Here is a 115,343-nt window from a genome sequence, read left to right as displayed (position 1 = left end):
TCGGTTTTGCGCAATCCGGTAGGGCCACGGCTGAAGGAAGCCTTAAAGTCATTTTATTCCTGGATACGGAATGTCCGGTAACTCAATCCTATATGCATGAAATAAGGAGTCTGCTAGGCGACTTCAATGACCGACCTGTTTCCTTCGAAGCAGTTTTCCCTTCTTACACCGTTTCAACAAAGGAAATCACCGCTTTTTTTGAAAAATATAATGTAAAAATGACTGGGCAACCAGATCCTGATCTAAGATTAACGCAACGCTATCAGGCCAATACCATGCCTGAAGCCATTCTATTAAATGCTTCTGGAATTATCCTCTATCAGGGCGCGATTGATAACTGGTATTATGCTTTAGGGAAAAATCGCCCTAAAGCCACGGCGGCATATTTACGCAATGCCATACAGGCGAGTCTAGAAGGCAACCCCATTCTAATCCGCAAAACAGAAGCCATTGGCTGCTTAATCAATAAAAATTAAAGGACTCTGGTCCGTATAAAAGTCACTGCATATCTGGGCGCGCAGTCAAGTCTTAATCCTGAAGTCCAGGTCTTAATAGTGCAAGAGTAAGATTCCCGCCAGTCCTAAGTAAGATCGTCTTCTTATTCCTTGATCAGGGCATAAGCTAGGCAGCGGTGCCGCAGATTTTAAATAAATTTAAAATCCAAATATTTCTTTAAATATTAGCTTTTTAGCTCGATTTAGTTTAGATTTATACTTACCTGATTCAGTGCTTCATCTAATATAGAAAGGAGTTCATTATGGGAAAAGTTAGGAATATACTCGAACAAAAGAAAACAGAGCCGATCTCAGTTAATCCTGAGACCACTGTTTACGAAGCGCTAGAGCTGATGTTAGAGAAAAACATCGGTGCGCTCCTGGTAATGGAACAGGAGAATTTTGTTGGAATCTTAACGGAACGGGATTATGCACGTAAGGTTATATTAAAAGGCCTCTCCTCTAAGAATGTAAAAATAGGCGAGATCATGACGGTCAACTCAGCCACCGTGACCTCAGACACCTCTATAGAAGAGTGCATGGAATATATGACGCATAAATTTATCAGGCATCTTCCTGTCATTGATGACGACAAACTCATTGGCATCATATCCATCGGTGACGTGGTCAAGTATATTATCGAAGACCAGGAATACATCATAGGTAATCTCAAGCACTACATTACCGGAATATAATTTTTGGTACACCCATTGGGTGAGTACGTTTAAGAAAGACCGTTTCTCAAAAGGGTTCATTTTTTAATAAGGGAACACTATGCCCGACAAAACCCCTTCACTTACTCCGGACTGGCTCTTTTGGGTTTATGCCGTATTAGTATTTCTACTGCTGACACTGATACTAAGCCTTTCTTATTACTTAGGTCAGCGCCACAGCGGGGAAGCAGCCGAGTCTCCTTATGAGTCGGGAATTATACATACGGGAAGTGCCAGGCTACGATTTTCTGCACAATTTTATCTGGTAGCTATGCTCTTCGTCATATTTGATATTGAAGTTGTCTTTATAGTCCTCTGGGCACTGGCTTTCACGGAGTTGGGCTGGTCAGGATATTGGGCTATGCTTCTGTTCATGGGGCTCCTTTTCGCAGTATTATTATACGAGTGGAGCATAGGAGCCCTGGATTTTGGTCCAAATGGAAAAAAGATATTGGCAGCCTATAAAAAACGTCAACAGCAAACCCAGTAATGATGAATTGGTGGTTGAGCAGTCCTAACGATCCCGGAGAAACACAGGCTGGAACCGGCAGTTTCCCCGAAGCAATGCAACAAAGCATCATGCTTACTTCTCTTCAGGACCTGGTAGCCTGGGGCCGTAAGAATTCCATCTGGCCTTTTCATTTTGGACTATCCTGTTGTTTCGTAGAAATGGCCACGAGCCTGACCAGCAAATATGACGTGGCACGATTTGGTGCGGAGGTAATCAGAGGTACCCCCCGAGAGGCGGATGTTATGGTGATTGCCGGTACGGTATTCGTTAAAATGGCACCTATCATCAAAAGGCTTCACGAACAGATGATGGAACCTAAATGGGTAATTTCTATGGGCTCCTGTGCAAATTCCGGCGGCATGTATGATATCTATAGCGTGGTACAAGGCGTGGATAAATTTTTACCCGTTGACTTATATGTACCAGGTTGTCCTCCCCGTCCCGATGCCTTTCTCTATGGACTTACCCTCCTTGCCGACTCAGTTGGCAAGGAGCAACGTCCATTAAGTTGGGCTCTGGGTCCGCAGGGAATCATCAAGCCGGAACCCCGAAACATGAAAATAGAAAAGAGTTCTAGTCGCAGCAATTGGACAGAATTACGTTCACCAGATTCCATCTGATATAAATTCGCTTTCATGATAATGATGGAGTCTTAACAGAAAAATGGATGAATACGGACGCAAGCTTAATCGCAGCGCTTTATGCCGAGTTTGGCGGAAATATCGGGTCGTCTTCTTCCCGACCCGTCAATGCTACCCTCCAGGCGGATAGTCCAGATTTTCAGGATCATCTGATTGGGAAAAATATGCTTCAAGTCTTTACGTCCCCCCAAATATTATTGCGCCTTCTCAGCTATCTGAAGCGATCGGTGAGTAACCCTTTCCTATTCTTATACGATCTCACCGCCATCGACGAACGAAGTAGGGCTGCAAACTCCCAAAATGCTGTAGAAAAAGTCGATTTCACCCTGGTCTATCACCTGTACTCCTATTCCCGACACACTTTCATAAGAGTTAAGGTACCTCTTTACGGAGCCTATCCACACCTCCCATCCATATGTTCGCTCTGGCAAAATGCGAATTGGTATGAACGGGAAGTATACGATTTGTTTGGCATAGGTTTCGACGGTCATCCTAATCTTCGTCGTATTCTGATGCCTCTCACTTGGGAAGGACACCCGCTGCGCAAAGAGCATCCGGCCCGAGCCACCGATATGGGTCCATTCAAACTTACGGATGAAAAACAGGAAAAAGAACAAGAATCTTTAATGTTCAAACCCGAAGACTGGGGGCTAGAGCGGCAGCGGTCAGATGTAGACTATATGTTTTTGAATCTAGGTCCGCAGCACCCAGGAACCCATGGCGTGTTATGCATTATGTTGCAACTAGAAGGAGAAGAGATCGTAAATGCCATACCAGACATAGGTTTTCACCATAGGGGTGCCGAAAAAATGGGTGAGCGACAGTCTTGGCATACCTATATCCCCTACACCGATCGGATAGACTATCTGGGAGGCGTAATGAATAACCTGGCCTACCTACTCGCAGTAGAAGAGCTGGCAGGCATCAGCGTTCCAAAAAGAGTGGAAGTCATCCGAATTATGCTCTGTGAGCTATTCCGAATTGCAAGCCACCTGGTATGGTATGGCACCTTCGCCCAGGATCTTGGACAGTTATCTCCCGTTTTTTATATGTTCACCGATCGGGAAAAAATTTTCGATATCATAGAAGCGATTTGCGGGGCGCGCATGCATCCTAACTGGTTCCGAATTGGTGGACTTGCCCAGGACCTCCCCCAGGGATGGGATAGCCTGGTCCGAACCTTCGTTGAGTACTTTCCAGCGAGATTAAAGGAATACGAGGCAATGGTACTTCGCAATAGTATTTTCAAGGCCAGAACCGTAGGGATTGGCATTTATACCCTGGAAGAGGCTATTGAATGGGGCGTCACTGGTGCCGGCCTACGTGCTTGCGGGATGGCATATGACTTCCGGAAGTCTCGGCCCTATTCAGGATATGAAAATTTTGAATTCGATATTCCTACAGGACAAAATGGAGACTGCTACGATCGGGCCCTCGTAAGGGTGGAGGAAATGAACCAAAGTTTACGTATTGTTAAGCAGTGCCTTGAAAACATGCCTGAAGGCTCCTATAAGTCCGACCACCCTCTCACCACCCCTCCCTTAAAAAAGAATACCATGCAGGATATAGAAACGCTTATCACGCATTTCCTCCAGGTAAGCTGGGGGCCGGTGATCCCTCAGGGAGAAGCCATGAGCTGCATAGAAGCCGCAAAGGGCGCCAACAGTTATTATCTGATCAGCGACGGTAATACCTCAGCTTATCGGGTACGAATCCGTACACCATCTTTCCCTCATATGCAGATGCTTCCTTATATCAGCCAGGGTTATACGGTTTCCGATCTGCTGTCCATATTAGGAAGTATGGATTATGTACTGGCCGATATTGATCGATAAGTCATTAAAATCGATAGATTGATGAAAGCTAAACAATCGCTTACTGATAGTGAAATCGCTGCGATAGAAAAGGAAATTCTTCGTGTTCCCCTACCCCGAGCGGCCTGCATTGAGGCTATGAAGATTGTCCAGGAACATCGGGGGTGGATATCCGACGACACCCTGACACTTCTTGCCGATCATTTAGGCATGTCTACAGCGGAGTTGGATAGCATCGCAACCTTTTATAACCTTATTTTTCGTGAGCCAGTAGGGCGGCATGTCATTCTGTTATGCGACAGCATCAGCTGCTATGTCATGGGTTACGAAAAAATCTATCTAACTCTTTCAGATCTGTTACACATCCGATTTGGAGAGACCACTGCTGATGGGCGCTTCACACTCCTACCCAACGTATGTTTAGGAGCCTGCGACCAGGCCCCTGCCATGATGATCGATGAAGACACCTACCCCAGGCTTCAGGCTCAGCAGTTAGCGCATATATTAAGCACCTATCCGTAGCCCCATGGAAAAGCCCTTAACGCAACATATCAGCTTTAACCGCCCCGCCTTCCACCTGAAGGACTATGAAAGAGTAGGGGGTTATGAGGCGTTTCGCAAATGCCTTACCCTGCCTCCAGCAGAAATTACCGCCTTGGTGCAGGAGTCAGACCTCAAAGGAAGAGGAGGGGCGGGTTTTAATACAGGTATGAAATGGAGCTTTGTTCCTATGACTGGAGATTATCGCCATAAATACCTGATCGCAAATGCCGACGAAATGGAACCAGGGACTTTCAAGGATCGCATGCTGATGGAGGGGAACCCCCACCAACTCCTCGAAGGAATGATGATAGCCGCCTATGCCATTCAAGCAGATATCTCCTATGTGTTTCTACGATGGGCCTATAGAAAAGCAGCCCGACTACTTGACCGAGCTATTGCAGAGGCTTATGAGGCGGGATACCTCGGTTCTAATATCAGGAAAAGCGGATATGGATTAGAAATGTATTTGCACACAGGCGTGGGAAGGTACATCTGCGGAGAGGAGACAGCCCTGCTCAATGCCCTGGAAGGGAAGAGAGCTACTCCCAGAAGCAAGCCTCCTTTCCCTCAAATCAGCGGACTATTCGGCCAGCCTACCATTGTCAATAACGTAGAGACCCTCTGTAACCTTCCCCCTCTTTTGAATAATGGCCCCGATTGGTACAAAAGTCTGAGCAGGGGGCAAGACGCTGGAACGAAGCTCTACGGGGTCAGTGGGCACGTCAAAAAGCCGGGTCTATGGGAATTACCGATGGGGACTCCTATGGAAGAGTTACTGCAAGACTATGCCGGTGGAATGCAGGATGGCTACCAGTTCAGAGGAGCCCTGCCCGGTGGAGCCTCCACCGATTTCTTGGTCCATCAACATATGTCTGTAGCCCTCGACTATCAATCTGTAGCAGCAGCCGGTAGTAGACTAGGAACTGGAACGATGATCGTCCTCGACGACCGTACCTGTCCTGTTGGCTTTGTCCATAATCTGGAACATTTTTTCGCTCAGGAGTCCTGCGGCTGGTGTACGCCTTGCCGAGAAGGATTGCCGTGGACAGAAAAAATACTGCATTCGATTGAGGAAGGGAGGGGAAGCCCCTATGACCTGGAGTTGTTGTCCACCCACTGCCAGCAATTGGGTCCTGGGCATACCTTCTGTGCCCTGGCACCAGGGGCCATGGAGCCCTTACAAAGTGTTTTAAAATATTTTAGAGAAGATTTTGAGAATCATATCACATACCATCGCTGTCCTTGGCGACACTAAATTATGGCAGATATATCTATAGATAACATTCCATACACCGTTGCAGAAGGCAAAAATCTGCTAGAAGTCTGTCTGTCCCTAGGCATCAAGCTGCCCTACTTTTGCTGGCATCCGGCCATGGGATCTGTTGGTGCCTGCCGGCAGTGTGCCGTAACAGTCTTCAAAGATGTAAACGACACCCGTGGCAGACTAATGATGGCCTGTATGGAACCCGTGCGCGATGGACTTTATATTTCCGTAAACAATGCCTCAGCCCGGGCCTTCCGGGCTCAGAATATCGAATGGCTTATGACCAACCATCCACATGACTGTGCGATTTGTGATGAAGGGGGCGCATGCCATCTTCAAGATATGACCGTACTGACCGGACATGCTTACAGAAAATATAATTATCCTAAACGAACCCACCTCAATCAGAATCTGGGCCCGCTCATACATCATGAAATGAATCGCTGCATCCAGTGCTACCGCTGTGTACGCTATTACAAAGAGTATGCAGGGGGGAGGGATTTAGATGTTTTTGCCGCTCATGATCTGGTATACTTTGGCAGAGCCCATGAAGGCAATCTCGAAAACGAATTTAGCGGCAACCTGACAGAGGTATGCCCTACAGGAGTGTTCACGGATAAAACCCTTCGCCAACATTATACCCGGAAATGGGATATGACCATGGCCCCTTCCATTTGCCCACATTGCAGTTTGGGCTGCAATGTCATCGCTGGCGAACGTTATGGTAGCTTAAGACAGATTACTAACCGGCACAATCCATTTGTAAACGGGTATTTCCTTTGTGACAGGGGCCGCTATGGATACGACTTCAGCAACCAGCCCCAACGGATCCCGGAACCACTTATTGATAATGTGGTAGCCACCCCTGAAATACTTTTTAATAAGCTTTCTGAAATTGTGATTAATAATAAACTGATAGGAATAGGGTCTCCTAGAGCTTCCCTGGAGGCCAATTTCGCCCTTCGCCAACTGGTGGGAGTAGAGAATTTTTATCAAAGCCTGTCCGAGCCTGAAACTGAGCTTACCAAAAAAATTCTTGCCATCAATCAATCGGGTACGATCCATACTCCTTCAATGGCGGATATAGAAAGAACAGATGCCGTACTGATACTAGGTGAAGACCCTACCAACAGTGCCCCCAGACTAGCGCTATCCCTAAGACAAGCCCTTAGAAATCAACCCTTAGAAGAGGCTGAGTCCATTCGGGTTCCCTCCTGGAATGATGCTGCCCTGAGAGAAAAAATCCAGGATCAATCAGGGCCGCTATACATTGCCTATCCAAGATCTACGAAACTAGACGACCTGGCGACTCATACTAACCACCTGGCCCCCAATGCTATCGCTGACTGGGCATTCGCCTTGGCCCAGCTGTTAGAGCAGCCCGACAGTCCTCCTGCCTCACTCTCGAATCAGAACCATGCGGATTTGATGGCAATTGCTCAAACGTTAAAGAGATCTAAACGCCCCTTAATTGTTTCCGGCATGAGTTTATTCAACGAACAGATCCTACAAGCAGCCTATCGTATCGCCCTGGCATTGAATAAGCAGGACCAGAAAACAGACCTAGCACTGATCCTCCCGGAGAGTAATAGTACAGGCCTGGCCTTGTTGCAAGCCCCTTCCATTGAAAAAGCATTCTCCAGAGCCTCAAATGAGTCCATAGATGGAGTGCTTGTACTCGAGCAAGACCTATATCGGCAATTTCCTCTAGAAAAGGTTGACGGTTTCCTCAGTCGGATAGAACATCTAATTGTAATTGATCAGATTCATCATGGCACAACCTCCAAGGCTACAATCGTGCTCCCATCGACAACTTTTGCAGAATCATCGGGCACCCTCGTTAATAGTGAAGGACGGGGGCAACGATATTATGCAGTATTTGTTCCTGGCAGCGAGGCGATCAGACCGGCATGGAGCTGGCTTAACGACTTACGACAGATAAAAGGTGGGCTCCAGGTGGAAGAATTGGATCAGCACCCCGACCTCCTTAGCGAACTTATTGAGCTTCTTCCAGAATTTGCAGGGTTAGATAGGGTTGGGCCAAAGCCTGGGTACCTAATCCATGAACAAAAGATTCCTAGGGAACCACACCGTTTTAGCGGACGAACTGCTATGTCAGCTCATTTGACGATAAGCGAACCCAAGCCTCCTGTTGACACTCATAGCCCTTATGGATTTACCATGGAAGGATACAGGGGATTACCTCCTGCACCCCTAGCTCCATATTATTGGGCCCCTTCGTGGAACTCAGGACAGGCGGTAAACCAATATCAGCAAGATTTCAATGGAGAACTTAAGGAAAATTTTTATGGTTTCAGGCTCTTCCCTGGCCCGGTACAAACCCCTGTCAGTTGGTCGGCTGAGCAACCCGAAAACATATCCAATGGGGATATTGAACTGGTACCCTTCGTACATATTTTCGGCTCAGAATGGCTTAGTAGTCTATCTCCCGGCATTGCCTCACTTGCGCCTAAGCCTTACCTGGCTCTATCCGTTTTGGAGGCCACTCGTTATGGCTTGGAGCCGGATATAGAGGCCAAATTACAAATCGGAGCAAAAACCTTTACCCTAACGGTACAAATTCACCCCGAAATGCCCGAAGGAATTGCAGGAATTCCCTATCAGATTATGGGATTAACGGGAATTGAATGGCCTTCATTTGGAAAAATAAACCCTGAAACGTCATGAGTCAGACCCTAAACTATATTTTATTGATTGCAGGAATGCTATTCAGCCTTACCTCGACAGCAGCGCTGTTAATCTGGGTTGAAAGGCGGATGCTAGCCCTCTGGCAGGACCGATGCGGACCGAATCGGGCAGGCCCTTTAGGCTTGTTAATTGTGGCGGCCGATACCCTCAAATTATTTTTTAAGGAAGACTGGATCCCTCCCTTTGCCGATCGCAAAATATTTGTCCTGGCACCAGCCATTATTGCGGCCACCGTATTGTTGAGCTTCGCTGTGATACCTTTTGCCCCCGAAATACTCATTGCTGACTTAAATATCGGCCTACTCTTCTTTTTGGCCATGTCTTCCTTGGGCGTATATAGCATCGTTTTGGGAGGCTGGGCATCCAATAATAAGTATGCATTACTGGGCGCACTGAGGGGGGCATCCCAGATGATCAGCTACGAAGTTTTCATGGGATTATCCCTGATGGGTGTAGTGATGCTTACAGGCTCATTTCGACTGACCGATATTGTTATGGCCCAACAGGACTACTGGTTTGTACTTACCCAACCTATAGGCTTTGTCCTTTTTTTAATCGCAGGCATAGCCGAAACGCACCGATTACCTTTCGACATTCCCGAGGCCGAAAGTGAACTGGTAGCAGGGTTTCACTCAGAATATTCGGGAATGAAGTTCGGAATGTTTTTTATTGGAGAATATCTGGGCATTACCCTTATATCTGCCATGGTCGTCACTTTGTTTTTTGGGGGATGGTTAGGCCCAGTTTTACCGCCGATTCTTTGGTTTACACTTAAAACTACCGGATTTATACTGCTATTTATATTGCTAAGAGCCTCCCTTCCCCGCCCTCGGTACGACCAGCTCATGGAGTATGGATGGAAAATCCTACTACCCCTTTCTCTGATCAACCTATTGGTGACCGGAGCTATCTTTCTATTCACAAGTTAACCATCACTACGATGATTAGTATATTAAGAACCATGGCACTTACCTTTCTCCATCTTTTTCACAAAAAAGAGACCATACAATATCCGGAAGAGAAAGTCCCCCTACGGCCGCGCTGGAGAGGCCGTATCGTTCTGACCCGTGATCCGGATATGGGAGAGCGCTGCGTAGGCTGCTACCTCTGTGCAGCAGCTTGTCCGGTAGACTGTATCTCTCTACAAGCTACTGAGGACGAAAATGGGCGACGCTATCCAGAATTTTTCCGCATCAATTTTTCCCGCTGCATATTTTGTGGGTATTGCGAAGAGGCCTGTCCTACCTATGCCATTCAGCTTATTCCTGATTTTGAAATGGCCGAATACAACCGACAGAACTTAGTATATGAGAAAGAGGACTTACTCATCAACAGCGAAGGAAAATATCCAGGCTATAACTATTATAAAATGGCAGGGGTAGCAGTAGGCGTTAAACCAAAAGGCGGGGGAAGCCAGGAAAATCCACCCGTAAATATTCACCGTTTATTACCATAGCATGAGCATAATTTGGCATATAACATCTGCAGTTGCCATCCTATCTACCCTGATGGTGGTCACCAGATACAATCCGGTACATGCCCTGTTGTATCTAAATGTATCTCTTATGTCCCTTGCTCTACTTTTCTACCTGTTGGGTGCCCCATTTGCAGCTCTTTTAGAAATTATCGTTTATGCCGGAGCCATTATGGTATTATTCATTTTTGTGATTATGCTCCTCAATCTTGGAAAGGAAACGGCTGTTCAAGAAAAAAAATGGTTAAAGCCAAGGGTATGGGTGGGGCCCATGGCCCTGGCTTTAATACTGTTACTAGAAATATTCTATCTGCTGCACACCTCGCAGCAAATGACCGGGGGCCCCTATGCCAATGGCAGAGGATTGGGGACAGCAGTGTCATCCCGGGCAGTTGCCCTTTCTCTTTTTCAAACCTATGTAATCGGGGTTGAAATGGCAGCCCTTCTCTTAATGGCCGCAGTAGTAGGTGCAGCGCATATTGGTAGACATAAAAAAACGAATTTACACCGATTTTTAAATGAAGATCACCCGCTATGAATACACCAGACAACATAGAAAGCATATTGCTCCTTGCAGCGCTGCTCTTCTGCATCGGCATGGCAGGAGTAATGATCCGAAAAAACATATTATTTATGCTACTTTCAGTAGAAGTGATGCTAAATGCCTCTGGCTTAGCTTTTATTGCTGCAGGAGCCTACTGGGGACAGCCCGATGGACAGGTGATGTTTCTGTTTATTCTTGCTATGGCTGCAGCCGAGGTCTCTATTGGCCTTGCCCTTATCTTGCAAATTTATCATTTACACCGATCCCTGGATATTGATAAAATAAAGGAAATGAATGGTTAATTAAATCATAAAACAACTTAACCTCTCCCAAAATGAGCAATCTGTTATGGCTTTTACCGGCTTTTCCCTTCCTGGGTTTCGTTTTGCTGACTGCAATAGGCAAAAGGTTGTCTTCACGGCATGTGGCCCTCATTGGAGTGGGTAGTATTACCCTTGCCGGCATTGTAAGTCTGATCTTGGGCATATCTCTTCTGCAGCACCCTTTGGAACATTACAGCCATACCTTATGGATTTGGATCGATATCGGCAATTTTCAGCCCGGCATGGGCTTATATGTCGATACTCTTGCCATGGTCTTCCTCTTCGTGATTACGGTAGTGGGTGCACTAATTCATGTGTATGCCTGCGAATTTATGGAAAAGGATCCTGATTACTCCCGTTTCATGTCCTGTATGAATCTATTTGTTTGTGCCATGCTACTGTTGGTAATGGCCGACAATTTTCTTTTGCTTTATCTTGGATGGGAAGGGGTTGGGTTATGCAGCTATATGCTCATTGGCTTTTGGTATGAAAAACCTGCAAACGGTTATGCCGCTCGGAAAGCATTTACCATGACCCGACTTGGGGACATCTCTCTGGCTATTGGGATGATGTATCTGTTTTATGAATTTAACAGTTTGAATATTGCAAAAATAGTAGCCTTGGCACCCGAACAATGGGCCCTGCAACCACAGACAGCCCTGATCGTGACCCTTCTCTTACTAGGTGGGGCATTGGGAAAGTCGGCTCAATTCCCATTGCATAACTGGCTACCCGATGCCATGGCCGGACCTTCGCCTGTAAGTGCCCTGATTCATGCCGCCACCATGGTGACTGCCGGCGTTTATCTTATTGCCAGAATGCATGCCTTATTTGAGCTGGCCCCGGCAGTTCAGGGGCTCATTGCCATTATTGGGGCCGTTACCCTCCTCTTAGCTGGCTTTAGCGCCCTTGTACAGTATGATATTAAAAGAGTGCTGGCCTACTCGACTATCAGTCAGATTGGCTATATGTTTCTGGCCCTGGGTGTGGGAGCGTGGACGGCCGCAATATTTCATTTTATGGTCCACGCATTCTTCAAAGCCCTGCTTTTCCTGGCAGCGGGGGCTATCATCGAAGCGCTTCATCACGAGCATAACATGTTTCGCATGGGCGGGTTAAAGAGTAAACTACCCCTGATTTTCTGGACCTTCCTCATCGCTTCTGCTTCCTTAGCAGCGGTACCTTTATTAAGTGCTGGGTTCTATAGTAAGGATCAGATACTATGGTATACCTTGGCAGGGCAATACGGAAATCCTGTGCTTTATAGCATGGCTTTGGTAGGTGCATTACTGACTGCTGCCTATACTGCCCGCATGATGTTGTTGGTGTTTTGGGGCCAGGCCAAATCTCAAGTGCTAAGGCCTCCCGGAACTCGCATGTCGCTTCCTTTGATTATTCTGGCCCTATTGACCTCCCTGGCTGGCTTTTTAGAGTTTCCTCATAATTTTTTCCACTTTACTCCCTTTTCCGATTTCCTGAATAGCTCGTTGCCGCTTACCAGTGTCAAAGAGCAAGGTTTTTCGGAAGGGATATCTCAGGTGCTGGCTGCTGTTATGACCTTCGTTGGGGCCTATATTGCCTACTACTTTTACCATCTTCGACCGAATCTTCTGCCTGTTTTAAAGGAACAGTCCTGGCTTCTTTTTTTGCAACAGCTATGGCTGAAAGGGTGGTATTTCGATCAACTCTACGATTTCCTCTGGGTACGACCCTTTCAATGGATTACTGCCAAAAACAAAGAGGATGTGATCGATGGCTGGTATAGCAGCCTTACTTCCGCCACCAGAACTATGAGCGACAGTCTTTCCTTGCTTCAGTCGGGCTCCTTGCGGTGGTACGTTATGGGAATGGTGCTCGGGGCCATACTTCTGCTCAGCTTACAAATACTGCTATGATACTACTCTCGCTAATCGTGCTATTGATGTTGGGAGGAGCTCTGAGTTACCTTTCGGAACGCCTTAACCCGTATGCACCACGCTGGGTGGCATTGCTGACCACGCTAACGAGTTTCGTCCTCGTTATAATATTCTGGTTAGGCCACTACCATCGCTTCACCCTCTCCCCAGCTCCCAACTGGCTGGAAGAGTTTCGTTTGGAGTGGATTCCTACTTTCGGCATTTCCTTTCATCTGGCCATAGACGGACTAAGTTTGATACTCTTAGCACTAACCTGCTTTTTAGGATTGCTAGCCGTACTCTGTTCATGGCGGGAAATACAGGAAAGAACGGGCTTTTTCTACTTCAATCTGTTATGGATTCTGGCTGGGGTAGCAGGGGTATTTATGGCCATAGATCTGTTCCTATTCTATTTTTTCTGGGAAATAATGCTTATTCCTATGTACTTCCTGATTGGTATCTGGGGAGGACATAAAAGGGTATATGCGGCTTACAAGTTCTTTATATTCACCCAAGCAAGTGGTCTGCTGATGTTACTCTCTATTCTGGGCTTATACTACAGTCATGGTCAGCTGACTGGCCACTACACTTTTAATTATACGGAGCTTCTGGGTACAACATTTTCCGATCCACGTGGATTTTGGCTTATGATGGGTTTTTGCATTGCATTCGCCGTCAAACTTCCCTTGATTCCCTTTCATGCCTGGCTTCCCGACGCCCACAGCGAAGCCCCCACGGCAGGGAGTCTATTACTTGCCGGTATTTTACTAAAAACAGGGGCTTACGGTTTGCTTCGCTTTGTGCTCCCCATATTTCCTGTTCAAGCCATGGAAATAGCTACTCCGGCCATGTGGCTAGGCGTTACAGGAGTATTATATGGTGCCTTTCTGGCTTTTTCTCAAACCGATCTGAAACGACTAATCGCCTATACCAGTGTCAGCCATATGGGGTTTGTTATGATGGGGCTCTTTGCATTCAATGAACTTGCCCTCCAGGGTGTAGTGATGCAGTTGATTACCCATGCCATTAGCACTGGAGCACTTTTCCTTCTGGCTGGAATGCTTAAGGAACGGCTTCACACCCGGGATATTGGACAGATGGGCGGACTATGGACCAGAATGCCTCAGTTGGGAACCCTGGGACTTGTATTCGCCCTGGCTTCATTAGGACTACCGGGATTTGGTAATTTCGTCGCCGAATTCCTCATTTTATTAGGGAGTTTTGAGGCCCATCGTTGGCATACAGTTATTGCGGCTCTGGGGCTTGTATTCTCTGCGGTATATTCCCTTCGGATCGTACAAAAAATATTCCTCGGACCTCAGAATCGATATGGAGTTTTAGCCGACTTCACGCATAGGGAAAGACTGATGATGGGCATATTGGCGATATCCATATTTTGGTTAGGGCTCTTCCCTCAACCAGTCATTCATACCGCCAGGCCAGCTATTGTAAAATTGGTGGAGCTCTTGAGTAAGGAGTCCGACACCGCTTATCAGCCATATTATGAGCCCAAGTGACTACATTTGTCTGTTACCGTTAATAATCCTGGCGCTTGCCTCTGTGATCGTCATGTTAGTGATTGTAGCAAAAGGGAGCCATAAGACGATACAATTCGTGAGCCTCGCCCTCTTTGCATTGGCCTTTGCCAGTTTATTTCCAGAGGCAGTACCTCTCCCCCACGCTGTACCACCTTTATTACTGATGGATCGTTTTGGGGCATTCGTTATTGCCCTGATTCTGTTATCGGGAGGGGTCGTATGCCTGCTGTCCTATCTTTATTTTGAAGGCAAAGAAGAAGGTCCCAAGGAATATTACCTTCTATTATTTTTGTGCAGTTTAGGAGGGGGGATTCTAGCCATCAGCCAACATTTCATCTCCTTTTTTTTAGGATTAGAAATATTAACCATTGCCTTATACGCCCTGATCGCCTATTTAAAAAGTCGCCCCAAAGCAATTGAGGCTGGAATAAAATATTTGGTTTTAGCGGCTTTCTCGTCAGCCTTTTTGCTCATGGGAATGGCCCTCATCTATATGGAAGTGGGCAATATGTCCTTTGCTGGGATGTCCGGGGCCATACGGGACGCCCCCAGCCTCCCTCCTCTATTTCTGGCAGGCCTTACTATGCTGCTCGTGGGAGTTGGGTTTAAATTGGCCGTTGTTCCTTTTCATATGTGGGCAGCAGATGTTTATCAAGGGGCACCTATTCCTGTTACTGCCCTTATTGCTACGGTCTCCAAGGCAGGAGTACTGGCGGTATTGATAAGGTTATTTTTAGCACTTGAAGTTTTAAGTTTCCCAAGAGCGGCATTAGGTATTGGCCTACTTGCGGTAGCATCTATTTTGGTAGGAAATATTTTGGCCTTGCAGCAAAAGAATATTAAAAGACTGTTAGCCTATTCTTCCATAGCTCATTTGGGGTATATGCTAGTGGGTTTTGTCCCAGGTACACGGCAATCTTTTGAATCACTTAGTTTCTATCTGGTCTCCTATATATTAGCCACCCTGACTGCTTTCGGCATCATTGCATGTAGATCTTCAAAATCTGAGGAATCAGAACTACTTAAGGATTACCAAGGCCTGTTCTGGAGCCACCCGAAAGAGGCTCTCATACTTACTATCTCCATGCTTTCTTTAGCAGGCATCCCCCTCACGGCAGGCTTTACCGGAAAATTCTATCTCCTTTTGGCGACACTGGAGCCAGACTATTGGGCTTTGGCCTTCGTATTGGTACTCGGGAGCGCAGTAGGACTATATTATTATCTTCGGGTCATAACCACCCTATTCGGCTCCTATCCGATTCAAGAAAATACCCCAAGCCTTCCTGTTACATCATTCTACATACTGTGCCTATCCCTTATCGGTATGCTTGCGATTCTTACTATAGTATTGGGCATTTTCCCTTCCCCACTCATAGAATATATCCGAGGAATTTGGATAAGTTAATCTAGTTTTGGGTTAAAAATAAAATAGAGATGGACCGGTGGCCCATCTCTATTTTATTAATATTCACATCTTAATCTTAGTAGAATCAAATTATGGTTTATCCCACCATACACGCCCAGTTGCATCCTGAGGATCTTTTCCAAAACCAGGTAATGCAGCCATTGCATCATATGCCGCTTTCTGGTTTGCATAATTCTGGTCATTCTCGTTTAACAATTGTAAGGGTGCTCTACGAGGAATGATCAAAGTAGCATTATTATGAGTTAATACTGGGAGCTTATATGTACTATTGGGGCTTGGTAGGCCGGTACGCTTCCATAGGGCCCATCCCTCAGCCGGCTGCTTAAGGAAATGTAAATAGGCTTGAGAAGCGATCATATCAAGACCCTTGCTAGGATCATAAGCTACCGCCGGCAATTTTAAATATGCATCTATCTCGGCCTGTGTAACAGGCGTATAGTTAGTAAGTCCCGATTTCTTACCTATCATATCATACCAGTTAATGGAACTAACGACAGCTTTTTCATACCAATCCTTTGCTCCAGAGCCAATTCCCCTTGCGGCGATCTCGGCACGCATAAAGCAATACTCAGAATAGGTAATCACGGGTATATATACCAATCCTGAACCTTGCACGCCATTGGCATCTGGTTCAGCAGGACGGAACAAGCGGGGTTGTAAGTAGCTCAAGGTATCTACTACAATAGACTGACTTCCCGACTTTACCGTTTTAGTGGTGTAATACCTGGCCCGAATAGCTGGATTACTTGCATCATCAGGACTCGTAAAGCTTCCCAAATACCGGCGGGAGGCCTCCTTAGTTCCGGCAGGAAGTTGGTTATCAGCAATCAAAAGATCGATATTGGTCTGCGAATAAGTGTTTGGAGCAACAAAAGCGTCGAGACGAGGATCTTTATTTTCCCACATAAAATCTACCATTGGTTTGGGAGCTCTTAAGTTAGCAGGATTCCAGTTTCCTCCTTCAGTGAAAGCTTTGCTGGCAGTAAATACCCACCCATCTTCCTGGGAAGACATCAAATCACTTGCAGGCATACCAGACACTTCATTGATGATGGTAGTCGCTTTGGCTGCATCGACCTTTATTTGTCTTAAGGCTATTTTCAAACGCAGGGCGTTGCCCGCCTTTACCCAATTTGCGGTATTGCCATTATAGTAAGGATCATAATTGCCCAACCCTATCTGTGAAGCGGACTGGGGCTGTTTCAAGGTAGCAACTGCTTCCTTAATCTCTTCATCCAATTTGGCAAATAATGCCTGCTGGCTATCATAAGCAGGAGTCAATGTACCCCCATAACGCGCCCGAAAAGCTTCTGAATAAGGAATGCTACCATAGATATCCGACACATAGAAAGCATAATAAGCCTTTAAGATTCGTGCGATACGGATCATATGAACAAAACGAGGTTGCTCAGCAGGAGCCATTTTTTCTACCAGCTTCTCAAGGTCATATAGCTCAGATCCTTTGCTATAAAGTGCCCCATAGCGTGATGAGAAATTAGATAAATTGGTAGTAAACGCACCCTGATTCCCTCTTACGTCAGTGGTGTACTGCATCCATGGCATGATCCGAGTATAAAAGTCATAGAATGCTTCGAAATCCTGCCCATGAATACCTCTTGCAGCATTCATGAACTGATTTTCTGGCGGTATCGATGAAAGTGCATCTGGATCCACGTTGATGTCAACAAAGTCCTGCTTGTCGCAAGCGGTCAGCCCCCCTAACAGTAAGAGCGAGGTTGAAAATATTATTTTATTAAACTTTTTCATATTGATTAATTTCAAGTATTCAGTATGTTACCCTGCCAATTAGAAGCCAACATTGATAGAAAAACCTAGGTTTCTAGTAAATGGAGCTCCGCCATATTCGGCAAATTCGCCTGCATTATTACTTTTCAATCCTTCCGGATTTATTCCGTCTTTGGCAGTCATATATAGGTAAGTCAGGTTGCGACCCACTAAACCTACGCGAAGTGACTGGATTTTATATTTATTGATTACGTTAGCCGGAACGTTATAGCCCACTGACACTTCACGAAGCGATACCCATGAGTTTTCAAATACGGAGAATTCACGGATTCCTGATCCCCATTGGGTGAGGTTTTCATAATATGCATAGGCAGGAATAGGAGACAAATAGCCCTTATCTACGGCTTCAGAATAAGGCATTCCACCTAAATCAATATCTGTACCATCTACGTTAACTTTATATCCATCGGCCAGCACCCCTTCAGGGATTATCCCGTCATTACGAACGTTACCTGCTGCATCTGTAAAAGTCACACCGCCTAATTCAGTAGTTCTGCCTGGCAAACTATTTTTCAAGCTACCGTTGGATGAGCCGTACTGGTGCGTTCCAGAAGCCATTAAACCGCCTATTTTTGCATCAACCTGAAGGGTCATGTTGAAATTACCGTAATCCACAGAGTTAGTATTACTCAAAAGGAATTTCTCCAGCATAGTTCCAAGATCTCTGGATCCTTGCCCGTATGAACCACTACGCAAATAAGTTGGGTAACCATCAGTAGCGTTACTTGAAGCACCAATTACTTTCTGGCCATTGGCAGGGCTACTAATGTTGGCACCACTGGCGTCTTTGGCCTGATAGCGAGCATAAGCATATGCCGAAGTAATGGTACCATAGTCTCCACCTACTCTTGCAATAGATCTTACATCATTTCCAAAAGCCAAGCTAAGCTCATAGCTGTCAACACCATCAACCAATTCGATAATCTTGTTTCTGTTTCTAGAGAAATTAAAGGTGGTATTCCAGTTAAATTTATCTGTTTTAATAGGATTCGCTGTTAGCAAAATCTCTATGCCTCGGTTTCTGATTTTACCAGCATTGATGATACGACCTGTCAGACCCGATTCCGAGGGTACGCTTACCGTCAAGATCTCGTTGGTAGTAATTTTGTTATAAAAGGTAAAATCTAAACCAAGTCGATTCTGGAAGAAGCGAATGTCCGTTCCAAATTCTAATTCACGTGCCAAACGATTTTTCAGGTTGGCATTTGGAAGTGTCCGGTCACGGAAATTATAAATCGGCAGCTGTGATCCATCAGGCAAGGTATAAAACCCATCGGGTCTGTAGATACCTGTTCTATTGGTAGACCAAGCATCTGTATCTCCACCAGTATATCCAAAGCTACCGCGCAGTTTACCGAAAGTTATCCAGCTTGGAACGTTTTTGAACGATTCAGTGGCAATCCAAGATAACCCTACAGAAGGATAATCATAGGACCAATCTCCGGTTCCATTTTTATACGTTAGGGTTGATGTCCAGTCACGACGATAGCTGGCGTTCAGAGTAAGCATACCCTTGTAGGTAACGTCTCCATAAGCATAAACCGCATCAGTTCTTCTAGAAGGAATAAGGTTTGCACTGGTCGTTGCAGCATTAATCGAATTCGATAGGGAATAAACTTCAGGAATTCTTAATCCACCATTGGTCGCAGTTTTAAATTCACGACCACCGTTTATTTTATTTGTTTCTGAACCAATGGTAAAGTTGGCATCAAAATCATCTCCAAAAGATTTCGTGGCAGTTAACAATCCTTGAACCCGATACTGATTATTATTCGTTGCATAAGTACTGTATTCGTCGTTTCCAGAGAAACGGGCATTATCACCACGCTTAATGAATTCTCCTGTATAAATTTCGTTCTGAAGGTTGCTCCGCAATAAACCGGTTAACCAAGGAGTAATCTGAGCTTTCAAATCGATATTCCCACGGAAGATTTTTTCATTACGCGTTCTTTTACGTTCATTAATTTCCCACATGAAGTCGGTAAGGCTGTAAGGATCATTTGCTCCCCTTCTACGGCCACCTACACTTGGATCTATATAGTTGTTCATCCAATAGTCGATATCCAAGCTACGAGGACGGTAGTATACAAATTTGAATACTGGGTTATAGCTACTTCCTTGGTTGGTAGGATTTAGCAGATTATTGCTGGTATAATCTGCACTTACGTCCAAATTGAAAATTTTCCCAATTTTCTGCGTAGCCCTAACATTGAAGTTATTACGCTTCATTTCAGTACCTGATGGCATCACAGAAGAGTTGAACAGATTAGAGTAAGACACCCGGAAGCTGGAACGATCGTTTCCTCCGTCTACAGCAATATTATGATTGAGATACTTTCCTGTATTAAAGAAACTAATAGGATCATTGGCCTTCCATTCTACCATTCTTCCATCTAGATCTTTTACCTGCTGCCCCTTAAATTCAGGCCCATATGAATAGAACCAGTTGTTGGCATCTACTAAATTGTTCCCTTGAGCATCTTTGGCAAATTCAGGACTTAATCCAGCTCCAAACTGATTCTGTAAGTCAACGATACGATAGGCCTTCTCAAATGATGAAGAGTGATTATAAGAAACGCCTAATCCTTTGGTCTCGCGACCTTTCTTGGTTTGAATTAAAACTACCCCATTCAAAGCTTCAGAACCATATAGCGAACTGGCAGCTGATCCCTTCAAAACACTCATCGACTCAATGTTATCGGGGTTAATGTTTTTCATGATGTTTCCAAAATCCTGTGTACCACCCCAAGAGTCAGCACCAGTTGTGCCCGGGCGAATCAGTACCCCGTCAATTACAAACAGAGGCTGGGTATTAGGGCTTAAAGAAGCATTACCCCGGATACGTATACGAGAAGAAGACATAGGTCCACTGGCACCTTGATTGATCATTACCCCTGCAATTTTACCTTGCAAAGCATTAACAAGGTTAGCGTTATTAGTACGAATCAAGGCGGATCCTTCCACAGACTGGACAGATGTTGCCAGTTTTCTTGTTTCGGTTGCCATACCAAATCCGGTAATGACCACTTCATTCAGCGTTTTTAAGTCTTCCTCCAGATTTACCGTAAGTTGACTCGCATTTCCTACTTGAACTTCTTTGGTTACATATCCAATTGAAGAAAAAACAATAACCGAAGCACTAGAGTTAATAGCAACCGTGAATTTACCATTCACATCTGTGGCTCCCCCATTATTTGTACCTTTTACAAGATACGACACACCCGGAAGCGGATTTTGCTCCATATCCGTTACCGTACCGCTGACGGTCTTCTTGTCCTGAGCCATACTGTCTATACTTCCAAATAGAAGCATTAGTACCGCCATTAGACCGATGAAAGTTGTAAACTTTTGTCTCATGGTAATTCTTTTTGGTTAAAATTTAAGATGTTTAAGGTTTCTGATTCAGGGCTATTGATACTATTTTGACCCTCAACCCGACTATTAGTGCAATCTATGTTTTCTTTGCATCAAATATAAATATTTTATTTAACATAGATTTAACAGTTATTAAAAAAACTTAATAAATAATTGCATTTTTCTCCAATCCCACACACTTCATTAAAGCAAACTGCCAAAATTTCCAATAATTAATAAGATAATTAGGCAATCATCGTGTCAATTTTATTCGTAACAAGATATGATTACCTACCTTTTCACCCTGTAACTGCCCCTGCTCGATGGCGGAACGATAATGAATACCCCCATACAATCTACTGATAGCGGCCTCTTCTGCGGCCTGGCGAAATGAAGCAAAGGTCCGAGCAGGCAGGCCATATTCCACTTCTGTATAATCAGTAAAGGCGAGGCTATCGCCCAACAGCTCGGTAAGAACTATAGAGGCGGCAGTGGAGATCACACTATGGCCGCTGGTGTATTCGGGAAAGGGGGGAGTTTGGAGTTTAGGACGCCATTTTTCGTCCAGGTGGGCATTTATGAAAGTCTCGGGCCTAATCAATTGGCTTCTATATTTTTCATCCCAACAGCTAATAAACCCGTCGAAAAGGGCAATGGAGGTCATCAAATATAGTGCATGAGTAGCCTGCCAGCTCAAATTTTGACTTTCTGCTACCTGGCCTGCGATGGACATCCAGTGTCCGCCCGGCGAAAGTTTTTTAGTTGCAAAATTAAGATGTCCTTGAGTATTCAGAAAGAACGGATTACAGTCCCAAAAACTAGCTATGGCTATCTTCTCCTTACTCAAAGAATTGGTCTCTCGGTACACTTCAAGCACCTCCTGCATAAATAGACTTGTTGAATCCAAATTATAGGTAGGAGGCGGCTGAGGCTTAAATTGGCTCGCTGAGTCTAAAGTGACAGGCCGAATTTTATTCCAGTTAGGCTCTATGGCATCCATATACCCAGGCGGAGTGGGCAACCATTTTCCTGGAGTTTTGTTGTAACTATACCTTCTATTTTTTCTTGTCTGGGCATAATGGTCATCCTTCGCCCACGTCAGAATATGATCTGCCACCTTTTCCCCTAAGCTTTTGCTATGGCTATATAGAGCGGAATCTATTCCTTGAAACTCCTTCAAAACCGATTTCAGGCTATCTCTAAATATATTCTCTGAGTAGACCAATGCCCCGGCAGTCTTCGCAAAAGCAAAGATGGAAGCAAGGGGCAGATTTACCTGGGCTGAATCATATTCAGGACTAATCAGTGGAAAGCCGATTACTTGTCCATGGAGACTTGAATAATTATTATCCTGCAAAATAATGGTTTCGTAGGCGGCAACATGAGCATAAAGATAGATTCTGCTGGCTACAGGTGGAGAGAAAATATCATGAACAATCGTTCGGGTAAGTGTCTGTGCTGCCCGGTGCATGCTGGTAGTAGGGAGCTCTGGCTGACCCCATGCCAGATTATCCAGTAAAAAGCATATCAAAATGACAGTACAAAACTGACGTACATACTTGGAATTTCGAAAGAGTATATTATTCATGGATCTCAAAAATCAAAGGTTGATGGTCATTTCGCGTTAGCACGATATGCTTACCAACTTTAGACATATTCCTGATGTCGCCAGAGGCCCAAAAGCCCGTTTGACCAGGCGGCAAAACCTTAAATTGAAATGGATGGGTCTGCCTTAGAATCAGTCCAACTGAAGCGTTACAGGGACCCATTTGTACACGCAGGGGATCGAAATTTCCCGCGAGAACCAGGTCGGAAATATTATTACCTAAAGACTGCAGCTCCATTGCTGCGCTCACTCTTGAAAATTGAACCTCTTCAGGCAAATCATGTATTTCATAATTAAAATTACCTTTGTTCTCTAAAATAACGCTATTCAGTGTTCTACAATACAGTTTCTTACTTTCGTCCACTGCCTTTTCTCCGAAAATCGACTCTAGTGTCTGATCGGCATAGGACTCGTATGTAGTGTATTTACGCTTCAAGGAAGGCATCTGATCTAACATTTCATCTCGTGAAAACATGGGATAACGTTTTTCACCAAAATGATAGGCAAGGATAGGGTCAATAAAGCCATCCCCATCAAAATCTTCATAATACAAAACCATTGGACGTTCGCTTGAAGATTTAAACTGATTATTACGCCCCAAATTACCGAGCACAAAATCCAGATCTCCATCCTTATCAATATCAATTGGTACCAGTGTAGCCCATAGACCTTCTGAATTACTCAAGGCGGGAATAATTAGTTCTTTGAAACTTTCACCTGTATTCTGGAAAACTCTTACTTTCATCCAATCGCCCACGAGCATTAAATCTACTTTCCCATCATCATTTAAATCGCCCAGATATGCTCCTGTTAGCATGCCTGGCTCTAACAGGGCTGCACTCCATTGATGGGTTACATCGGTAAATTTCACGTTCCCCTGTTGCGTGTCATTCCTCAGCAAATAGCTTCTGGCCGCTTTAGGGAATGATCCTGGTACGGCTCGTCCACCCACAAACAGGTCCAAGTCTCCGTCTCCATCGATATCGGCATAGCTGATACATTGCTTGGGGTTTTTCATGGAAGGTAAGGCCAATACCGCTTCCTCCCACAATCCTGCCCCGCGATTTATATAAAGGTGATCGCGGTACTGAGGCGATTGATCTTCATATTCATTCCCCCCTGAAACTACATATAAATCCAGATCTCCATCCTGGTCCACATCCACAAAGGTAGCAGCCACCTCGTCACAGGCTGCATGTGAACGCCATGGCTGACTTTTCTCGGCCATAAAACTCCCATTGACTTCTTGAAGATAAAGAACCCCAAATTGATTAATTGCCCCACCAAAAAACATGTCTTCTCGGCCATCCCCATTGACGTCTCCGACAGCCAGCGCAGGCCCGAACTTTGAAAGCTGATAAGGGAGTAAAACTTCTACTTTGAAATCTATAAAATCATTTTCCTGATGTATAAAATCTACTGATATAGAGGTAGGATCGATCTCGGATACTAGAAAATTGGCTGGTTCCAAGTAATCCGCTTCTTTCTTTGCTGAATCTTCACTGAGTTCTAAACTGGATTGTTCCACCTGTTTTATCGTTGTGACGAGTTGGGACGGCCAGACAACTTTAATTGAATCGATGACCCCTATTGTCCCAAGTCCAAAATGCAGTTCCGAAGTCACCGTAGATTGATAACCTCTCACGGGGCTCAGTTCTGCATATTGTATTTTGTTATTTGTATAGACCCATACCTTACTACCCAGGGCCTGAGAATTTTTACCCTTCCCAATAAGTTTCAGTCGAAATCCTTTATTGGTACTATTATTCCGATAAAGAGAGAGGGGTTCATTAATATTAGAAATAACAACATCCAAGTCGCCGTCCTGATCAAAATCGGCATATACTGCTGCATTGGAAACATTCTGACTGGTTAATCCCCATCTTTCAGAAACGTCCTCGAAGGAGTATGCCCTCTCCTCGGCCATAACATTTCGAAAAAGGTAATTCCGGAGTTTGTTGGATGGCATTTTCTTGACCAAATCATAAGTTTTGAAATTAGTTTCGCCTTTGGCAATGGCCTTAAGTTGCTCATCGGCCACGGTATACTTGAGAAAATCCATGTTGGTGAAATCTCTTAAATAACCGTTGGTGAATAGCAAATCTTTCCATCCATCGTTATCTAAATCAGCCATAAGACCGGCCCAGCTCCAGTCTGTATTAGAAATGCCTGCCAACTGTCCTATTTCACTAAATCTGATATTCCCGTTCCGATCCTTCCCACGGTTGAGATGGAGCATGTTCCGCATATTCTGATGGTAATACCCACTATCCAATAATAGGTGGTACTGATCGTACATGTCAGGACCTTTTAACAATTTCTGGCGTCGGTTGTCTTCGGGAAGCATATCTAAGGTAAGGACATCGGGGAGCCCATCGTTATTAAAATCGCCGACGTCAGCCCCCATTGAAAATTTAGAGACATGGGTAAAAGACTTTTCCAAGGATTCCGTAAAGGTACCGTCCCGATTATTTATATAATATGAATCAACCTCAGTATAGTCACTGGTGGCGTACAGGTCGGGCCAACCATCCTGATTTATGTCGGAGACAATAACACTCAAGCCAAAGTTTAAAGCATTATTGACGATTCCCGCTTGGATGGTGACGTCCTCAAAAGCCAATTTCCCCTCTTCACTCCTATTACGGAACAACCGGTTTCCAAAGTACGGATTGGGTATAGATCTCATTTCTTTAGTATTCAAGAAAGGATTTACCGTATGGTTGGAATGGTTTAAGAGAAACATATCCAAGTCTCCATCTCGATCATAATCAAAAAAGACTGCCTGGGTAGATTGTGAGCCCGTGGCATGCAGGCCCAACTCTTTTGCCACTTCTTTAAAGACTGGTACTCCTTTCTTATTCCCCTGATTCAGATAAAGCAAATTATTCCGATCGGAAAGTTTATTATAATATCCGGAATGACAGACATAAATATCTAATAGCCCATCTCCATTTATATCTGCAACACTTACCCCTGTAGCCCATCGGCCCTCTCCACTAACTTTGGCTTTCCTGGTTACATCTTGAAAAGTAATTTTTCCGTCCGAAGACGTATTTAGGAACAGTTTATTGGGAACAGTATTTCCAGAAACAAATAGATCAGGCCTTCCATCTCCATTAAAATCGCCTACACCGATACCATTTCCATTATATAAATATTCGTATAAAAAAATATGAAGACTGTCGGACTCTACAAGTGAGTTCGTAAAATCAAGTCCAGATTGTGACGCAGGTAATAACTCGAACAGTGGCTGAGAAGTGGCCTCGTTGCAGAACAAAAAACAAACATACAGTAGTAGTCTTTTCATAGATAGAGGGTTGGTTAAAACTTATTGCCATTCAAAAAGCAACTTTTCGTCTTCCGGTTCACGCTCGACGTACATTAACAAAAGCGTCATCATTTCCTGATCACTACGCATATTACCCGTAGACATCACGAGTTGGGGCGGATTATGAGGGTTCATCGGATTCTTTGTCGTATTGTCATAAGTAGCCTCTATATGTAATATGGCTCCCTTTTGAAGTAGTACAGGCCGTTTATATTTATAAATTTCCTGCCACCTAAAATCCCATTCAGGAATATGCACCAAATGAGTCGTATCTCCTTTTAGATCGACTGAATAAGCCTTAAACTCCTTCCCTAAAAGATGCATATGTGGCCAAGCATACAATAATGACACATCGGGTTGGTTATTGGCAATTCTGAGGCGAAAGGATTTTACTTCATTAGCAAAAATCATCAGAGGTGGGCTAATGTCCTTCTCTCCGATTCCGCCAGATCCCAGACTAATCACTCTAACCTTTCTTTTTATAGGACTGGTCTTAAAAAACAAATTGATACCATTAATGCTTTCTGCCTCAAGGGAGGAGGGGCCAAAGTGAACCGTTAATAGTATGACCCCGCGATTTGGCATTACCCAGCCCATATCCTTTGGATAGGTTTCCACCGTTGTACCAGGAATCCACCCCCCGTAATACACCATGTCCTTTTTGTATTTTACCCATTCATAATATTTATCAGCTTGAGGGCCACTCAAGTCAACAACCTCGCCCGTATCGTAAAGATTGATACCGGGATCCGAAACTGGGTGAACGGCAAAGTTGGCATGATGGATCAGCTTCTTATTATTAGAGGTAAATTCAATAGCTTCTACATTGGCTGCTTCGGCTAGGTCAAATGGAATTTTAAACATAACAAAACGCTCAATTCCATCACCACGAACTTGAAATGCCTCTTTCATTTGTAAGGTAATATCTGGCTTACGTGTATAGGCGGTTCCGGCGTCCACTCTTTCCCGGATGGCCTTCTCCAGCTTAAGGTCGGCCTTGCCCTTGGGAGTACCTCCATCTACCCAAGCTACAATCTTAGCAATCTCTTCCTCACTCAACGAGCGGTCATTAGCAAATTGGTTATAATGCTGATCTGCTTTCCAGGGTGGCATGTAACGGGAGGCCACTACCTTTTTTATAAATTTGGCTCTCTTATTAACATCATCATAGCTAATCAGTGAAAAAGGCGCAGCTTCCCCCGGCCTGTGGCATGGTACACAGTTTAAATGTAGAATAGGTTGAATATCCCCATAGAAACTCGGCGATTTCTGACCTAAGGCCCAATCACTGAAAATAAAGAGGAATATTAATAGGGCAAATCGTAATAACATTGTTTTCTTGGGTATTATGAAAACACAAGATACTAAGAGTAATTTGATATTAAAAAAAATTAAAAAGTATCTGTGCGTTCACAATCCGAAGCTAACTCGTTTCTTCATCCCTAGTTATAAGTCGGTTACTCCATCTCGATGACCGTACCGGCATTACCGGCCAGGGCCTGAAGCAGGTCCTGTGCATGGCAGATGGTTACTTTTTCCACCCCATCTCTAAGTGCAGTAAAAGCATTATCCAATTTAGGAATCATTCCTTTGTTAATGACCCCCTCCGACTTATACGCTTCATAACTTCTCGTATTCAGGCTATTGATAACGGAGTCGACATTATCTGGATCCGATAATACCCCCTTCTTCTCGAAGCAATAAACCAGATTTGTTCCAAAAACCTGACTTAAACTGATTGCCGTTGCTGAAGCCATGGTGTCGGCGTTGGTATTTAACAATAAACCTTCAGCACTATACGTTATCGGAGCGATGATAGGTACGAGCCCACTCGCCAATAATTGCCCGATTCGCTCGGCATTCACCTCAGCAATGTCACCGACATATCCATAATCTACGGACCCCACGGGACGCTTCACCGAACGAATTATTCCCGCATCGGCTCCTGTAAGACCTATGGCGTTAGTTCCTAAAGCCTGAAGTTGAGCGACTAAATTCTTATTCACCAAACCGCCATATACCATTGTAACCACATCCAGCATAGATTTGTCGGTAATACGCCTTCCCTCTACCATTTGGGTCTCAATCTGAAGTGATGCCGCCACTTGAGTGGCTACCTTGCCTCCCCCATGAACCAATATCTTGGGCCCTTCCAGCCGGGAGAAATCATTTAGGAAGCGGGCAGATGCTTCTGGATTGTCGATGATATTACCTCCAATTTTTATTACCTTCAAAAGATTACGCATATTTATGTTTATTTTTCAAATCCTGAGTTTGGCAGGCAAAGTTAATATAAATGCCCATTTCGAATGAATTCCAACACCTCTCCAGACATCTTCTCGGCGTATATCTTGAATTTTTTTTAAAATTTTACGTTGCATTACATAAATGTCGGTAAGTCAATGCCCTCTGGCAAGTCATTAGCCCCAAGAAATAATAATATTTAAATCAAACATGAAACGCAGTTTTTTTCTTCTATTCCTTATCGGAGCCATTTCACTTGGCAGCTCTACTTTCGCCCAAGTGCAAAAAGCCAAGTCATCTTGGACTTACAGGTTTTCAGATTCCCAAGTTAAAAAGGGAGGTATGGTAGACCTGATATTCACGGCAACTATCGATAAAGACTGGTACTTATACTCCTCTGACTTCGATCCGGATTTGGGTCCTATGCTTACTAGTTTTAACTTCGAAAAAAATAAAACTTTCGAACTGGTTGGTAAGCTTAAGCCACAAAACCCTAAAACCAAATATGAAGAGGTCTGGGGTGGAGACGTAAAATATTTCACAGGAAAAGCTGTTTTTAAGCAAACCGTAAAGATTCTTACCGATAAACCTATCATTAAAGGAACGTCAGAATTCCAGACTTGTAGCACCATCAATGGTTTGTGCATTCCGGGTACGGAAGACTTCGAGTTTAAAGGCTTGGAAGTTATTGCGGCCGCAGAGCCGGCTTCCGTCCCTTCTTCTGTTAAGGACGAAAACAGAGATGATGCCCAGAATACTGAAGTGTCAAATCAAGAGAATAAAAACCTAAGCCCGTCGACCACCGACACCGCTTCGTCTGCTATGGGCGTAGCCGAAGAATCCCGGATCGAGGCTTCAGGCAATAGTCGATTGGCTACTACGACCTCAAGCTCGGCAATGGGGGGCTCCCTCTGGGGCTTTGCCCTGGCTGCTTTTCTGTCAGGGCTGGTCGCCTTGCTTACTCCTTGCGTTTTCCCCATCATCCCTATGACGGTAAGTTTCTTTACCAATCAAGAAAAGGGGAAGTTCAAAGCACTCCTATATGGAGTTTCTATCATAGTCATTTACACTTTAATTGGCACGGTTGTATCCCGGATTAACGGGCCAGCCTTTGCCAATTTCCTCAGTACCCATTGGATCCCTAACGTCCTCTTTTTTGCCGTATTCTTTATCTTCGGACTCTCTTTTTTGGGTCTATTTGAAATTGTTCTCCCTAGTGGGCTGGTCAATAAAATGGATCAAAAGGCCGATCAAGGGGGGTATGCAGGCGTTTTCTTCATGGCATTTACCCTGGTTCTGGTATCATTCTCCTGTACAGGCCCTATTGTAGGAAGTTTGTTGGTCGCTTCAGCGGGTGGGGAAGTACTTAAGCCGATAATTGGGATGGCCGCATTTTCATCGGCTTTTGCCATCCCATTCACACTGTTTGCTCTTTTCCCCCAATGGTTAAAATCATTGCCGAAATCGGGCGGCTGGCTCAATACCGTGAAAGTGGTTCTTGGTTTCCTCGAACTGGCCCTCGCTCTGAAATTTCTTAGCATCGCCGATCAGGTCTACCACTGGAACCTGCTCGATAGAGAAATATACCTTGCCTTCTGGATTGTCATCTTCGCTATGCTAGGATTTTATCTTCTGGGTAAAATACGAACTCCCCACGATTCGGTACTCGAAAAGGTAAGCGTTCCTCGAATATTATTAGCAATATTCACTTTCACTTTCGTCATCTACATGCTTCCCGGAATGTGGGGAGCTCCCCTCAAGGCTTTAGCGGGCTATTTACCCCCACAGTCTTCGCTTGATTTCGATTTAAGCAAACGGTCCTCCGCAACTCCACAAAATGGCTTCACCATGCCTAAGAAATATGCAAATCTATTCCACCTACCTCACGAACTCGATGGATTCTTCGATTTGGAGGAGGGACTAGCCTATGCCAAATCGGTTAATAAGCCTGTATTTATTGACTTTACTGGCCATGGTTGTGTCAACTGTAGAGAAATGGAGGCACGGGTATGGTCAGATCCGGCGGTACTTCAGCGCCTGCGGAATGATTATGTGATTGTTGCCCTTTATGTAGACGACAAAACAGAATTACCCAAAGGAGAATGGTATACCTCCAGTTATGACAATAAAATTAAAAAAACCATTGGAGCACAAAATGCAGACTTGCAGATCGTAAAATATAATAATAATGCGCAGCCCCATTATTGTTTGGTAGATCACGAAGGGAAATTGCTGGTAAAACCTATCAATTATGACCTGAATCCTCAAAATTTCGCTGACTTCCTGGATAGCGGGAAGGCTGCTTTTACTAAATAGCAATCCCTTCGGGAAGAATGCTTTTTTCCATTAGAAAACGACAAACGCCATCGAGATAAAACCCGATGGCGTTTGTCGTTTTCTCTTATCTGTTTTCCTTTACTTACTCAAAGTTTTGAATAGCATACCCTTTTCAACCTTCGCATTCAGCTCCATTCCATTTAAGATTGACAGTTCGCTCAGCTTGCTTTCCGGCATATTATAATCCTTAAGAGCCTCTTTTAAGGTACCAGTTCGCTGTACCGATTTTATTCGGATTCTCTCAGGCTGGCGATTAAGAATATTGGGATCACTTACCGACTTAAAGCCCTGAGCGACCTGCTTAAATTGTCCTGCGTAACTGTTAAAGTCTGCAGCAGTGGCTACGCCATGAATGGCGTAAATTGTGCCACCATACTGAATGAGCCAGGTAGCCACCTTGGTAGAACTAGCATCAGTCTGTGCAGCCTGCTGCTGTCCCGACTGCGCCTGCTGAGCCACAGTAGACACCATCACCAAGGCGGGATTTCCATTAATAGTGGTTTTGGTATTTTCAGAAACTTGCAGGTTATAACCTTTGATAACACCCTGAGCAGCCTCATCCAGCGTCTTGCCCTGAGCCAGGGTAAAGAGCATCATAGATTTTCCATCTTTAGGCGCCATCTGAAACTGAATAGGACTGTTTTCATATTGCCAACCGGAAGGTACTGGAAATTGAAACTTCAATTCCGGATGATAAAAAGCTCCATTTTCGACAAATCCTTGTTTGGGATCCGTACCATAAATAATCCCGTCAATTCTCTTGAGATATTCATTGCGGTTCACCTCATAAGAGCCTGGATTTTTCTGTTGATACTTGGTGGCTAAGCCGTCTACTTTCGTCATCCTGTCACCTGGATCGGGGTGGGTGGACTGGAATGTAGGAATGCTTTGGCCGCTCTGATCCGATAATTTTTTCAAAGTCCCGAAAAAGTGAGCCATTTCATGGGCATCGTATCCAATTTTGCTAGAATATTCTACCCCAATACCATCCGATTCTGTTTCATGCTCCCTGCTATAGCTAAGTAGCAGGGTACCCACTACCTGAGATGCCTGATCGGCCATGCCTCTGATCTGTGGTGACAGTACTATTCCTGCCATCAAACCTACCTGTCCGAGAATCTGAGAAGTTTGTTGACGGGCCGAATGACGGGCGGTGATATGGCCGATTTCATGACCTAATACACCAGCAAATTCCGCTTCGTTATTGAAGTGTGACATGATGCCACGGGTGAAGTATACATAGCCCCCTGGCACCGCAAAGGCATTCACTACCGGGGAATCAACAATAAAAAATTGATAGGGTAGATCGGGACGATGCGAAATTTTTGCCATAGCCTTACCCTTTTCATTTATAAAGGCTTGTAAGTTTTTATCATCATATAGTCCCATTGTGGCCACTACTGAAGGATGTGACTCTGCTCCTATAGCCAACTCCTTTTCTTTGGACATAAAGATCAATTCCTTTTTGCCTGTTACAGGATTTCTGGAACATCCAGAAAGAACCCACATGGTTCCCACGCCAAAAAGGAGATGGGTAAATACCTTCATTTTCATATATTGCTATTGTTAACTTGAATGATTAAGTTCAACTGCCTACTGAATGCAGTTTGCGAAAAAATTATGCCACAGGCTTCCTTCCCATTTCTAGGAGCTTGCCCTTTGAGCGCAACAAATACTGCATATTTTACGTCACCTTGTCGCAAAAGTAACTATTTTCGAAGTTTTTCAGGGCATGCAGTTATTTCTCTTGGGCACTTTTTCTATGGCAACAAAAAAAATAATATACAGTTTACTTCCCGGATGGCTTGCCAAAATAGACTTTTTAGGCCTATTTGAGCGTGATCCCTTTGGGAATTTTTTAACGCTGAAACGTTTTTTTATATTCATCATTGGTTGGTTTACCTATTACCGATATACGGCCGTAAACAAGATTACCATTCGAGGTAGTGAACAGCTGCTGCACCTTCCCGACCAGGGGGTTTTGTTTCTGGCCAACCACCAAACCTATTTCGCCGATGTAATTGCTTTTTACCATATTTTCTGTGCCACAAAGTGGGGATATAAGGACACGATTGCGCCTCCTTTTTATTTGTTTTCTCCTAAAGCCCGATGTTATTATGTGGCGGCATCCGAAACGATGAAAGAAGGGGGTTTTTTACCACGATTGTTTAGCACGGGTGGAGCCATCACTGTCGACCGTTCCTGGAGAGCCAATGGGGAGAATGTCTCTCGCAACTTAGATAATCAGGGACAGGACAAGATCGGATTGGGGCTGGGACATGGCTGGGTAGTAAGCTTTCCTCAGGGTACCACCAAGCCTTTTGCCCCTGTACGAAAAGGCACTGCACATCTCATTAAGGAGCATCGCCCCATAGTCATCCCTGTGGTAATCAATGGATTTAGAAGGGCATTTGACAAAAAAGGCCTTCGATTCAAAAAGAGAAATACCCGACTAACTGTAGAGTTCAAGGCCCCACTCATCTTTGCTGAGGACGAGTCAATAGATCAAATGGTGGCTCGTATCACTCAAGCCATTGAACAGGAAAATCCGCAGAAAGGTGACCAGATCGTTCGTCCGGATTAAATCTCTTCAGGTTCATTCATTAAAAGCTTTCCATTTCCGGGTATGATTTTTAAAGAATTTTTAACCAAAAGTACTTATGGCACATCAAATTCTAATTACCGGAGGAACAGGATTGGTAGGAACCCGGCTGACCACATTGCTCAAAGAGCGAGGATATTCTGTAGGCTATCTGAGCCGCAGTAAGGATCCTATAAAAGGCGTTTCTGTTTTTCGTTATGACACAAAAAATAACTTTCTAGAAGAAGGAGCTCTGGAAGGTGTAGAACATCTGATACACCTGGCCGGGGCCGGGGTAGCAGACGGTCGTTGGACAGAGGATCGCAAAAAGGTTATTATCGATAGTCGAACGGAAACCATTAAACTGGTAGCTCAAAAACTTAAAGATGCCCAAATAAGCCTGAAATCCTTCATTTCGGCCTCCGGAAGTAGCTATTATGGCCAGGATACCGGCAACGCTCAACATACCGAAGATGCTCCTGCAGGCAAGGATTTCCTATCGGAAGTCACTGTTCTCTGGGAAAAAGCTGCCGACCAAATTTCCAATTTAGGAGTCCGTACCGTAAAGCTGCGCACCGGAGTGGTTCTGAGCCTGGAGGGAGGAGCCCTGCCTAAAATAGCCCAACCAGCCAAATTAGGTCTGGGTGCACCGCTAGGTTCTGGAAGCCAATGGATGTCCTGGATTCATGTCGACGATTTATGTCGACTTTATATTGAAGCCCTTGAAAATGAGTCCTGGTATGGGACTTATAATGCTGTGGCTTCTCCTCCAGTCACCAACGCCGATCTAACCAAACAGATTTGCGAGGTGCTTAACCGGCCACAGTTTCTACCAAATGTGCCTGCCTTCGCCCTGCGATTAGCCTTTGGAGAAATGGCCAGCGTAGTGCTGGGGAGCAATTACGTTATTAACCACCGGATTGCTAACGAAACAAACTTTATTTACGAATTTCCTGACCTTAAAGAGGCACTAAAAAATCTTTATCATCAGCAGTAACTCCCCTGTTGAGCCCCTATTCAGCTTCATTTCTGGCAGGAAGCCAGCCATGCTTCCCGGTCAGGTTGAAACTGTCCTCCGTGCCGAACAACCACCGCCACCTGTCCCCCTTCCGAAATATTCATTTGAAGCCCCACGAAAGCGAGAGCATCATTCAGAATAGGAGCCAATGGAGCCGAACCAGCCACACAGGAATCCCAATACCAGTCTAACTTTTCTCCGGCAACCTCCTCCACCACCTGTTGGTAATCCTGCAGGGTATACCCTTTAAAAGGCTCACCAAACCGAGTCCACATGAGGCGCATTACGTCGTCCAGGGATTGGCTATGGTTCGATTTCTTACGCAGAAAAAGGTCCAGAATAAGTGCCACCAAGGCTCCCTTATGATAAACCGAAACCTTCCTGCCCGGAATACCTCTTTCATAACCGTCAAGCCAGAGGTCATAGGACGACTCCAGCAGGGATTGTGAAGCCTGGTTACTTCCTTCAAAATGCCGCTTCATATAGACTTCAAGCTCTTTAATATATTCATCTAATCCAAAAACACCTGATCTTTTCAAAAATAGATCACCATAATACGTGGTACAACCTTCGGCCACAAAACAGGTATTGAAATAGTTTTCCCGGGTGAAGTCGTAGGGAAGTAACTCCAACGGTCGGATACGAATGACATTCCAGGCATGAAACAATTCATGAGCGCTTACTCCCAGCAGATCTGTATGCAATTCATCGCCTTCTGCGTCGGGCCCTAGCACTACCATGGTGGAGTTTCGGTGCTCAACTCCGTGATAGTATGGAGTGGGCAGAATCAGATTCAAAAAATGATATTCCCGTTCAGGGAAGGACCCCATAGTAGCGATTTGCTCAGCAGTGAACCTGCGGAAATCATATAAAATACGTTCCCAATTGGGCTTAAGCGCACCATGCATCCAAACGTAGAAATCGACAGCACCGACTTTGTATTCCACTTTTTGAAGGGTAGATGAAGCCAGAAGAGGGCTGTCAACTAAGGCATAAAAGTCAGGTGCTAACAGGGTATTGCCTTCTCGTTTCAGGCCGGTAGCGATGCGATACCCCTGTGGAAGGGCAAGACTAACCTGGTAAGGTTCATTGATTCGTCCTTCCACATACATGGCAAAATTGATAAAATTAAGGTACCAAAGCGTATCGTCCACATAACTAGTACCCGCATTCTGAACCTGAGCAAAATAGCGATACCGAACTATCACCTTCGAATGACCTTCCGGCAAAATTCGCCAACGATCTTTGCTTACTTTTCCTATAAATAGTTTCGAGCCATCCTCTGCGAGGGCTTCTATTTTTTGAATATTTTTGGCGAAGTTTTGAATCTCATATCTCCCGGGACGCCAGGCAGGAAGTTGTATTTCTATCTCCGGTTCGGCGACTTGGTCAATACTCCAGACGATGTCTATAAAATGTGAAAGTGGGTCCTCAGCAGAGATATGGTAATGCATAAGTATTAAATAGGGATAAAAGTGGATACTTTTGGCCAAATAAACCAAAGTAAGACACTTAATCGTTACAATAATCAATCAGACCAAATAAACGACAATTAAATGAAATTTAAAATCTGCACGACCCTACTCACACTTCTGATTTTGCTTTCCATAAATAGCGCCTGGGCGCAAGATCAAGAGTATTACCGGCCCGATTCCTTAAGAACTGAGAAGCCGGTAGAATACAAGCCTACCGAACGAACTCCCCGTATAAGCGATCTGGAAGGCCCCTCAGAATTCAGTATGCGCCCTCCTATTGAGCGCGTTCGTTTAGGTGGAAGCTTTGGACTCAGCCTCGGATCGGTCACCAATATTAATCTATCTCCTATGGCGGGTTACGAACTGACTGAAAAACTTGTAGGAGGAGTAGGAGCTACTCTCATGTATTTCCGTTCCAAATACTACGGAATCAATACGGCCTATTACGGAGGACGAGGCTTTTTGATGTATGCCGTTGTACCTATGGTCAATATCATTGCAGAATATGAAGCCATGAATGTAGAGGCTTCCTACCAGAAACGACAATGGTTAGGCTCACCCATGGTGGGCGCATCCTATACCCAGCCATTGGGCGGGCGATTCACTAAAGGAGTTCATTTATCCATTCTATATAATTTGAATTATAATAATCAGATTGATCAATATAGTGGTCAGAATCTTTCTCCATATAGCAGCCCATTCGTCTTTAGAGTAACCTTTTTGTAGGAATTGCTGTTAGTAAGAATCAAGAACAACAAAACAATAGGAAAGGCATCCGCTGGGGCGGGCCGCGCATAATCAAAGTATATGGAAAATCCAGTGTTAATCATAGGTGCAGGCGATTTAGGTCTTAAAGCCTTAGAAATTTTTAAAAGAAATAATGTAGTAGTATATGGTCTACTCGACGATCGCGAAGATCTGCATGGTAAGGAATACGGCGAGATTAGCGTTTTAGGCAGCACCGACGATCCTACTTTTTTGAAAATTCTCGGCAGTAAATGTGAGGCATTTTTAGCTATAGGCGAGCGCTCTGTTCGCGAACGTCTCGCTAAAACCCTAACCAAGGAATATCAGGTAATGCCTGTAAATGCCATTCACGACACGGCCTACATCGCACAAACGGCGACTCTAGGACATGGAAACTTAATTGCATCCAAGGTAACTATAGGCCCCCTATCGCAATTGGGCCACCATGGGCTCATACTCTCCGGAGCAATCCTTGATGGTTCGGTTCAGGTAGACGATTTTGTGACAATCGGGGCCGGAGCCATCATTAACGACCGGGCAAAAATTGGAGAGGGGGCATTTATAGGCTCTGGAGCCATTATTGTGGCAGGGGTAGAGATCGGCAAAGGTGCACGGATCGGTGCTGGATCGGTGGTAGTGGAAAATGTACCCGCCAAGGCCACCTTTTTTGGCAATCCGGCCAGGAAAGTCTGACCGATAATTAGGGGAATCAAGCCCTGAAATGGAGCGTTGGGCCTAGCGGATCCAGGCGATCATAACCCCATAATAATAAAGCCCTTGCATGCGAAATGATCTGCTGGCTCTGGCAGTGTCAGGGCCATTAGGCTTTTCAGGTTAATAAATTTTTAAAGATAGTTTTCATACAATTAAAAAAGGTACTACCTTTGCAGTCCTTTTATCGAAACAAGTGAAAGAGCTAAGTAAATATAACATAGACATTTACGGTTTGGAAGACAAACAGTATGTCTATGAAATGGAGTCGGGAGACGCTTTTTTTGAGGAGTTAGAGCAGGATCTGATCGAAAGCGGGCAGTTCAAGACTAGAATTGTCATGGTCAAATCTTCAACGATGCTACAGTTCACCTTTCACATGGAAGGAACAGTAGGCTTAATTTGCGACCGTAGTCTGGAGCCATTTGAAGAGGCCTTTGAATCGGAGGAGCGGTTAATTTTAAAATTTGGCGACCGTGACGAGGAGTTATCCGACGAGATCGTGCTCATTAACCGAAATACCAATCGGGTCAATGTTGCGAGATATATTTTTGAATTTATTGCTTTGGCCCTGCCATACAAGAAGATTCACCCCGACCATCGCCAGGACGACGACAACACGGAATTTTCGCAAGAGGATGACGAAGTAATCCTGGTATATAGTTCTGAACGGGCAGTTCCAGGAGCCGACCAGGAGGATGCCGAAGCGATCGACCCTCGCTGGGCAGCTTTAAAAAAGCTGAAGGGAGACACTGAATAGCATTTTATCCCTAAAGAGGGACCCAATTAATATAATAATCGAAAGTTAACAATTAGAACATAATATCATGGCACATCCTAAGCGGAAAATCTCTTCACGCCGTCGCGATACGCGCAGAGCACATGACTTCCTTACAGGAAAGCAATTAGGGGTAGATTCTTCTACCGGCGAGATTCACCAATTTCACCGTGCACACGTACACGAAGGCAACTTAGTGTATAGAGGCAAAGTGGTAGTGGAAAACTACAGCAAAACGGTTTAGATTTCAGAAGATGAAAAGAGAATTTCGTAATATACTTGTATAAAGTTGTTACGAAATTCTTTTTTAGTAAGCACATCTGCTAAATTTACACCTTTGATTTCTAAACTTATCAGTAAAAAAACTGCGTGTAAATGAAAATTGCGGTAGATGCTATGGGGGGAGATTTAGCTCCACAGGCAATTATTGAAGGCGCCATTATGGCTGCTTCTGAGCTACCTTCGGATGCTAGAATAGTATTAATAGGCAGGGAAAGTGCTATTACGGATGTTTTTAACAGACTTAATTACTTACCTACCAATATTGATATTGTACACGCCGAAGATGTGATAGAAATGGGTGAGCATCCCACAAAAGCACTCTCACAGAAACCCAACTCCAGCATAGCTATTGGATTTAAGCTTCTTAAAGAAAAAGAAGTGGATATTTTTTGTAGTGCAGGCAACACAGGAGCCATGCATGTAGGGGCCCTATTCAGTATAAAAGCTATCGAAGGAGTGCTAAGGCCTGCTATTGCTGGCTTTGTACCTCAGGTAGGCGGGGGCCATGCGGTCATGATGGATATCGGTGCCAATGCCGATTGTAAGCCTGAAGTTTTGGCTCAGTTCGGTGAGCTTGCTTCCTTATTTGCACAACACACCTTCCAGATAGAAAGGCCTCGGGTAGCCCTGATGAATATTGGAGAAGAAGCCCAGAAAGGCTCTCTTACGGCCCAGGCCACTTATCCCCTACTGGAACAAAATAAGAAGATTAACTTTATAGGAAATATTGAAGGCAAGGATCTATTTACCAACAAGGCAGATGTGATCGTTACCGATGGTTTTACCGGCAACATTATGTTTAAGCTGGGCGAATCGCTCTATGAGATTACCAAGAGCCGGGGAATTCAGGATGATTTCATCGATCAGACGAATTATGAGGCCATCGGGGGAAGCCCCATCGTAGGCGTTAACGGAAATGTAATGATCGCTCACGGCATTTCTTCTCCTCTAGCCATAAAAAATATGGTGAGTTGGGCCTATAAACAGGTAAAATCCAAGGCTTATTTGCACATTGCACAAGCATTGAATTAATTGCATAATGAAATTATACGGCTCAACCTCTGATGATACAAAAATCCGATCTTGTCCTTCACCAAAATCCAGTGGGATTTTGACTGCTACCAATAAATCATGACCCAAATCAGAGCCTCTATTACGGGAATACATGGGTATGTACCCGATTATATCCTCACCAATGCCGAGTTGGAACAGATGGTTGCTACTAACGACGAATGGATCGTTAGCCGTACCGGGATAAAAGAAAGACATATTCTCAAAGGAGAAGGCTTAGGCAGTTCCCATATGGGAGCCGAGGCCGTTAAAGGACTGCTCAAAAAGACTAACACGGCACCAGAAGACATCGATCTATTGATCTGTGCCACCACTACTCCCGACTTTATTTTTCCCTGCACAGCCAATCTGATCTGTGACATGGTAGGCATTCGCAACGTCGGAAGCTTTGACATTCAGGCGGCCTGCTCTGGTTTTGTATACGCACTTACGATGGCGTCCCAGTTCATTGAAACAGGGAAATACAAAAAAGTTATCGTCGTAGGAGCCGACAAAATGTCGTCTATAGTAGACTATACTGACCGTAAAACCTGTATTTTATTTGGGGATGGAGCCGGAGCCGCCCTGCTGGAAGCCGATACGGAGGGCAATGGAATTATAGACTCTATTATTCGCTCAGATGGCTCGGGATATCCGTACCTGAATCAAAAAGGAGGAGGGAGTCGCTATCCACCCACACATGAAACGGTAGACCAAAAAATGCACTATGTGTTCCAGGATGGAGCCCAGGTATTTAAATTTGCCGTAAAAAATATGGCTGACATAGCGGCCGAAATCATGGAAAAAAATCAGCTCGATGGCCATAGTGTCGACTGGCTGGTACCCCATCAGGCAAATCGCCGCATCATTGAGGCTACCGCTAACCGCATGGGTGTAGGCATGGATAAAGTGATGATGAATATCGATCGATATGGAAACACCACTTCAGCAACCATCCCTCTTTGTTTATGGGACTTTGAATCGAAACTTAAGAAAGGTGATAACCTGGTCTTAGCCGCCTTTGGTGGAGGCTTTACTTGGGGTGCATTGTATCTCAAATGGGGATACTAATTAATAATCAAATACAATTATGGCAAATACTGCAGATTTACGTAACGGACTGGTAATCAATTTCAACCACGACCTGTTTCAGGTAATTGAGTTTCAACATGTGAAACCAGGAAAAGGAAACGCCTTCGTTCGTACCAAAATCAAAAGCCTTACCACCGGAAAAGTATTGGACAATACCTTCTCTTCTGGAGCCACTATTTTCCCTGTACGAGTGGAGCGTCACAAGTTTCAATACCTGTATAAGGACGATATGGGCTACAACTTTATGAACGCCGAAACCTTCGACCAAGTATTGATCGACGAAAAACTGGTGACCAATGCTGACCTGATGAAGGAGGGGCAAGAAGTAGAAATCCTTATCAATACCGAAAATGATGTGGCCCTACTCTGCGAATTACCTCCGTTTGTGGAACTGATGGTAACGTATTCTGAACCAGGGCTGAAAGGCGATACCGCTAATTCTCCCAAAAAAGCAGTAGAAGTAGAGACTGGTGCCCGAATTATGGTACCTTTATTTATCGACGAAGGGCAAAAAATAAAGGTAGATACCCGTACTTACGATTACGTGGAGAGGGTAAAATCTTAATCTAGTATTCATCTAGTATATCTTGACAGCCCGGTGCTTATAAGAGTCAGGTACCGGAGTTCAAATCTATATCATAACATTGAACCAAATGGAAACTAAAGAAATACAAAAACTAATTGACTTCATTGCGCAGTCTGGACTGGATGAGGTGAATATTGAAACCAACGATCTGAAGATCAAGGTAAAAAGATATGGATCGGGACCAACGCCGGTTTCCACCACGTCCAGCTTTGCCGCTCCTGCGCCAGCACCTGTAGCAGCACAGCCTGTGGAACCATCACCGGCGGCAGCTGCCCCCGCACCCGTTGAAGCCGCTCCAGCTGCCGACAATCTGATTACTATCAAATCGCCGATGATCGGTACGTTTTACCGTGCCGCAAGCCCTGAGTCACCAGCATTCTCAAATGTAGGCGATGCCATTACGCCCGGACAAACTGTTTGCGTTATCGAAGCGATGAAGCTCTTCAACGAAATCGAGTCGGAGGTTTCTGGTAAAATCGTAAAAATACTGGTTGAAAATGCCACCCCAGTAGAATTTGACCAACCATTATTCCTTGTTGAGCCTGCCTAAGGCTTGGGAACGTTATTGGCTTTTAACTAATTGACAATTCATGTTCAAAAAAATACTTATCGCCAACCGGGGTGAAATCGCCCTTCGCGTCATTAGAACTTGCCGTGAAATGGGCATCAAAACGGTTGCTGTATATTCCACCGCTGACCGGGATAGCTTGCATGTACGCTTTGCCGACGAGGCCGTTTGCATAGGTCCTCCTATGAGCAAACTCTCCTATCTGAACATTCAAAATATCATTTCGGCCGCCGAAGTTACTGGTGCCGACGCCATTCACCCTGGCTACGGATTCCTATCGGAAAATGCCGAATTTTCACAAATCTGTGCCGATTACGGAATTAAATTCATCGGTGCTACCGCCGCTCAGATCAACGGGATGGGCGACAAGGCTACTGCCAAAGCAACGATGATTAAAGCTGGAGTTCCGGTAGTGCCGGGCTCAGAGGGTCTACTCGAATCGGTAGAACAAGGCAAGAGACTTGCTGAAGGCATTGGCTATCCGGTAATTGTAAAAGCTACCGCAGGTGGTGGTGGTCGTGGCATGCGTATTATCAACAAACCTGAAGATTTTGAAAAAGCCTGGACCGACGCTCGTACGGAATCGGCAGCAGCTTTTGGCAATGATGGCTTATACCTCGAAAAATTTGTCGAGGAGCCTCGTCATATCGAAATCCAAATTGTTGGGGACCAATTCGGAACCGTTTGCCATCTTTCCGAAAGAGATTGTTCTATTCAACGTCGCCATCAGAAACTAGTAGAAGAGACCCCCTCTCCTATCATAACTCCTGAATTGCGGGAAAAAATGGGTGCAGCAGCTATTAAAGGTGCACAGGCTATTGGTTATGAAGGAGCCGGAACCGTCGAATTCCTAGTGGATAAACATGGCGATTTCTATTTCATGGAAATGAATACCCGGATTCAGGTGGAACACCCTATTACGGAAGAGGTTACCAACTTCGATCTGATAAAAGAGCAAATTAAAGTAGCGGCAGGCGAACCCATCTCGGGAGTCAACTACATTCCTCAACTTTATGCCATGGAATGCAGAATCAATGCCGAGGATCCTGGAAACGGTTTCCGTCCCTCTCCTGGTAAAATCACCAACTTGCATTTCCCCGGTGGTCATGGAGTACGCATCGATAGCCATGTTTACAGCGGGTATACCATTCCTCCCAATTACGACTCCATGATTGCGAAGGTGATCGTCAGTGGACAGTCTCGTGAGGAAGTAATCACCCGAATGAAACGTGCCTTGCAAGAATTTGTCTTAGAAGGAATTAAAACAACCATTCCTTTCCATATTAAGCTTATGGACGATCCAGGGTTCAAGTCTGGGAACTTTACCACGAAATACCTTGAATCTTTTGATTTTGATTCTTTGAAATAATTAAAAAAAGGCGTCGATTTATAGATTCGACGCCTTTTTCTGTTTTATTCCTCCCCTATAATCTCCTAGAGTCTCCGACCGCCGTCCAGACGGTCCTGAAGCTCCCCAAGTTCATCCCATTTTCCATCACGAGCCAAAGCGGCTTGCTCAGGCCAAGTATGTGGGTTGTGCATCTGGTTGCGACTGTCGGCTGCCACCAAAATCTGCGCAATCTTATCGGGATGCATTTCAGCTAACTGATCGAACCGGTGTATGCCCTTATTATTCAGGAGTTTTTCGATCATGGGACCTATGCCTTCTATAAGTTTTAAGTTGTCCTCTACATGAAATGGTACAGCAGCCATGGCTTGAATTTTCCGTTCCTCCGTTTGCTGCTGGCAATCGCTAACCGCCATTTGCAGTTCGGACACTTCACTGTGCAGCCTCTCCAGCTTCCCCCTACCCACTCTCCTTCCGAGCCACCAACCTATCAGGGCACTTAGAGCCAAAATAATCACCATCTCAGAAATGGCCACCGGCTGGCTCAACGGATTTATATTTAATATTATCATGATCTATATTTTAAACTTTTAACAATTGGCTAAGCTTGGATTACTCGGGTTTTCCCCCTATCAATTCGTCTTGCCAAGCCTTTAATTCCTCCCACTTACCCTGATGCGCCATCAGGGCCTGCTGAGCCCAGGTACTAGGGTCGTGCATACGGAATTTTGGACCAGCGTCGGCTAAAATCTCTTTTAGCTGATCAGTAGATGCCGTAGCGAGTTGATACAGGTTGTTTATCCCCGCATGGTTCAAAATTCTTTCTATCTTAGGACCTATCCCCTCTATTACCTTCAGGTCCTCTCTGGATGTATCGGCCTGGGTCGTCTTCTTTGGAGACATGTGAACAGCCCTGGGTATTTGGGCAGTTAAACCCCGTTTGCAATGTTCAAGGACATTGCTGAGTCGCAGGAGTTCCTGTTCTTGTATATCTTCTTCCGGTTTTCTGGAACGAAAGCCTATAATATAACCCAAAAGCGTCGCAACAACGATCATTAGTAAATGCTGCCACCAGGCATCTGTCAACCCATGTGGATTTAATTGAAACATATCCGTGTATGGTTAAATGTTAAGAAAAATTATTGAACGATAATGGAGCAACGTCGGTTGATCGAACGACCTCTGGGCGTATTATTATCGGCTTTCGGTTGTTGCTGCCCTTTACCCTCTATTGCTATCTGTTCCCGAGCCATCCCCCGTTGTACCAGAACCTGTTTCACTGCTTCGGCACGGCGCCGGGATAGGCTCAAATTGGAAGCCTCATTACCCGTATTATCGGTGTGTCCTATAAGTAATAATTTCTTGTCGGGATGATCCTTCAAATACGCCATGGCATGCTCAACGAATGATTCGTTGTCGGCATTTCTGATATATTGACTACTGCCAGTACTAAAATAAAGGTCCAGCGGCTCAAAAATGCTGCCAAATTTTTGCTGGTCTGCAAGTTCCTTTTCTGTCCCGAAACTAGCTTCTTGGGGATTTACAAAACCAATCTCCAAACCACCTCGCAATGAATCGGCCTCAAAAACGAGTTCCTCGTGAAGAACACCTGCTGTTGATATTCGATTGCCGTCTATGCCCATTTCTACAAACCAAGCTTTCATCGCTTCGGCTCTTGCTATACCCAAGTTGGGCCAAGTGCCAGGGTTACTTTCCGCGGTATGATAATACCCCTTCAATTCTATCCGCTTGGAAGGGTTACGATTTAAATAAGCTACCAATGAGTCTAGCTGAGGCTTTATGGGTAAAATCTGAGGAACAGATCCCGAACGGGCAAAGCCGAAATTTGAAACGGAATTAACAGAAAATGATGCCCCGTCATTAATTTTAAATTCGGGATAACTGTCTGTGGAGGCGAGGTGCGTGGTAGGGAGGAAGGACTCGTCACAAAGAAACTTAATATGACAATTATGCCACCAGGTTGCGGCGCCTATCCATCCAAACAACAATAGCCACCAGAAGGTATTATTTTTCGACATGATGAAAATGATAAGTGTGTGTATGATATGTTAACTCAGACCATTAACACCCCACTTTGTCACTCAATTGTCAAAGTTTTATTTGCACCATTTTCAAAAAAATATCTTCGAATTATCAGAAGGTCAAGGGAATTCCTCTTGCTGAAGTTGTTAATATGCCTCAGCTCATGGAATATTCGACATCCTCCCAACAGAGATGCATACAGGTAAGTGGTAAACAAAGGAGCTGCCTGCAAATATTTGAGTTTGCTTTACAAGCACTGCATCATGAAGGCAAGTATAGTAGAGTAATGCCTATAAAATTTGAGCCCAGACAATCGACTGGGCTCAAATTGAGATTACACACATCAAATTAACATCTACTTAAACTTTATCTGGTATTGAAAAGGGGCTGCGATATTTGCGCTTCAGATAGGTGTCTGCATCACTATCCCCTACAAATTTTTCTTGAACAGGATCGAAGGTAAGGGCTCGACCCGTGCGGTATGCAATATTCCCCAAGTGCGCCAGTCCAGAAGAAAGGTGTACTGTTTCGACGGGGCCATTAACCATAGAAGGGTCCTGGGCTACTACCGCATCTATAAAGTTCTTAAAATGGTCTCCCCCCGCCTTACGGGACGGGCCAGGCTTTCGGTCTTTTCCCAGGAATGTTTCGTAATAATCATAGCCTTTTATGACCATATAGCCTTCAGAGCCATAAAAAATATTGCCTATTCCCACACCGTCTTCCAGGTTGGTCATCCAGGGACGGACTTCAAATTCTATAATTTTTTTCTCTTTAGGATAGATATATGAGGAGGACAATAATTCGGGAGTTTCCTTGGCATCATCCCAGAGAAATTTGCCTCCTGCCGAAGTGATCTTTTCAGGAAATGTATCTAATCCCAGGCCCCATAAACACATATCCGTCTCGTGAATACCCTGGTTGCCAATATCCCCATTGCCATAGTTCCAGTGCCAGTGCCAATTATAATGCACATAGTTCTCCGAAAAGGGTTTCATCTCGGCCGGTCCCGTCCAGAGGTCATAATCCAATCCGTCGGGCACCTTCGTTACCCCCTTATCTCCAAGGTCTGGTCTCCACTTATAAACCAGGCCTCGAGCCATATAAACCTTACCTATCAACCCATCGTGCAGGTGCTTCACAGCCTCCTGCAAGGCAGCCGAGCTCCGGAGTTGCACGCCATGTTGCACCACCCGTTTGTATTTTTTTTGAGCATCGATCATTTTACGTCCCTCGTCAAAATGATGAGAGCCAGGTTTCTCTACATATACATCTTTTCCAGCCTGGCACGCCCAGATCATGGAAAGTGCATGCCAGTGATTAGGAGTTGCAATACTTACCGCATCAATTGATTTGTCGTCAAAAACCTTTCGCAAATCATTTTCTGTTCTGACTGTTTTGCCCGTTTTCGCTTTAAACTCCTTCGCACGTGTTTGCAAAATATTATTGTCGGGATCGCACAAGGTGGCTACTTCCACATTCTTTAAGGCATTAAATCCGCTGATATGGTTTTGCCCTCGTCCATTAACTCCTAATACCGCAACACGTACCCGATCATTGGCCCCAAAGGCCGAACTAGGCACGAAATAAGGTACGGTAAGTGCCAGGGCAGCACCTGTGGTATTCTTTAAAAACTTTCTTCTCGAAACAGATTGATCTTCATTCATGAGATAGATTATTGCGTGGTTCCCACAGTTAAGGTATGATAATAGACGGCAATAAGACCACCCTCCCCCTATTTTAAATCCAACTTTTTTAAACATAAATACCAAATGACTAGAATTAGCCAGATATTCTGATAAATTTAAATTTCGAATTATGCTTTTGCCAATCACCTATTTAGTCAAAAGGTAGTTTAATTTGTAAATTACAAAACCGAGCACCCGCCACACAAACGAAAGAGCTAGGAGTAGCCATGTTTCGTGGATAAATGTTTGATTTAAATGCCCCCAGCTCTTATGCCCAGCATCCGATACATATTCATATTATTTATCTCCTTAGTTTTACTAACAGGCTGCTCCGACAAAGAGCCGGCACGATATACTATTGGTTTTTCTCAATGCACCAATGCCGATGACTGGCGAAAAACCATGGTCGAAGGAATGGGTCGTGAGCTCTCATTCTATCCCGAAGTTTCCCTGGTGATGAAAGATGCCAATGGCCGTACAGAAACACAGATCAGTCAAATAGACCAGCTTATCGAACAAAAAGTAGATTTGCTAATTGTCTCTCCCAATGAATCAGCTCCGATCACCCCGGCAGTAGAGCGAGCCTATCATCGGGGTATTCCCGTCGTTATACTGGATAGGCAGACTAATTCGGAGCAATTTACTGCCTATGTAGGGGCGGATAACCGGGAGGTCGGTGCTTTGGCAGGGGACTATGCCAGAAATCTGCTTAAAGGGAAGGGGAATATTCTGGAGATCAGCGAACTGCCCGGATCGTCCGTTGATCTGGATAGGCATCGGGGCTTTCTTCAAGCTATCTCCCCCATTCCTCAGATACAATTGGTTAAGAAATTGAATGGGAATTGGGAGAAGCGAGACCTAACCAAGCCACTCCGCGAATACCTCAGCAGCCACCCAGATATTGACCTTATTTTTTGCCAAAATGATCGCCGAGCCTTAACGGCTTATGCCGTCTGCGAAGCCCTTGGCCTTTCAGAAAAAGTTAAGATCATTGGTGTGGACGGGCTCATGAAGCCCCTGGGAGGAGTCGACCTTGTGGATCAGGGTAAAATTGATGCGACTATATTATACCCAACGGGAGGAGAAGAGGCTATTGCTACAGCCATGGCAATTCTTCAAAAAAAAGCGTTTGAGCGCAAGCAAATACTTCCCATCACGGCCATCGACTCATCCAACGTCAGGATGATGAAGCTTCAAAATACCAAAGTATTAGCACAGCAAAAAGATATTGAACGTCGCCAGCAAAAAATCGAGCAACAACAAATCATCTCCAAAAACCAAACCCTAGTCATATATGGCGTATCAATTTCGCTCATTCTGGCCCTTGTCTTCGGTATCATTTCTTTCTATTCTTTAAAGGAAAATCGTAAGATCAATCATATGCTGGGACTTCAAAATGCCGAAATTCGTAGTCAAAAGAATAGGATTGAACAACTGGCTCTCCAGGCGGATCAAGAACACGAGACAAAGCTTAAATTTTTTACGAATATCAGCCATGAATTTCGTACTCCATTAACGCTCATCCTGGCACCCATAGAGGATTTGCTTTCGCAACCCCTACCTGGTTATCCAGCTATTCAAAGAGAACTTTCTTTGGTTCGAGTTAACACCCTGCGCCTGCTACGTCTTGTAAATCAGGTTATGGATTTTCGAAAACTGGAAAGCAGCAAAATGCAGGTTCATGGAAATTCACAAGATATAGTGGCATTTTTAAGACAGATCATGAACTCCTTCGAGCGGCTGGCTCAGAAACAAAAGATAGATTTTCAGTTGGTTACCTCCGAAAAGGAAATTATGGTATGGTTCGATCCGGGCATGTTCGACAAAATTATTTTTAACATATTATCAAACGCCTTCAAATTTGTCCCTAAAGGTGGGCGAATTTATATTTTTGTACGTCGAACCGAAGATGAGCAATTCGAGTGCCGTATAGAAGATAATGGCCCGGGAATGACCGCTTCCGATTTAGAACATATCTTCGAAGTTTTTTATCAGGGTTCAGGGAGCTACAAAACCTTAGGGACCGGCCTGGGATTAGCCCTATCTAAAGAGCTAGTTTCCTTGCATGGTGGTAGCATTGAAGCCCATAGTACACCATCCGAAGAGACATCTTTTACTATTCTGCTTCCACTGAGACCAGAAAAAGTTAATCAAAACGGGGTTCCTGCTTTTTCCCAAGGTGAATTTCCTCATATGGAAGAAATGGATCTGCCGGAAAATGATATAGAATGGGCTATAGATACCCCGTCAGTAAAGGGTAGGGAGCAATCGATACTCATCATCGAAGACCATAAAGAAGTCAGCGGATTATTAGCCCAGAAACTGCAGCCTGAGTATGACATATGGATAGCCTCCACCGGAGAAGAAGGCTTAAAATTGGCGTTCGACCATATACCCGACTTAATAATCAGTGATATAATGCTTCCAGGAAAAGATGGCTTAAGCCTGGCCCAAACGCTGAAAACTGATTTTCGAACCTCTCATATTCCCATCATGCTTCTCACGGCCCAAAGCGGTTTAGAGCAGCAGATCGCCGGAATTAAAACCGGGGTAGATAGCTATATCATTAAACCTTTTAATTTACAATTGGTGGCCGAAACGGTTAAGACTTTATTGAAAAACAGGATTCTTCTTCGGGAACATTATAGCAGTGAACTTCCCATTGAGCATAGCGGCACTATAGTCCCTAAGAAGTTAGACAAAAAATTCATTACTCAATTCACGGCCTATATAGAAGAGCATTTTGCACAATCGGAATTGAGTGTAGAAGATATAGCCACCGCCTTAGGCATGTCGAGAGTGCAATTATATAGAAAAGTAAAAGCCCTCCTAGGTATGAGTGTGAATGAATATTTGCAGGAGTCGAGACTAAATAAGGCTCGATTTTTATTGCGCCGTGAGGAGTACACCATTGCTGATGTGGCCTATAAGGTAGGCTTCTCTTCTCCTACTTACTTTTCCACCGCCTTTAAAAATCGTTTCCAACAAACGCCCATGGAATACAAAAAGAGTTAAATACGGAGTTTTTTATCATTCTGTCCCTTCATAATTCCATTTTAGCTTAGAGCCTGCTCAGAAAATGTATCAATATTTAATAAAGTTGTTTCAAAATCGAAAGTATAAATCTTAATACTTTACCCCCTAATAGTGATAACTATTTGTAATACAATAGATTAAAGCCACTCGAACCAACAGTATCAAAGTTTAACTTTTTTGAGATAATATTTAGTTATTCAAAGCACCCTTCCATCGTAGTTTTGACAAAAATATCAGAACTACAACATGAAAAAGAGTAAGGTACTAATCTGGTCAATCACAGTAGCTCTAGGGGGCTTCCTTTTCGGTTTCGACACGGCAGTAATTTCTGGCGCAGAAAAAGCTATACAGGCTTTGTGGGACCTTTCCCCTGTAGCCCATGGCTTTACGGTCTCCATTGCCCTAATAGGAACCGTAATAGGAGCCATGCTGGGGGGTATTCCTACGGATCGCTTTGGTCGTAAGAAAGTTTTAATATGGATCGCCATACTCTACCTAATCTCAGCCCTAGGGTCTGCATTGGCAATGGATTGGTACAGCTTTATCGCATTTCGCTTCCTTGGGGGCTTAGGAGTGGGAGCATCTTCAGTGGCCGCACCCTTATATATTTCCGAAATTTCCCCGGCCCGGTCCCGAGGTAAAATGGTAGGATTATTTCAGTTCAATGTGGTCTTTGGGATCTTGATTGCTTATTTCTCCAACTACTTTATGCAGGGTCTGGGCGACAATGCCTGGCGATGGATGTTAGGGATAGAGGCACTACCTTCTATCGTTTTTCTGGTGGCATTACTATATGTCCCAGAGAGTCCGAGATGGCTGGTCGTTAAAAAGGGAATGATCGATCAGGCCCGTCATATTTTGCAGCGCATTGATGAAGCCAATAGTGAGCAAATTTTACAGGACATTCTTCGATCATCAGAAGCCACGAAAGCCCATCCGAAGGCAAGGTTGTTTTCGGAACAATATAAAACCCCTGTGAGTCTGGCTATCCTTTTTGCTGTATTCAATCAAGTCTCTGGAATCAACGCCATTATCTATTACAGTCCCCGGATTTTCGAAATGACCGGACTGGGTACCAAGGCTGCATTTTTGTCTTCCGCTGGAGTAGGATTCGTAAACTTCACATTTACTCTGATTGCCATTAATTTTATTGATCGATTCGGCCGACGGACTCTAATGGCAATAGGTTCAGTAGGACTTATTATAACCCTAGCTTTAGTGGCAAGGGCCTTTTACATCGGCGACTTTTCGGGTGTACCCCTCTTTCTCTTCTTGTATATAGCATTTTTTGCCTTCTCACAGGGTGCCGTTATTTGGGTATTTATATCGGAAATCTTTCCCAATGAAGTCCGTGCTCATGGGCAAGCGCTGGGAAGCTTCACCCACTGGATTATGGCCGCCCTGATTGCCTTTTCCTTTCCTATCATCGCCGAGTATTTTGGCGGCGGGCCCACTTTCACCTTTTTCGCTCTGATGATGGTATTACAATTAATTTTTGTCTGGCGCATGATGCCCGAAACCAAAGGGATGTCCCTGGAAGGCGTAGGAAAAAATATTATTCAACATTAATAGCATATATTATGACACCTAAAGTGGTAATTTTTGGCGAGATGCTCTGGGATATGCTTCCCTCAGGAAAACAGCCGGGCGGCGCTCCAATGAACGTAGCCATTCACCTCAAAAATTTTGGAGGAGCCCCTATTCTGATCAGCCGGATAGGTTCAGACGACCTTGGGGAGGAACTGATGCACTACCTGGAAAGCCAAGGGCTCCCTACCCAACTAGTTCAGACCGGAACGACGCATCTGACTGGGATCGTAAAGGTAAATCTTAGTGACAAAACAGAGGTTACCTATAAAATTGTTCAGCCGGTAGCATGGGATTATATCCATTTGACCCCAGAAAACATTGAGTTGGTCACCCAAGCCGATGTTTTCCTTTACGGAAGCTTGGCAGCAAGAGGCGCTCAATCGAAAGAAACACTGCTTCACCTGCTATCGGTAGCCAAGCTTAAAGTATTCGATGTAAATCTTCGTCCCCCCTATTTTGACCAGCCTGCAATAGAAGAATTACTCTATAGAGCAGACATTGTCAAGCTCAACGAAAACGAGCTGAGTCTAATCGCTACATGGTACGGTTTGGAAGATGATTTCGAAGCGCAAATTAAAGACCTGATTGCCCGATTCCAATTACAGATGGTCTGTGTCACCCTTGGTGCCAACGGTGCCATTGTGGTGCATCAGGATCGCGTTTACAGGCAGCATGGTTTTCCTGTAGAAGTTCAGGATACCATTGGGAGCGGTGATTCCTTTCTCGCTATGTTCCTTCATCTTTTTCTCGAAGGAGTTTCTATTCCAGAAGCCCTTTGCAAAGCCTGTGGAGTAGGTGCTCTGGTAGCTACCCACCAAGGTGCCACTCCTACTATTTCCGAACAAATGCTTGTGGATTTTCTTAAAATAAAACATCAAACATCATGTTAAAACAATTACTATTAATTGCATTAGCCCTTGGGTGCTGTATTCAGATAGCGCTTGCCCAAAACAATATTTCAGGAAAGGTAACTGCTAGTGATGGAACAGGGCTACCTGGAGTGAGTATTTTAGAAAAAGGGACGACCAATGGTACTGTTACAGACATTGAAGGACAGTTTACCATTCGGGTTCAAGAAAATGCGACCCTCGTATTTTCCTATGTAGGTATGAATACTCAAGAGATCAGTGTAGGAAACCGTTCTAAGGTAGATGTTACTTTAGAAGATGACTCCAAGGCTCTAAGCGAAGTGGTCGTGGTTGGCTATACTTCATCTAAGAAAGAAGATCTTACAGGAGCCATTGCTGTAGTAGACATGGCACCACTCAAAAACATCAGTTCTGGCAATCCAATGCAGGCCCTTCAGGGTCGGGTGCCCGGTCTTTATATCGAAAAAAGTGGATCTCCTAACGGTTCCAACTCTCGTATCCTAATCAGAGGAGCTAATACGCTGGGTAATACAGATCCTCTTTATATTATTGACGGGGTACCCACTAAACGTCCCGAGGTCTTTCAGGGCTTGAATTCTAGTTCCATAGAGTCGATACAGGTATTGAAAGATGCATCAGCAGCATCTATCTATGGCTCCAGAGCATCTAACGGTGTCATTATTGTAACTACCAAAACAGGGATAAATAGCAATGGAAAACTCAATATAGATTTCAATAGCAGTATTTCAACACAGTCAGAAAAGTATGCGCGTTTTCCTATGTTGAATGCTATTGACCGAGGTAAGGCACTTTGGCAAGCTTCTGTCAACGACAAGGTTAATCCTGAAGATGGATACGGAGCACTTTATGATTTCGACTGGAACAAGGACTTCTCCAACCCGATACTAAACGGAGTGAAGGTTCAGCCCCTGGTAGGTGGAGACCCAAATATGCCGGCTGGAAATACTAACTGGCAGAAGGAAATATACAAAACAGGTTTTATAACCAATAGTGATTTAACCATTTCGGGTGGCACCAAGACCTCCGCTTTATCGATTAACTTGGGTTATTATAAAAATACCGGAATGCTTCGATATACTGGATATGATCGATTGAGTGGACGAATAAATGCCAATACCAGCACCTTCAATGGTCACTTAAAAATAGGAGCCAATGCCCTGATGGTGACTTCAAATGAAACTCTCCAGGCATCCGACATTGGGGGGGCTCCAACCCCGGGTTTAGCCATTACTTTGGCACCTACTATCCCTGTTTATGCATTAGATGGTAGCTGGGGTGGAGCAGTGGGCTCTGGATATTCCGACCGCAACAACCCTCTCCATATGCAGGAAATTAATAAATGGGATAATACCAAAAGACTTACCCTGTTTGGAAATGTATTTATTGAGGCAGAACCCGTTAAAAACTTATTTTTAAGAACAAGTTTAGGAGCCGATAACGGACGGTATTATAGTAAAAATATAGAGCAGGCCTTCGAAGAAGGTTCGTTTGGCAGAACCAGTAATAATCTAACAATAGATCAGAATCGGGCTATGAGTATTACCTGGTCCAATACCGTCCGTTTCAACCTGGATATGGGTGCCCATCGGCTCAAATTTCTGGCGGGAATAGAAGCCATAAAAAACGATTTCGGTTTTGAAACCGCGAGAAAAGAAGGGTTCGCCCAGCAAACGGAAGATTATTTTGTCCTCAGCGCTGGAACGGGCAACGCCAATATTTCAGGTTCTGGATCGGGTAGTAGATTATTATCTCAATTCGCAAGAATCGATTATGGATTCTCCGACCGCTACCTTGCTGCCTTGACCCTGCGTAGAGATGGTTCTTCCAGGTTTGGTACCGAAAACGCATATGGAATTTTTCCGGCAGCTTCTTTGGGCTGGAGAATTGATAAAGAGAAATTTTTTAGCCAGCTAAAAGCAGTAAGCAACCTGAAACTCAGAGCTGGAGTTGGAAGGGTTGGAAATCAGGAAATTGGTGATCTCGCGCGTTATGGCTTGTACGATACCCGCTACGGAGCACGTCAGTCGCAATACCCCAACGGACATAACAGTTTTTTCGATCAGTATTATAATATCGGAACGGCCTATGATCTTAACGGCGCTAATACAGGAAACCTTCCATCCGGCTTCGTCTCCATACAAGGTGCCAACCCCAACCTAAAATGGGAAACAACTGATGAGTTAAATGTGGGAATTGATTTCGGTTTTTTCAATGGGGTACTTCAGGGATCCTTAGACTATTTTACTCGAAAAACCAGCGATATTCTTATCACACCGCCAGTAGCATCAGCAGTTGGAGAAGGTCAGCTTAGGGTCGTTAATGGAGCTAGTAAGACCAATAATGGATTTGAATTTTCCTTAGGATATTTTGCCAAGCCTAAAGGTGATTTTACCTATAACGTAATGACGGGCGTGAGTCGGTTTCGAGATAAGATAACCGTGCTACCAGAGGAAGTAAGAGCCGCTTATCCTGGCAACGCCATTCAGACAATCCTAGGGCATTCGCAATTCGATCTTTTCGGTTACCAAACGGACGGCTTATTTCAAAATCAGCAGGAGGTAGATGCTGCTCCCACCCAGGTAGGTGCAGCTCCTGGTCGCATTCGCTATGTTGACAATAATGGAGACGGACAAATAGACGATTTGGACCGAGTATTCTTTGGGACTACCCTTCCAGCCTTCGAATATAATCTAAAGTTAGAAGCTTTTTATAAAGGCTGGGACTTCTCTGTATTCGGAAGTGGGGTCGCTGGACGATCTGGATATGACGCCTACACTTTCTACAATCATTTTATTAGAGGCCGTGATAATGTGGGACCTGGAGTATTTGATGCTTGGACACCTCAAAACACCAGTTCAAGTATACCTGCTCTGACCCTCTCTGACGTCAATAATGAAACCCGACCCAGTGATTATTTCAATGTGAATACGTCCTATTTTAAACTCCGAAACCTGCAGGTAGGTTACGCATTTAATAACGAATTGATTGCAAAAATTGGACTTGAAAGAGTACGATTATATTTGATGGCAGAAAATCTATTTCTGGCAAAGTCAAGCGATTTTACTGGCCCCGATCCGGAACGCATTGACATCAACAGCATCCCAATTCCCAGAACCTTTACGTTCGGTCTGAATCTATCATTCTAATCCCAAAAATGGAAAAATCATGAAAATCAAGTATATATCTTACCTAATGCTTGCCAGTGGACTACTAATCTTTTCTTCGTGTAAAAATTATTTCGATTATCAGCCTCAAGGCTTGTTGTCTGCTGAAAATATTGAGTCGGCAGCCGGGGCAGAGGCCCTGGTAACTGCAGCTTATGCAGGAATAGGAAATGACGAAATGATAGGGCCTATGACGAGCATGTGGGTGTATGGCAGTGTCCGTTCCGACGATAGCTATAAGGGTGGAGGTGGCGTTTCCGATCTGGCCGAAATAGACTTTTATGAGCATTATAACCTTACTCGTCCAGACTTCGAGTTCTTCCATCCATATACCTGGCAGAATTTTTACAAGGCAATTTCCAGGGCCAATGCGGCTTTAAATAGCATCAATGCTCTCCCGGAAAGTCAATATCCTCTTAAAAAGGAAAGGCAAGCTGAAATGCGTTTCTTACGTGCTCATTCGCATTTTATGTTAAAAATGCTATTTAAAAACATCCCTTATATTACAGAAACACTGACTTCTGAGCAGATTTTGCAGACTTCCAACGTGGAATTAACCAACGATCAACTTTGGGATAAAATAGCCGAAGATTTCCAATTTGCCATTAATAATCTTCCTGAAACTCAAAGCCAAATTGGACGGGCCAACAAGCTCTCCGCCGCGGCATATCTGGCCAAACTCCGTTTATTCCAGGCTTATTCCCAAAATGAACAGCATCAGGTTACTGAAATCAATCGCAATAAGTTAGAAGAGGTGGTAGAACTGACCCAACTGGTCATAACTTCGGGAAGATATAGTCTACAGCCCGATTATGCCGAAAATTTTATAGCTGAAACAGAAAATGGCCCCGAATCCATTTTTGCGATACAATATTCTATCAACGATGGAACTGCAACAGGACGCTTAAGTTATGTCACTGGGCTCAACTACCCTCATGGGGCGCCACAATATGGTTGCTGCGGTTTTCATCAACCTAGCCAAAATATGGCCAATGCTTTCAAAACCAATGCGAATGGTCTCCCAGACTTTGAACACTTCAATGATTCCAATATCGACTTCGCAAATCAAACAGTAGACCCTAGAGTCGACCATACCATCGGTATTGACCAGCATGTTTATAAATACGATGCGAGTAAGCCTTTTAGTAATAGTTGGATTCGTGATCCGGGCGTTTACGGATATTTCCATACGATGAAAGAACAGCAACTAGCCACGAGTTCTTCTTTTCATAAGGAAGGTCCATTTATTGGCACTTCAAAAAATATTGACATCATCCGATACGCCGATGTTTTACTAATGCAGGCTGAGGCTTATATTGAACTGGGCCAGCACGCTTTGGCACTTCCTCTGATCAATCAGGTTCGGGAAAGAGCAGCGCAGAGCACAGGCAGACTAAAGAAACAGGATGGAAGTTTCGCCTCCAAGTATTATATTAAATCTTATACTAATAATGGGTGGACCCAAGGATTTGCCAGAGAAGCACTACGCTGGGAACGTCGCCTAGAATTTGCCACCGAAGGTTCCCGATTCTTCGATCTGGTGCGCTGGGGAATAGCAGAAAAGACCCTTAATGCTTATATTGATAAAGAAAAATTGCGTAGACCCTATCTATCAACGGCCAGATTTACTGCAGGTAGAGACGAATACCTTCCGATTCCACAACGAGAAATAAGCTTTACAAAAGGATTATATAAACAAAATCCTAACTTTTAAGATAGTATCAACCATAGAGATTACCCGATTCCACCGCTAAACTTTTCGCTATGTTCAAACCACTCATATTGTTGGCAGTTGCCACTCTTGCCCTATATTCCTGCCAATCGCAGAAGCAAATTCAAGAAACCGATAGGGAGAGCTATCGTCCTAATTATCATTTCTCTCCCGAAAAAAACTGGATTAACGACCCTAATGGTTTAGTCTATCTGGATGGGGAGTATCATATGTTTTATCAATACAATCCCTACGGTAATGAATGGGGACATATGAGCTGGGGACATGCGGTCAGTACCGATCTGATACAATGGGAGCATCTGCCAATAGCTCTTGAGGAATTTAGCAATGCAGACTCAACTGAAACCATGATCTTCTCTGGGAGTGCAGTAGTCGATCGTGATAACACGTCCGGTTTTTTCGAAACGGGTAAGAAAGATGGTATTGTAGCTATATTTACTTCTCATGTCCACTCCAACAACGAGGGCCTGAGGCAACACCAAAGCTTGGGTTACAGCCACGACAAGGGCCGTACCTGGAAGTTATATGACAAGAATCCAGTGCTAGACCTTAATATGAAGGATTTTCGCGATCCCAATGTTTTCTGGTACGCACCTGAGCAAAAATGGATTATGTCTGTGGTGAAGCCTCAGGAGTACCTGGCCCAGTTTTATAGCTCCAAAGACCTTAAAAGTTGGACGCTGCTGAGCGAATTCGGAAAGAAAGGAGATACTACCAAGATATGGGAGTGCCCTGCTCTATTTGAAATACCAGTAGAAGGCACCCAAGAGAAGAAATGGATTTTGACAATCTCTAGTGGACATAGGGAAAAAAACTATTTGGCCATGCAGTATTTTGTAGGGGACTTCGATGGCAAAACATTCCGTGCACAGCCACAGGAAGAAATATTATTTATCGATGAAGGCAAGGATTTTTATGCCGGAATTCCATTCAACAACCTACCAGACAGCCAGCAGAATCCCATCATGATCGGCTGGGTTAACGACTGGGAATACGCGAATAAGATCCCTACAGAAAAGTTTAGAGGGAGCATGTCAATACCCCGGGCACTGAGCCTAAAGTCTACTCCGAATGGCTACCGCCTTTTACAAGAGCCCATAGATTTAAAACCCATCTACAAGGACGAAGTAAGTTTCGACGGCCTAGAGGTGTCTGGAGCAGAAACATTGGACTTTACTGGTGATTCATACCTACTAACGGCGGAAATTACCATGGGATCGGCTGAACTTGTGGAAATTCAGTTATTAAAAAGTGGAGAAGAAGCTAGTATCCTGAGCTATGACACCGGCACGGAAATGCTTTCTTTTGACCGCAGAAAATCGGGGCACACCTCATTTAGCGATCGTTTTCCGAGTGTAGAAAAAATAAAAGTTCCCCTTCAAAATGGCCAGCTAAAATTAAAAGTTTTGGTTGATAGGGCCATGGTAGAGATTTTTGCCAACGGAGGAGCTCAGGCCCTTACCGATATGGTATTCCCTAAGAAGTCGGAAGGCAAAATATTACTCTCGGCGGAGGGTGGAAAGGCCGTATTCTCCAGATTGAATATCGTGGAATTAAAATAAAACCCAATTGGATGTAAATTGAAGAAACCCATAACCGACAGGCAGTGCCTGCCGGTTATGGGCCAAGTTATTTTAAAGATTCCCTACGGCCTGGTGAATTTGCTTTACAACATCTGTATAATTTTCATCATTAGGAAGTCCAAAGAGCGATTTCTCCTTTATCATGGTTGCGACATTCTCCGGCACCAATTTGTCCCAACCTGGCTCCCCACGCTTAATCATCTCAAGGACGCTGTCGGTGGTAATATGCATATGGTCCTTATTATAGTTTCGAATATCCTCAATTTTATCATTGAGTACCAAATATTGAAACAAGGGCCGGAGGTGCTCCGGTACTACAAAATTTTCGCAACTATAAACGGATCCATCAGGTTGCAAAGTAGGATAAATAAAGAGCTTGACCTTCCGGCTAAACAGGGTAGCGAAGGACTCTAATATACCTCCTGGCAGAAATTCATAATGTTTTTCCTCGAAGATATCCTGTAGATTTGGACTACCTAATAACAACCCGGCTTTAAGTTTCGACAAGCGAGAAAGAAAGGATGCCAGTTTATAGTATTCATGATAATTGGATATCATTACCATATGGCCCAGCGAACAGAGTATGTCCACCCGATCCAGAAAATCCTTTTCATCAATATCTCTATCTGAGCCTTTCAGGTTATGAAGGGTAAGTTCCGAAACCAGTACTACTTTAGATTCATCTACATCCGGTTCGGCAAGGAATTGCTTTTGGCCGTTTTCGATCAGATCGATATGTACATTCGTAATAGGACGTAAACGCCCGCGCATCATGAGAATATGTTTTTTATACAAAGCCTCTGATGGCTGCAAAACACCTCCATCCGCACCAAAAAGCGCAGCGTCGGTAAACCCATTCCGCACCAACCGCAGACTCATCAGTCGATTATCGACCCTTTCGAAATCAGGGCCGCTAAAGCGTACCATATCAATCTCTATACGCTCAGTGGTCAGGTCATCCATCAAGGACTTCAGAAGCGTCTGAGGTGAGCGATAGTAGAAAAAGCAGCCGTAAAGAAGGTTGACACCGATAATTCCTAAGGCTTGTTGCTGAAGTAAATTTTCATTGTCCCGCATACGGACATGTATTACTACATAATTGGTAGGCCCGAATGGAGTCAGTTGAAACTGAAGCCCTAGCCAGCCATGAGCTTCATTGGTTTTCTGGAAATTGAGCGCTACTACCGTATTGGCAAAAGCGAAGAATAGACTATCTACTCCACGTTTTTCAGAAAGACGTTTCTCTACAAGGTCATATTCCCTATTTAACATCTTCATCAGACGCGACTCTACCACATAACGTCCACCTGCCTCCGTGCCATAAATAGCATCACTAAAGGTCATATCGTAGGCAGACATGGTTTTGGCTACGGTTCCAGAAGCCCCACCGGCTTTAAAAAACATGGCCGCGGTTTCCTGCCCGGCACCTATCTCAGCAAAGGATCCGTATATTCTTGGATCGAGATTGATGCGTAAGGCTTTTTGCTTAGTTCCCAGATTCTTTTCGTACATAATAGTATAGATGAAGCTTTAACTGCAATTTAAGAAAAATACTACCTTCATAAATTATATATAGGGATGACTTCCGTTTATTAACAAAAAAAAGTTACCCCCAGGTATTATTGGAAGATTTTTTTTAAACTTACCATGCCCACTGAGTTATCTCTTGAATATTTGTTTGTTTACGGCACACTTATGCGTGGCCATACCAACCCTTACTCCACTTTTTTGGCAGAGCATGCTTCATTTTTTGGAGAAGGATATGCCCCTGGCGACCTTTATCTGATCGACTGGTATCCGGGAGCGGTTTATAATCCTGATGGCCATTCCCATTTCTGGGGAGAGATTTACCAGCTTCGCCAGCCCCATGAAACTTTAAAGATCTTGGATGTCTACGAAGAAGTTTCCGAAAATCAGGGGGAATATATACGGCGTTCCATCGAGGTTCAAACCCAGAGCGGGCTACGGCTAAGTTGCTGGACCTACTTGTACAATTGGCCCCTGAAAGGCTTCAAGCGCATAGCCAATGGCAGATTTTGACCAGAATCGATAAGCGAGCTTATGCTTTACTGACCCTCTCTCCGATGAGTCGTAAACCATCCAAGGTCAGCCGAGGATCTATCTCCACAAACTCATCCTGTAGGGTTTCAATGATAGAGGACAAACCTCCCGTCGCTATAGCGATACAATCTCCTTGAAGCTCTTCCTTAATACGCGACAGGAGTGACTTCACTAAACCCTCGTACCCCAGCAGTATTCCCGACTGAATGGCATGAACTGTGTTTTTGCCAATGGCCGATTGGGGTAGCTCGAGAGGTACTTCCGGCAGCTGAGCCGTATTGGTAAATAGCGCTTTTACCGCCGTTTTGAGTCCTGGAAGTATGGCCACACCCAATATTTCACGTTGGGCCGATACCGTAGTAAATGTGAGTGCAGTGCCAAAATCCACGATCACACAGTTCCTGTTATATCGGTTCATTGCGGCAACGGAATTGGCGATCAAATCCGCTCCTATCTCGTGAGGATGGTCTATGGCTATATTTAGTTCGGGAAAAATGGTAGGTCCAACTAATATAGTACCCTCCCCGAAAAGGGATAGCAAAACCTTTTGAAGAATGGGAGTCATATCGGGGACTACGCTACCTAATACCACCGTAGAAACATCCCCCATCCAGAGTCCCGTCTCCATAAAATGTAATCGAATCTGAGATTCATAATTAGACGGAGACTCAGTGGATAAGGTGCGTATGCGAAGAACACTCACGCAGTCATCCGACTCGTATAATCCAAAAACGGTATCTGTGTTGCCAACATCTACAGCAAGGAGCATGGGACTATTTTTATAGTAAAATAAAAGATAATAAAAACGTAATACTTAGTCGAAAAGGCGAAAAATTACGAGACAAAGCTAGCAAATCTATGCCCCGATTGGAAAGATTCTACCAAAACCTAAATAAATGTGGTTTTATCAGGCCCAATCATGGACGAATCCTTCTCATATTAACTATTTTTGGCAAACCGTTATTTCAATAATATGCCCTGATTATGGAATCTTATCAGGCACTACTCATTCGAATCAAATAGTTATTATGCGTTTCGTTGCCCTCACCCTCTTACTATCCTTACAGGTATTTTCGTCCATTGCACAACATATCCCTGAATGGCAGGACCCTCAATTAATTAGTGTAAACACCGAAAGACCCAGGGCCCATTTTACTCCCTATTATAGCGAAATAAATGCCCGGAATTTCGATAACCATAGCCCTTTCGTCCAGTCTTTAAATGGCGACTGGCAATTTAAATGGGTTAGTCATCCCAAAAACGCCCCAACCAACTTTTTTAATCCTGCCTTCCCAGTTCAGGATTGGGAAAAAATTCCGGTGCCTTCCAACTGGCAGGTAGTAGGTGCCTTAGAAGGAAGATCCTACGACCCACCCATCTTCAGCAATATTAAATATCCATTCAAAGCCGACCCACCATCTATTTCAGAGGAACAAAATGCAGTAGGCTTATATAGAACAACCTTCTCTGTCGACGAACTCGTAAATAACCATACCTTTTTCCTTCATTTTGGTGGGGTACAATCCGCTTGTTATGTATGGCTAAATGGCGAAGCTATCGGCTATCATGAAGATGGAATGACCCCATTTGAATTTAATGTCAGCGACTTAGTCAAAAGAGGTGAAAATCATTTGGCCGTACAGGTCATCAACTATTCTACCGGAAGTTACCTGGAAGATCAGGATTACTGGAGGCTCTCTGGTATCTTCAGAGATGTAACCTTACTCAAACTTCCACAAGTTAATATCACAGACTTTACAGTACGAACACAGCTGGATGCCAACCTGATACATGGTAATCTGAACATCAGTGCTTTTGCCAAAAATTACAGTGACTCCAGCGTATATGCCCACCAAATGGTATTTACCTTATACAATGCTCAAGGTGAGGTCGTCATTGCACCCAACAGTCGAATTATCAGAAGTATGACTCCAGGCCAGGAAGTTCCCGTTCGTCTGGAGTTACCACTTTCAGAGCCTATTAAATGGAATGCAGAAAATCCCTATCTCTATACCCTAACCATTCAGCTGATGAACTCGAATGGTAAGGTACTGGAAGCAACCAGCCAAAGAGTCGGATTTAGGGAGGTAAAAATAAAAGGAGGGCAATTATTAGTCAACGGAAAAGCAATTACTCTTAAGGGGGTTAATCGCCATGAGTTCGACCCGGCAACAGGACGCGTGATGAGTAGGGAAATGATGATCCGCGACATTAAGTTGATGAAGCAGCATAATATTAATGCTGTACGAACCTCGCACTATCCCAATGTCAGCGAATGGTACGACCTCTGCGACCAGTATGGCTTATATGTCATGGATGAAGCGAATATCGAATCGCATGAACTATGGGAGAAAAACATCATTCTAGCTTCCAAACCCGAATGGAGGCCAGCTTTTATGGCCCGTGCCAAGGCCATGGTAGAAAGGGACAAGAATCACCCTTCGGTGATCATCTGGTCGCTAGGCAATGAATCGGGCATGGGTGAGCACTTTGAAGCCATGGCAGAATTTATCCGTCTGGCCGACCCCACTCGTCCTATTCATTACGAAGGACGAAAGGACTATAACCCTACCTCCTTAAGCAATTTCGATATCATTTCAGTCATGTATCCGTCCACCCAGGATATGCTAGATCTTGTTAAAAAGGATAGGTCCCGCCCGTTAATCCTCTGCGAATATGCTCATGCAATGGGTAATAGCGTAGGAAATTTACAAGAATACTGGGATGTAATCGAAAAAAATTCTGGTATGCAGGGGGGCTTTATCTGGGACTGGGTCGATCAGGGATTGGAACTAAAAAACGCTGACGGTCAAAAATATTGGGATTATTTCAACTTAGTCGATGGGGCCAACGCGGGCGATGGTCTAGTCAATCCTGATCGTACACCCCAACCAGAATTACAGGAGGTAAAAAAAGTGTATCAATATATCAAATTCGACGAAAATGATAGCCTCAGCGCCCACAAAAAGCAGATTTCTATACGAAATGGTTACGATTTCATGGGGTTGGATCATTTGGAAGCGCATTGGTCATTTACAGAAAATGGAAAGGAAGTTGACAAAGGAATTATTCCTAAGCTATCCCTGGCTCCCCAAAAATCCCTGACTCTTGAGATTCCTTATAAGACCCCAAGCAGTGTAAAGGCCGGAGCGGAGTATCATCTTACTGTTGGAATTTCGCAGAAAGATAGCAGCCTTTTTGCCCCTAAGGGTCATATCGTCGCATGGGCCCAATTTGTAGTAGCCTTGGCTAATGAAAACCCAAAGACCATTAGCCTTGCTCGTTCTGCGGCTCTCAAGCTTACCCAAATCAACAATAATATCCTGCAGATTAGCGGGGAGAATTTTTCGGTAATCTTCGACCGCAGTAAAGGAGGTATGACCTCTTTTAAAAACCAGCAACAAGAAATGCTGCGGGCACCTGTAGAAGCTAGCTTCTGGAGAGTACCTACCGATAACGACGAGGGAGGAAAGGAAAAAAGCTATGCTGAAAGCTGGAGACAATCAGGCCTAAACCAATTGACGATCGGTACTTCATCCTATAAAGTTTCAAAAATTAATTCTCATGCCATTCGTGTCTTATTTCAGAAAACTTTAAAAGGGGCCCAGCAGCAGATTCAAACCAATACCATTTATACCGTCTACGCCACTGGGGATATTCATATTCAAAACAGCATTACACCGGAAGGCAGTTGGCCATCATTTGCCAGAGTCGGGCAACAGCTGGTCATGCCGTCGTACTACGACCAAATCAGCTGGTTTGGCCGAGGCCCCCACGAAAGTTACCCGGATCGCAAAACTGGTGCAGCGGTAGGGCTCTATGCCGGAACGGTGCCCGGACAACATTTTCCTTATATCTCTCCTCAAGAAAACGGTAACAAAACCGATGTGCGCTGGGCCTCTATCACCAATGAGAAGGGCCTGGGGTTGCTAATCGTAGCCGACTCCCTATTAAACCTGTCTGCTCATGACTACTCTGATGAAGCCTTAAATAATGCTAAATCCCGGGGAACGGCACTCAGCAGGAGTATGGGCACCTTTGTGCATATCGATATGGCACAAATGGGGCTGGGTGGCGACGATAGTTGGTCGCCGCGCGTGCATGCCCCTTATCTTCTAAAAGCAGATCATTACCAATATAGCTATCGCCTATCAGCAATAAATAGCCATTCCAAAATAGAAGAAATTGTTCTAGGACGTCTACCTTATTTATTATCGGGGGAGAAGAATGCTGACCAGGAAGTTTTTGAAGAGGTCAGCGAGGTGGTTCCCACTAAAGTACAGCCCAAAAAGAAAAGGAGAAGGCGCAGATAATAACTAACCCTACAAATAAATTTAATTTTAATCATAAAACAGTATTATTACGCACCATATGCGTATTAATACTGTTTTATGATCGAATGATACGGGTATCGCCGTGTCAGGGAAGGAATAGCGCAATTTTTTAATTAATTTTGCTTTAACACACTGATGCTATTGGATATAGCCGGTGACACACAACTATGGGATGAGATTAGAAAAGAGAAATCGTATAGCTGAGCTTGACGTATTACGTGGTTTTGCAGCCTTAGCAGTTGTCATATTTCATTTTACAATGAATGACAATGCCATTAAATTGGGCTGGGAATTCCGCTATGGCGTGACGGGTGTAGATATATTTTTTATGATCAGCGGATTCGTAATTTATATGAGCATCCTCAGAATAAATCGAGCCGAAGATTTTGTCGTTTTCCGTTTTGCTCGCTTGTATCCTACTTACTGGGTTTGCGTAACGATTACAGCACTTTTTGTACTTTATTTCGAACCCCAGAATTTCGGCCTTCCGCAAGTCATTGCCAACCTTACGATGTTTCCCACCTATTTCGGAATCGAAGATTTGGACGGGTCCTACTGGACGCTCCTGGTAGAATTATGGTTTTATTTCTGGATTTTTCTTCTGCTAGTATATAAAAAAATCGACGCCATTATTAACCATTCTCTAGTAATCATGGCGGTCATTGCCGTCTTTCATCTGTTAAGTCCCTACTACCCTAGCGCTTACCAATACATCACTCTGAAAATCCAGATTCTGAATCACTTTCCCCTATTCTTTTCAGGGATCGTATTTTATAAAGTTAAGTTCAATGGTCTTACAAATCGCTATATACTTTGTCTCTGTGCAAGCTTTTTACTGGCCTGCTATCTTCATGACAAGGGGGGAAGAAGCATGTACCATATATCTGCCTGGGAGCATTATGGACTTATTTTGGGCTATCACCTGATCTTCGTCCTCTTTATTATGGAGCGTCTCAATTTTCTTATTACCAAACCATTCCTCTATTTAGGCAAAATATCCTATAGCCTTTATCTCCTTCACCAATACATAGGCTCCCAGTTGATCAACGCATTGCAACAAGAATTTTCATTTAGTATAGAGATTGCAATCCTTCTGACGCTGATTATCAGTCTCATGATGGCTTCAATAATTAATCAATATATAGAAACACCACTCAACGACCAAATCAGAAGATGGTATTCGAAAAAATCGCAAAAAATTAAGCAATTTGCCTAATTCTGTTTCCGATTAGCGTTCTCTGCTTTCCAGGTCATTATCTTAGCATTCACACGCTTCAGCATCGAGGGCTCGGTGTTATAATATATCACTCCCTTAAAAGTATCAAGCCTTAATGCCTCATCGTATCGTTTATCGATAAACAGATGAACCACTTCCTTATCTTCAGTTTTGAATAGTCCCTTCGCCACGTACCCTGCCGCAAAGCCACGAACCTTATATGAAACAGCAGGCCACTGCGCAACCAGACGGATATCCTGTATATCATCGCTTTGGAGAGTTAACCCAAAACTTCCTTTGATTGTTAAAATATTGTCCTCCAGGATTAATTCGTTTTCCTTCAGGTCACGAATCGTGGTCAGGCCAATTACCAGCGTCACGACAAGCAAAATCCCCATAGGAATATAAGTAGCCAGGCTATTATCTGCTTTAGAATAGTATGAATGACCTCTCCACAAGAAATAGACATAAGCCAACAAAGGGTAAGTTACCATGAAAACGGAGGCCCAGTTCTGGCTAATTAACCATAAGCCCAAGGTTCCCAGAAAAAGGGTTATACTCAGCTTCCTGTGAAAGTCTTTGAAAAACCGGATATAATTTTTGATATCAACTCTTGCACGTTTCTCGGCCGACATGGTATTATAGCCAGAGAGCAAGTAACGAGCATTGTCTTCTGTAAGTATATAGGAAATTGCCAGAAAAATACCAGAGATAATTGCAGTGACATAAAGCATATCTATACTCATTTTAGCTTCTAACAGGGTAACGATTAATGGCTGTGAACCCATATATACCAGGGAGAAATGTTATTTTTGTAAAGCACATTTATGTAATGCCGCAATACAAATATGACTAGCAATCCCATACTTGAACTTGCAAGGGAGTTTGTCCACTATACCAGCAAAAATATTTTTTTGACTGGCAAGGCGGGTACAGGAAAAACAACCTTTCTGCACACACTCAAAGATACCTTACCCAAACGTATGGCTATTGTGGCTCCTACTGGAGTAGCAGCGATTAATGCGGGTGGCGTAACCATCCATTCCCTATTTCAACTACCCTTTAGCCCCTACATTCCCGACGGTTTCCAAGGTCAGAACCGATTTAAATTTAACAAGGATAAAATTAATGTGCTAAAGGGACTGGATCTTTTAGTAATTGATGAAATCAGTATGGTGCGCGCCGACACATTAGATGCTATGGACGATGTGCTGCGCCACTACCGAAATCGGGAAAGCCCATTTGGTGGGGTACAGCTCCTTATGATTGGTGACTTACACCAACTCCCACCCATTGTATCCCATTCGGATTGGCAAATACTGAGAGAACATTATAAAAACCCTTATTTTTTTGAAAGTAAGGCCCTTGCTCCAACAAAACCTATTTGCATTGAACTGACTCAGATATACCGGCAAAGTGATCCCGTTTTCGTGAATCTGCTCAATCAGGTCCGAGACAATGAGCTGGATGAAGTAAGCATCCAAACGCTTAACGAACGATTCATAGCCAATTTCAAACCGGAGGATGATGAGGGCTACATAACCCTGACGACGCATAAAGCCTTCGCGCACCAGCTTAATGCTACGAAACTGGACCAGTTAGAAGGGGAAAAAATATCCTTTGAAGCCGAATACAAAGGGAACTTTCCTGCTCATAACTATCCTACTGAAGAAAGCTTGGATCTGAAAGTGGGTGCTCAGGTAATGTTTATTAAAAATGATCCGAGTCGCGAAAAACAGTATTATAATGGCAAAATTGGCAAGGTGGTCCGAATTGCTTCAGACACTATATATGTAAAATGCAAAGACCAATACTCTGAGATCGTTGTAGAAAAAGCGGAATGGCAGAATATCAAATATGTGATGAATGTCGAAACCAAAGAAATGGAAGAGCAAATCTTGGGAAGCTTCATTCAACTCCCACTCAAACTCGCCTGGGCCATTACCATTCACAAAAGTCAGGGGCTCACTTTTGAAAAGGCTATAATCGATGCGAGTGAGTCCTTTTCTCCCGGCCAGGTTTATGTGGCTCTGAGCCGTTGTAAAAGCCTGAATGGACTGGTATTGAGCAAGCCCTTCACCCAGTCCAGCGTAAAAACAGATCCACTGGTAGCCAATTTTAGTTCGAAAGTAAGGGCCCACCCGCCCAATGAACTTCAACTACAGGTAGAGAAGCAGGTATTCCAATCGGGTTTATTACAAGATCTATTCGATTTCACCCCACTGAAAAAGCCTTCCGATCAGCTGATCAAAGTAATTCAAGAGAACTTAATGGTTTTAAACAAACACGTGGTGGAAGAATTTCAAACCATTAACGATCTACTCTGGACTCAACTTTACCTGGTAGCGGATAAGTTTAAAAATCAACTTCTAGGGCTTTTAGAAGAGGCTAATGGGGTGATGGAATATCCTCAACTCAAGACGCGCATATCACAGGCATCTAAATATTTTGTGACCCAAATACAGGAAATAATTCTTCCGAGGTTAAAACTATTTCAGATTGAAACCGATAATACCGCACTTAAACAAAACATCAGCAATATGCTGGAAGCACTTCGCCATGCCCTTTATATAAAAGAAAAATGCCTGGTAGCCTCACAGCATGGTTTCGCAGCCCATACCTATTTACAAACCAAATCGAATGCTGATATTGACTACTTCACTGCTGACAGGCCCATCGTTATATCAGGCCAGGCTCCGAGGGGACAGGCCAACACTGGTTTATACCTTCGGATAAAGTCATGGCGCAATGAAAAAGCTGCCGCCTTTCAGGTGGATGATTATCAAATTCTTTCGTTAAAATGCATATCAGAACTGGCTCGCAGCCAACCCCGAAACCTGAAAGAATTGGGCAAGATTCCCGGGATTGGGAAGACAAAACTTCGCAAGTTTGGAAACGAATTATTAAACCTGATTTCTAAAAATTCAGGAGAAGATCCTCAATCGATTCTTAAAACCACGAAAAAAGCATTTACGGAAATAAAATTATCGAAAAAGAAGCCTCATCCCCGTCAGATTACTTATGAGGCGTTTATGGACGGACAATCCCCAACGGAAATTGCCCGTGCCAGAAAGCTCAGTATGACGGCAGTAGAGTCACATTTGCTCTACTATATTTCTACCGGACATCTGAACGCCTTCAGCCTTTTCCCTCCCGAAAAAATAAACCCTATACTGGATTACTGTAGATCGCACCACACCTTGTCAGCCACTGAGGTGAGACGCGCTTTAGGTGACGAATTTTCCTATGCGCAGATCAGGGCTGCCTTGCAGCATCTTCAGACAAACGGCTGACCGCCTCCAGATCTATTTGAGGAGCCACACCAAGCTCTTCCCTTTTGAATTGAGCATTGATGGGGGTAAAATTATCAAAGAAGCCACAGTTTTTCAAGTAAAATGAACGTTGATTACTCCCTCCCGCATAGTCCATGCGGTACCCTTTTCGGGCAGTGGCATCGGCTGTAAACTTAGCTTGGGTAAGTTCTACCCAGGATCCGGAAGCAGGCTTCACCCATTGATTCCCAAAATGAACCTGTCGGGTGACATTTCCTTTTTCTGGAATAAAATTCTCTAAAAAGGAATGCAGGCGCTTCAGGTAGGTGTCTGTCTCGGGCCGTCTAAAACTAGCGATTAGTGACCATTTCTGAGTCTCAGGAGCAAAGAAATAAGCGGTATATGTAGTCGTCTTATTTGAAGTAGGTACTCCCTTAAGTAAGAAACGATAAGTTTTACCCGCTTTCCAATTGTATTTCAGGTAACTCTGCCCACCTGAACCCTCGTTGCCAAATTCGCCGGTGTGAACTTGATCTCCTTTGGACAATAGGACAATGCGTTTGCCCTCGGGAATCGATTTGGGATCGTCAGTTTGAAAGGGGCTCCATACGGAAAATAATATACGGCGCTCGGAATCGGAGTTGACCTGCATACCAAAATACCCTTCTGCAAAGCCATTAGCCATAAAATAGGAACCTACAATATCCTGACCTTCAGGCACTGTAACTTCATTATAAAACCATTCTATGGGTGCCTCTGGCACGGAATAGTTAAGATGAACTGAGGGGCCTCTACGTCCCCAGTGAAAGTAATTATCCTTATTATTTTGCACATAACAGGCCTGAGGATTTACGGCCTCTCCATCGGCAATGATGGAATACACTTCAGCATAATTACCCCCCGTTTTACTGACGCCCTGAAGGGAGATTTTAACATAACCGGTATCCGCAATGGACCATTCACCTAGGGCACAATAGCCATCACCAGACTTTATTAAATTCACCAATTTAGACTGGTCTCCTAGACGGATGTTAATTCGACTATCTCCCTGAGCTTGGGCATTAAGAAATAAATTCACCTTCCCGGTTTTGGCAAAGCGGATATAACTGTCAATGACATCGTTGGGACTTGCCCAGTTAACGAGTCCTTTGGAAGAGATAGTTGCTTGGCCTCCTGTGCGTACATAGGCATTTCCGCCCATGGGGATATGTATCCGCCCTTCACGCTTTTGAAGCGTGTCCACAGTAGTAGATGTATCCTTAGCCATACAGCCGTGAATCACTAGTATGAAGGACATAAGGAGAAAGGAAAAGTTAAGTTTCATAGGAATAGTTATGTTTTAGGAATCAGGTTTCGTGAATAACACGAAGGAGCCAATTTATGAAATATTTAGGCAACCGAAAAAACCATTGCCTTTAAGGCAAAAAATGGCTCCACTTTATCAATGGAACCATTTTTTTATGATTGAACCTTAATACAATGAATTTACTTATCCAGCAAGGCATTACGCTTATTTATAATGGCCTCACGAGTCTTTTGTAACTTAGCTTTTTGAATGGCCGAAGCGTTGGCTATCTCTTGATCCAGGCGCTTAATTTCCTTATCGAAGGCATCGTATTGGTTTTTAGCTGACTGATCCAGCCTGGCTACCTTTTCCTGAACAGACTTTGAGGCATCTTTTACGCCGCTGGCAACCTTACCTCCCGCCTCTTTGACATTATCTGCAACTTTTTCAGAGGCATTTTTCACGCCTGAGATCAACCCTTTGGAGGCATCTTTCACGTCTCCGGCAACATCTTGTGTCGTTTCTTTTACGTCTGAGGCCACATCCATGGTGGCATCTTTCATTTTTGTTCCGGCATCTTCTACATCGGCCATTGCCGAGGCAGCAGCCTCATTGGCCTCTTCTTTGGTATTTTTAGAGCAAGACGAGAAGGTCATTACAGAAGCCAATAACAGAACGCTGAAATTTAAAATTGATTTTTTCATTCTTTTGGATGTTAAGTGTGTTTCAAATCAAAATGGTAAGAAGTACCTTACTGTTTAGATGATAAAAAATGGAAAGGTCACCAAAGAGCGGCAATTTAGTATGCTAGTTCCTCAGAAAAAATTCAAAAAATCACGTACAAACGGCTTGTCATATTGGATGCTCCTATTGAAAATATGGGATTGGACAGGAATAATCCTTTCGAAGAAGAATACCGGGCAGGACTAGACAGTAATACTTTTTGTACCTTTGTATCATGCAGACAACGCAGATTACCTTTGAAGATTTTAAGCTCAACCGTCAACTTCTCAATGCGATAGAAGAGGCGGGATATAGCAAGCCCACGCCCATTCAGGAGCAGGCCATCCCCCTTATTCAGGCGGGTCATGACGTTTTAGGAATAGCCCAAACGGGTACAGGCAAGACCGCAGCGTATTCGCTTCCTTTGTTAATGAAGATTAAATATGCTCAGGGTGTGCATGCCAGGGCCCTTATTCTGGCACCTACCCGAGAACTGGTCATGCAGATTACCTCTGCCATCAAGCAGTTTAGCCAATACACCGATATTCGCACCGTGGCGCTGTTTGGTGGAGTCGGCACCAAGGCGCAGATAGAAGGAATAGAAAGTGGGGTAGATATTATCGTGGCTACGCCGGGGCGCTTTATGGATTTATACCTGAAAGAAATTGTTGTTGTAAAACATCTTACAACCCTGGTTCTGGACGAAGCCGACAAAATGATGGACATGGGCTTTATGCCACAGATCCGCAGAATGCTGGAAATTGTGCCCCGCAAAAGACAGAACCTGTTATTCTCAGCCACCTTTGCCGACAAGGTGGAGAGGCTCTCTTTCGAATTCCTAGAGTTCCCTACCCGAATAGAAGTGACCCCCCAAGCCACGGCTGCAGAAATGGTAGAACAGGTCCTCTATGAGCTCCCCAACTTTGGCACCAAAATAAACTTGCTGACCTATCTCCTACAGAGCTCTGATGAATTTAAGCGTGTGCTAATTTTCACACGGAGTCGGGAAATTGCTGGCTTTGTTTATAAATACCTTTTAAGGAAGGTAGTTCCGGAAGAAGAGATAAGAGTAATACATGCTAATAAGGGGCAAAATACACGTACCAATGCTATGGAGGCATTCAAAGAAGGCTCGGTACGCGTGCTTGTCGCCACAGATGTGGCCTCCCGCGGAATTGATATTACCGAAGTGAGCCATGTATTTAATTTCGACGTGCCCTTGATTTATGAAGATTATGTGCACCGGATTGGCCGAACCGGCCGTGCAAACAATATTGGGAAAGCCATAACGTTTATGACCATGGCAGACGCTTATCATATTCGCAAAATCGAAAAAATCATCAGAACAGAGATTCCCCAAAAGCCGCTACCTGCTGATCTGGAGATTCTGACTACTCCAAAGCCTGAACAGCAGGAAATGCTTCGGGAAATTGATGCACAAAAACGAAAAGAAGACCCTACTTTTCTGGGAGCTTTTCATGAGAAAAAGAAAATATATCCCACCAGAATCAAGCCAGAGAAAAAGGGTCAGAAAGAAGGCAGAAGAGGTTCCGGAACAGGCTCAGGCAAGGGATCGAGCAGAAGTAAAAGAAGATAATACAATACATTTTCAATATTTACGTTTAAATTGGACAATAGAAACCCATTTCCCCTTTAAGTATAAACATGAAAAAATCTATTGTTTTTTGGTTGTTCCTTTCTTCTCCGGTAATTGGCTTCGGTCAGATAAACCATCTGGCTAGCGCCAGTGCACCGGTAACCGACACGAACATCGCCCAAAAACGTCCCTTGTCTCTCCAAGAAAAAAGAATACTACCCCTTTTTGGAGACGGCAACAAGACATCGGAGCAGATCGATGAAGAAATTCGATTTTTAAGTAATTGTGACAAATCCTTTACCTCACGAGGAGAAGCAAGCAGTTTTTTTGCTACCCGGGCCTGGGAATACCTGCAGGAAGGCTCCCTGGATACTGCGTGTTATCGGTTTAACCTGGCCCATTTGCTTGACGACAAAAATGTCGAAGCCTATTGGGGTCTCGGAGTGGTAAGCTTTCAGCGTGAAGACTGGGTAGAAGCTAAAGAAATGTTGAGTCGAGGCGTGAACTTGCAGTCTGATAATGTAGCCCTATTGGTAGACTTATCAACGGTAGACCTTAAACTGTACGGAATAACCAATAGAAGGGAAGAGCTGAACGAGGCCAAACGCCTGCTCGACCATGCTATTGGTATTGACTCCACCTATGCCTTAGGCCAATATAACCAGGCCATGGTGCATTACAATCTGGATCAGCCTGAGAAGTCCTGGGAACACCTTCATAAAGGCAGGGTTCTGGATTTCAGTCAACTCAATCTGGAGTTTGTCAACATGCTAAAAACCCGAATGCCTGATCCGCAGGGATTTTTCAAGTAAAAGATAGCTTTTAATAGTAAAAGGGTCGGGGCCTGATCATTAATGACCAGGCCCCGACCCTTTTACTATTTATACATCACTCCAACTAAATCTAGAGAACGTCCTGATGATTAAGCTGGAGCAGCATCAAATCATGAAGCCGAAATACATTTATGACAGAAACAAATGGAAAATAGCCCCTGGTTCACAGCAAAGCATTTTAGTCATATAGCCCGTATCAAGGCACTTTTCGCTCCCGACGCCTCTGTCCGAGCCGAAAAAAGGTGTTGTTCAAATAGATGAACAAAAACAATGCTAGCATTATAAATAGCACTTTCCATTTATAATTAAACCCAGCGAAGCTTTCAGTACCTGATGTAGTAATTTCGTACTTTATTCCATAGCGCTCGGCCAATGTCGTTTCCTTATCAAAGGGCAAAGCTTCCTCGTAATGAAACGGGGTAATAGGTTCTCCTTTGATGTTGATATAGCCGTATTTATTCCCGACCCGCACCATGGAAATGCCATTATTATAATACGAAGCGAAGTCATAAATCAAGGGAGTGCGTACCTTTCCCTTTTTGTCGATATGGCCGAATTTTCCGTTAATAGCCACTGCCGATCGATCCTCCCCTGTAAAGCCGGTTGCTTCGTCATAGATAAAAGGGATCCGGGTGTCGCCCTTCCGATCGATACAACCCCATTTCCCCTCCTTTTTAGCCCAGAACAAACCCGCTGTAGGCTTTCGCGTGTCCGTAAATACGAATGGTGCAACTATTTCTCCGGTATACCGATCCATATAGCCAAACTTATCTCCGTATTGGATACGCTCTAATCCTTGTCCCGAAAATTCGTACTCCGGATCGATTCCATCTAAAGCAACCGGAATTCGTAGTACCAAGTCTTTACTGATAATTCCATATTTACCCTTATACAAAAAATGGTATACCCCTTCAGACTCCTTGATCTCTTGCTCAATAAATGGACTGAAATTCCAGTTTAACAGGAAGATTTCCTTATTTTTCCACCAGATCAGATCCTCTTTCGTATCCTGGTTACACACATAGTCGACAGTAGCTTTGGATTTGAGAAAATCATTTTTAAAGTGATGAACCGGGACTGTAAAAAACTCCTTTCCTGTAGAGTCAATATAGGCGATGCCATACTGTTCGCCCGCATCATAAATAACCCAGGTTTTACGACTTCTGAATCGGTCGGTAGCCAAATAAACGGCAGGGACGATCACCTTTCCCCTTTTATCAATAAAGCCATGATAGCCCTGCTTGTTCTGGTAACCCTCTTTAGGTACAAATTCCGCCAGTCCCTCGGAAAAAGGGCCGATATCCCGATATGCCGGTGTGAGCTTTCGTCCTTGCTGATCTACCAGATAAGTATCGTACTGGGTGCAAGGAATCTGAATCTTTTTTACGACAAACACTTCTCCATACCGTATATGACTGGTATATTCATTTAACCAAGCCTGTGCCTGTGAACGAGGGGCTAGCAAGAGGAATGTAAGATAGACAAGGAGGATTTTTTTATAAAAAGACATATGAGGATATGCAAACAATCGGCTTTTAGTAGTTCAAAACGGAATATACTAACAAAAATCACTCCTGTCAAAATCTGAACAGCTTTCAAAATAACCACGGCAATAACAAACAAAACGGCTCCTCAAACCAGGAGGTTTGGGAGCCGTTCACGAGTATTTTAACAGACCTTATTTGAATACAAATCCAGATGGAGCAATTCCCACTTTTACGGAATCGACCAGGCTACCATCAGCCCGGTAACGAATTGCATATCCTCCCTGAGCATAGGATGGAGTAATACCTCCATAGATCAATCCTTGTTGCGGATCGATTCCAAGGCCTGTAAAAGCTCTATTAATTAATGGCTTGGATAGGTCTACTTGAGTTGCGGCCACCGGATATTGGTATGTCTGTCCTAAACTCACTCCATTAGCATCATAATAGGACAGCGTAAAATAGATACTTTTCTTGTCTTTACTCATTACAGGATGCCCGATTGACTTGCTTCCATCGGTACTTACGGCCACTGTTTTCAGAACCTGAAGACTAGTCGCATCCAGTTGAATGAATTTGAGTCCTGCCTGCACCCACAGCATTCCGGAATCGTCCATACCTACAACACGAGGCGACGTTTCCATTTCGACCTGTTTTACGATCGCATTGGTGGCTGTATTAATCATAGTAAGGGTATTGACACCACTATAATTGACTGTACCCAAATAAATCATTCCATTGATATATACCATCTCCTCAACGCCTTTAGGAACCGCAATACGCTTGGTAACCTGATTGGTGGTGAGGTCTATAACGGCAACGTAACCCTCAGAAATAAAGAAGTTCGGATAGTTCCCTGTAGCGCCCCAGCAAGACACGTAGGCTTTGTTACCATTGATAGCGACCACTTCCCTTGGATTTTCGATTTCCGGACTACCAATGGTAGCGATGGATTCGAGGGTATTGGCATCGACAATTTCAATTTTATCCATGGAGGCCGCCGAATTGTCTACTAATATTAATCCCACCTCTCCTGCAATCGCATATCCTTGTATTCCACCTTTGAGGCTAACGTTATTCACTGTTTTGAACACGTCGGCGTCGGCAGTAGCATCTTCTCTTCTAAAAAAAGATAGTGACCCATTATTGCTGCTGAAGTTGCCCTCATTGATTACAAACACGCCTTGGGCATAATCGCCTTTGGGCTTTGGTTCGCTTTGGTTACAAGACCAGGTCCCCAAAAGTAGAGTTCCCAATGCCCCTATACTTAATATTTGCTTCTTCATTGTAAGTAGGTAATTATTCATATTAAAATGCAAAAAAAATAAAATTTTAGTCCTTATCTCAATCCATGGCTTATTCAGACTTCTTTTCCTTATTTATATTCGGTAATTCAAACGTTAAACTCAGCGCATAATTACGCCCAGGCATGGCATTATTGCGAACATTAAGATAATAGGTGTTGCTCAGATTATTGATCTGCATCTGCACGCCAAGCCACATTTGACCTAGGGAGAATTTTGTAGACCCAATAACGTTAATCAGGCCATACCCTGGCAGGAAATCTGTATTATCAAATGTAGTATACTGCCTGGAAGCAGCCTTATAATACACGGTCAGACGTGTTAGTTTGGATTGTAAATAAGCACTTAAATGGGCCTGATGACGGGGCACAAACATCAATTGTTTACCCACCACATCACCGCTATAGGCGTCGTAGGCCTTTTCCTGTGTGCTATGGGTATAAGCATATCCACCAGTCGCACCCAAAGCCCAATTATCCATTTGCCACTTCCAGTCGGCATCGAGTTCTATGCCTTGGGCTAGAACTTGCTGTAGATTTTCCACAAAATACCGCTTGGATGGATTCCAATAGGTCCAGTCCTTTACCCTATTATGGTACAGGGATATGGAGGTAGTGAATTGTTGATTTCCCCTAAATGACGCCCTACTTTCCAGGCCTACTTCTTTATTCCATCCTGCTTCCGGGCGGATGTCAGGATTTCCTATCTCCGACCAGTATCGCTCATTTAGCGTTGGCACCCGATAACTCTTACTGACATTTCCCTTGAGACTCAGGCTATGTCGCTCCTGCCGGAGTAAATGATAGTCAACACCCAGCGAAGGAGTGAGGGGAGGGCTGTAGCGGGTGATATACGCTTTGCGCAAGTTCAGCGCCAGCACCATCCTTTCAGTGGCCTGCATGCGGGTTAGCAAGAAAAGATCTCCCCGGTTTTCTGTTATCAGAGGGTCTGAATAATTTTCCAATCGTGCTCGGTAATGCGTAAATTCCCCACCCAGCATAGTATTCAGGAAACGGCCATTTCCCAAATTCCACCGGTATTCATACACCAATCGATTGGCGAGGCGATCCACCTCGGAATGTTCCAAATCTACCAGCGCACCCTTTCCGTAATCGGTAAGATCGCGTACCCAGGCAGCGCTTGCCACCAGGTTGGCCCATCTGTATTTTAACATGGCTCTATAAGCTGTTATGCTCGTAAATTCCCGGCCCGCAGTATCTTTTGGAACTAGGGTGATTTGGTTGTCCGTAATCCATAGGTGAGCAGATACTTCTTGTTGGTTATCCGACAGGAAATACAGATCTTGAACTAACCCGTTTTGTTTAGTGTGAGTAGGCAGCAAGGCAGTACCTTGTCTTTCGCTGTAGGGATAGTCGTTTGGAATAAGCGTATGATATAATGCGGTTTTGCCTGCTAACCTCCATTTTTGTGACAACTGGGATGCATATCGACCAGCCAGCTGTGCCGACCGGTTATCGAAACTAGCCTGTCTGTAGCCCACTTTTAAATCGGAACCAAGGGAGGGGATTTCACTATCCAATAATATGCTTCCACCCACCGCATCGGAGCCCACTAAGCTGGCTGAAGATCCATATTGAATACGCATGGCATCGAAGGCTACAACTGGTATCGTAGAAAAATCGGTTTGTCCTAAACTAGGAGCATTGATATTGAGCCCATTCCATAATACTGCCGTATGATTGGCAGAAGTACCTCTGAAGGAAACCGTGCTCAATTGTCCAGGGCCGTAATTACGAAAGGCAAGATTGGATTGAGCACCTAATAAATCTACCAGATTTTGAAAGCCATACTGGGCCAAACTGGCAGAATCGAGGCGCTGAACTTTCAGGCCTGCCATGTAATGTTGTGCACCGAAGCCTTTTACCAGTAAGGGCTCCAGAAGTAACGAATCTGTCTGCGCCAGAGCTCGGCCCGACAATAGTAGAACCGGCAACCAAATATTTCTAAAAAAGAGCTTTAAACTGTGCATATATTCAACTGTATATCAATGCTTTTCCTCCGAAAGATTGAAAACAACATACCCTTGGCAGGTCTCCTGACTTATCCTCTCCTTCCCCCGGCCTTCCCATTTCGAACCTGATGAAACAGTGGCTATGAAGTAGTGGGTAGTAGAAATTAGATTTACAGTTGCGGGGACAGCTCCCGATCTTCCCGGGATTCCCTATTAAGCCTCAAACCACACGATGTGGCTATGGCACCAAAGTGATGCAAAGATAATGAAATTAAAATGGGTTTCTCTTTAACGTTTTTGGGCAAGATCAAAATCTAATAGCTAAAATATTACCTTTGCACAAAAAAAGTATCTTGCTAACTGCCTTAGCCAAACGGCTTTCACTCCCACATCAACAGAAAGGTATCCAACTTATGTTGGGCGCCACCTTGTTTTTTGCCTTGACCTCGGGCCTTTCCAAATGGCTGGGTCGGCATTTCCCTACCCTAGAGTTGGTATTCTTTCGGAACGTAGTGGGTGTCCTATTTATTGGCTACAGCATCTGGAAGCGACCCCTTCAACAAAAATCAGGAGGCAAGCTAGGTCTACTCGTATTTAGAGGCGTGGTAGGAACCCTTTCCCTTTATATGCTTTTTTATTCTATTCAAGTCCTGGGTCTGGGTCGAGCCTCCACCTACCAATACACCTATCCTATTTTTTTGGCCTTGCTATCCTGGTTGCTCTTAGGGGAAAAACTCCGTTTCCAGGAATGGCTTGCCATCGGAATAGGTTTTCTGGGGATACTCTTCGTATTTCGTCCCGATCTCGACATGTCCGTTCACGATCATGCCCTGGGCCTAGGGGTGGCCATTCTTACAGCCGTTTCCTACCTCTCCATTCGACATCTGGGGCATCATTACGACGTAAGGGCTATTATTCTTTCCTTTATGCTCAGTGGGATAATTATGCCTCTGGCTTCTATGGCCGGTGGAGAATTATTTCCGGAAATCACCGACAACTTCCTCATCGGTCGATTTATATTGCCCCTTAGCCCTTATCATTGGTTGGGATTTCTGGCCCTAGGACTAACGGCATTAATCGGCCAAAAGATGCTGACTGAATCTTTTACTTATGACAAAGCCGGGCGCATCGCTGCCATTGGCTATTCCAATATTCTATTTTCTTCCGTTCTGGGTATCATAATGGGTGAGGCATTCCCCTCTTTCCCTATGCTGATCGGCATGTTACTCATTATTATGGGAGGTGTTTTGATTGCCCTTTCAAAAGCATCCAAATAGGATAAGTATTTCCAGGTATAACAGAGTGGCAATTGTTTCGTTATGAAACTTATATCGGAATAGGAGCTGTTATTCCTTAAAATACCCGTTATGAATATATATATAAAAGGTCTCTTACTGACCTCCATAGGTTTTCTCTTTCTGGCAAGCCATCCGTCTCAAGCTCAAAAATCGGAAGCTATTAATTGGTTGACGATAGAAGAGGCATATAAAAAAATTCAGACGGAACCTCGCAAGGTTCTCATAGACATATATACTGACTGGTGTGGCTGGTGTAAGGTCATGGATCGGGAGACTTTCCGAAATCCTGACGTTGTCCAATATATCAATAAAAATTATTACGCGGTAAAGCTTAATGCAGAACAAAAAGAAGCCATCGTCTTAGGTAATACCGAATTTTCCTACGATGCGGCCAATCGCACACATCAACTAGCCCTTTCACTTACCAACAATCGGCCTAGTTACCCCACAACGGTCTTCCTTGACGATCAGTTTCAGATGATTCAACCCTTACCAGGCTATATGAAGGCCAGAGAATTTCATGAAGTAATCACCTTTTTTGGTGAAGGCTACCATAAAAAGGAAGCCTTTGAAACTTACCAAAAAACAACTTATAGGAAGATTATTGGCAAGTAGAGTTTCCAATTTACAATGGAACTTCCGGACTAGGCTCCTTAGAGGTATAGCTCATGTTTTGAGAAATTTTCTTAAAGGGTTGCTCGAGAATCAAATAGTAGTAGTAAGCCGCAATAACCGAAATTGCCAAAGCTACAACCACCATAGTATAGCGTATCAGTTCAGACTCAACAAATCGTTGGGTCAAACTTATCACCCGGAGGCCTATTGGAAAGTGTAATAGATAAAGTGAGTAGGAAAGATTGCCAAAGAAACTACCCCAGCCGGAAGGATTAAGAGGTAATATAATAAAAATTATGGCCAATAAAGATACGATAAACTCAACATAAGTGTACTGATAAAAACAGTACGATGATAGCACAAAAATCCAAAAAAGCAGTCCGTTCACACTCAAGGCATGCCAATAGTATCTATATATTATTATTCCTATGCTGAAATACAAAGAGAAATTAAACACATAATTTCTATCGAAATAGAAAGAGAGCGCATTGAAAATGACCAATGTAACCCCCCAAACAGAAGACTTAGGGTGACTAATGAGGGGGAATATCAGGGCAATAAGTAGGTAATATTGAAATTCAATAGCAAGGGTCCAAAAAACCGGATTTAACCAGTCCATTCCGAGCAACCCGTTCATATAACCAATATGAGAAATCAATTGGACAAGATTTATTGAAAACGGCAAACCGACATAAAATGGACTAAGGGTTGTCATGTAATTGAGAACCAAACAAAGCAGAACACAGACCAGATATGGAGGTTCAATTCGAATAAATCGTTTTTTTAAAAATATTGGCAATTGCTTCCAATTATAGTGGCCTTTACTCATTGAAAAAGGTATGACAAAGCCCGAAATTATAAAGAAGACTTCTACACCATAATGTCCAAAATTAAAGACCTTTTTCACTAGGTCATCCAGAGCTAAATAGTCGAGTTTATCAGTAAAATGAAATAAACATACGGCAACAGCAGCAATACCTCTCAAATAATCGAGAGAATGGAAATAAGACCTCATGAAGAATACATTATCATTTTTTGTAACAATCTAGAATGTATAGTCTCTCACATGGAGAGACTATACATTGCTATACAGTCTCCCCCTCCTGCATGCGTTCGGCATTTTCTGCTATACGGAGCCTTTCAATAAAGTCCGCAATATCTCCTTCCATTACCGCCGGAAGATTATAAACGGTGTGCCCAATACGGTGATCGGTAATCCGGCTTTGAGGGTAATTATAGGTCCTTATCTTATCGGAACGGTCGCCACTTCCTACCATGGACTTACGCTGGGAACTTACCGCATCGTTGTGTTTTTTTAATTCAATTTCATAGAGTCGCGAACGCAGTACACTGAGTGCACGATCTTTATTTTTAAGCTGGGACCGCTCATCCTGGCAGCTCACCACCAACCCCGAAGGAATATGTGTAAGCCGGACTGCCGAATAGGTGGTATTTACCGACTGTCCACCTGCACCGGAGGACATAAAGGTATCGATACGCACGTCGTTCATGTTAATCTGAACGTCCACTTCTTCGGCTTCGGGAAGCACTGCTACGGAAGCAGCCGAGGTGTGGATCCGCCCTTGCGACTCGGTCTGAGGCACGCGTTGAACCCGGTGAACCCCAGACTCAAATTTCATCTTACCATATACATCCTCTCCCTCTACCTTACAGATTATTTCCTTATAGCCTCCATTGGTACCCTCTGTATAGTCTAAAACTGATGCACGCCATCCCATTTTTTCAAAAAAGCGTTGATACATCCGAAACAGATCACCAGCAAAAATGGCTGCTTCATCTCCACCTGTACCCCCACGTATCTCTAGAATCACATTCCGGCTGTCGTTAGGATCCTTAGGAATAAGCAATTCTTTTATGGTTGACTCCATCTCCTCCAGCTTTGGTAGCAGTTCATCCAGCTCTTCCTTAGCCATTTCCCTTAGCTCTTCATCCTTTTCTGTAGCTACCAGTTCTTTATTCCCTGCAATCTCCTTTTGAAGTTTGAGGTAGGCTGCGTATTGTTCCACAATTTTGCCCAAATCTTTATATTCCTTACTCAGCTTGGAGTACCGATTGGAGTCGGTAACGACTTCGGGCTGACTGATTTGCTGCGAAACCTCTTCAAAACGTTCTTTAATCGCCTCTAATTTATCTATCATCTGCTCTTTATTTCTATATACTCTTCTAATGGAAGAACAAAGATAGTTATAATTCACTTTTTATTTCAGCGCCTGGTCAAGGTCCGGAATCGGCACCGGCATACAGTCCTCAAATCTCCTCATTTTACTAGGGGATATATTAAGGAATTCCTTTTATTGCTTTGTATACTTGCACTGTATTAATCAATATTACCAGCATCCATGAAAAACCTATCACTTGCACTCGTCTTTATGTTCCTGTTGGTCTCATGTAATTCAAAGAGGCTGGACAATACAAAAGAACTTAGCAGGGAAATTAAGGCCAGCCAGATCAAGCGGGTCACCAATACGCAATTGATTTACACCGTAGATGAGTGGGGAAAAAAAATCGTGCAAATAGCGCAGAAAGCTTTAGAAAAAGAGATCAACGCTCATCCCGATCGCACAGAATCCCTATGCGCCGACCTCAGCAGCATACCCGTTTTGGCCGCCTTGGAGAAAGAATATGGGGTAAGAATAGCCTTGCTGGGAGCGGCTGATGCTGACAACCCCGCCCTTCAGCCCAAGGAAGTCGAGCTGCTTAAGGCCTATCAATACAGTGCCGCCCATAACCCTACAGACAAAGATAATATTCAAACACTGGGAGATTCTCTAATCGTCTACAACGCCCCGGTCCCTACCGACCACTATATCTGTAAAGCCTGCATGGCACATTCAGACCCACCCTTCGCACTATGGCGCTTGCTATTCGACAAAAAGCAGATTATCCGAAAATTGGACGCGAAGCAGCTTAAGGACTAGTCCCAGTAACTTTTACACCAGGTCCAGAAAATAAAAGAGCCCTCATCTCTCAATCGAAATAAGGGCTCTTTCCAGCTATTCTATCAAATCAGATCTGGCTTTTTCCTAGCCAAATGGTAAATCTCATACCAATCCTGATGATCCAATTGAATTTCGGAGGCACTGGCAGCATTTCTGATTCTATTTTCAGACATAGAACCTATAATGGGTAAAGTACCCAATTTCATCAGCCAGGCAACGGCCATTTGCTCACTATTCGCATTGTATTTCTCGCCCAACTGTTCGAGTTTTGAACGCAGAAGTACAGTTCTCTCTTCCGTTCCATTTAGGATCTTCCCTCCGGCCAATGGAGCCCAGGCCAGGGGTTTGCTAAAACTCTGCTTTATAAAATCGATGCGCCCATCATCGATGGCAGAGGTATTCATTAAGTTAAGCTCAATATGGTTGGTTACTATGGGGAGTCGTAGGTAGGATGCCAAAAGCTGATGTTGGAACACCGAAAAATTGGTAACACCAATATGCCTTGCCTTTCCCGATTTTACGATTTCAGACAGTGCCCCTGCCGTCTCCTCCGGATCGGCCAGAAAATCGCTTTGTTGTAAAAGAAAAATATCTAGATAGTCGGTATTGAGACGTTTTAGGGAACCCTCTACACTATTTCGTATATGCTCGGCGGAGGTATCGTAATAATGAAAGCGACCAGAGTCAGATTTACGTATTCCACATTTACTGAATAACACCAAATCCTGCCGGTTTACCGCTTTCTTCTGAATGAGTTTTCCGAAATGAGTCTCTACCGTAAAATCGCCATAAATGTCTGCATGATCGAAGGTGTTTACACCCAGTTCCAAACAGAGATTAACTGTTTTTTCTATCTTATTGGTGGTTTCTGCCCCCTCATCTGTCCATCTCCAAAAACCATAAATCGCTTCAGAAACCTTAGGTCCCGAATCGCTTAGATTAACTTTTTTCATCACTAAGAAGTTTGTATTGAGTCGTAAAATTACCCTATTTTTCTAATCTTTTATCCCGCACCACCAAATAGAAGTCATTTTCCAAAGCCAGATAGCCATAATCATATACAAAATGGTAAACCGAACCTTTCTGAGTAGTTCTCAAATGGGTCATCAGGTTGAAGTCGAAGCCCTTCGAAAGCAATATCGTTTTGGGTAGGGTAGCTTTGTCCTCAGGGCAGGCTTCTTCGAGGATTCGTCGGTTTTTTCGTAGCTGGTTGTTCATATTGCGCATAAGGTTATGGGCATCCGAGTTAAGTCGGTTATTAAAGCTATTACGGCACATATCCGAACAAAACTTCTTATCCACCCTACCCATCAAAGGCTTTCCACACTCCAGGCATTGACTCATCTCTCCTACTTTTATTTGGAAAAACACATCATATTATTTTGCAATATAAACATTCTCCCTATTCTTTTTATGTGGAGCATTAACCATTTGCAAATGCTTACAAATGTTTATAGATGACTGTAAATGCTTAAAAACCGAATCGAGTGCAACCAATCGCCCAACTTTGTATCGTTAGCCACTGAATATCATGGCGCAATTATTCCATCTTAAACATATACGATCATGAACACGGTCAAATTAATCGGGTATACGGGGAAAGAAATTGTTTTCAAGGACCTCAGCACTGGTAAGGTTGCCAATTTTTCATTGGCTACCCAGGAGATTTATACTAGTAAGGATAAAGAAGTAACTAAGCACTCGACCTGGCATCATATTGTTGCCTACCGCAAGATGGCGGAACGCTGCAATGAGTTATTTGAAGTGGGCAAACACCTTTCTATAGAAGGACAAATCCGATACCGGGAATATCAGAACAAGGACCAGATTACCGTAAAAATTACGGAGATAGTGGTCAACAAAGTAGAGGAAGTTGTGGCGGCGGCACAGGAATGAAGGCCGTTGGATAAGGGAAACGAGGCTGATAACCCGTTTCCCTTATCTATCCTTTAATCCAAAAGGGCCCGCTTCCAGTTTTGGTAAGCCTGTTGGGTTGCCTCCACCTGAACCATATCAGGCTCAATCGTCTTCAGAGCGGCGAGGCCAACGAAGGCTTCCGCTCTATTTTTGTAGTAACCAAGTCCAAAGCCCGCCGCCCGGGCGGCTCCTTGCGCACCATCCGTATTATAAAGCTCAACAGTGGCACCCGATACATTGGCAAATGTTTCTCTGAATAAGGGACTTAAGAACATATTGGCCTCGCCGGCACGAATATTCTTCAGGGATACACCCACGGTTTCCATAATCTCCATTCCGTAATACAAGGCAAAGACAATGCCTTCCTGAGCCGCACGTGTCCAGTGAGCCATGGTATGCCGGCTAAACTGTAATCCCTTAAACTGTGCTCCCGGATCCTGATTTTCTAACATCCGCTCGGCTCCATTCCCAAAGGGTAAACAAAGTAGTCCATCGCTGCCAACCGGAGCTTGAGCCGCAACTTCGTTCATGGCCGGATAGGAGATACCGCCCTGCAACAGGGTATTGCGAAGCCAGCCGTTAAGACTACCCGTCCCGTTAACACATAATAATACCCCATAGCGAGCTGCCTCTGAAATAGGGTTTACATGAAGAAAAGTATTTACCCGTGATTTAGGGTCAAATTTTATCTGATCGCTTACGCCATATACAACACCCGAGGTTCCGGCTGTGGCAGCTACTTCCCCGGGTTCAAGCACATTTAAGGAAAAGGCATTATTGGGCTGATCTCCAGCCCGATAGGTAATGGGTATCCCTGCCGACAGTCCCATAGACTTGGCAGCCGATTCGGTAAGGCGGCCTTGCTCAGAAAAGGTCGGTAATATGGTAGGAAGTAGCTCACTGGAAAACCCAAAATACTCCATCAGAAAATCAGCAGGCTGTTGCTTTACAAAATCCCAAAAGATTCCTTCTGATAATCCGGACGGAGTAGTAACTACCTCCCCAGTCATGCGAGCCGCCAGATAATCGCCAGGCAACATAAACCGATGTACCTGTGCATAGATTCCCGGCTCATTCCGCTTCACCCAGCCTAGTTTGGAGGCAGTAAAATTTCCTGGAGAATTCAGGAGTCTGGGCAATACAAAGTCTGCACCCAGAGCCTCCATGGCTTCATTACCTGTTTCTACTGCACGACTATCGCACCAAATAATAGAAGGCCGTAAAACATTTAAATCCTTATCTACCACCACCAGGCCATGCATTTGATAAGAAATTCCGATGGCCCCTATTTTATTGGCCTTTACTCCCGACTTACGAATCACTTCCTGCGATGCCAGACAGGCATTTTCCCACCATGCCTCAGGTTGCTGCTCAGCAAAACCGGTCTGGGGAGCCGCAATAGGCATTTCTTTTTCTGGGAAAAAAGCCGTCGCAACTGCTTGGCCGGTATCGGCATGCATCAAACATGCTTTCACTGAGGAACTGCCTAAATCAAATCCGAGAAAATACATATTAAAAATTGTGAAATACTATAGATAGAACTAGATTAATACAAGGTCTTACAAAGTTGACGAAATTTTTGCAGACTAGCGCAGCTTTTTAAGTGTTATTTTAACACTTAAAATAACACGCAGGCAATCTGATTGGTTTCTGTTTCTGGAAAAATTCAACAATTCCAAAGAGAAAGCCGTGTTGGCTTCAGGAAAGGCGAATCAATTCCATTTTTTCAATATTTGCAAAATCATAAATTGAATTCTTCGAACCAATGATACCTTTTTAGCGTCTAAAATATGTTAACTTTATTTTGCATATTCCTTCGGGGATAAATTTCTTTTACTAAGTTCGGATTTTGGAAGGTACTAATCGTTGTTAAGGCGCAATTATGAGAAAAAAGTTACTGGTTGTTTTGGCTGGAGGTGTATTCTTGGCATTTACAGCATTTAAAGGTGGAGATAAAAAATGGGAACGGCATTTTCAGAAAATTGATTCTGAAGTAGATAAACATAGTCGGGCCTACCAGACTCTGGCAGAAGCTACCGGTACCATAGGACACCGCCTCACTGGCAGTCCTAATGGTCAGCGTGCCGAAGACTTTGCATTTAAATTATTAAAATCATACGGATTTACCGATGTAATTTATCAACCTTTTACGGTAGATTCCTGGATGCGCGATACCGTAACCTTGAGTATTGCTCCGAGTAGTAGCGATAATTTCCGTGATATTCCAGTTGTTTCCTTAGCACATTCACCGGTAGATGCGAGTTTACAAGGGGAAATTGTTGATGTGGGCAATGGACTGGAAGAGGACTTCGAGGCGGCCAAGCACAAGTTAAAAGGCAAAATAGCCCTGGCCAATATAGGACTCGTTGGCGTTAGTGGAAAGAAAAATCTTCATCGATCAGAGAAAACTGCCCTGGCTATCAAATATGGCGCTGAAGGAATTATTATGGTCAATGGAGCACCAGGCAATATTTTACTTACTGGCACGGCCTCGGTTACGGGAGCCATTATTTCTATACCAGCTGTCAATATTTCCAGCAACAGTGGGATCGAGCTACGGGAATGGATTAAAGAAGAAGGGCCCCTGGAAGCCCAGATAGAAATGCATAACCTTTCCAAACCCATCAAGGCACGAAATGTCATAGCGACTATTAAGGGAAAATCGGACGAGAAAATTATCATAGGTGGGCACCTGGATTCCTGGGATCTGTCAACTGGAGCCATTGATAATGGTATAGGGTCCTTTGCCGTCATGGATATTGCAAGAACCTTCCGTAAATTGAAAATCAGGCCAGAAAGAACCATCCAATTTGTGCTATTTATGGGTGAAGAACAAGGACTACTTGGATCTAAGCACTTTGTCAATGAGCTGAAGAAGTCCGGAGAAATAGAAAAGGTGAGCTATATGATGAACCTGGATATGACCAATAATCCCAAGGGAATCAATATTTTTGGGAGGAATGAAATGTCTGCCTTTTTTGAACCCATTGGCCAGGCCATCACCAAGGTATATCCTGAATATAAGAATGAGACGTCGAATCGGGCAGGCTTACACAGTGACCATCAACCCTTTATGCTAGAAGGTGTTCCCATAGCAGGGCTATCCGGACATTTGGAAAAATCGGTACTGGATTGTTACCATGCCGACTGCGACGATATGGAACTGGTCAATGAAGCGGAGCTTAAAAATACGGTACGGGTTGCCGCCATGTACTTGTATGCCCTGTCTACAGCCCCTCGGATACCGGTAAAAAAATTATCTGACACCAAGACCAAGGAATTCTTAATTGGACAAGGGCTCAAACAGGAGCTAATAATAGGCCAGGAATGGAGATGGGCCCAATAAACCCCGCCTGTTCGATCACAATAAAAAATCTTGACAAGCATACCATGGTGGTTTTCCCCAACGCCAAAATTAATATTGGCCTTCATATCACCCAGAAAAGAAGTGATGGATACCATAACGTTGAATCCTGTTTCTACCCGATCGACTGGACTGACGCTTTGGAGATTGCTCCTTCAGAGCGTCTGACCTGTACCATTTCTGGAATGGAAGTACCGGGAAATGTTATGGACAATTTATGTATTCGTGCCTATCATCTGCTTAGAGCCGACTACAATCTCCCTCCTATAGATTTGCATTTACTTAAAGCCATACCCATCGGTGCGGGCCTGGGCGGTGGCTCAGCAGATGCAACCTTTACCTTGAAGGCACTTAATAAGCTGGAGCAACTAAACCTCTCCGAAGAAGCACTCATCCAGTATGCCAGACAATTGGGAAGTGACTGTGCATTTTTCGTAAAAAATAAGCCTGTTTTTAGCTTTCACAAGGGTGATGAATTTGAACCGATGGATTTGTCCCTGAAAGGACGGTGGATTGCGGTGATCAATCCAGGAATCCATATCAGTACGGCTGAAGCCTATGCGGGCATTCGTCCCCGGCGTCCTGCCTGCGACTTAAGGGATATTTTAAAAACCCCGATTCAGGAATGGAAAGACCAGGTAATCAACGATTTTGAGGCCCCCTTGGCCCGGAAGCACCCCACTATTGCCCAGATCAAAGCTCAACTTTATGAAGCGGGAGCCCTCTATGCTTCCATGACCGGTTCGGGATCTACCGTCTATGGATTTTTCGAAAATGAAACGAATTTTTATTCTTCTTTTGTTAACTATAATAGCTGGTATGGTATAATGAAATAATTCCATCAAGTTGTATGTCAGAAAAATAATTCTAACCGTTATATTAACTCGTTGAGTCTTTTCCCAATAAGGCCGAAAAAAAAGCAGACCGTCATATGAGTACGAAACACTCTACCCGTTCCGATGAAAATATGTTTACAAAGCGCAGGGAGCCCCTAGGCTTTATGCTTTGGTTAGGAGTGGCCGGTAGTCTCTTGCTTTTTACTGTAATTTTTATCACCTATTGGGTTCGGGCCGATCCTAACGCCTACCATTATATCGTGCTACCCGATCTGTTCTGGTTAAGCACCCTTGTAATCCTTTTTAGTAGTATCACCTTGCACGAGGCCAATTTAGCATTCAGACAGGAGCGTTTCCTTCATTTCCGCGTATTTTTGGGAGCCACCCTTGGCCTGGGTATTACCTTTATGCTCCTTCAGGCAGGAGGCTGGTATGTAATGTCCGAAAACATGATTTTTTTTAAGGATAATATGGCAATAGGGCTCGTATACCTGCTCACAGGCCTCCATATGTTGCATATTTTGGTTGGAATTGTCTACCTAGCCCGCTTATTTCAGAAAGCGGTACGCAACCGTTCCTACGTCGATTCATTCGTTTATAGTGTGAATCCGCCTAACCGACTTAAAGTTAAGCTAGCCACCAGGTATTGGCATTTCGTAGACGCCTTGTGGCTAATAGTTTTCTTACTTCTGGTCGTGATCTACCACTGAGTCTTATTTTTTTAGGATTTTGAATTCCACCCGACGGTTTAGCTGCTGACCTTCCGGCGTGTCATTGGATGCTACGGGTTTGGTTTCACCATATCCTTTACTGGAAATCCTGTCTGGCTCAATGCCCTTTCCCACCAAATATTCCCGCACCGAATCGGCGCGGTCCTGAGACAACTTCAGATTGGAAGCATCTCCGCCCACATCATCTGTATGCCCCCCGAGCTCAATGGCCAAATTTTTATTCTCTGCCATAGTAATGGCGATACGGTCCAGCTCGGGAAAGGATGCCTTTTGCAGTGCTGACTTAGCCGTAGCAAAAAAGATATTGTTCAGCCTTACAATCTGTCCTTCTTCAATCGGGATCAGTTTTAACGATTGATTAGTTATCTCTTTGAAACGATTATTCCCACTTGCGCCAGTAGTATCCGTAAGATCCACATTTTCACCTTCGGCTATAAAGTTGGGAGCTACCGCTCGCACGCTGTATTTTTGTCCGTAGGGCAATACAATTTTATATTCACCGGTAGTAGGATTGGTCGTTGCCGTCCCTACTTCCTCTCCGTCTGCCAGATTTTCATAAACTATAGTCGCCTCAATAGGCTTCCCCGTTTTAGAGTCAATTACCTTACCACTGACCAAAACCACCGGGTCGGGAGCCGGAACGCTGGCAATTGGCGCCTGTGCCGTATCCCCAGGGGTTACTTTGGGTTGTAGATCGTAGCGAACTACCTCCCCCTTACGTTCCTTGTCTTTGAAGGAAATCATATAGGCATAGTCTCCCACGGCCGATACGTTATAGTATGCATCATACTCAGGAGTATTGATGTCCTTGCCTAGGTTCACTGGCCGGCTCCATCGCTTCCAGCTTTTATCGATTCGTTTGCTATAGTAGATATCATTACTACCTTCTCCTCCTTTGCGGTCGCTGGAGAAATAAAGGGTATACCCATCAGAGGCAAGGAAAGGAGTAGTTTCGGTAAATTCCTTACTATTAATCTCAGGACCAAGATTCATAGGCTTAGACCATTCCCCTTTTTTATCCTTAAAGGACACATATAAGTCATCTACTTTACTATTCTTTTTTTCACTGAAAGACATTACCAGAACTTTCCCATCATTGGACAAATAGCCACAATCAAATTGACCTTTGCTTAATTTGGTATAGCCCGGGATATCTATTTTGTTCGGACTACTCCATCCGCGGGCTGTCTTCTTACTAATGGAAAATCCCCGGGTTTCATAAATCCCATTTTTGTAGGCTCCTTTTATCAATATGGTATTCCCATCGGGAGTAATGCTGTACAGGCTGTTATACGTCTCCCTATTGAGCGGAGAAGGAAGCCTTCGGGCCTGAGTCCATAGCCCATTTTTCAATTCCGAATACCATATATCCTGGCTACCTTTGGTTCCATTGGTATTTTGTGGGTGACTTACCCTAGAAAAATAGATGGTCTTGCCATCAGGTGAGATAATAGGTGCTATTTCATTATATTCTGTATTAACAGTAGGACCCAAGTTTTCTAGCTGGGCTAAGGCTGGCCAGCTTAATATGGCAAAGAAAAATGATAAAAACCGCATGAATTTCCTGAGGTAAATTGCCTGAAAGGTAAAAAAGAAGAGGCTTAAGGAGTGGAACCGTCGCCGTCATCAACATATAACGATCGATCGAGGTTCTTATTTCCACCCACTCTGGCTATATGGCTCTCCATCTGGATCAGTAGACCCTCAATATCAGAATCTACCAGCAACAAGGATCTATTATGTGGTTGCAAAAATCCTTCTTCCACCATTTTATCGAGCTGCTGCAATAATAAATCATAGTAACCATTAGTATTTAAGAGACCAATAGGGCCGGTAAATATCTTGAGCTGCGACCAGGTTAGAATCTCAAAAAGCTCATCGAAGGTGCCATAGCCACCAGGGAGAGCAATCACCGCATCAGACACGGCCACCATTTTGGCCTTTCTTTCGTGCATGGTATCTACCAGATGCAGCTCAGTTAAGGTTTGATGAGCCACTTCCAGTTTAGCGAGAAAATTGGGGATTATGCCTGTAACGGCTCCTTCGTTTTCAATGGCTCCATTGGCTACCTTACCCATCAACCCTAGATTCCCTCCCCCATATATGACCCGAATACCTTTGGCAGCGAGCACCTCTCCCAGCCGGTAAGCCTGCTGGGCATAAATGGGGTTAATCCCGGGGTTCGCCCCGCAATAAACCACAATTGATTTCATGTTATTCATACTGCGTGTATAAGCTTTTATATTGATTAATTGAGCTATTCCAGAATGTGCTTCGTTAAGGCTTTCAAATCCAGTCCTCCAAAAGTACCGGAGCTCATCAACAATAAATTGGTGTGATCCCACGACAGGCTCATCAAATAGTCTTTTAAGGCCTCAGGATCGGTAAAGACTAATAAATCATCTCTTTTAAAAGCCTGTTTAATATCCGTTTCGGTTAGGGCTTCGAGGCGCTTACTTTCTAAAGTATGCGGATCGAAATATACCACTGCTACGTCGGCCGCATTAAGCTTACGACGATATTGGCTCATAAAGGACTTGTTTAAACTGCTAAAGGTGTGCAGCTCAGCACAGGCCACCAATCGGCTATCTGGGAACTGTGCCTTTACTGCCTGAGTTGTAGCTTCTACTTTGGAAGGAGCATGGGCGAAGTCGCGGTAGACATGCACATCTTGTTGGTTCCCCAGCAATTCTAGCCTTTTAGAAGCCCCTTTAAAACTACTAATGGCTTTATAAAAGTCCGACTCTACAATTCCCAATCTTTCGCAAACCTCTTTGGCACCACTAATATTTTTCATATTATGATCACCAAATACCAGTACAGGAATTAATTCCTGGTTTGCGGTAAACAAAAAGGTCTTGCCGCCTACAATTTTGGAAGGATGTGCACTATAGGGTATAGCAGCGACATCGGCACGGCCCTTTCGGCCGATCACATCCAGCATATTATCTGTTTCATCAAATACAATGGCTCCAGCCTTAGGAATACTGTCGGCCAAGCTCTCAAACTGCTTCACGTAATCTTCCCAAGTAGCAAATACATTATAATGGTCCCAGGCAATACCACTCACCAAGGCTATATGGGGATGATAGTGCATAAACTTAGGAGTTTTATCCAGGGGAGATGTAAAATATTCGTCTCCCTCTATTACTATTAAAGGCGCATCCTCACTAAGCTTTACCATATTATCAAAGCCCTCAATCTGCGCTCCTACCAAATAGTCAAATAGCCGGTTATTATATCTCAAAACATGCAAGATCATGGAAGTGATCGATGTTTTGCCATGACTTCCCGCAATTACTACCCGCTGTTTATTCTGGCTATGCTCGAAAATAAACTCTGGATATGAATATACTTTTAATCCTAATGCTCGAGCCTTGGCCAGTTCGGGATTGTCGGCACGGGCGTGCATACCTAAAATTACGGCATCTAAGTCTGGGGTAATCCGGTCTGGAAACCAGCCCATCTGCTCAGGCAACAGACCCTGCCCCGCCAATCGACTGGAAGATGGCTCGTATATTTCATCGTCAGAACCAGAAATTTGAATTCCTTTTTGATGCAGGTCGATAGCCAGATTGTGCATAACGCTACCGCCTATTGAGATAAAGTGTATTTTAGAAAAAGTTAATTTTTGGTCCATTGTTACGATCACCTAGCTGTTATGAAGCGAAGTTAGTAAGTTTTAAAATGAGCACAAGTACCCAAAGCCCCTTTAAGATAAATTCTCCAGCTTCCTGGCTTATAATTTTAACAAACAAATACCCTAAATACTAAATTATACCAAAAAATTCTGACTCAAAATACCTCGTCTCGCCCGCTTCTCCGAAAACCATTACTAATAAAGTATAGCGGAATCTATTGTGGTTTCAATTAGATGAAGATATAATTATGAACCATACCCAATGCGCTCCAGCTAACTGAAGAAGGGGGGACACACCAAACGCGTTGATGAGTCCCCCCTTCTTTGCTCGCCATAGGCCTAAGCTTTGGCTCCCTGGCCTTCTCTAAATGATTTGACCAAGGCAATGCTATCGGCCACCTTTTTCTGAATCCAGGCAAAGTCTTGTGCTTCTATAACCTCTTTGGGGAAAAGATTAGAGCCTAGGCCTACCGCATAAGCTCCAGCACCAAACCACTCACCAATACTCTCAGCAGTGGGTTGCACACCGCCTGTAACCATTATTTTTACATCGGCCATAGGACCTTTGATAGCCTTTACAAATTTTGATCCTACCACATCTCCAGGGAATAACTTCACTACTTCGGCCCCAGCTTGACGGGCATTATAAATTTCGGTAAGGGTAGTAACTCCGGGTATCCAGGGAATCCCCGCCTTCTGGCATAATGCTCCTACAGCCGGATTCAAACAAGGGGTGACGATATAATCTGTTCCCGCATCTATAAATTTCTGAGCGGTGGCTACGTCATAGATCGTTCCAATTCCGAAACCCATATCAGGCAAATTTTCTTTAACATAGGCCAGCACTTCTACGAAAACGTCTAAAGCATTCTCTCCACGATTGGTAAATTCGAATACCCGGGCTCCGCCGTCATAGCTTGCCTTAACAATTTTTTTGGCCAGTTCCGGATCGGCACTAAAGTACAAAGGCAGAATTCCGATTTCGTGAAGGTCTATTAAGGATTGATTCATAATGATGCGTTATAATTAAAGCTGAACCTCCCCGGCTCAGCGAAAGTGAGAATAGCAGAAAAGGCTTATCTTTTTATTCTTCCAGAGGTTTCACCTTGACGGATGGCTTCTACTTCGGCTTCCGTAGATATCAGAGCATCCCCTTCTATGGTATGTTTCAGGGCGGAAGCAGCTACGCCAAACTCCAGGGCCTTTTGCGGGTCATCGAAGCGAATGAGACCATGAATTAGACCTGCAATAAAGGAATCTCCCCCGCCTACCCGGTCCACGATGGGATTGATATCGATATCAGCCGTTTCCAGCAACTCTGTCCCTGTCCACATCAGGGCACGTAATAGGTTATGCGAGGCACTCAAAGAGGTGCGCTTGGTGTCTACCACCATTTTAACCTGAGGGTAAGCTGCCTGTAACTTTTTACTACCCTCTACAAAATCGGAGCATTCTATCCCAAATATCTCCCTTATATTGATTTCATTGGCGATTACAACATCGGTACCCTCTGTCAGTTCAGGCAGTATATCAGCGGGTCTTTTACCATATTTCCATAGGTTTGCCCTATAAAATATGTCACCGGACACGGTTAACCCATATTTCCGGGCCACTTTAATCCCGGCCAGAAGCGTGTCGGCGGCTCCCTGCGAAAGTGCAGGAGTAATGCCCGCCCAGTGAAACCATTTGGCATCCTTCAGAATTTCCTCCCAGTTAACATCATCTGGTGTTATTTCTGCCAGAGAGGAGTTGGCCCGGTCGTAAACGATTTGGCTTCCCCTTAGGGCAGCACCTGTTTCTAGAAAATAAAGTGCCATCCTGGATCCTCCAAAAACGATATGGGAAGTATCCTGACCATGATAGCGAAGATATTGACTGGCTGCTCGGCCTATGGGCGAGTCGGGGAAACGGGTAACATGGGCCGTTTTATGGCCCCAATAGGCCAAGGCGGTGGACACATTGGCTTCGCCTCCGGCATAGGTCACATCCATCTGCCGGGCCTGTTCGAACCGGGAAAATCCGGGGGTGGAAAGTCGCATCAGGACCTCTCCAAATGATATAAAATCTGCCATAACATAATATAATCTACACGCAAACGCTCGGCATCCGGGTGTTGGATTAGGTAAAATTTTATTTTAAATAATCTAAAATAGTCAAAACAAAAATAGCCCAAAACACTGAGTAGAGGGCTATTTTAAATTATTTTAATTTCTGTAGCAACATTTTACCTATCAGAATCCAAAGTAATCTTTGGCATTATTATAAGAAATATCGGAAACCATTTTCCCTAACCAAGGGATGTCATTGGGTAGTTCACCGCTTTCGATATCGTTACCGATAAGGTTGCAGAGTATTCTTCTGAAATATTCATGTCGGGGATATGAGAGAAAACTTCGTGAATCGGTAAGCATACCGACGAAGCGGCTAAGTAGTCCCATATTGGACAAAGTATTCATTTGTTTCTCCATTCCATCTTTCTGGTCCAGGAACCACCAGCCCGACCCAAACTGCATTTTGCCAGCAATGGTTCCGTCGTTATAGTTACCCGTCATGGTTGCCAGCACCTCGTTGTCGGCAGGATTCAGGTTATAAAGAATCGTTTTGGCCAACTGATTGGTGGAGTCCAAGGTATTCAGAAACGACGATAAATTTTCGGCTTGACTGTAGTCCCCAATGGAGTCCCAGCCCGTATCGGGGCCTAGCTCCCGGAGAGCTCTGGCGTTATTATTTCGCAGGGCCCCAAGATGAAACTGTTGCGTCCACCCTTTGGCATGATCCATTTTAGCCAAATCGTGAAGCAAGACCGATTTGAAGGCAGTCCGATCCGACTCCGACGCCAGCTCCCCTCTTAAAGATTTAGCCATGGCCCGGGCTGCGGCTTCCCGGTCCAGGCTCGCATAAATATGGGATAAACCATGGTCGGACAACTTCCCTCCCATAGCAGCAAAAAAATCATGGCGTTTTTCAAGTGCACCTAATAGGGCTTCATAGCTTTCGATAGACTGTCCGCCTGTAAGTGACGCGAGTACCGAAAGATAGGATATAAATGCCTCTGGCTCATCGATAAGTAACATCGCCTTGTCGGGCCTAAAGGTAGGAAGCACATCGATCCCCAGCTCACTGGCAGCTATCCGCTTATGGTATTCCAAAGTATCGTTAGGGTCGTCTGTCGTACAGATTACCTTTACATTCATCTTTTTCAATAAGGCCTGCACCCTGAATTCCGGACGCTTTAATTTGGCAGAACACTCTTCATATATTTCCTGGGCAGAGTCTGCGTTCAGAAGGATATCTATATCGAAATACCGTAATAGTTCTAAATGAGTCCAGTGGTACAAGGGATTCCGCATAGTATATGGAACGGTAGCAGCCCACTGCTGAAATTTTTCCCAGTCACTTGCATCGCCGGTACAGTACCTTTCATTAATTCCATTGGCCCGCATGGCTCTCCATTTATAATGGTCGCCATAAAGCCAAATTTGGGTGAGATTATCAAACTGCTTATCCGCCGCGATCTGATCGGGAGGTAGGTGACAGTGATAATCAATGATCGGCATATCTTTCGCATAATCATGATATAGCCTTTTGGCAGATTCTGATTTCAGAAGGAAATCCTCATCTATAAAAGTTTTCTGTACGGTGGATGTAGAAACGTTGCTCATATATAAAATTTAGATGTAATGCCGGGGCAGAAGTATTTGCCCCGGCACGGATTACTTTATAGGCTTCTGTTGATTCCATATTCCAACCCCCGAAGTTCAGCCAGGCCTCTTAGTCTTCCGATGGCTGTATAGCCCGGGTTGGTACGTTTGGTAGCCGAAAGATCGTCTAGCATACGATGCCCATGGTCGGGACGGAAGGGCATCCGATGGTCTGCCCGTCCCTCTTTAATTCTTCTTCGTTGCTCTAGAACTAATTCCTTCATTACCGCATACATATCCACATCTCCATCCAGATGATCAGCCTCATAGAAGCTACCGTCTGCTTCCCGATGGGTGGCTCGCAGGTGAATAAAATGGATGCGGTTACCCATGCGGCTTACCATCCCACTCAGATCATTGTCGGGACGAACTCCGTAAGAGCCCGTACAGAAACACAAGCCATTATTTTGGTAATCGAAGGCTTTCAGAAGCATCTGTGCATCTTGCTCGGTGCTTACTACCCTTGGCAAACCTAGAATAGGATAGGGAGGATCGTCGGGATGGATTGCTAAATTGATTCCAGCCTGAACGGCCACGGGCCCGATTTCCTGAATGAACTGATACAAATGTGTCCGTAATTCCAGATCTCCTACATGCTGATAAGTCCTGAGCACCTCTCTGAACGAATCTATACCGAAACTTTCTTCGGAGCCGGGTAGTCCGGCTATGATGTTGCGTACCAGTCCATCTATGGCCTCCTGGGAGGCTCCTTCCAGCCATTTCGCCGCTTTTTCCTTCTGCTGTGGGGTATAGATTTGCTCCGCTTCGGGTCTCTTTAACAAATACAAATCAAATGCTTCGAACTGGGTGGCATCGAATCGTAGCCCCGTAGAACCATCCTTCATAGGCGCATCCAGATCGGTGCGGGTCCAATCCAGAATAGGCATAAAGTTATAGCACACGGTATCGATTCCGCAGCTTCCCAGATTGAGCAAGGACTGCTTATAATGTTCTATATAGGTCTGGAACGACCCAGTACGCGTTTTGATAGATTCATGTACGGGTATGCTTTCCACCACCGACCAGGTAAGTCCTGCCGCTTCAATCTGGTTTTTTCTTTCCATAATTTCGGCCACTTCCCATACCTTTCCATTGGGGATATGGTGTAGAGCCGAGACTATTCCTGTGGCACCTGCCTGCCGTATATCAGCCAGGGAGACCGGATCTGAGGGCCCGAACCAGCGCCATGTTTGTTCTAAAGACATATAATTATTAGAGGATAAAAACCTCCCGGTTTTGTAATTTTTAAGATATCAGAATATAAGCGTAAACCCCGCTGAAAGTCTTCTTCCGGCAAATTTAAGCCACCAAGCGATGAGCAGGAACACGCTCACGCAGAACTTTCAAGGCACGACTCATTTGTGTTTCCACAGTTTTTACCGAAATATTAAGCTTCTCTGCGATGTCTTTGTAGCGAAGCCCTTCTTCACGACTCATACGAAAGATTGCCTGGCACTGGCAAGGTAGAGCCTGAATGCAGCGCTCTATATGGTTGTAAGTCTCGTTAAAGGCCAATTCATCCATAGGTGAAAAATGATCCGCATGGCTCATGCTCCATTGAATCGACTCCAGTGACTCCTTTTCGTACTGCCTGTGAAGTTTCAATTTGAGATAGTCCAGAGCCTGATTTCGTACCGCCCGGTAGATATAGGCCTGAAAAGAAGTATGCACTTCGATTTGCTCCCGATTTTTCCAAAGTTTCACGAATACATCAGCCACCACTTCTTCAGCTATTTCCCGGGTATCTACCACCCGCATCGCATAATTGCATAAGCAACGGTAGTGATTGGTAAACAACTCACGAAATGCATAATAATCACCCTTCGAAACAACGCGTCCGAATAGACTTTCCAGGGCATGTTTTTGCCCTACACCAGAGATCATCGCAGGAGTAAAAGTAGTCGCTTCCATAAAGAACATTATATAGGTTAATAATTGAAAATTTCAAGGAAAGCCTTTTCGAAATACAGTATTGACTTTTCCAATCTTGTACCTATGTTAAGGCAGATATCGATGTAATGCAAAAATAAATCTTGAAAAAAATCAATAAATTTACGCAACCGTTCCCGGAACCGTTCCCAAGAGCGCAATTTTTCCGGGACAAGAGCGAGGAAATTCGTAATTTTGCAACAAGTTGTAATTGTTACGATTTTAAGACCATCTATAAATATTGAACTATTCCGCTATTGCAGTCATGAAGAGACCTACCGTAACGATTAAAGAAATTGCCAGAATTCTCCATGTTTCCAAGTCAACGGTATCCCGGGCCTTGCGGGACAGTTCAGAAATAAGTGAAGAAACCAAAAAGAGAGTGCTCGAATTGGCTGAAGAGCTGCAATATGCTCCCAATCCTATTGCCCTGAGTTTATTAAAAAATAAGACTCAGACAATAGGAGTGATCGTTCCTGATATAGCCAACCGTTTTTATTCTTCCGTAATCGGGGGGATTGAAGACATTGCCTACAGTCGTGGCTATCATACGATGATCTATCAGAGTCACGAACAGCTCGAACGGGAGTTAGCCGTTACCAAACACCTGGCACAACGTCGTGTCGATGGCCTGGTAGTGGCCATTAGCAGTCAATCAGAAAATACTGACCATTTCAATGATCTACAGGAGCAGGGAATTCCTGTGGTCTACTTCGATCGAGTAAGCGAGCGTATGGCGAGTCATAAGGTCCGAGTGGATGATTATAAGGGTTCATTTGAAGCTACAGAACACCTGATCGCCCAGGGCTGCCGGCGCATCGCCCATATTGCAGGTCCGCAGCAAGTATCCATAAGCCGAAACCGGCTGGAGGGATACTTAGATGCCCTGCGGAAGCACGACATTGAAATACGCGATGAATGGATGCTCTATTCAGAAATTACCCAGGCGGGAGGAACGGAACGCACCTATCAGCTGATGGCCATGCGGGACCGCCCCGATGCTATTTTCGGAGCCAGTGAGCGTATCACCATAGGCATACATCTAGCCCTGCGCCAATTGGGGTATCGGATGCCCGATGATGTAGCAGTAATCGGTTTTTGTGATCTGGCCATGTCCAAGCTTATGGCACCGCCGGTTAGTTCCGTCACCCAGCCCTCGTTCGAAATGGGGCAGCAGGCTACCTCTTTGCTCCTAGATCTGATAGAAAGCAATAATACCCCAGTCTCTTTCGAAACCAGGGTATTACCTTCAAATCTCATTATACAAGGGTCGTCCCTTCGCAAGTAAATTAACTTAAGGATTTCAGTTTGCGCTCAAACTCAGACAGGATCCTTTCTTTCATAGCCACTTTGCGCTTCTGGATATTGATACGTCCCATTGCGGGTTTGTCGATATCCATATCTCCGGTCGCAGTCCGGTCAAACTCCAGAATAGCAAATTCAAGATCGCTTTTCTCCCGCTTGGCCAGCCATTCTAGTTCTCGATGCTTGGTGCGCAACTGCTCCTCCTGGCTCTTCAGCTCAAAGGCCGGATATTTACGAGAAATTACCCGCGCTAAATAGCTTAACTCAAATATTTTATCACATACCATCCGGAAACGCTCAGCTACCTCCTTGTCAACGAGCTTATAGGGAATTTTTATTTCTTTCCATTTGCTAAGCAGGACTTTGGCCTCTCCCGCGGCGGCAACTATATTGGGCTGACGTAGTAGCTGCTCTGCCTCCTGAAGCAATTTCTGCTGCTCTAGTACACGGGGATCTACCCGTACCTTTGGCTCTATGCCCTTGGCGAGGTTATATTTATCATAAAACAACTTAAGGAAGTGCCGATAAGCCTTATTAACTTTGAAAAAGCGCTTCGGAGGAACCTCTCCTACATTATTCCAAGCACTGCGAATTTCTCTAGCCTTGTGATAAGCCTCATCTAAATCCTTGGCATAGCTCAAGGTTTTAGTCTGTTTAATTAAAGCCTCATACTGATCGATACGCTCCTGATTAATCCTGTTCTGCTCGTCGAAATAATCCCTTCTTTTTTGGAAGAAATTATCTAAAATTTCCTGAAAACTAGACTCTACCTCTTCTTGAAATTCTTTTTCGACAGGACCCGTACGGATCCATTTTGCCTTTACCTGTTGAATTTCTTCAGTGGCTTCGGCATAATCTTCAATGGCGGCAGCAGCCTTAACATCTTCAATTAAAGCCCTTTTAATCTCGAGATTTTTTAACTGGTTAACACCAATTAAGCTCTTAAGATACACCTCCTTTTCTTCCAAACGCTTAAGCAGGGGGATAAAATCACCCAAAGCGTCAAAGGTTTTCAGCTTCCGCTGTAGTTGAATCAGCTTCGTAAGATAAGAGCCCTTGTTTTGGGCCTCATCTATCTCTTTTTCAAGCAGTTCAACCTTGTTAAGGACAATATTGAATCGATTCTTGAAATAATCGATCGCTTCTTGTTCCGTCCTTTTTACTTCTCCAATTTGCCTGTCTGGAAATTCCAGATAACCTTTTAAAAATACTTTGCTGTCTAAGACATAGCCGTATTCATCATTCAACGTGGCATTTTCCATTATTTCAATTTTATCTGCTAAGTGTAGGGAATATATAACGATATTTGTTACGCACAAATTAACTAAAAAATGAGTAACGAAACCATTATTTTCTCGATGTCTGGGGTGAGTAAGGTGATTCCACCTAACCGACATATTATCAAAAACATTTATTTATCATTTTTTTATGGTGCAAAAATTGGAGTGCTCGGCCTCAATGGATCCGGAAAATCTACCCTTCTGCGCATTATAGCTGGTATTGACAAAGATATTCAAGGCGATGTGGTATTTTCTCCCGGCTATTCGGTAGGCATGCTCGAGCAAGAGCCAATTCTGGATCCACAAAAAACCGTTCGCGAAGTCGTCGAAGAAGGTGTACAAGAAATTGTTGATTTGTTAAAAGAGTTTGAAGAAATCAACGAGGCATTTGGTGGTGAAGACCCCGACTTCGACAAACTTCTTGCCCGCCAGGGTGAAGTCCAGGAAAAACTGGATGCCACAGACGCCTGGAATCTGGACAACCGACTGGAAATCGCTATGGATGCCCTGCGTTGTCCTCCCTCAGACACGCTGGTATCGACCCTCTCGGGAGGTGAAAAACGCCGGGTAGCCTTATGCCGGCTCCTGCTGCGCCAGCCCGATGTACTCCTACTCGATGAACCTACCAACCATTTGGATGCAGAATCCGTTCTTTGGCTAGAAGAGCATTTGCGACAATATAAAGGCACCGTAATTGCAGTAACTCACGATCGTTACTTCCTCGATAACGTGGCGGGCTGGATCCTGGAACTCGACCGGGGCGAAGGTATTCCTTGGAAAGGAAATTATACCTCCTGGCTAGAGCAAAAGCAAGAACGGCTCCAGAAAGAAGAAAAAACCGAATCCAAGAGGCAAAAGACCCTTCAACGCGAGTTGGAGTGGGTGCGTATGGCACCTAAGGCTCGTCAAGCCAAATCAAAGGCTCGTTTGGGTGCTTATGAAAAACTACTGGGAGAAGAGACTAAATCCAAAGAAGACAAATTGGAGATATTTATCCCGGCCGGCCCCCGTTTGGGCAACAAGGTTATAGAAGCACATGGAGTGTCCATGGCCTTCGGCGACCGTTTGCTCTACGAAGACCTGAATTTCGCCCTGCCTCCCGCAGGAATTGTGGGAATAATCGGACCCAACGGAGCCGGTAAAACAACCCTCTTTAAGCTTATTACCGGACAGCTTAAACCCACCTCCGGACATTTCGAAGTGGGCGATACCGTACAGCTGGCCTATGTAGATCAGGAACACGACCAGCTCGATCAAGAGAAAACGGTTTATCAGAACATTGCAGACGGAAACGACTGGGTAATGCTGGGAGGAAAACAAACCAATGCTCGGGCCTACGTGAGCCGATTTAACTTCTCAGGAGGTGATCAGGAGAAAAAAGTGGCAACCTTGTCGGGTGGAGAAAGAAACCGGGTCCATCTTGCCATGACGCTTAAGGAAGGTGGAAACCTCCTCCTTCTCGATGAACCCACCAACGATCTGGATGTGAATACGCTCAGGGCTCTGGAAGAAGGTCTTGAGAATTTTGCAGGATGCGCCGTAATCATCTCCCACGACCGGTGGTTCCTCGATCGTGTGGCAACACATATCCTTGCATTTGAGGGTGACTCACAGGTCTACTGGTTCGAAGGAAATTTTTCAGAATACGAAATAAACCGGAAGAAACGCCTCGGCACGGAAGCGACTCCAACCCGGATCAAATACAAAAAACTAGTATAAGACCAAGTTGGAATAGGGAATGCCATAAACACCCGCTTTCCCCTTGCTTTTGCATCTCCGATATTATATAATATCGTAAAAGGCAGCCCAGAAATTGGGCTGCCTTTTTTTTGCATCATAGCAGTGAATCCACCTCAATTCCATTTAGCAAATAAATTAATACTAGAATACCCTTAGGCATGCTAGTATATGCTCTACTATCCATCCTACTTTAATTCTAGGTTAAATTTAAAGTAATTAATATCTTTTGTCGCAATTCTTTTATACTTTTGAAAATCAGGATAAATAAATCCTACATGCACCCCTCTTCTTTTTTGAATATTCAAGACACAGTTTAGCCAATTGTTTAGCAACTCATATCCTTTTCTATTAGCATATTCTTTAGTTTTCAACATTTTTTCATGGGAAATTTTTACCAAAACGGCACAGGTCATTCGAACCTGCTCAAGGTCTGCCTTCGAACTATCATGGTATTTATTCTTATCTCCTGTCTGGGTATTATTGACGTAAAAGCTCAGAGGGAAATTGTTTTAAATACTACCGGATACGGCTTTGATCGAAACAGTGACAATGGAATAAACCCCAACCAATGGCAGTATATTAATAAATTTGCTCAGCTAACCTACTTAGGCCAGGATGCTTCAGTTACCTGTGTCAGGCTGCATATCGAATGGAATCAATATGAGCCCATTCAGGGACAGTATTCAGGTGATAAGCTTGCCCAGGCTGTAGCGGCCATCATCAACCTGAAACCGGGAATGAAAGTAGCCCTACATTTCCCCTACCAAAGACCGGGCTACTGGAACGACAGCTATCTCTCTCAGGATGAAGTCGCCAGAACCTCCAATGGAAGTGCGGTACAACAGATGATTGCCTTCACCTGCCCTTCCATGTATTCCGATCAAACCAAGAATAAATTTCTGGCCTTTGTTGATGATGCCTTGAAAAGCATAAAACCTTATTACAAAAACATCCTTTACGTTCAGATGGGCAATAGTGCCTCTGAAGAATATCTGGCACCTAATCTGATCGTCAATAATACCACCTATGTAGGTTTATACGAGAACGCATCCAGCCAGTCCTGGAGAGATACCTTCCTGAAGAAACGGTATCCCGGGCAGGATAAAATTACCTGGGGCAGCACCTCCTATGAGCGTCAGTCGGCGCCATTGCCAGGAGATACCTACTGGAACACGGATATGGGTCGGGATTTCCACCGATTTGCTGCGTGGGGACTCTTACGTATGTTTAAAGAGTTTCACAGTCTGGTAAAGAGCCATAGTTCAACCCTGAAGGTCCTGTATTTCATCTCGGATTTAGGAGGGGGACAAGGCAACGTGCGCCATATGCACACCAGCTCTGTACCTCTCGCTCTAGATCTAGCCGATGGCGTATATACTTCAGACGGCACCAATCAATATGATTTATGGCGTAAAATTTCCGGGGTAGATGTCATCAAAGGTTCGGCCCCTAATAAAATTGCTGCGATAGAATTCGACCCGGAAGACTTAGGAGAGCCTAAGGGACAGCAAACCCTAGATCCGGCCTTAGCCGATGAGTGGATAGACAGAGCCTTTAAGCATGGAGTCAATTATGTGCATTTGGCTATGCACTTTCATGACGCTCAAATGAGCTATGTATCCAGAGCTTTGGCTACAGTAAAAGCCAAATATATTATGCAACCTTATAGTCCGCCTGCGAGGAAGGCTGCACGGGATGCTAATATTTTTCCTGAGGTTTTTAATGACCGATATTTATTTGATGACTGGTATAATCAAGGTGGGGGAAATTGGGCCTCCAGTGATGTGAATCCTGTTTCTATTAAAATGCAGGATTATGGGTACTGGGATAATGTATGGAATACCGACCCCTATTTACCATGTAACTTTGTAGTAAATCAGCAAACCCTTCAGCCGGTAAAACCTGGAGAAACCGTTACGATAAAACCAACATGCCAAGGGGAAGAGTGCGATCGGGTGTTTCTCAAATGGGATGGAGCCGGTGTCAATAACGTAGTCGGATCATCTATTACCTTTACGGCCCCCTCCGCGGAAGGCATTTACACGTATACCACGCAGATTAACCGAAGCGGATGCCCCCAACAGAATATGACCACTTCGCTCAAAGTTAGCCAGCCTCTTCCTGTAACGCTGATAACTTTTGAAGGCCAGGTGGAAGAAACAAAGGTAAAGCTTCATTGGAAAACCGCCCAGGAAATTAATAGTGATCGGTTTGAGATAGAAAAAATGAATGCCGACAAATCTTGGTATGTCATTGGCAATATATCCAGCACCGGAGTTTCCCATGTATCTCAGCAGAACTATCAGTTTGTCGATCACCAACCACAATTGGGCGAAAATATTTATCGCCTTAAAATGGTAGATGCAGACGGCTCATATGCCTACAGCCGACTGCTGGCCGTACTGTTTTCTCCCGATTCCGGTCCCGTTCTTTACCCCAACCCGGCGCGTGCCTTCTTGAAGATCGAGGATGCCACATGGAGCCAGGTTTCGGAAATTCAAATTTTCAATAAGAGTGGCCAGATAGTAAACCGGCCAGGAAAATCCGATACCGCAGAAATCAATATACAGCAACTTCCTGAAGATCAATATACCCTTCAGCTCCTGTACAATACGGGGCAAAAGATTTCATTGCCATTTGTCAAAATCAACTAATTATTAAAGCTTCACAACCACTAAATACCTTTGCACCATACACACAGGAGGCTAGCTGCCGGCACCACTGGTGCCGGCCTCAGCTGCTCAGCATACCTGCAACAGCAGAAGCCAAGCCTCCTCAATTTGTCCATTGTGCAATAATTTTTGAGCCTCCCAATGTACCAGGTCGGGCATATATTGACACCCGGATTCGGAGGCATCCACTAACCTTTTAAAAGACTCTAGCTGCCCAAAATTCTTAACTGTCTGCAGGTTGGGCAGGGCGGAAACACTGGCCAAAAGACCCAGGTCGTTCCCAGTCAGTATCCTTGAGTTACGAACAGAAAATGGTAAACCATCAAAGCCAATTCCCATCTGGGGACGGGGCACTTGGAATAAGGACTCCCCCCTGGTATGCGAAAACCAATCGCCTCCCAGCCGTGCTACCCAGTCGGTTTTAAGTTGGTCGATTTGTCCGTTGGAATCAAAAAGTTCGTCTGAAAAATGGCCCAAAATCACCTCAGCAAGAATTAACTGCATGGATCCTTTCTCGATGATATCGAAAACCCTGCATTCTAACTGCACTGGAGATTCCTTCACCCGGGGCGGAGCTACTCTGACGGCGGGTAATTCCGTAAATCCTGCCTTTTCAAATTCATTCACCCCTCGAGCAAATTCGGCACTGGCCAGTGATATTTGATTAACCATCGAGCTGGTGACCATATTAATGACTATTTCCGGCACCTCATTTACATTGAGGGCCGTATGTTTCTGGCTTTGATCAGCACCTCGTCGGTTGGGTGCCAGGGCGATGATGGGTGGGTCAATTCCCATCATATTAAAAAAACTAAAAGGACTAAGGTTGACTCTACCTTGGGAATCTACCGTGCTGGCGAATGCGATAGGCCGGGGTGCTACCGAAGCAGTCATATGTTTATAAAATGCCCTGGGGCTTATTTCCAAAGGGTCTATTGTCTTCATAAGCTTCAATTTCTTGATAATATAGGATCCTGACTACATAACCGTATGAAACGCACATTCGTTTAACAGAGTTAATTTAAACTATTTATAGTTTTTTTCTCGCACCAAGTACGTTGCGGACGAAAATCCTGGGGAGCTGTAGTCTACTTCTTAGGTATGGGCCGGTAGGATACGGGTCTGAAGATTTCCAAAACCAATTCGTCCACTCGGTCCCTGACAGTATCCCTTAATCAGGATCTCATCTCCGTCTTCCAGATAGTGGCGGCTATGAACATCGTCCAATAAGACAGGTTCTTTCCCCCCGGCTGTAGCCTCCAGTAAACATCCTTCCATCCCTTTGGTTGGACCGCTAATTGTCCCTGTGGCCAATAAGTCTCCAATTTTAAGGTTGCACCCACTTACGGTATGATGCGCTAATTGCTGGCTAATGGTCCAATATAAATAAGAAGAATTAGTACGGGCAAGTGGATACCATGAACCATTCTTGGGGCGAAGAGACACGGAAAGCTCAATGTCGAATCCCCTACGTGTCGGATCCTCAAGATATTCTAGCGGCTTAGGAAATTGCTTTACTGGAGGGGAACGAAACGCTTCCAGCGCATCCAGTGTTACCACCCAAGGTGAAATACTAGAGGCAAAATTTTTACTGGTAAAGGGCCCTAACGGCTGATATTCCCAGCGTTGCAAGTCACGAGCCGACCAGTCATTGAATAGCAATACCCCGAAGATATATGCTTCGGCCTCCTCAGAAGTGATGGGCTGCCCCAACTCCGAATCCTTGCCCACCACAAAAGCGAGCTCCAGCTCATAATCCAACTCTCGGGTAGGTGTATATATAGGCTCTGCCGATTCATCGCTTAGCACCTGCCCCCAGGGCCTACGCACAGGGCTATGCGAACTTATGATAGATGAAGCACGACCATGGTAAGCCACCGGAAGGTGCTTCCAATTGGGCATCAGGGGTTGATGAGGACGAAACAATTTCCCGACGGCTAAAGCGTGCTCTTGACTGGAGTAAAAATCGGTATAATCTCCGACCTGTATAGGCAAAAGCATGTGCACCTCTGCCTGCTTCACCAAAATCAGACTCGCCCACTGAGCCAAGGTTGAGTCTCTATTGCAAAGTTGCTCCTGAAGCACCGTCCGGATATAAGTCCAGTAAGGTCGCCCCATAGCTATGAAATCGTTGAGAGTGGATCTTTCAAAAACATTTTGGTCCAAAGGAAAATCCTGAAAAACCCCCTTTTGGCAGGCCATATTCATATCAATGATATAATTCCCTATGGCCACTCCCAGAACTGGTATCGAAGATGGCCTACAAAATATACCGTAGGGAAGATTCTGTAAAGAAAAATCCGACTCTTCCGGGATATCAAGCCATGGGCGCTTATTTTTCATTGCCTGTGGGTAAAATTAAAGAAAAGATATTCATTTCAAGTTCCTACATACGTTTGTAAGTTGTCTTCTAGGTCCTGGATAGAATTGTAAAGTTGCTCATAAGAGTCTATAACGAAATAATGCTGCTGATAATGATCGATATAGTACGGAGTGCTCAGGACCTGAGAGAGGTCAAAATCAAGTTTGGGAATAGTTGGACCCAGACAATACAAGCTTTCCCCTGCTGAAGAGAGGATACCTCCTCCATATATCTTCAGTTTACCTTCCTCCCGGATCAAGCCGAATTCTACAGTATACCAATATAGTCGGGAAAGTCGCTGTAGAGCATCTTCCTGATCGATAAAGCGAAGGGCAACTTCACTGAGATGAGCCATAAAATTACAAAAATCGGGATTGCTTAGTAACGGAACATGACCAAAGCTGTCATGGAACATATCTGGCTCCTCCAGATAATCCTGCTGATCGGGTTGGCGTAGCCAGCTACTAGCGGGAAATTGTTTGCGATACAAATGGGTATAGAACTCCTGATGTGGAATGAGGCCCGGAACGACATACACTTCCCAGCCCGTAAGGGCTCTTAGGGCAGGATTTGTCTCCTGGGCAAAATTAGGAATATGGTCGGCCACAAATTTTACTTTATCGATACCTTCCAAATAGCCTTTACTGGCAATGGTAGGAAGGATTTCCATCTGTCGGTTATAAAGCCTTTTCCACATGAGCTGGTCGGCCTCAGTATATAGGTTATATTGCTGGTCCATCATCGTATCCTATTCATAGTTAAAGGGTACCTCTCTGCATTTGTTCTCTTTCTATAGCTTCAAAAAGGGCCTTAAAATTCCCTTTTCCAAAAGATTTCGCACCCTTTCTCTGAATAATCTCGAAGAATAGCGTAGGTCGTGGCATGATGGGTTGGGTAAAGATTTGCAACAGATACCCTTCGTCATCCCTATCAACCAATATACCCAGTTCTCTGAGTTCGGCTAGGTCCTCATCTATCTCCCCTACCCGGCTCACCAGTTCCTCGTAGTAGGTGCCCGGGATCTTTAAGAAGGTCACCCCCCTCTCCTTGAGCTTACCAACCGTAGCTAAGATATCATGGGTGGCAACCGCTATATGCTGCACCCCGGCCCCTCCATAAAACTCCAGATATTCTTCTACCTGAGATTTCTTTTTCCCCTCTGCAGGTTCGTTTATAGGGAACTTAATACGCCCGTTTCCATTGCTCATAACCTTACTCATTAGCGCGGTATATTGGGTAGAGATGTCCTTATCGTCAAAGGAGGCCATGGTAGTAAACCCCATAACCCGTTCATAAAATGAAACCCAGGTATTCATTTCGTTCCATCCTACATTGCCTACCATATGGTCTATATACTCCAGCCCTACTGGGGAGGGTCGATGCTCCGGATTCCAGGGAACAAAACCCGGCAGAAAGACGCCATTATAATTCTTTCGCTCTACAAAGACATGCACCGTATCTCCGTAAGTGTGGATACCAGAACGCAGCACTTCCCCCTGGTCATCGGTCTCCCTAATGGGTTCCATATACGCTTTACCCCCTCTGCTTGTCGTCTCTTGAAAGGCTTTCCGAGCATCCTCTACCCATAAGGCTATTACCTTCACTCCGTCTCCATGTAAGTCGATATGTTGGCCAATGTCGGTACCACCATGCAGGGGGGAGGTGAGCACCAGCCTGATTTTCCCCTGAACCACCACATAGGATTCCCGATCATTCAATCCCGTTTCCAGGCCTGCCATAGCCAAGGGCTGAAAACCAAAGGCATTTTGAAAATAATGTGCCGATTGCAACGCATTACTGACATAAAGTTCGACATAATCAGTACCATTAATGGGCAAAAAGTCCTCGGAAGAAGATTTCATTTGCCTTTCATTCTGCAAAGTTTCCATGATATTTTTGACAATTTAAGGTCTCCATCTAAAATGCTTAACCGGCTAATCATCCAGCCAACTTTTGTAATAAACTCCGTCATCGAGCTGCATGGCAGCTTCCGTGAGCATAAGCGGACGAAAAGTATCTATCATGACGGCCAGTTCCTGGGTTTGCTTTTTTCCTATACTCCGCTCATAGGCGCCAGGGTGCGGACCATGTGGGATACCTCCTGGGTGCAATGTAATATGCCCTTGTTCAATATCGTTTCGACTCATAAAGTCCCCATCTACATAATAGAGGACTTCGTCCGAATCTACATTACTGTGATTATAGGGTGCAGGAATGGCAAGAGGGTGGTAATCGTACAGGCGTGGACAGAAGGAACAAACTACAAACGCTGTAGTTTCAAAGGTCTGATGCACGGGTGGTGGCTGATGGATGCGCCCGGTTATAGGCTCAAAATTATGAATAGAAAATCCCCAGGGATAATTGTATCCATCCCAACCCACTACATCGAAAGGATGCGTGACATATTCCAGAGGGTGTATCTGATTTTGCTTTTTTATTTTTATCAAAAATGATCCCCGCTCATCGTAGGTAATCAGATTTTGAGGCAAAATATAATCGCGTTCGCAATAAGGAGCATGCTCCTGAAGCTGTCCGAAATAGTTTCGGTATCGCTTAGGGGTATAGATAGGAATGCGTGATTCTAAATAAAGCAGTCTATTTTCGTCCGTATCGAAGTCTATCTGATAAATTACCCCCCTTGGAATAAGCAGGTAATCTCCTTCAACAAAGGGGAGCTCTCCAAAAAAACTGAGCATGCGACCGCTTCCCTTATGGATAAATAATAATTCGTCAGCATCTGCATTTTTATAAAAATAAGTCATGGGTCGTCTCATGGGAGCCGCCAGACCTATGAGTACATCTGCATTTACCAAAACTGGTATTCTACTTTCCAGATAGTCTGCTGCAGGGGCTACTCCAAACCCTATGAACTTGCGCATGGTTAGGTTGTTGGCCACCACCACCTTAGGCGAAACGTCGTAGGCCTGGCCCACTTTCCTTACCTGGGTGGGCCGGTGTGTATGGTAAAGTAGTGAGGACATACCCTCAAAACCTATGGTGCCAAACAGTTCCTCATAATAGAGTGTATTATCAAGCACTTTCCGAAATTGAGTATGCCTTTTGGGAGGCAATTTTCCAAGTCTATGATAAATGGGCATAACCTTACCTTTAGGTATTTAAACATTGAAACCCCTGGGGGAAAATTCAATAAAAAAAGTAGCTAAACAAACTATTGCTACAACAACAATAATACAGATAAATTACTATTTAAACAAATAATATAATTATTTTGACCTTTATTATCCAAACAAAAAAGCCAGTAACGAAGTGATATCGTTACTGGCTTTAACTAATATAACAGAAATATTTAGCTTAAACGGGCCAGTGCTTCTTGCAAGGTTATAATTTTTGCCTCAGCATCTGCTAGCTTTTGTCTTTCCTTTTCTACAATATCTCCTTTGGCATTTTGAACGAACCGTTCGTTAGAGAGCTTCTTGGCTACCGAGTTTTTAAAACCCAAAGTATATTCAAGCTCCTTTAGCAGATTGGCTTTTTCTTCTTCTACATCCACTTCTCCCTGCAAATTCACAAAAAACTCATCCGATTTCACCCTAAACGAATTTCCTTCTCCCTCTTCCGAAACCATCTGCAGTTTCTCTACATTGGCAAGTTTAGTAATCAGATCCTCCAGACGTTTAAAGCGATCGGGGTTATCGGTACGTACTGATAAGGGCAGTGTAATTTTAGGACTTAAATTTTTGGCATTTCTCAAGTTCCGGATAGCCGACACGAGTTCAAAAAGAATCTCAAAATCGGCGATAAGGGCCAGATCCACAGCATCCTCAGCCTTTGGAAAGGCGGCAATACAAATACTATCATTGGTTTTGCGTTCCCGGATATTCTGCCAGATCTCCTCTGTAATAAATGGAATAAAGGGATGAGCTAAGCGCATTAATCTATCAAAAAATGAAAGAGTCAGTTCAAAGGTAGGTGCATCGATAGGCTGCTCATATGCTGGCTTAATCATCTCCAGATACTGAGCACAAAAATCATCCCAGATCAGTTTATATACGAGGTTTAGCGCATCAGAAATTCTATACTTTTCAAAATGATCTTCCAGTTCAAGCAAGGTCTGGTCCAGTTTGGCAGCAAACCAGCGGGCGGCTAGTGCCGACCCCTGTGGCGCAGTAAGGGTTGCATCTACTTCCCAGCCTTTTACCAATCGGAAGGCATTCCAGACCTTATTACAGAAATTACGCCCTTGTTCCACCAACTTTTCGTCATAGGGCAGGTCATTACCTGCCTGGGAGCTAAATAGCATTCCTGTCCTGATTCCATCCGCTCCGTATTGCCCAATCAGATCGATGGGGTCGGGTGAATTACCCAGGGATTTAGACATTTTCCGCCCTTGCTTATCGCGGACTATCCCCGTTAGGTATACATTTTTGAAAGGATAGGTACCTTTATATTCATACCCAGCAATGATCATCCGGGCTACCCAGAAAAACAAGATCTCTGGAGCCGTCACCAAATCATTGGTAGGATAGTAATAATTAATATCTTCATTCTCGGGCTCTTTAATACCATTAAAGACGGACATGGGCCAAAGCCAGGACGAGAACCAAGTATCAAGAACATCGGGATCCTGCTCAAGATCTTCTTCGGTTAGAGCAAATAATTGGAGGTCATGCTGGGCCTTTCTTAAGGCTTCCCGCTTGGTTTTCGCTACGATAACCGTACCGTCCTTCAGGTAAAAGGCAGGAATTCTATGCCCCCACCATAACTGTCGGCTGATGTTCCAGTCGCGGACATTTTCCATCCAGTGCCGGTAGGTATTCTTAAATTTGGCAGGAATCAGCTGTACGGTGTCGTTCATTACATGCTCCAAGGCAGGCTTGCTGATGTCTTCCATTTTTAGGAACCACTGTTCCGAGAGGCGAGGCTCTATCACGGAGTCCGTCCGTTCCGAATGTCCTACATTGGATCGATACTCTTCAATTTTTACTAAATTGCCCGAAGCTTCGAGCAGTTTTACAATTTTCTTCCGAGCCACAAACCGGTCTTCACCTACCAGTATCTGCGCCCTTTCGTTGAGGGTACCATCCTCGGCCAGCAAATCGATAATGGGAAGATGATGCCTTTTCCCGAGCTCATAATCGTTGGTATCGTGCGCCGGGGTCACCTTGAGGCAACCCGTTCCAAACTCCATCTCTACATAATCGTCTGCTATGATAGGGATGGCACGGTTTACCAGGGGAACCATGACTTTTTTCCCTATGAGATGCTGATACCTTTCATCGGCCGGATTGACACAGATGGCTACGTCAGCCATGATTGTTTCGGGTCGGGTAGTCGCAATTACGATTCCTTGATCGGTACCCTGGGCCTCTTCCAGGTCATATCGAAGGTATACCAAACGTTGATTCACCTCCTTCATTATCACTTCCTCATCAGACACCGTTGTTTTGGCCTGAGGGTCCCAGTTTACCATACGGTGACCTCGGTAAATTTTACCTTTGTTAAAGAGATCTATAAAAACATCGATTACTGAGTCGTAGAGGTCCGGCTCCATGGTAAAACGTGTACGGCCCCAGTCGCATGACGCTCCTAGCTTACGCAATTGTTTTAGTATAATTCCACCATATTTATGCGTCCATTCCCAACAGTGTTCCAAAAATTCGTCACGGGACAGGTCTTTTTTCTGGATACCTTTTTCTTTGAGCATCGCCACTACCTTAGCCTCCGTAGCAATGGAGGCATGATCTGTACCCGGCACCCAGCAAGCCTCCTTACCTTCCATGCGGGCCTTACGAATAAGGATATCCTGAATGGTATTATTGAGCATGTGCCCCATATGCAACACTCCTGTTACATTTGGAGGAGGTATGACAATGGTGTAAGGTTCTTTATCGGGATTTGGCTTAGAATTGAAAAACTTATTTTCAATCCAATATTCATACCATTTATCCTCTATTTCCTGTGGAGCATAGGTTTTGGAAATCATTCTTATAGAATAAAATGCGTGATTTTACGCGTTACTACCTTAAAAAGTAGGCAAGTTATCATTTGAAACGCAGATATTCTAAATTTCTAACGGAAACCAGAGTGTGAACACACTGCCTAGCCCCAGCTTACTTTCTACTGATATAGTTCCCTGATGTGCCTCCACCATTTTTTTGACATAACTAAGCCCTAGGCCAAACCCTTTTACATCGTGTACGTCACCTGTGGGAACCCTATAAAATGTTTCAAAAATACGGGACTGTTGCTCTTTGCTAAGCCCCAGTCCACGATCACTAATCATGATCTGGACTCCTTGCTGTACATTGGCGGTACGGATGTCGATAAATAATTCCTTAGGAGAATATTTAATGGCATTGTCTAAAAGGTTTTTCAAAATATTAATTAGATGGACCTCGTCTCCTTTTACCGTATCATGCTCG

Annotated in this window: 90 protein-coding genes and 1 riboswitch (2 of these 91 running past the window's edge); of the genes, 49 read left to right on the top strand and 41 right to left on the bottom strand. The window is 44.3% G+C overall.

Features of this window, described 5'->3' with window-relative positions; translation table 11 throughout:
- From X939_RS22225 to X939_RS0108405, 15 genes are all read left to right on the top strand, one after another.
- Positions 1 to 476, top strand: partial view of a thioredoxin domain-containing protein gene (locus tag X939_RS22225; protein WP_025762832.1) — the 3' portion only. 103 nt of this gene lie to the left of the window's left edge; only the last 476 of its 579 coding nucleotides appear in the window; its start codon lies beyond the left edge, outside the window; its stop codon occupies positions 474 to 476.
- Positions 477 to 757: 281 nt separating this feature from the next.
- Positions 758 to 1,189, top strand: coding sequence for a CBS domain-containing protein (locus X939_RS0108470; RefSeq protein WP_025762831.1), 432 nt, complete (start codon positions 758 to 760; stop codon positions 1,187 to 1,189).
- 79 nt (positions 1,190 to 1,268) lie between these two features.
- Positions 1,269 to 1,697, top strand: a complete 429-nt coding sequence (locus X939_RS0108465; RefSeq protein WP_025762830.1) for an NADH-quinone oxidoreductase subunit A — start codon at positions 1,269 to 1,271, stop codon at positions 1,695 to 1,697.
- Positions 1,697 to 2,338, top strand: a complete 642-nt coding sequence (locus X939_RS0108460) for an NADH-quinone oxidoreductase subunit B (protein ID WP_445447073.1) — start codon at positions 1,697 to 1,699, stop codon at positions 2,336 to 2,338. The genes X939_RS0108465 and X939_RS0108460 overlap by 1 nt, the downstream gene beginning before the upstream one ends.
- Positions 2,339 to 2,385: 47 nt before the next feature.
- The gene (gene nuoC / locus X939_RS0108455) at positions 2,386 to 4,194 is read left to right on the top strand and encodes an NADH-quinone oxidoreductase subunit C/D (protein WP_025762828.1); all 1,809 of its coding nucleotides are present in this window, start codon (positions 2,386 to 2,388) and stop codon (positions 4,192 to 4,194) included.
- 21 nt (positions 4,195 to 4,215) lie between these two features.
- The gene (gene nuoE / locus X939_RS0108450) at positions 4,216 to 4,695 is read left to right on the top strand and encodes an NADH-quinone oxidoreductase subunit NuoE (RefSeq protein ID WP_025762827.1); all 480 of its coding nucleotides are present in this window, start codon (positions 4,216 to 4,218) and stop codon (positions 4,693 to 4,695) included.
- A 4-nt stretch (positions 4,696 to 4,699) separates the two neighbouring features.
- Positions 4,700 to 5,971 carry an NADH-quinone oxidoreductase subunit NuoF gene (gene nuoF / locus X939_RS0108445; RefSeq protein ID WP_025762826.1) on the top strand — a complete coding sequence of 424 codons (1,272 nt, stop codon included), beginning with the start codon at positions 4,700 to 4,702 and terminating at the stop codon, positions 5,969 to 5,971.
- Between the two features lie 3 nt (positions 5,972 to 5,974).
- Entirely contained in the window at positions 5,975 to 8,668 is a 2,694-nt protein-coding gene (gene nuoG / locus X939_RS0108440; protein WP_025762825.1) for an NADH-quinone oxidoreductase subunit NuoG, read from the top strand.
- Positions 8,665 to 9,618: an NADH-quinone oxidoreductase subunit NuoH gene (gene nuoH, locus X939_RS0108435; protein ID WP_025762824.1), complete on the top strand. Its 954-nt coding sequence runs from the start codon at positions 8,665 to 8,667 to the stop codon at positions 9,616 to 9,618. Before nuoG ends, nuoH begins: the two co-directional genes overlap by 4 nt.
- 11 nt (positions 9,619 to 9,629) lie before the next feature.
- The gene (nuoI, locus tag X939_RS0108430) at positions 9,630 to 10,145 is read left to right on the top strand and encodes an NADH-quinone oxidoreductase subunit NuoI (protein WP_025762823.1); all 516 of its coding nucleotides are present in this window, start codon (positions 9,630 to 9,632) and stop codon (positions 10,143 to 10,145) included.
- Position 10,146: 1 nt separating this feature from the next.
- Positions 10,147 to 10,701 (top strand): NADH-quinone oxidoreductase subunit J, encoded by a 555-nt coding sequence (gene nuoJ, locus X939_RS0108425; RefSeq protein ID WP_025762822.1) that lies wholly within the window; start codon positions 10,147 to 10,149, stop codon positions 10,699 to 10,701.
- Entirely contained in the window at positions 10,698 to 11,009 is a 312-nt protein-coding gene (gene nuoK / locus X939_RS0108420; protein WP_025762821.1) for an NADH-quinone oxidoreductase subunit NuoK, read from the top strand. The genes nuoJ and nuoK overlap by 4 nt, the downstream gene beginning before the upstream one ends.
- 32 nt (positions 11,010 to 11,041) lie before the next feature.
- A complete protein-coding gene (gene nuoL, locus X939_RS0108415) occupies positions 11,042 to 12,925 on the top strand; it encodes an NADH-quinone oxidoreductase subunit L (protein WP_025762820.1) in 1,884 nt (627 codons plus the stop codon).
- Positions 12,922 to 14,442, top strand: a complete 1,521-nt coding sequence (gene nuoM / locus X939_RS0108410; RefSeq protein ID WP_025762819.1) for an NADH-quinone oxidoreductase subunit M — start codon at positions 12,922 to 12,924, stop codon at positions 14,440 to 14,442. Before nuoL ends, nuoM begins: the two co-directional genes overlap by 4 nt.
- The gene (locus tag X939_RS0108405; RefSeq protein WP_025762818.1) at positions 14,429 to 15,868 is read left to right on the top strand and encodes an NADH-quinone oxidoreductase subunit N; all 1,440 of its coding nucleotides are present in this window, start codon (positions 14,429 to 14,431) and stop codon (positions 15,866 to 15,868) included. The genes nuoM and X939_RS0108405 overlap by 14 nt, the downstream gene beginning before the upstream one ends.
- Before the next feature lie 90 nt (positions 15,869 to 15,958).
- On the opposite strand, the gene X939_RS0108400 is transcribed toward X939_RS0108405, so the two are convergent.
- From X939_RS0108400 to argB, 6 genes are all read right to left on the bottom strand, one after another.
- On the bottom strand, positions 15,959 to 17,656 hold the full coding sequence (locus tag X939_RS0108400; protein ID WP_025762817.1) for a SusD/RagB family nutrient-binding outer membrane lipoprotein: 1,698 nt from the start codon (positions 17,654 to 17,656) through the stop codon (positions 15,959 to 15,961).
- A 39-nt stretch (positions 17,657 to 17,695) separates the two neighbouring features.
- On the bottom strand, positions 17,696 to 21,052 hold the full coding sequence (locus X939_RS0108395; protein WP_025762816.1) for a SusC/RagA family TonB-linked outer membrane protein: 3,357 nt from the start codon (positions 21,050 to 21,052) through the stop codon (positions 17,696 to 17,698).
- A 250-nt stretch (positions 21,053 to 21,302) separates the two neighbouring features.
- Positions 21,303 to 22,637, bottom strand: a complete 1,335-nt coding sequence (locus X939_RS0108390) for a vanadium-dependent haloperoxidase (RefSeq protein ID WP_025762815.1) — start codon at positions 22,635 to 22,637, stop codon at positions 21,303 to 21,305.
- Entirely contained in the window at positions 22,630 to 25,965 is a 3,336-nt protein-coding gene (locus X939_RS0108385; RefSeq protein WP_025762814.1) for a VCBS repeat-containing protein, read from the bottom strand. The genes X939_RS0108390 and X939_RS0108385 overlap by 8 nt, the downstream gene beginning before the upstream one ends.
- Positions 25,966 to 25,986: 21 nt before the next feature.
- Positions 25,987 to 27,318, bottom strand: coding sequence for a monooxygenase (locus X939_RS0108380; protein WP_025762813.1), 1,332 nt, complete (start codon positions 27,316 to 27,318; stop codon positions 25,987 to 25,989).
- A 125-nt stretch (positions 27,319 to 27,443) separates the two neighbouring features.
- Positions 27,444 to 28,232, bottom strand: a complete 789-nt coding sequence (gene argB, locus X939_RS0108375) for an acetylglutamate kinase (RefSeq protein ID WP_025762812.1) — start codon at positions 28,230 to 28,232, stop codon at positions 27,444 to 27,446.
- Between the two features lie 208 nt (positions 28,233 to 28,440).
- Between argB and X939_RS0108370 the strand changes: the two genes are divergently transcribed.
- Positions 28,441 to 30,546: a protein-disulfide reductase DsbD family protein gene (locus tag X939_RS0108370; protein ID WP_025762811.1), complete on the top strand. Its 2,106-nt coding sequence runs from the start codon at positions 28,441 to 28,443 to the stop codon at positions 30,544 to 30,546.
- Positions 30,547 to 30,645: 99 nt separating this feature from the next.
- Here X939_RS0108370 and X939_RS0108365 read toward each other — a convergent pair whose 3' ends face one another.
- Entirely contained in the window at positions 30,646 to 32,121 is a 1,476-nt protein-coding gene (locus tag X939_RS0108365) for a M48 family metalloprotease (RefSeq protein WP_025762810.1), read from the bottom strand.
- A 208-nt stretch (positions 32,122 to 32,329) separates the two neighbouring features.
- Between X939_RS0108365 and X939_RS0108360 the strand changes: the two genes are divergently transcribed.
- Positions 32,330 to 33,151, top strand: coding sequence for a lysophospholipid acyltransferase family protein (locus X939_RS0108360; protein WP_025762809.1), 822 nt, complete (start codon positions 32,330 to 32,332; stop codon positions 33,149 to 33,151).
- Positions 33,152 to 33,227: 76 nt separating this feature from the next.
- Positions 33,228 to 34,145 (top strand): TIGR01777 family oxidoreductase, encoded by a 918-nt coding sequence (locus tag X939_RS0108355; protein WP_025762808.1) that lies wholly within the window; start codon positions 33,228 to 33,230, stop codon positions 34,143 to 34,145.
- A 26-nt stretch (positions 34,146 to 34,171) separates the two neighbouring features.
- Here X939_RS0108355 and X939_RS0108350 read toward each other — a convergent pair whose 3' ends face one another.
- Positions 34,172 to 35,620 carry a M61 family metallopeptidase gene (locus X939_RS0108350; protein ID WP_025762807.1) on the bottom strand — a complete coding sequence of 483 codons (1,449 nt, stop codon included), beginning with the start codon at positions 35,618 to 35,620 and terminating at the stop codon, positions 34,172 to 34,174.
- Positions 35,621 to 35,722: 102 nt separating this feature from the next.
- Between X939_RS0108350 and X939_RS0108345 the strand changes: the two genes are divergently transcribed.
- From X939_RS0108345 to accC, 9 genes are all read left to right on the top strand, one after another.
- Positions 35,723 to 36,367, top strand: coding sequence for a hypothetical protein (locus tag X939_RS0108345; protein WP_025762806.1), 645 nt, complete (start codon positions 35,723 to 35,725; stop codon positions 36,365 to 36,367).
- A gap of 81 nt (positions 36,368 to 36,448) precedes the next feature.
- Complete coding sequence (locus X939_RS0108340) at positions 36,449 to 37,081, top strand: NeuD/PglB/VioB family sugar acetyltransferase (RefSeq protein WP_025762805.1); 633 nt, start codon at positions 36,449 to 36,451, stop codon at positions 37,079 to 37,081.
- A 214-nt stretch (positions 37,082 to 37,295) separates the two neighbouring features.
- Complete coding sequence (locus X939_RS0108335; RefSeq protein WP_025762804.1) at positions 37,296 to 37,859, top strand: YceD family protein; 564 nt, start codon at positions 37,296 to 37,298, stop codon at positions 37,857 to 37,859.
- 67 nt (positions 37,860 to 37,926) lie between these two features.
- Positions 37,927 to 38,121 (top strand): 50S ribosomal protein L32, encoded by a 195-nt coding sequence (rpmF, locus tag X939_RS23300; RefSeq protein WP_084299365.1) that lies wholly within the window; start codon positions 37,927 to 37,929, stop codon positions 38,119 to 38,121.
- 131 nt (positions 38,122 to 38,252) lie between these two features.
- The gene (gene plsX / locus X939_RS0108330; protein WP_025762803.1) at positions 38,253 to 39,191 is read left to right on the top strand and encodes a phosphate acyltransferase PlsX; all 939 of its coding nucleotides are present in this window, start codon (positions 38,253 to 38,255) and stop codon (positions 39,189 to 39,191) included.
- A 99-nt stretch (positions 39,192 to 39,290) separates the two neighbouring features.
- Complete coding sequence (locus X939_RS0108325; protein WP_025762802.1) at positions 39,291 to 40,280, top strand: beta-ketoacyl-ACP synthase III; 990 nt, start codon at positions 39,291 to 39,293, stop codon at positions 40,278 to 40,280.
- 19 nt (positions 40,281 to 40,299) lie between these two features.
- Entirely contained in the window at positions 40,300 to 40,866 is a 567-nt protein-coding gene (gene efp / locus X939_RS0108320) for an elongation factor P (protein WP_025762801.1), read from the top strand.
- 88 nt (positions 40,867 to 40,954) lie between these two features.
- Complete coding sequence (gene accB, locus X939_RS0108315; RefSeq protein WP_025762800.1) at positions 40,955 to 41,437, top strand: acetyl-CoA carboxylase biotin carboxyl carrier protein; 483 nt, start codon at positions 40,955 to 40,957, stop codon at positions 41,435 to 41,437.
- 40 nt (positions 41,438 to 41,477) lie between these two features.
- Positions 41,478 to 42,824 carry an acetyl-CoA carboxylase biotin carboxylase subunit gene (gene accC / locus X939_RS0108310; RefSeq protein WP_025762799.1) on the top strand — a complete coding sequence of 449 codons (1,347 nt, stop codon included), beginning with the start codon at positions 41,478 to 41,480 and terminating at the stop codon, positions 42,822 to 42,824.
- A gap of 65 nt (positions 42,825 to 42,889) precedes the next feature.
- Here the strand turns inward: accC and X939_RS22955 are convergent, their stop codons facing one another.
- The 4 genes from X939_RS22955 to X939_RS0108290 form a co-directional block, all read right to left on the bottom strand.
- Positions 42,890 to 43,375 carry a helix-hairpin-helix domain-containing protein gene (locus X939_RS22955; protein ID WP_025762798.1) on the bottom strand — a complete coding sequence of 162 codons (486 nt, stop codon included), beginning with the start codon at positions 43,373 to 43,375 and terminating at the stop codon, positions 42,890 to 42,892.
- 40 nt (positions 43,376 to 43,415) lie between these two features.
- Positions 43,416 to 43,913, bottom strand: a complete 498-nt coding sequence (locus X939_RS22950) for a helix-hairpin-helix domain-containing protein (RefSeq protein WP_025762797.1) — start codon at positions 43,911 to 43,913, stop codon at positions 43,416 to 43,418.
- A 29-nt stretch (positions 43,914 to 43,942) separates the two neighbouring features.
- Positions 43,943 to 44,842, bottom strand: coding sequence for an OmpA family protein (locus X939_RS0108295; RefSeq protein WP_025762796.1), 900 nt, complete (start codon positions 44,840 to 44,842; stop codon positions 43,943 to 43,945).
- A gap of 363 nt (positions 44,843 to 45,205) precedes the next feature.
- A complete protein-coding gene (locus X939_RS0108290) occupies positions 45,206 to 46,513 on the bottom strand; it encodes a Gfo/Idh/MocA family protein (protein ID WP_025762795.1) in 1,308 nt (435 codons plus the stop codon).
- A gap of 276 nt (positions 46,514 to 46,789) precedes the next feature.
- Between X939_RS0108290 and X939_RS0108285 the strand changes: the two genes are divergently transcribed.
- The 6 genes from X939_RS0108285 to X939_RS22210 all read left to right on the top strand — a co-directional run bounded on the left by X939_RS0108285 (position 46,790) and on the right by X939_RS22210 (position 58,508).
- Positions 46,790 to 49,549, top strand: coding sequence for a hybrid sensor histidine kinase/response regulator transcription factor (locus X939_RS0108285; protein WP_044198831.1), 2,760 nt, complete (start codon positions 46,790 to 46,792; stop codon positions 49,547 to 49,549).
- 267 nt (positions 49,550 to 49,816) lie between these two features.
- A complete protein-coding gene (locus tag X939_RS0108280) occupies positions 49,817 to 51,139 on the top strand; it encodes a sugar porter family MFS transporter (RefSeq protein WP_025762793.1) in 1,323 nt (440 codons plus the stop codon).
- Between the two features lie 11 nt (positions 51,140 to 51,150).
- Positions 51,151 to 52,050: a carbohydrate kinase family protein gene (locus X939_RS0108275; RefSeq protein ID WP_025762792.1), complete on the top strand. Its 900-nt coding sequence runs from the start codon at positions 51,151 to 51,153 to the stop codon at positions 52,048 to 52,050.
- Positions 52,044 to 55,196, top strand: a complete 3,153-nt coding sequence (locus tag X939_RS0108270; RefSeq protein ID WP_025762791.1) for a SusC/RagA family TonB-linked outer membrane protein — start codon at positions 52,044 to 52,046, stop codon at positions 55,194 to 55,196. Before X939_RS0108275 ends, X939_RS0108270 begins: the two co-directional genes overlap by 7 nt.
- Before the next feature lie 19 nt (positions 55,197 to 55,215).
- A complete protein-coding gene (locus tag X939_RS0108265) occupies positions 55,216 to 56,928 on the top strand; it encodes a RagB/SusD family nutrient uptake outer membrane protein (protein ID WP_025762790.1) in 1,713 nt (570 codons plus the stop codon).
- Positions 56,929 to 56,978: 50 nt separating this feature from the next.
- Entirely contained in the window at positions 56,979 to 58,508 is a 1,530-nt protein-coding gene (locus X939_RS22210; protein ID WP_084299364.1) for a glycoside hydrolase family 32 protein, read from the top strand.
- 72 nt (positions 58,509 to 58,580) lie between these two features.
- Here X939_RS22210 and X939_RS0108255 read toward each other — a convergent pair whose 3' ends face one another.
- Positions 58,581 to 60,041: a hypothetical protein gene (locus tag X939_RS0108255; protein WP_025762789.1), complete on the bottom strand. Its 1,461-nt coding sequence runs from the start codon at positions 60,039 to 60,041 to the stop codon at positions 58,581 to 58,583.
- Between the two features lie 135 nt (positions 60,042 to 60,176).
- Between X939_RS0108255 and X939_RS0108250 the strand changes: the two genes are divergently transcribed.
- Complete coding sequence (locus X939_RS0108250; protein ID WP_025762788.1) at positions 60,177 to 60,569, top strand: gamma-glutamylcyclotransferase family protein; 393 nt, start codon at positions 60,177 to 60,179, stop codon at positions 60,567 to 60,569.
- Between the two features lie 19 nt (positions 60,570 to 60,588).
- Here X939_RS0108250 and X939_RS0108245 read toward each other — a convergent pair whose 3' ends face one another.
- Positions 60,589 to 61,359, bottom strand: coding sequence for a type III pantothenate kinase (locus X939_RS0108245; protein WP_025762787.1), 771 nt, complete (start codon positions 61,357 to 61,359; stop codon positions 60,589 to 60,591).
- Positions 61,360 to 61,618: 259 nt separating this feature from the next.
- Between X939_RS0108245 and lacZ the strand changes: the two genes are divergently transcribed.
- A complete protein-coding gene (gene lacZ / locus X939_RS0108240; protein WP_025762786.1) occupies positions 61,619 to 64,903 on the top strand; it encodes a beta-galactosidase, LacZ type in 3,285 nt (1,094 codons plus the stop codon).
- A 193-nt stretch (positions 64,904 to 65,096) separates the two neighbouring features.
- Entirely contained in the window at positions 65,097 to 66,140 is a 1,044-nt protein-coding gene (locus X939_RS22945; protein ID WP_025762785.1) for an acyltransferase family protein, read from the top strand.
- On the opposite strand, the gene X939_RS22200 is transcribed toward X939_RS22945, so the two are convergent.
- A complete protein-coding gene (locus X939_RS22200) occupies positions 66,137 to 66,928 on the bottom strand; it encodes a DUF3784 domain-containing protein (protein ID WP_025762784.1) in 792 nt (263 codons plus the stop codon). The two genes, X939_RS22945 and X939_RS22200, sit on opposite strands and share 4 nt — an antisense overlap.
- A gap of 60 nt (positions 66,929 to 66,988) precedes the next feature.
- Between X939_RS22200 and X939_RS24075 the strand changes: the two genes are divergently transcribed.
- Positions 66,989 to 69,433 carry a helix-turn-helix domain-containing protein gene (locus tag X939_RS24075; protein ID WP_025762783.1) on the top strand — a complete coding sequence of 815 codons (2,445 nt, stop codon included), beginning with the start codon at positions 66,989 to 66,991 and terminating at the stop codon, positions 69,431 to 69,433.
- Here the strand turns inward: X939_RS24075 and X939_RS0108220 are convergent.
- Together X939_RS0108220 and X939_RS0108215 are read right to left on the bottom strand one after the other, a co-directional pair.
- A complete protein-coding gene (locus tag X939_RS0108220; RefSeq protein ID WP_131694734.1) occupies positions 69,396 to 70,709 on the bottom strand; it encodes a DUF3472 domain-containing protein in 1,314 nt (437 codons plus the stop codon). The genes X939_RS24075 and X939_RS0108220 overlap by 38 nt on opposite strands.
- Before the next feature lie 188 nt (positions 70,710 to 70,897).
- Entirely contained in the window at positions 70,898 to 71,401 is a 504-nt protein-coding gene (locus X939_RS0108215) for a hypothetical protein (protein WP_025762781.1), read from the bottom strand.
- Positions 71,402 to 71,655: 254 nt separating this feature from the next.
- Here X939_RS0108215 and X939_RS0108205 point away from each other — a divergent pair, with 254 nt between their 5' ends.
- Complete coding sequence (locus X939_RS0108205; protein ID WP_025762780.1) at positions 71,656 to 73,017, top strand: DEAD/DEAH box helicase; 1,362 nt, start codon at positions 71,656 to 71,658, stop codon at positions 73,015 to 73,017.
- Positions 73,018 to 73,085: 68 nt separating this feature from the next.
- Positions 73,086 to 73,829 (top strand): tetratricopeptide repeat protein, encoded by a 744-nt coding sequence (locus X939_RS0108200; RefSeq protein ID WP_229236030.1) that lies wholly within the window; start codon positions 73,086 to 73,088, stop codon positions 73,827 to 73,829.
- A 217-nt stretch (positions 73,830 to 74,046) separates the two neighbouring features.
- On the opposite strand, the gene X939_RS0108195 is transcribed toward X939_RS0108200, so the two are convergent.
- From X939_RS0108195 to X939_RS0108185, 3 genes are all read right to left on the bottom strand, one after another.
- Positions 74,047 to 75,360 carry a WG repeat-containing protein gene (locus X939_RS0108195; RefSeq protein WP_025762778.1) on the bottom strand — a complete coding sequence of 438 codons (1,314 nt, stop codon included), beginning with the start codon at positions 75,358 to 75,360 and terminating at the stop codon, positions 74,047 to 74,049.
- Positions 75,361 to 75,528: 168 nt separating this feature from the next.
- Positions 75,529 to 76,620, bottom strand: a complete 1,092-nt coding sequence (locus tag X939_RS0108190) for a YncE family protein (RefSeq protein ID WP_025762777.1) — start codon at positions 76,618 to 76,620, stop codon at positions 75,529 to 75,531.
- A 70-nt stretch (positions 76,621 to 76,690) separates the two neighbouring features.
- On the bottom strand, positions 76,691 to 78,628 hold the full coding sequence (locus tag X939_RS0108185; protein ID WP_025762776.1) for a TonB-dependent receptor plug domain-containing protein: 1,938 nt from the start codon (positions 78,626 to 78,628) through the stop codon (positions 76,691 to 76,693).
- 39 nt (positions 78,629 to 78,667) lie between these two features.
- Positions 78,668 to 78,876: riboswitch (cobalamin riboswitch) on the bottom strand.
- Positions 78,877 to 78,945: 69 nt separating this feature from the next.
- Here X939_RS0108185 and X939_RS0108180 point away from each other — a divergent pair.
- Both X939_RS0108180 and X939_RS0108175 read left to right on the top strand, forming a co-directional pair.
- Positions 78,946 to 79,887: a DMT family transporter gene (locus tag X939_RS0108180; protein WP_229236029.1), complete on the top strand. Its 942-nt coding sequence runs from the start codon at positions 78,946 to 78,948 to the stop codon at positions 79,885 to 79,887.
- A gap of 90 nt (positions 79,888 to 79,977) precedes the next feature.
- Positions 79,978 to 80,523: a thioredoxin family protein gene (locus X939_RS0108175; RefSeq protein WP_025762774.1), complete on the top strand. Its 546-nt coding sequence runs from the start codon at positions 79,978 to 79,980 to the stop codon at positions 80,521 to 80,523.
- Positions 80,524 to 80,533: 10 nt separating this feature from the next.
- Here the strand turns inward: X939_RS0108175 and X939_RS0108170 are convergent, their stop codons facing one another.
- Entirely contained in the window at positions 80,534 to 81,538 is a 1,005-nt protein-coding gene (locus X939_RS0108170) for an acyltransferase family protein (RefSeq protein ID WP_025762773.1), read from the bottom strand.
- Between the two features lie 70 nt (positions 81,539 to 81,608).
- Positions 81,609 to 82,682, bottom strand: coding sequence for a peptide chain release factor 1 (gene prfA / locus X939_RS0108165; RefSeq protein WP_025762772.1), 1,074 nt, complete (start codon positions 82,680 to 82,682; stop codon positions 81,609 to 81,611).
- Positions 82,683 to 82,883: 201 nt separating this feature from the next.
- Between prfA and X939_RS0108160 the strand changes: the two genes are divergently transcribed.
- Positions 82,884 to 83,462 (top strand): hypothetical protein, encoded by a 579-nt coding sequence (locus X939_RS0108160; RefSeq protein WP_025762771.1) that lies wholly within the window; start codon positions 82,884 to 82,886, stop codon positions 83,460 to 83,462.
- Between the two features lie 83 nt (positions 83,463 to 83,545).
- Here the strand turns inward: X939_RS0108160 and X939_RS0108155 are convergent, their stop codons facing one another.
- Entirely contained in the window at positions 83,546 to 84,436 is an 891-nt protein-coding gene (locus X939_RS0108155) for an aldo/keto reductase (RefSeq protein ID WP_025762770.1), read from the bottom strand.
- A gap of 34 nt (positions 84,437 to 84,470) precedes the next feature.
- On the bottom strand, positions 84,471 to 84,827 hold the full coding sequence (locus X939_RS0108150; protein ID WP_025762769.1) for a hypothetical protein: 357 nt from the start codon (positions 84,825 to 84,827) through the stop codon (positions 84,471 to 84,473).
- A gap of 222 nt (positions 84,828 to 85,049) precedes the next feature.
- On the opposite strand from X939_RS0108150, the gene X939_RS0108145 reads away from it, so the two are divergent.
- Positions 85,050 to 85,379, top strand: coding sequence for a single-stranded DNA-binding protein (locus X939_RS0108145; RefSeq protein WP_025762768.1), 330 nt, complete (start codon positions 85,050 to 85,052; stop codon positions 85,377 to 85,379).
- A gap of 53 nt (positions 85,380 to 85,432) precedes the next feature.
- Here the strand turns inward: X939_RS0108145 and X939_RS0108140 are convergent, their stop codons facing one another.
- On the bottom strand, positions 85,433 to 86,911 hold the full coding sequence (locus tag X939_RS0108140) for a xylulokinase (RefSeq protein WP_025762767.1): 1,479 nt from the start codon (positions 86,909 to 86,911) through the stop codon (positions 85,433 to 85,435).
- Positions 86,912 to 87,282: 371 nt separating this feature from the next.
- On the opposite strand from X939_RS0108140, the gene X939_RS0108135 reads away from it, so the two are divergent.
- From X939_RS0108135 to X939_RS0108125, 3 genes are all read left to right on the top strand, one after another.
- Complete coding sequence (locus X939_RS0108135; RefSeq protein ID WP_025762766.1) at positions 87,283 to 88,746, top strand: M28 family peptidase; 1,464 nt, start codon at positions 87,283 to 87,285, stop codon at positions 88,744 to 88,746.
- Positions 88,728 to 89,600, top strand: a complete 873-nt coding sequence (ispE, locus tag X939_RS0108130) for a 4-(cytidine 5'-diphospho)-2-C-methyl-D-erythritol kinase (RefSeq protein ID WP_310588041.1) — start codon at positions 88,728 to 88,730, stop codon at positions 89,598 to 89,600. Before X939_RS0108135 ends, ispE begins: the two co-directional genes overlap by 19 nt.
- 95 nt (positions 89,601 to 89,695) lie before the next feature.
- On the top strand, positions 89,696 to 90,310 hold the full coding sequence (locus X939_RS0108125; RefSeq protein WP_025762764.1) for a cytochrome c oxidase subunit 3: 615 nt from the start codon (positions 89,696 to 89,698) through the stop codon (positions 90,308 to 90,310).
- Positions 90,311 to 90,313: 3 nt separating this feature from the next.
- On the opposite strand, the gene X939_RS0108120 is transcribed toward X939_RS0108125, so the two are convergent.
- The 8 genes from X939_RS0108120 to X939_RS0108085 form a co-directional block, all read right to left on the bottom strand.
- Positions 90,314 to 91,888 carry an OmpA family protein gene (locus X939_RS0108120; protein ID WP_025762763.1) on the bottom strand — a complete coding sequence of 525 codons (1,575 nt, stop codon included), beginning with the start codon at positions 91,886 to 91,888 and terminating at the stop codon, positions 90,314 to 90,316.
- 44 nt (positions 91,889 to 91,932) lie between these two features.
- Positions 91,933 to 92,544: an LOG family protein gene (locus X939_RS0108115; protein ID WP_025762762.1), complete on the bottom strand. Its 612-nt coding sequence runs from the start codon at positions 92,542 to 92,544 to the stop codon at positions 91,933 to 91,935.
- A gap of 44 nt (positions 92,545 to 92,588) precedes the next feature.
- Positions 92,589 to 93,971, bottom strand: coding sequence for a UDP-N-acetylmuramate--L-alanine ligase (locus X939_RS0108110; RefSeq protein ID WP_084299362.1), 1,383 nt, complete (start codon positions 93,969 to 93,971; stop codon positions 92,589 to 92,591).
- A 339-nt stretch (positions 93,972 to 94,310) separates the two neighbouring features.
- Positions 94,311 to 94,982 carry a bifunctional 4-hydroxy-2-oxoglutarate aldolase/2-dehydro-3-deoxy-phosphogluconate aldolase gene (locus X939_RS0108105; RefSeq protein ID WP_044198825.1) on the bottom strand — a complete coding sequence of 224 codons (672 nt, stop codon included), beginning with the start codon at positions 94,980 to 94,982 and terminating at the stop codon, positions 94,311 to 94,313.
- 65 nt (positions 94,983 to 95,047) lie between these two features.
- On the bottom strand, positions 95,048 to 96,043 hold the full coding sequence (locus X939_RS0108100; RefSeq protein WP_025762759.1) for a sugar kinase: 996 nt from the start codon (positions 96,041 to 96,043) through the stop codon (positions 95,048 to 95,050).
- Between the two features lie 159 nt (positions 96,044 to 96,202).
- Positions 96,203 to 97,633 (bottom strand): glucuronate isomerase, encoded by a 1,431-nt coding sequence (uxaC, locus tag X939_RS0108095; protein ID WP_025762758.1) that lies wholly within the window; start codon positions 97,631 to 97,633, stop codon positions 96,203 to 96,205.
- 56 nt (positions 97,634 to 97,689) lie between these two features.
- A complete protein-coding gene (gene uxuA / locus X939_RS0108090; RefSeq protein WP_025762757.1) occupies positions 97,690 to 98,877 on the bottom strand; it encodes a mannonate dehydratase in 1,188 nt (395 codons plus the stop codon).
- A gap of 94 nt (positions 98,878 to 98,971) precedes the next feature.
- Positions 98,972 to 99,583, bottom strand: coding sequence for an RNA polymerase sigma-70 factor (locus X939_RS0108085; protein WP_025762756.1), 612 nt, complete (start codon positions 99,581 to 99,583; stop codon positions 98,972 to 98,974).
- A 283-nt stretch (positions 99,584 to 99,866) separates the two neighbouring features.
- Here X939_RS0108085 and X939_RS0108080 point away from each other — a divergent pair, with 283 nt between their 5' ends.
- Positions 99,867 to 100,889, top strand: coding sequence for a LacI family DNA-binding transcriptional regulator (locus X939_RS0108080; RefSeq protein WP_025762755.1), 1,023 nt, complete (start codon positions 99,867 to 99,869; stop codon positions 100,887 to 100,889).
- A 1-nt stretch (position 100,890) separates the two neighbouring features.
- Here the strand turns inward: X939_RS0108080 and X939_RS0108075 are convergent, their stop codons facing one another.
- Entirely contained in the window at positions 100,891 to 102,168 is a 1,278-nt protein-coding gene (locus X939_RS0108075) for a DUF349 domain-containing protein (protein ID WP_025762754.1), read from the bottom strand.
- A gap of 69 nt (positions 102,169 to 102,237) precedes the next feature.
- Here X939_RS0108075 and ettA point away from each other — a divergent pair, with 69 nt between their 5' ends.
- Both ettA and X939_RS0108060 read left to right on the top strand, forming a co-directional pair.
- Entirely contained in the window at positions 102,238 to 103,905 is a 1,668-nt protein-coding gene (ettA, locus tag X939_RS0108070; RefSeq protein WP_025762753.1) for an energy-dependent translational throttle protein EttA, read from the top strand.
- Positions 103,906 to 104,306: 401 nt separating this feature from the next.
- The gene (locus tag X939_RS0108060) at positions 104,307 to 106,580 is read left to right on the top strand and encodes a T9SS type A sorting domain-containing protein (RefSeq protein ID WP_025762751.1); all 2,274 of its coding nucleotides are present in this window, start codon (positions 104,307 to 104,309) and stop codon (positions 106,578 to 106,580) included.
- A gap of 87 nt (positions 106,581 to 106,667) precedes the next feature.
- Here X939_RS0108060 and X939_RS0108055 read toward each other — a convergent pair whose 3' ends face one another.
- The 7 genes from X939_RS0108055 to X939_RS0108025 form a co-directional block, all read right to left on the bottom strand.
- Positions 106,668 to 107,543 (bottom strand): flavin reductase family protein, encoded by an 876-nt coding sequence (locus X939_RS0108055; protein ID WP_025762750.1) that lies wholly within the window; start codon positions 107,541 to 107,543, stop codon positions 106,668 to 106,670.
- A 150-nt stretch (positions 107,544 to 107,693) separates the two neighbouring features.
- Complete coding sequence (fahA, locus tag X939_RS0108050; RefSeq protein WP_025762749.1) at positions 107,694 to 108,941, bottom strand: fumarylacetoacetase; 1,248 nt, start codon at positions 108,939 to 108,941, stop codon at positions 107,694 to 107,696.
- A gap of 35 nt (positions 108,942 to 108,976) precedes the next feature.
- On the bottom strand, positions 108,977 to 109,699 hold the full coding sequence (locus tag X939_RS0108045) for a phenylalanine 4-monooxygenase (protein ID WP_025762748.1): 723 nt from the start codon (positions 109,697 to 109,699) through the stop codon (positions 108,977 to 108,979).
- A 19-nt stretch (positions 109,700 to 109,718) separates the two neighbouring features.
- Positions 109,719 to 110,849, bottom strand: a complete 1,131-nt coding sequence (gene hppD, locus X939_RS0108040) for a 4-hydroxyphenylpyruvate dioxygenase (RefSeq protein ID WP_025762747.1) — start codon at positions 110,847 to 110,849, stop codon at positions 109,719 to 109,721.
- A gap of 45 nt (positions 110,850 to 110,894) precedes the next feature.
- On the bottom strand, positions 110,895 to 112,058 hold the full coding sequence (locus X939_RS0108035; RefSeq protein ID WP_025762746.1) for a homogentisate 1,2-dioxygenase: 1,164 nt from the start codon (positions 112,056 to 112,058) through the stop codon (positions 110,895 to 110,897).
- Positions 112,059 to 112,267: 209 nt separating this feature from the next.
- Positions 112,268 to 114,904, bottom strand: a complete 2,637-nt coding sequence (locus X939_RS0108030) for a valine--tRNA ligase (protein ID WP_025762745.1) — start codon at positions 114,902 to 114,904, stop codon at positions 112,268 to 112,270.
- Between the two features lie 78 nt (positions 114,905 to 114,982).
- A protein-coding gene (locus X939_RS0108025; RefSeq protein WP_025762744.1) for a sensor histidine kinase crosses the window boundary here: on the bottom strand, positions 114,983 to 115,343 show its 3' portion. 1,436 nt of this gene lie beyond the right edge of the window; the window shows 361 of its 1,797 coding nt (coding positions 1,437–1,797); the start codon falls outside the window, past its right edge; it ends in the stop codon at positions 114,983 to 114,985.

The organism is Dyadobacter tibetensis Y620-1, from assembly GCF_000566685.1.
GTDB lineage: Bacteria > Bacteroidota > Bacteroidia > Cytophagales > Spirosomataceae > Dyadobacter > Dyadobacter tibetensis.
This window is presented reverse-complemented; position numbering and strand designations above follow the sequence as displayed.

Excerpts from the sequence above, each read along its gene's own strand:
- X939_RS0108470 (WP_025762831.1), top strand. The coding sequence starts at position 758 with ATGGGAAAAGTTAGGAATATACTCGAACAAAAGAAAACAGAGCCGATC.
- X939_RS0108465 (WP_025762830.1), top strand. The coding sequence starts at position 1,269 with ATGCCCGACAAAACCCCTTCACTTACTCCGGACTGGCTCTTTTGGGTT.
- X939_RS0108460 (WP_445447073.1), top strand. The coding sequence starts at position 1,697 with ATGATGAATTGGTGGTTGAGCAGTCCTAACGATCCCGGAGAAACACAG.
- nuoC (WP_025762828.1), top strand. The coding sequence starts at position 2,386 with ATGAATACGGACGCAAGCTTAATCGCAGCGCTTTATGCCGAGTTTGGC.
- nuoE (WP_025762827.1), top strand. The coding sequence starts at position 4,216 with ATGAAAGCTAAACAATCGCTTACTGATAGTGAAATCGCTGCGATAGAA.
- nuoF (WP_025762826.1), top strand. The coding sequence starts at position 4,700 with ATGGAAAAGCCCTTAACGCAACATATCAGCTTTAACCGCCCCGCCTTC.
- nuoG (WP_025762825.1), top strand. The coding sequence starts at position 5,975 with ATGGCAGATATATCTATAGATAACATTCCATACACCGTTGCAGAAGGC.
- nuoH (WP_025762824.1), top strand. The coding sequence starts at position 8,665 with ATGAGTCAGACCCTAAACTATATTTTATTGATTGCAGGAATGCTATTC.
- nuoI (WP_025762823.1), top strand. The coding sequence starts at position 9,630 with ATGATTAGTATATTAAGAACCATGGCACTTACCTTTCTCCATCTTTTT.
- nuoJ (WP_025762822.1), top strand. The coding sequence starts at position 10,147 with ATGAGCATAATTTGGCATATAACATCTGCAGTTGCCATCCTATCTACC.
- nuoK (WP_025762821.1), top strand. The coding sequence starts at position 10,698 with ATGAATACACCAGACAACATAGAAAGCATATTGCTCCTTGCAGCGCTG.
- nuoL (WP_025762820.1), top strand. The coding sequence starts at position 11,042 with ATGAGCAATCTGTTATGGCTTTTACCGGCTTTTCCCTTCCTGGGTTTC.
- nuoM (WP_025762819.1), top strand. The coding sequence starts at position 12,922 with ATGATACTACTCTCGCTAATCGTGCTATTGATGTTGGGAGGAGCTCTG.
- X939_RS0108405 (WP_025762818.1), top strand. The coding sequence starts at position 14,429 with ATGAGCCCAAGTGACTACATTTGTCTGTTACCGTTAATAATCCTGGCG.
- X939_RS0108400 (WP_025762817.1), bottom strand. The coding sequence starts at position 17,656 with ATGAAAAAGTTTAATAAAATAATATTTTCAACCTCGCTCTTACTGTTA.
- X939_RS0108395 (WP_025762816.1), bottom strand. The coding sequence starts at position 21,052 with ATGAGACAAAAGTTTACAACTTTCATCGGTCTAATGGCGGTACTAATG.
- X939_RS0108390 (WP_025762815.1), bottom strand. The coding sequence starts at position 22,637 with ATGAATAATATACTCTTTCGAAATTCCAAGTATGTACGTCAGTTTTGT.
- X939_RS0108385 (WP_025762814.1), bottom strand. The coding sequence starts at position 25,965 with ATGAAAAGACTACTACTGTATGTTTGTTTTTTGTTCTGCAACGAGGCC.
- X939_RS0108380 (WP_025762813.1), bottom strand. The coding sequence starts at position 27,318 with ATGTTATTACGATTTGCCCTATTAATATTCCTCTTTATTTTCAGTGAT.
- argB (WP_025762812.1), bottom strand. The coding sequence starts at position 28,232 with ATGCGTAATCTTTTGAAGGTAATAAAAATTGGAGGTAATATCATCGAC.
- X939_RS0108370 (WP_025762811.1), top strand. The coding sequence starts at position 28,441 with ATGAAACGCAGTTTTTTTCTTCTATTCCTTATCGGAGCCATTTCACTT.
- X939_RS0108365 (WP_025762810.1), bottom strand. The coding sequence starts at position 32,121 with ATGAAAATGAAGGTATTTACCCATCTCCTTTTTGGCGTGGGAACCATG.
- X939_RS0108360 (WP_025762809.1), top strand. The coding sequence starts at position 32,330 with ATGGCAACAAAAAAAATAATATACAGTTTACTTCCCGGATGGCTTGCC.
- X939_RS0108355 (WP_025762808.1), top strand. The coding sequence starts at position 33,228 with ATGGCACATCAAATTCTAATTACCGGAGGAACAGGATTGGTAGGAACC.
- X939_RS0108350 (WP_025762807.1), bottom strand. The coding sequence starts at position 35,620 with ATGCATTACCATATCTCTGCTGAGGACCCACTTTCACATTTTATAGAC.
- X939_RS0108345 (WP_025762806.1), top strand. The coding sequence starts at position 35,723 with ATGAAATTTAAAATCTGCACGACCCTACTCACACTTCTGATTTTGCTT.
- X939_RS0108340 (WP_025762805.1), top strand. The coding sequence starts at position 36,449 with ATGGAAAATCCAGTGTTAATCATAGGTGCAGGCGATTTAGGTCTTAAA.
- rpmF (WP_084299365.1), top strand. The coding sequence starts at position 37,927 with ATGGCACATCCTAAGCGGAAAATCTCTTCACGCCGTCGCGATACGCGC.
- plsX (WP_025762803.1), top strand. The coding sequence starts at position 38,253 with ATGAAAATTGCGGTAGATGCTATGGGGGGAGATTTAGCTCCACAGGCA.
- X939_RS0108325 (WP_025762802.1), top strand. The coding sequence starts at position 39,291 with ATGACCCAAATCAGAGCCTCTATTACGGGAATACATGGGTATGTACCC.
- efp (WP_025762801.1), top strand. The coding sequence starts at position 40,300 with ATGGCAAATACTGCAGATTTACGTAACGGACTGGTAATCAATTTCAAC.
- accB (WP_025762800.1), top strand. The coding sequence starts at position 40,955 with ATGGAAACTAAAGAAATACAAAAACTAATTGACTTCATTGCGCAGTCT.
- accC (WP_025762799.1), top strand. The coding sequence starts at position 41,478 with ATGTTCAAAAAAATACTTATCGCCAACCGGGGTGAAATCGCCCTTCGC.
- X939_RS22955 (WP_025762798.1), bottom strand. The coding sequence starts at position 43,375 with ATGATAATATTAAATATAAATCCGTTGAGCCAGCCGGTGGCCATTTCT.
- X939_RS22950 (WP_025762797.1), bottom strand. The coding sequence starts at position 43,913 with ATGTTTCAATTAAATCCACATGGGTTGACAGATGCCTGGTGGCAGCAT.
- X939_RS0108295 (WP_025762796.1), bottom strand. The coding sequence starts at position 44,842 with ATGTCGAAAAATAATACCTTCTGGTGGCTATTGTTGTTTGGATGGATA.
- X939_RS0108290 (WP_025762795.1), bottom strand. The coding sequence starts at position 46,513 with ATGAATGAAGATCAATCTGTTTCGAGAAGAAAGTTTTTAAAGAATACC.
- X939_RS0108285 (WP_044198831.1), top strand. The coding sequence starts at position 46,790 with ATGCCCCCAGCTCTTATGCCCAGCATCCGATACATATTCATATTATTT.
- X939_RS0108280 (WP_025762793.1), top strand. The coding sequence starts at position 49,817 with ATGAAAAAGAGTAAGGTACTAATCTGGTCAATCACAGTAGCTCTAGGG.
- X939_RS0108275 (WP_025762792.1), top strand. The coding sequence starts at position 51,151 with ATGACACCTAAAGTGGTAATTTTTGGCGAGATGCTCTGGGATATGCTT.
- X939_RS0108270 (WP_025762791.1), top strand. The coding sequence starts at position 52,044 with ATGTTAAAACAATTACTATTAATTGCATTAGCCCTTGGGTGCTGTATT.
- X939_RS0108265 (WP_025762790.1), top strand. The coding sequence starts at position 55,216 with ATGAAAATCAAGTATATATCTTACCTAATGCTTGCCAGTGGACTACTA.
- X939_RS22210 (WP_084299364.1), top strand. The coding sequence starts at position 56,979 with ATGTTCAAACCACTCATATTGTTGGCAGTTGCCACTCTTGCCCTATAT.
- X939_RS0108255 (WP_025762789.1), bottom strand. The coding sequence starts at position 60,041 with ATGTACGAAAAGAATCTGGGAACTAAGCAAAAAGCCTTACGCATCAAT.
- X939_RS0108250 (WP_025762788.1), top strand. The coding sequence starts at position 60,177 with ATGCCCACTGAGTTATCTCTTGAATATTTGTTTGTTTACGGCACACTT.
- X939_RS0108245 (WP_025762787.1), bottom strand. The coding sequence starts at position 61,359 with ATGCTCCTTGCTGTAGATGTTGGCAACACAGATACCGTTTTTGGATTA.
- lacZ (WP_025762786.1), top strand. The coding sequence starts at position 61,619 with ATGCGTTTCGTTGCCCTCACCCTCTTACTATCCTTACAGGTATTTTCG.
- X939_RS22945 (WP_025762785.1), top strand. The coding sequence starts at position 65,097 with ATGAGATTAGAAAAGAGAAATCGTATAGCTGAGCTTGACGTATTACGT.
- X939_RS22200 (WP_025762784.1), bottom strand. The coding sequence starts at position 66,928 with ATGGGTTCACAGCCATTAATCGTTACCCTGTTAGAAGCTAAAATGAGT.
- X939_RS24075 (WP_025762783.1), top strand. The coding sequence starts at position 66,989 with ATGACTAGCAATCCCATACTTGAACTTGCAAGGGAGTTTGTCCACTAT.
- X939_RS0108220 (WP_131694734.1), bottom strand. The coding sequence starts at position 70,709 with ATGTCCTTCATACTAGTGATTCACGGCTGTATGGCTAAGGATACATCT.
- X939_RS0108215 (WP_025762781.1), bottom strand. The coding sequence starts at position 71,401 with ATGAAAAAATCAATTTTAAATTTCAGCGTTCTGTTATTGGCTTCTGTA.
- X939_RS0108205 (WP_025762780.1), top strand. The coding sequence starts at position 71,656 with ATGCAGACAACGCAGATTACCTTTGAAGATTTTAAGCTCAACCGTCAA.
- X939_RS0108200 (WP_229236030.1), top strand. The coding sequence starts at position 73,086 with ATGAAAAAATCTATTGTTTTTTGGTTGTTCCTTTCTTCTCCGGTAATT.
- X939_RS0108195 (WP_025762778.1), bottom strand. The coding sequence starts at position 75,360 with ATGTCTTTTTATAAAAAAATCCTCCTTGTCTATCTTACATTCCTCTTG.
- X939_RS0108190 (WP_025762777.1), bottom strand. The coding sequence starts at position 76,620 with ATGAAGAAGCAAATATTAAGTATAGGGGCATTGGGAACTCTACTTTTG.
- X939_RS0108185 (WP_025762776.1), bottom strand. The coding sequence starts at position 78,628 with ATGCACAGTTTAAAGCTCTTTTTTAGAAATATTTGGTTGCCGGTTCTA.
- X939_RS0108175 (WP_025762774.1), top strand. The coding sequence starts at position 79,978 with ATGAATATATATATAAAAGGTCTCTTACTGACCTCCATAGGTTTTCTC.
- X939_RS0108170 (WP_025762773.1), bottom strand. The coding sequence starts at position 81,538 with ATGAGGTCTTATTTCCATTCTCTCGATTATTTGAGAGGTATTGCTGCT.
- prfA (WP_025762772.1), bottom strand. The coding sequence starts at position 82,682 with ATGATAGATAAATTAGAGGCGATTAAAGAACGTTTTGAAGAGGTTTCG.
- X939_RS0108160 (WP_025762771.1), top strand. The coding sequence starts at position 82,884 with ATGAAAAACCTATCACTTGCACTCGTCTTTATGTTCCTGTTGGTCTCA.
- X939_RS0108155 (WP_025762770.1), bottom strand. The coding sequence starts at position 84,436 with ATGAAAAAAGTTAATCTAAGCGATTCGGGACCTAAGGTTTCTGAAGCG.
- X939_RS0108150 (WP_025762769.1), bottom strand. The coding sequence starts at position 84,827 with ATGAGTCAATGCCTGGAGTGTGGAAAGCCTTTGATGGGTAGGGTGGAT.
- X939_RS0108145 (WP_025762768.1), top strand. The coding sequence starts at position 85,050 with ATGAACACGGTCAAATTAATCGGGTATACGGGGAAAGAAATTGTTTTC.
- X939_RS0108140 (WP_025762767.1), bottom strand. The coding sequence starts at position 86,911 with ATGTATTTTCTCGGATTTGATTTAGGCAGTTCCTCAGTGAAAGCATGT.
- X939_RS0108135 (WP_025762766.1), top strand. The coding sequence starts at position 87,283 with ATGAGAAAAAAGTTACTGGTTGTTTTGGCTGGAGGTGTATTCTTGGCA.
- ispE (WP_310588041.1), top strand. The coding sequence starts at position 88,728 with ATGGAGATGGGCCCAATAAACCCCGCCTGTTCGATCACAATAAAAAAT.
- X939_RS0108125 (WP_025762764.1), top strand. The coding sequence starts at position 89,696 with ATGAGTACGAAACACTCTACCCGTTCCGATGAAAATATGTTTACAAAG.
- X939_RS0108120 (WP_025762763.1), bottom strand. The coding sequence starts at position 91,888 with ATGCGGTTTTTATCATTTTTCTTTGCCATATTAAGCTGGCCAGCCTTA.
- X939_RS0108115 (WP_025762762.1), bottom strand. The coding sequence starts at position 92,544 with ATGAAATCAATTGTGGTTTATTGCGGGGCGAACCCCGGGATTAACCCC.
- X939_RS0108110 (WP_084299362.1), bottom strand. The coding sequence starts at position 93,971 with ATGGACCAAAAATTAACTTTTTCTAAAATACACTTTATCTCAATAGGC.
- X939_RS0108105 (WP_044198825.1), bottom strand. The coding sequence starts at position 94,982 with ATGAATCAATCCTTAATAGACCTTCACGAAATCGGAATTCTGCCTTTG.
- X939_RS0108100 (WP_025762759.1), bottom strand. The coding sequence starts at position 96,043 with ATGGCAGATTTTATATCATTTGGAGAGGTCCTGATGCGACTTTCCACC.
- uxaC (WP_025762758.1), bottom strand. The coding sequence starts at position 97,633 with ATGAGCAACGTTTCTACATCCACCGTACAGAAAACTTTTATAGATGAG.
- uxuA (WP_025762757.1), bottom strand. The coding sequence starts at position 98,877 with ATGTCTTTAGAACAAACATGGCGCTGGTTCGGGCCCTCAGATCCGGTC.
- X939_RS0108085 (WP_025762756.1), bottom strand. The coding sequence starts at position 99,583 with ATGGAAGCGACTACTTTTACTCCTGCGATGATCTCTGGTGTAGGGCAA.
- X939_RS0108080 (WP_025762755.1), top strand. The coding sequence starts at position 99,867 with ATGAAGAGACCTACCGTAACGATTAAAGAAATTGCCAGAATTCTCCAT.
- X939_RS0108075 (WP_025762754.1), bottom strand. The coding sequence starts at position 102,168 with ATGGAAAATGCCACGTTGAATGATGAATACGGCTATGTCTTAGACAGC.
- ettA (WP_025762753.1), top strand. The coding sequence starts at position 102,238 with ATGAGTAACGAAACCATTATTTTCTCGATGTCTGGGGTGAGTAAGGTG.
- X939_RS0108060 (WP_025762751.1), top strand. The coding sequence starts at position 104,307 with ATGGGAAATTTTTACCAAAACGGCACAGGTCATTCGAACCTGCTCAAG.
- X939_RS0108055 (WP_025762750.1), bottom strand. The coding sequence starts at position 107,543 with ATGAAGACAATAGACCCTTTGGAAATAAGCCCCAGGGCATTTTATAAA.
- fahA (WP_025762749.1), bottom strand. The coding sequence starts at position 108,941 with ATGAAAAATAAGCGCCCATGGCTTGATATCCCGGAAGAGTCGGATTTT.
- X939_RS0108045 (WP_025762748.1), bottom strand. The coding sequence starts at position 109,699 with ATGGACCAGCAATATAACCTATATACTGAGGCCGACCAGCTCATGTGG.
- hppD (WP_025762747.1), bottom strand. The coding sequence starts at position 110,849 with ATGGAAACTTTGCAGAATGAAAGGCAAATGAAATCTTCTTCCGAGGAC.
- X939_RS0108035 (WP_025762746.1), bottom strand. The coding sequence starts at position 112,058 with ATGCCCATTTATCATAGACTTGGAAAATTGCCTCCCAAAAGGCATACT.
- X939_RS0108030 (WP_025762745.1), bottom strand. The coding sequence starts at position 114,904 with ATGATTTCCAAAACCTATGCTCCACAGGAAATAGAGGATAAATGGTAT.